A 115343-nucleotide genomic window follows, 5' to 3' on the forward strand; every position below is an offset into this window, starting at 1 on the left:
AAACTCGGCGGGGCCGTCAACGGCATCGAACACGGCCTCCAGAAAAACGAGATCGAGAACAACGCCTACCGGATCGCTCGGGAGACGGACGCCGGTGAGCGGGTCGTCGTCGGCGTCAACCGCTACACGCTCGACGAGGAGGAGCCCTACGAGCCGCTCCGCGTCGACCCCGCCATCGAGAAGCAGCAGGCCGAACGGCTCGCCGCGCTCCGGGCACGGCGGGTTCAGCAGGACGTCGACGACGCGCTCACGGCGTTGCAGAAGGCCGCGGTGGGCGAGGACAACGTGCTGTACCCGATGAAGGACGCGCTGCGCGCCCGCGCGACGGTCGGCGAGGTGTGCAACGCGTTGCGTGAGGTGTGGGGCACCTACATCCCCACCGACGCCTTCTGACCCGAGGGCGTTCAGTCGAGCCCCCGAGCCCGCCTGAACCGTGCCGCGCCGTCCGGCAGGTCCACGATCGGGGCGGGGTAGTCCAGGTCGCCGCGGGCGGCGTCGGAGAGGCGGTCGAGGTGGTGGACCTCGGCGGCGAGGTGGCTCAGTTCGGGCAGCCAGCGGCACGTGTACGCGCCCTGGGGGTCGAACCTGCGGGCCTGGACCTGGGGGTTGAGGACCCGGTTCGGTCGGGTGTCGGTGCCGGTGCCGGCCACCCACTGCCAGTTGAGCTGGTTGTTGGCGATGTCGCCGTCCACCAGCAGGTCCAGGAAGTGCCGGGCGCCCACCCGCCAGTCGATGTAGAGCGTCTTCGTCAGGAAACTGGCCACCAGCAGGCGTGCCCGGTTGTGCATCCAGCCCTCCTCCCTGAGCTGCCGCATGGCCGCGTCGACGAGGGGGTACCCGGTGCGGCCCTCCTGCCAGGCCCTGGTCTCCCGCGCGTTGCTGCGCCAGCGGTCGTGGTGGGTGCGCAGGTCGTGCCGGGCCGCGTCCGGGCGGGCGGCCAGGACCTGGTGGTGGAAGTCCCGCCAGGCGAGTTGGCGGACGAAGCCGTCGGGCCCGGGTCCTTCGTGGCCGCGGGCCCGGTGCAGAACCTCCACGGCCGACAGGCAGCCGAAGTGCAGATAGGGGGAGAACCGGGAGGTCGCGTCGGCGGCGAGGGCGTCGTGCTGGTCGTCGTAGCGGTCCAGCGGTCCTGACAGCCACGCCCGCAGCCTGCGGCGGCCCTCGCTCTCCCCGCCGGTGGGCAGCCCGGGTGACGTGGCGCCCGAGGCCAGGGACGACGCCCGGGGCAGCCCTTCGGAGCGCACCGACGGCACCGGCACCGTACGCGGAGCGGCCTGCACATCCCTTACCGAGAACCGGTCCCACTTGCGGAAATAGGGCGTGAAGACGGTGAAGTGGTCCTTGTCGGCGGGGGTCAGCGCGCCGGGTGGTACGGCGGTCAGCGAGGCGTCGTGGACCTGGAGCCGGCGCCGGTCGGCCTGAAGTGCCGTGCGCAGCCGGTCCTCGCGCCGTGTCGCGTAACGGCTCACGCCGGCGGCGATGTGGACCGCCTCGGCCCGGGTCTGGGCCGCGACCCGGCAGGTCTCCTCGACCACGTCGCCGGACCGCACCACCAGGCGGCCGCCGCGCGCACGCAGCGACGCGTCGAGGTCGGCCAGGCAGTCGGCGAGGAACGCCGCCCGGTTGGGCACGACGAAGCCCGCCCGGCTGATCCCGCTGTCCACCACGAACAGCGGCACCACACGGTCCGCCTCCCGCAGGGCGGCCCGCAGGACCGGGTTGTCGTGCACCCGAAGGTCGGCGGTGAACAGGACGACCGAGACCCGCATGCGTCCTCTCCTCTCTCTGGCTCAGGTCCTCGGGGCGGACTCCGCCGCGGAGGCGATGTTGCGTGCCATGCCGCCGAAGACCGCGGAGTGGAAGGGCGCGACGGCCCACCAGTAGGCATGGCCGGCGATGCCGTGCGGGTGGAACAGGGCCCGCTGCCGGTACACGGTCCGGCCCTGCCGGTCCGGGTCGACGGTCATCTCCAGCCAGGCCAGGCCCGGCAGGCGCATCTCGGCCCGCAGCCGCAGCAGGCGCCCCGGCTCGATCTCCTCGACCCGCCAGAAGTCCAGGCTGTCCCCGACCCGCAGCCGGCTCGCGTCCCTGCGGCCCCTGCGCAGGCCCACGCCGCCGACCAGGGTGTCCAGCCGGCCCCGCACCGACCAGGCCAGCGGGAACGAGTACCAGCCGTGCTCGCCCCCGATCCCCTCGACCACCCGCCAGAGCGCCTGCGGTGACGCCGCCACCGCGCGCTCGCGGTGATCCTCGTAGAGGCTGCCGCCGGCCCAGCCGGGGTCCGTGGGCAGCGGATCGCTCGGGGCCGGGGTGTCGCGGCCGAGGACCACCGGGTGGCCACGTCCATGTCCCGGACCCGTTGCAGCGCCATGCGCAGCGCGTCGTCCAGGGTCACCGGGCCCTGCGGCGGGTCGGGCACGTAGCGAGCGATGTCCCGTTCGGCGCAGACCACCTCGTGCCTGAGCGACTCGACCAGCGGCCGTGCGATGCTGCCCGGCACCGGCGTGACCAGGCCGACCCAGTGGCTGGACAGCCGGGGGGTGAGCAGCAGCACGGGCACGATGATCCGCCGCGGCAGGCCCGCGAGGGCGGCGTACCGCCGCATCATGTCCTGGTAGGTGACGACGTCCGGGCCGCCGATGTCGAAGGTGCGGTTGACGTCGTCCGGCAGCCGTGCGCAGCCCACCAACAGCCGGAGCACGTCCCGGATGGCGATCGGCTGGATACGGGTGCGCACCCAGCTCGGGGTCACCATCACCGGCAGCCGCTCGGTCAGGTAGCGCAGCATCTCGAACGACGCCGAACCCGACCCGATGATCACCGCGGCCCGCAGCACCGCGGTCGGCACCCCCGCGGCCAGCAGGATCCGGCCGACCTCGCTGCGGGACCTCAGGTGCGGCGACAGCTCGTGCTCGGGCACTCCCCGGGGGGTCAGCCCGCCGAGGTAGACGATCCGCCGGATCCCGGCGGCACGCGCCTGCGTGCCGAAGACGTCCGCCGCGCGCCGGTCGGTCTCCTCGAAGCCGCGTCCGGTGCCGAGCGCGTGCACCAGGTAGTACGCGACGTCCATGCCGTCCATCGCGGCGCGCACGGCCGCCTGGTCCGTCACGTCCCCGCGCACCACCTCCACCCGGTCGGCCCACGGGTGGTCGCGTAGCTTGCCGGGGGAACGGGCCAGGCAGCGCACGGCGTGCCCGGCGGCCAGCAGTTCCGGGACCAGCCGGCCGCCGATGTAGCCGGTGGCGCCGGTGACCAGGCACCGCAAGGGTCGGTGGTCGTCGTCGGTCATGCCCCTCGCACCCGCCGTGTCCGGCTCTCCCGCCGTGTCCGGCTCTCCTGCTGCGTCCGGTGTCCGCTGCCGGGCCGGGACGTGGAAGACCTCGTACCGCTCCGGCCCCGTCGCCGTTTCCGCATCCCATGCTTGGGCTCGGCGTGCGCCGACGCAACTCGCAGCGCCCGCCCGCTCGTACCGTTCTCACGCCGGAACCCTTGACATCACCCGGGTGGCCCATAGCGTGGAGCCCCGCACAACATTTCGTACATCGTCCGATACCTCGAACAGACGATGGCGAACAGGCGATGTCGAACAGCGCTTTCGGATCACGATTCGAACCACGGAGGACGGCACCACCCCGTCCCTCCGACGTGCGGAGGACCCTTGGTGATGAACACACCCCTTGGCAGACGGAACTTCCTCGCCGCCGCCGGCGCGCTCACCGCAACCACGACCCTGGCCACCGCGGGCACCGCGACCGCGGCACAGGCCGCCGCCGGCCCCGCCGGCCGACCGGCCGCCGCGGCACCCGTCCGCCCCTTCCCGCTCACCGCGGTCACCCTCCTGGACAGCCCGTTCCGCGACAACCAGCAGCGCAACTCGGCCTATCTGCGCTTCGTCGACATCGATCGGCTGCTGCACACCTTCCGCACCAACGTCGGACTGCCCAGCAGCGCCGAGCCGTGCGGGGGCTGGGAGTCGCCGGACACCGAGCTGCGCGGCCACTCCACCGGCCATCTGCTCTCCGGACTCGCCCTCACCTACGCGGGCACCGGCGACGCGGCGATCCGGGACAAGGGCGCGAAGCTGGTCGCCGCGCTCGCCGAGTGCCAGGCGGCGTCGCCCGACGCGGGCTTCACCACGGGGTACCTCTCCGCGTTCCCGGAGAGCTTCTTCGACCGTCTCGAGGCCGGCACCGGCGTCTGGGCGCCGTACTACACGATCCACAAGATCATGGCCGGTCTCGTCGCCCAGTACCAGCTCGCCGGGAACCACCAGGCCCTGGACGTCGTGCTCCGCCAGGCGGAGTGGGTCGACACGCGCACCGGGAAACTCTCGTACGAGCAGATGCAGCGCGTGCTGGAGACGGAGTTCGGCGGCATGAACGACGTGCTCGCCGACCTGCACGCCCTCACCGGCGACGCCAAGTGGCTCCAGGTCGCCGAGCGCTTCACGCACGCCCGGGTCTTCGACCCGCTGGCCAGGAACGAGGACAGGCTGGCCGGGCTGCACGCCAACACCCAGATCCCCAAGATGGTCGGGGCCCTGCGGCTGTGGGAGGAGGGCCTGCCGGACCGCTACCGCTCGATCGCCGAGAACTTCTGGCAGATCGTCACCGACCACCACACCTACGTCATCGGCGGCAACAGCAACGGCGAGGCCTTCCACGAACCGGACGTCATCGCCGGCGAGCTGTCCAACGGCACCTGCGAGAACTGCAACAGCTACAACATGCTCAAGCTGACCCGGCTGCTGCACTTCCACACCCCGGACCGCACCGACCTGCTCGACTACTACGAGCGGACCCTGCTCAACCAGATGCTCGGCGAGCAGGACCCGGACTCCGCGCACGGCTTCAACATCTACTACACGGGCCTGATCCCCGGCGCGTTCAAGCAGCAGCCGTCCTTCATGGGCCCGGACCCGACCATGTACTCGACGGACTACGACAACTTCTCGTGCGACCACGGTTCGGGCATGGAGACCCAGGCCAAGTTCGCCGACACCGTCTACGCGCACGGCGCGGACCAGCTGCTCGTCAACCTCTTCATACCCTCCCGGGTCGAGTGGCGGGAGGCCGGCATCACCTGGCAGCAGACCACGCGCTTCCCCGACGAGACCGCGACGACCCTGACGGTCACCGCCGGGACGGCCACCCACGCCCTGAAGGTCCGCATCCCGTCCTGGGCCTCGGACGCCCGGGCCACGCTCAACGGACAGGCCCTCCCCGACCGTCCGGCGCCCGGCAGCTGGCTGACGGTGCAGCGCCGCTGGCGCACCGGCGACGTCGTCAAGGTGTCGCTGCCCATGCGCACGGTCATCGAAGCGACCCCCGACGACCCCGACGTCCAGGCGGTGCTGCACGGACCGGTCGTGCTCGCCGGCGCCTACGGCGACCGGGCGGGCGCCACGATGCCGCGCCTGGACACCGCCTCCGTACGCCAGGAGTCCCAGGACCCGCTGCGCTTCACCGCACGCGCCGACGACGAGGACGTGACGCTGCTGCCGATCGCCCGCGTGCACCACCAGCACTACACGGTGTACTGGCTGACCGGCGAGCCCCCGCCGCCGCCACCCGAGTTCGCGGCCTGGCACCGCTTCGACGAGACGTCGGGCAGCACGGCGGCCGACGCCACCGGCAACGGCAAGACCGCACACCTGGTCGGCGGCGCCGCGTGGCTGGCAGCCGGGCAGACCGGCGGCGCGGTGACGCTGGACGGCACCGACGGCCATGTCGCCCTGGCCGACGACCTGCTCGCCGGCGCCTCCGCCTACTCCCTCGCCGGCTGGGTCAGGCTCGACGGCCAGCCGGACGCCTGGACCCGGATCTTCGACATCGGCAGCGGCACCACCGCCAACCTGTTCCTGACGCCGTGCAGCGACACCGGTACCCTCCGGTACGCCATCACCGTCGGCGGCGGCGGCGCGGAACAACGCATCGACGCCGACCCGCTGCCCACCGACCGCTGGGTGCACGTCGCGGTGACCTACGGCGCCGGCACCGCCGTCCTCTACGTCGACGGCGCCGAAGCAGGCCGCAACACGGCCGTCACCGTGGAACCGAAGCACTTCGGCAACCACATGCGCTCCGCGTACCTCGGCAGGTCGCAGTACCCCGACCCCTATCTGAAGGGGGCGCTCGACGACTTCCGGGTGTACGGCAGGACGCTCAGCGGCACCGAGGTCGCGGCGCTTGCGGCACCGACGACCGGCTAGCCGAGGCCGCCCGCGCGCCGGCTCGCCCGCACGGATGCCGTGCGGGGCGTGCCGGGCACGCGGCGGCGCCCGCCGGGGAAGGCCCGGTCCCGGGCGGGGCGCCCGGGTGGCCCGTCATCGCGCCACGCGCTTCAGGCCCCGCACCGCCGGGATCGCCAGCAGCAGGGCGCAGGCGACGAACGCCATGGACGCGGAGACGCACAGCAGCGGCACCGTCCCCGTGACGATCGCGAGCGGCCCCGCCACCGCCTGCCCGACCGGCTTCATCACCAGCGAGCCGGCCGCGTCGTACGCGTGCACCCTGCCGAGCACGTCCTGCGGGATGTGCGTCTGCACGCTCGTGTGGAACATGACGATCCAGAACGCCTGGCCCACGCCGCTCGCCCCGTAGCACAGGGCGACGAACGGCGCGGGGAGGCCGAGGGCGACCCCCAGCGGCATGAGGGACCAGGGGATCATGGAGAGGGCGCCGGCCCGGAGCGGATACCGCGGGCGGAGCCTGATCGCGACGATTCCGCCCAGCACGCTGCCCGCCCCGAGGGACGACATGACCAGGCCGAACGTCGATGCCCCGTAGTCGGTGACGAGGGTGCTGTTGCCGAGGGTCATGGTGGGGCCGGCGCCGGCCAGCTGCCAGAGCATGAAGACGACGATGACGCTCCACAGCCAGGTCCTGGCCCGGAACTCCCGCCAGCCCTCGGCGAGATCGGCCCGGAACGACGTCACGCCGCTTCGCCCCGCCGGACCCATCGGGACCGAGCGGAGCAGGAACAGGCAGGTGCCGCTGACCCCGTAGGTCACGGCGTCGAGGGCGACCACCGACGCGGGTGAGGAAACCACCAACAGCAGGCCGGCCAGCGAAGGACCGATCACGGCGGTGATGGACTCCGAGACACGGAGGGTGCCGACCGCCTTCTGTACGTCCCGGGCGATGCGCGGGGTGATGCTGGCGACCCCCGGCTGGAATATCGCGCTACCCGCCCCGACCAGGGCCAGCAGCACCAGGATCTGCCACAGCCGCGGCGTACCCAGCAGGAACAGCAGCGCGAGCACCGTCTGGAAGCACAGTCGGACGGTGTCCGAGACGACCATCAGCCGGCGGGCGCCGAAGCGGTCGGACAGCACCCCGCCGAAGATGATCAGTGCGGCGAACGGCGCCACCAGCGCGGCCAGCGCGTAGCCCACCCCGCTCGCTCCGTACCCCGCCCGGAGCACGGCGGCCGTGATGGCGACCGGGAGCATCGCGTCGCCCAGCAGCGAAGTGGTGCGGGCGGTGAAGAACAGCCGGAAGTCCGCCGTCCACAGCGGCGGATCGGACGAGGTCCCCTTGACTTGCCTGTCACGGGCCACGTCCGAGCCAGCCACCGCACACCGCCCCACTTGTGCCATTGATCCAGACCAAGGCGCAGTGTCATGCCCCGGCCGGGCCCCGGTCAACGGAATTTGTCCCGCGAGCCCGGCGCCCGATCACCGGCCGGCCGCAGGCCCCGGCCCACCCCGCACGGACATCCGTCCAGGGCGAACCGGGGCGCACGGCACCCAACTGCCGTGCGGGATGCGGATCAGGTCGTCGTGCAGACGGTTCCGTTGAGCCGGAACACCGTGGGCGGCGGGTTGGCGCCGTTGTTCGCGGCGGTGAAGCCGAAGGACACCGAGTTACCGCCGTTGGCGGCCAGCTCGCCGTTCCAGTCCACGGGGGTGGCCACGTTGGTCTCCCCCTGCTTGGTGATGTTCGCGTTCCAGAAGCCGGTGATCGACTCGCTGGTGGTCGGGAACGCGAAGGAGAGCGACCAGCCCGTGATCGGACTCGGGCCGGTGTTGGTGACGCTCACCTCGGCGTTGAAGCCGTTGCCCCACCCGCCGAGCACCCGGTACGACACCTTGCAGGTCGAGTCGGCGGGCGTGCCGGTGCGCACCGTCACCGGCGCTGAGGAACGCGAGAGGTGTCCGTTCGCGTCGCGGGCCAGCACGTTCCAGGTGAAGGTGGAGCCCGGCGTCAGGTTGTACACGGTCGCCGAGGTGCCGGTGGTGGTGGCCAGCAGCTCGCTGGTGGTGCCCACCTGCCGGTAGATCTCGTAGCGGTCGACGGTGCCGCCGGTCGAGGGCGACCACGACACGGTGGCCGAGGTGTCGCCGGCCGCGGTCACCTTGGGTGCTCCCGGCGCGCTCAGCGCGGAGCCGGTGCCGGACTTCGGGTGCAGCGTGACGGTGGTGATGGAGTACGGCGGCAGCGTCTGGGTGGTGGCGTCGCCCGTGCTGGTCTCGATCGAGGTGCCCTGGTCACGGTAGGTGGCGACGGTCGCCGACGACCCGCTCGGGGTGAACCCCTGGTAGTCCAGGGCGACGGTCTGCGCCGCCGACGGGTCCTTGTTGATCAGCATCACGCTCAGGTCGCCGTTGGCCCGGTGCACCGCGTGCGCGGCCACCTGCTTGCTGCTCGAACCGGCGCCGACGAGCTGGTCACCGGGGCGGCCGAGCTGGCTGAGCATCTGGATCCCGTAGTACGGCGGGAACGGCGTGTTCAGCGCCGGCTCGCACCCCGCGTCGGTGCAGCCGCCGCTGGAGAGCAGGCCCATGTCGCCGTAGTCGGTGGAACCGTTGGGACCGGCGCCGATGGTGCCCACGCCGTTGTGGGTGTTCCACCAGTCGACGGTGAAGACCCCGTTGCTCAGCGCGGTGGCGTAGGTGTCCGCGGCGAACAGCGCGTTGGCCTGGGTGTCCATGAACGCGTTGCCGTTGGTCTCGGTCAGCGCGATCGGCATGTCACCCGCGCCGGCCGCGTGGAGCTGGTCGCGCAGCTGCTGGAGTTCGCCGCCGAGCTGCGAGGAGGGGGTGTCGAGCATCTGGTCGGCGCTGGAGCCGCCCGGGTACCAGTGCACGATCACGAAGTCGGCCTTGCCGGCGATGATCGGGATGACCGTGTGGTTCCAGTCCGCCGTGTCCGACCCGCCGAGCACTCCGTCGGGCCAGTTGCCGGGGGTGGTCAGGACCGCGCCGACCTTGATGGTGGGATCCACGGCCTTCATCGCCGTGATGTAGTCGACCATGTTGTGCGCGTACGCGGCGGGGGACTTGTCGGCGTGCTCGTCGGCTTCCCAGCCGCTGCCGTAGTAGCCGTTGCCGTACAGCTCGTTGCCGACTTCCCAGTACTTGGCGCCGTAGCCCTTGGTGACGTTGGCGTACTCGACCCAGTCGGCGGCCTCCTGCGGGGTGCCGGAGCCGTAGTCGGCGATCAGGATGGGCTGGGCGCCGATCTTCTTGACGCTGCCCATGAAGGCGTCGAAGTCGGTACCGGGTGCCACGTAGCCACCCGGGGCGGTGTTGGTCTTCCAGTGGTAGATGTCCCCGTAGGAGCCGCCGGGGTAGCGCAGCATCCCGACATTGGCGGCCTTGAGCAGGTCCTGCGTCGTCGAGGAGTTCATCTCCGCGTCCCACACCGCGCTGTTGAGCCCGTACGCGGTGTCGGGGATGGTGCCCAGGCCCTCGCCCGCGTTGACGGTGACGTCCACGGCGGCGGTCGAGCCGGCCGCCTCCGCCTGCACCGCCTGAGCCTGCACCGCCCCGCCGGCGGTCAGCAGCGCGGCGCCGAGAGCGGCGGCCGAGAGCGCGGCGACGAGACGTGGACGCCAGGGTCTCCAACGGGTGGATGGCACAGGTCGCATGGAGCTCACCTTCCGGTAGGCGGATGACTGCGAGAGATCTCGAAGAGGGTGCGGAGCGAGAGGTGCGAAGCGAGTTCGACGAGCGTTCGACCCACGAGATCTGGGAGCGCTCCCACAGGGTCAGGGGGGAAGGGGACCTTGTCAACATGTCGCGTTCATCACGGTGTTGGACCCGGGCACCCCGCCCCCGTCAACCGCCCTCCGACTCCCCCAGCCCCTCGGTCTCCCCGAGCTCCTCGATCTCCTCCAGCCCCTCGGCCTCCCCGAGATCCTCCGTGGAGACGACGTTGTCCCGCACGATCAGCCGCCAGTGGTCGTCGTACTCCTCACCCTGCGCATCGATCTCGCCGTTCAACACATGGTCGAAGGTGAACTCGACGAAGTACGCAGCGACGTCGGCCGAAGCACGGGAAGCGGCTGCGCCGGGGGCGAGGAAGTGGTCGACGAGGTACGCCATCCAGTCGTCCCCGTAGGAGAACTTCTCCGCGCCGTTCCACTCTCCCCCACTGCCTCAACGGCGTGGGTGGTACCCCCAGCCGTACCGTCGTCCGTCGGCTCCCACTTGCACCACAGCCCCGGCTGCCCCTCGGGCGGCTCGTTGTACTCGACGATGTCCGGGTCATGCCCCTGCCCCGCGTAGCCGGTGCCGTCGACGTAGTACGGACCCTTGCCGCGCCGCATGCGGCGGCTGTCGGCGAACTTCCTCAAGTACGCGATCTCCGCCTCGTTCAGCGGCGGCGGGACGGCGATCCGTCCGGTGAACTCCGTGGTGTAACCCATGGCGCGCACGGTAACCGTGCGCACTGACAGCGAGCGCGGCGGCGGACGCGGGCCGACGAGGACGGTTGAACCAGACGCGCACCGCCACCCCACCTTCCGATCAGACCAACAGATTCAGACACTCCACAAATCTCGAGGAGATCGAAAGCAACAAACATTGACACGAACCATCAGGGGGCTTACTTTCCGGTCCAGACCATCATCCGACCCATCGAACAGCGCGTGAACTCCACGACGGACAGGCCGCTTTCGGCCTGTGCCCCACACCCCGGGAGCCCCATGATGCGCAATCAGAGACCCCCTGCCGGCAAGGGCGACGCCCTTTCCGGTGCCGCGGCCCACGCGGTGCGCCGCGTTCGTAGAGCCCTGTTGTCCGCCGCGGCCGTTCTCGGACTGCTGCTCGGCGCACTGATCACGCTGCCCGGTGCCGCGCAGGCCGCCGACCCGCTGCCGTGTGACATCTACGGCAGCGCCGGCACCCCGTGCGTCGCCGCGCACAGCACCGTGCGTGCCCTGATCTCCTCCTACAACGGACCGTTGTACCAGGTCACCCGCGCCTCGGACGGGGCCAGGACCGACATCGGGCTGCTGTCGCAGGGGGGTTACGCCAACGCCGCCGCGCAGGACTCCTTCTGCAACGACACCACGTGCAGCATCAGCAAGGTCTACGACCAGACCACCCGCCACAACGACCTCCTCCCGGGCCCGGCCGGCACCGCCGGGGGCGTCGACCGCGGTGCCGACGCGAGTGAGATCTCGGTGACCGCCGGCGGCCACAAGGTATACGGGATCTGGGTCTCGCCGGGCGTCGGCTACCGCTACACCGGGCGGGCCTCCGGTGTCGCCGTCGACGGCCAGGCGGAGGGCGCCTACATGGTGGCCAGCGGCACCCACGTCGGGTCGGACTGCTGCTTCGACTACGGCAACGCGGAGAGCACCCCGGCGGACACCGGCAACGGCCACATGGACGCCGTCAGCATCGCCACCACCTGCTACTTCGCCCCGTGCACCGGCTCCGGGCCATGGGTGGAGGCCGACCTGGAGAACGGCATGTTCCAGGGCGACAACGGCTCCAACACCGCGAACCTCGGCAACAACAGCACGTACGTCACCGCCGTCCTGAAGAACAACGGCCAGACGACCTACGCGCTCAAGGGCGGCAACTCGCAGAGCGGTGGCCTGACGACCTGGTGGGACGGCGGCCTGCCCACCCGGGGCGGCTACAAGCCGATGCAGCAGGAGGGCGGGATCATCCTGGGCACCGGCGGTGACAACAGCAACCGGAACCGGGGCACCTTCTTCGAGGGCGTGATGGTCTCGGGCTACCCGACGGACGCCGCCGAGAACGCCGTGCAGGCCAACATCGTCTCGGTGGGCTACTCGGGCGAGACGAACGTCCCCAACGGCCCGCAGAGCACCATCAAGGGCCCGGGCGGCAAGTGCGTCGACGTCGACGGCGACGACACCGGCACCAACCTCACCGCCGTCCAGCTCTGGGACTGCCAGAACTGGGCCGAGGACCAGTTCTGGCACCACCACGCCAACGGCTCCCTGAGCACCATCGGCCGCTGCCTCGACATCAACGGCAACGGCACCGCCAACGGCACCCAGGTGGAGCTCTGGGACTGCAACGGCGTGGGCGGCCAGGTGTGGCAGCAGCGCTCCGACGGCTCCCTGTACAACCCGCAGTCCGGCCGCTGCCTGGACTCCCCCAGCGGGGCCACCGCCAACGGCACCCGGTTGCAGATCTGGGACTGCAACGGCTCTGCCGCACAGAAGTTCACCCTGGGCTAGGCCCCATCCGGCGGGTGGTCCAGCGGGTCACCCCGTACGCCCGGCCGGCCGTCCGGAACACCCGTGGACGGCCGGCCGGAAGCACGCGTGCCGCGCTGACGCGGTGCCGGGTACGCCGTACGCTGGGTCGCCGTGCGTGATGCCGAGGCGACCCGAGGTGATCGTCGATGATCCGACAGTCGTTGTACCGCACCGTCGTTGCGGGACTGACCGCCGTGGCCGCCGTGGTGGGCCTCGCCGGCGTGACGGGCCCCGCGCGGGCCGCGGCGCCGCAGCGCACCCCGGTGGTGCTCTTTCCGGCCTATCACCTCACCAGGCTCGAGGTGACGGTGGACGGCCAGACCACGGCGCCGCACTGCCCCCGCTCCGGCAGCTTCGCCTTCTGGTACCAGAACGACCGGCCCAGCACCGCCTTCAGCCAGGCCTGCCAGGACGAGCTGCTGACGCTGCGGTACGACCCCGACCCGGCGAAGCCGATGCCCCGGCGGTTCTCCGAGCAGCCCGGGGTGCGGGTGCGGATCGTCGACTACGGGCGGACGCGGAGCGCGCCGTTCTACGAGCCGATGTACCGCACGCTGGAGTCCGCCGGCTACGTGCGCGACAAGGACATCCGGGTCGCCGGCTACGACGCCCGGCTCACCCCGGACATGGGCGGGTTCCTCCAGCGCACCGAGCGGCTCGTCGAGGACACCTACCGGGCGAACGGCAACCGTCCGGTCCAGCTCGTCGGCCACTCCAACGGACCGGTCTACGCGCAGTACCTGCTGACGCACACCTCACGGGCCTGGCGGCAGAAGTACCTGCACGGCTTCACCCCGATCGCGGGCAACTTCCCCGGCCAGGGGCTGCTGTACGCCGTGCTGTTCACCGGCCTGGACATCCAGGACTTCGGCTACCCGGCGACCGCGGCCGACGCCGCCGTCAGCGCGCGGCGGTACCTGACGACACCGTCGACGTATCTGAGCGCGTCGGACCCGGAGGTGTTCGGCGACCGGGAGACGGTGATCGAGGACGCCTCGACCGGCCGCAGCTACACGCCGCGTGACTATCCGGCGCTGTTCGCCGACGCCCACCTGCCGTACGCGAAGCAGATCGCCGACCACTACCTCGGATTCGTACCGTTCACCGATCCCGGCTCCTTCCCCGACGTCGACGTCTCCGCGGAGAAGGGGTCGGGGGTGTCCACCGTCGTCGGCGCCCGGCTGCCGGACCTCACCGCGGGACAGCTCGTCGCCCCGGACCGGTTCCTCACCCGCGACGGCGACGGCAACCAGGAGGACCTCACCAACGAGGCGGTGCTGGCCTGGCGGGCCATGCCGTGCCACCGCTTCACCCTCACCGACAACCCGGGCGTGGACCACTTCGCCCTGCCCGGCGACCCGAACGTGCTCGGCAGGCTGCTCACCGACCTCGCCCGGGAGCGCTCGCACTGCGGATGCGGATAGCGCGAGCGCACGCGGGCCGTCCGTGGGGCTCCTTCGGTCAGGGCGTGGCGAGTAGCCGGCTCCAGGTGTTGGACGCGACGACGCCGTCCGCCGGCAGGCCGCCGGCCGTCTGGAAGGCCTTCACCGCGGAGGCGGTGAGGGAACCGAAGACGCCGTCGGCGGTGAGGGAGCTGCCGTGCAGGTTCAGCAGCCGCTGGGCCGCGGTCACCGCTGCGCCCGAGCTGCCGTTGCGGCGCGGCGGCACCAGCAGTTCCCAGGTGGTGGCTCCGGCGACACCGTCCACGGTGAGCCCGGCGGCCTTCTGGAAGTCCTCCACCGCCGAGGCGGTGGCCGGCCCGAAGTCACCGTCGACGCCGAGGGACCGGCCTGTCTGCGTGAGCAGGTATTGCAGGGCGCGGACGTTCTCACCGTCGGTGCCCTGGCCGAGCGACGGCCAGACGCGACCGCCGGGGTCCACCTCGGCGGCGACGTCGAGCCGCAGCTGGGGCAGCATGCCGTAGAGGACGTCGCCGGGGCAGTCGGTGGTGGACAGGAAGTCCCGGTGGCCGTAGATCTCCGAGGCGCTGAGCCCGTACTGCCAGCAGATGTACGCGCACATGCCGGTGAGCGCGCCGTAGAGCACCGCCGGGGGCGCCTCGGTCATGTAGGTGCCGTTGTTCTCGATGCCGATGGCGGAGCTGTTCTGCCCGGGGCAGTGCGCACCGACGACCATGTTGCTGCCGGCCTTCAGCCGTTCCAGGCTGCGGTGGCGACCTTCCATGATCACGCCGCTGCGGCTGATGGTGAAGTGCTGGCCGGAGTCGATCCAGCCGTTGTGGTCGATGTGCAGGTCCTGGATCTCCTTGGCGATGGCGAACGAATCCGCCTGCGTGGCATCCGGGGTGTTGGGGAAGTCGGTGTGGTGCACCAGGATCTTGTTCGGGTTGTTGCCGGCCAGGCTCACCGCCGAGGTGGGCGGCCGGGCGTTCCAGGCCGTGCAGTCGAAGATCTCGGGCGTGCCGGGGGCGGCGTGCGCCGGGGTGACGCTGAGGACTTCGAAACCGGTACCGACGCCGATGGCGACGGCACCGGCGAGGAAGGCGCGCCGGGGCAGGGCTGGTGTCATGTCAGCTCCGTGAAACGGGAGGGGCTGATGCGAGAACCGTGCTGTTTGTGGTGCCGACGTGAAGGTATCCGGGCCGGGGCCCACCGCGATAGGTCCGGCGGCGCGTTTTTACGTCAACGGGCAGGTTGTCATGGATATTTGATGCCCTGTCGGGAAGATCGGCGGCGATTCCGGGCGCGGCGGGCCGAGGCGGTTCCCCGCGTCGTCGGCGAGGTCGCTCCGGCCCCTCGCTGAGGCTGCTCCGGTTCCCTCAGGTGCCCGGCGAGCCCTCCGGCACCATCGGGGGGTCGACGGGTGCCGCCAGGGCGGGGCGGAGCACGGCGCGGACCACCTTCGGCGCGAACAGGGCGGTGACCGGCGACGTGAGCGTCAGGACGGCGCGGAAGGCCTCGCCCACCACCGGGTCGCCGGGGTAGCGCTCCTGGATGCGTCGCAGGTACCAGCCGGTGGCGCGGTCCACGGCCCGCGGCGCGAGTGCGTTCCCCGTCGCGCCCGGCATCGCCTTGTCCGTCACGGCCGAGATGTCCCAGGCCTGCCGGGAGACGGCGAGCAGTGCCCGCTGCACCCGGCGCGTCGTCGGGGTGCGACGGGGGTCGGCCAGCGCGTCCCTTAGCGCGACGGCGCTCATGGCGGCGACCGAGACGCCCTGCCCGTAGACCGGGTTGAACGTGCACAGCGCGTCGCCGATCGCCAGGAAGCCCGCGGGCCGCCGGCCCGGCAGGTCGTAGCGGCGCCGTACGTTCGCGGTCTGCCGGAAGCCGAACACCGGCGACAGCGGCTCGGCGGTGCTCAGCCACTGGTGCACGAACGGGTGCGGCAGCTTCTTCGCGTACGCCACGAACTCGTCCTGGTCCGTGGGCGGCTGGTCCCCGCGCAGTCCGGCGAGGGTCGCGGTGTAGCGCCCGTCCTCCATCGGCAGCAGGAGGCCCCCGTAGAGCTGCCTCGGATTCATGATCACGTAGAAGCCGAGGAAGTCGGTGCCGAGGGCGGCGCTCGGGTCGCGGTAGATGCGGGTGGCGTAGGCGAGGCCGGCGTCGATGACCTCCTCGGGCGCGCCCTCGGCGCCCAGCGCCGAGAGCCACTGGCCGGCCTTCGTGCCGCGCCCGGAGGCGTCCACGACCAGGTCGGCCGCCAGGTGCCGCGCCGCGCGCCCGGTGCCGTCGCCGCGCTTGCCCAGGAGCACCCCGCACACCCGGGAGGCGTCCCCCGACAGGCCGGTGACCTGTGCTCCCTCGATCACGGTGATGCTCTGGTCGGCGAGCACCCGCCGGCGTACCAGGTGTTCGAGCTGGACGCGTGAGCCGCTGTAGATGTACGCGCTCGCGGGCAGCCGCCGCAGCCAGCGGCCGTCCTGCCACTGCACCACGTCCGCCGGCAGGCCCACCCGTGGTGCGCCCGCCGCGCGCAGCTCGTCCATGAACCCGGGCAGCAGCACGTCGAGGGCGTCCTGGCCGCCCTCCAGCAGGACATGCGGATGACGGCTCTGCGGAACCCCGGAGCGCGGCTCGGGTCCCTCGGGGAGCCGGTCGCGCTCGACGATGGTCACCCGGTCGACGAACCCGGCGAGGACCCGGGCGGTGAGCAGCCCGGCGACGCTCGCCCCGACGACCACCGCGTGCCGCTGCCGCGCGCCGGCCGATCCCCGGGTGTCCGCCTTCGGTGCATCGATCACGTCATCCGCCCCTCGGGGTCGGCGTTTTGGGCTGGGAAGTCCAGTATGGCAGCGGGAGCCGGCCACATCACGTAGGTTCTCGGCCTGTTGTAGCGGCTCCCGGTCAGGCACCCGGACGCCGGGCGAGGCCGGTCACGGCAGCCGTGGCGGTCGCGTCGGCCGTGGCGGTCGCGTCGGCCGTGGTGGTCGCGTCGGCCGTGGTGGTCGCGTCGGCCATGACGGTCACGGCGGTCACGGCGGTCACGTTCATGTAGCCCCATGACCCAGTTCATGTAGCTCCATTGACGGTCGTCACATGAGCGTGCCATGGTCCGACGGTGGGCGCATTCAACGGCGTAGCGATCGTGACCGGCGCCGGGCGAGGGATCGGCCGGGCCGTGGCCGTCAGGCTCAGCTCCGAGGGGTGTCGGGTCGCCCTGACCTCGCGCAGCGCGGACGAGCTGCACGCGACGGCTCGCCAGTGCCCCGGGGAGACGCTGGTGCTGCCCGCCGACATCACCGCGACCGACGCCGTCGATCACCTCTTCACCCGCGTGGAACGGGCCTGGGGCGGGGTCGACGTGCTGGTCGCCAACGCGGGCGCCGGGACCTCGGCGCCGCTCACCAGGACGACCGACGAGCAGTGGGCCGCCATGCTCGACCTGAACCTCACGGCACCGTTCCGGTGCATCCGCCGCGCGGTGCCGGGCATGGTCGAGCGTCGGCGAGGGCGCATCGTCGTGGTCGCTTCGGTGGCCGCGAAGCAGGGCGAGCCCTACATCAGCGCGTACACGGCGAGCAAGCACGGCGTCCTGGGAGTGGTGCGCTCGGCAGCGGCGGAGCTCGCCCGGACCGGTGTCACCGTGAACGCCGTGTGCCCCGGGTACGTCGACACCCCGATGACCGAGGGGACGGTCGCCACGATCGCGGCGAAGACGGGCCGAAGCCCCGAAGCGGCCCGCGCGACGCTCACGGCCAAGCAGCCCCACGGGCGCCTGGTCGGCGTCGACGAGGTCGCGGACACCGTGTGGCTGTGCGTCACCAACTCCGCGATCAACGGTCAAGGCATCAACATCGACGGCGGTGGAGTCCAGTCGTGAGCCTCAACTTCTTCAACCCGGCCGAGCTGGCCCGTCCCAGCGGCTTCTCGCACGCCGCAGCGGGCACCGGCCGGATCGTCTTCCTGGCCGGCCAGACCGCGCTCGACGGCAGCGGACGCATCGTCGGCGACGGCGTGGTCGAGCAGTTCGAGAAGGCCCTGGGCAACCTGCTGGTCGCGCTCGCCGCCGCCGGCGGCAAGCCGGCCGACGTGGCGAGCCTGACGCTCTACATCGTCGACATGGACGACTACCGGGCCCACTCACGCGCGATCGGCGCGGTGTGGCGGCGGCTGATGGGCACCAGCTACCCGGCCATGGCCGGGATCGGCGTGGCCCGGCTGTGGGACGCGGAAGCCCTGATCGAGGTGCAGGGTCACGCGATCCTGCCCGGCTGAGTCGATCCCGCGCAGCACACGGGCAGGAGCGAGACAGGGATATGCAGTTTCATTGACCGTCGTCATGATCGATGCATAGCCTGCCCGGAGGAGGGGATCCCTGAGGAGGGGGCACCATGTCACTGTCACCGTCCGCCCACGTCGACACGTTCTGCCGAGACAACCTCCCGCCCGAGGCCCACTGGCCCGAGTTCCTCGACGTTCCCGGTGTCCGTTACCCGGACCGGCTCAACTGCGCGGTGGAGCTCGCCGACGCCACGGCCGAGCGGCTGGGCCCTGACCGCCCGTGCCTGCGCGCCCCCGGCGCCGCGCCATGGAGCTACGGGGAGTTGCGGCGCCTTTCGGACCGGATCGCCCGGGTGCTCGTCGAGGACCACGGCATCGTGCCCGGAAACCGGGTACTCCTGCGCGGTCCGAACACGCCCTGGCAGGTGGCCTGCTGGTTCGGCGTGGTCAAGGCGGGAGCGGTGGTCGTGGCCACGATGCCGCTGCTCAGACGCGGAGAGCTGGCCACCATCGCCGAGATCGCAGCGCTCGACTTCGCCCTGTGCGACGCACGGTACACAAGCGAGCTGCGGGCGGCGGACGTCCCCGGGCTGCGCATCGTGGAGTACGGGGGCGAGCACGGCCTCGCCGATGCCGCAGCACGCAAGTCCGACACGGACGGAACGGGCAGCGCGGACGGCACGGGCGGCACCTTCACGGCCGTCGACACGGCGGCCGACGACGTGGCACTCCTCGCGTTCACCTCCGGCACCACCGGGCGTCCCAAGGCGACCATGCACACGCACCGCGACGTGCTGGCGATCGCCGACACCTTCTCCGCCCACATACTGCGTCCGGAGCCGGACGACGTGTTCACCGGCACTCCGCCGCTGGCCTTCACGTTCGGCCTCGGCGGTCTGGTCGTCTTCCCGCTCCGGGTGGGTGCGTCCACGCTGCTCATCGAGAAGGCGGCACCGGACCGGCTGATGGACCTGATCGCCGAGCACCGGGTGACGGTCTGCATCACCGCCCCCACCGCGTACCGGGCCATGCTGGGCGCCGGCCGGGTGGAGAGGCTGGCCACGGTGCGGCGCGCGGTCGCTGCGGGCGAGCACCTGCCCGTCGCGATCTGGCACGCCTTCCACGACGCGACCGGCCTCGAACTCATCGACGGCATCGGCGCCACGGAGATGCTGCACATCTTCATCTCCGCCGCCGACGGCGACATCCGGCCCGGCGCCACCGGTCGCGCGGTGCCCGGGTACGTCGCCGCGGTGCTCGACGAGAACGGCGCCGAGCAGCCCGCCGGCTCCCCGGGCCAGCTCGCCGTGAAGGGCCCCACCGGCTGTCGTTACCTCTCCGACCGCCGGCAGGACGTGTACGTGCGGGACGGTTGGAACATCACCGGCGACATCTTCGTCCAGGACGCCGACGGCTACTTCTGGTACCAGGCGCGCCAGGACGACATGATCGTCTCGGCGGGGTACAACATCGCCGGCCCCGAGGTCGAGGAGGCCCTGCTGGCGCACCCCGACGTCGCCGAGTGCGCGGTCGTCGGGCTGCCGGACGAGGCGCGGGGCCAGATCGTCAGCGCCTTCGTGGTGCTCCGTGCCGGCGCCACCGGCGACGCGGCGAGATGCGCGGCGTTGCAGCAATTCGTCAAGGAGCGCATCGCGCCCTACAAGTATCCGCGCCGGGTCTTCTTCCGCGGCGAGCTGCCCAAGACCGCCACCGGCAAGCTCCAGCGCTCCCGGCTGCGAGCCGAGTTCCCCTCCGCGCTCGCCGACGCATGACCCGTCGCCCCGACGGCCACGGGCAGCGCCCTTCGTCCACGTCACACCAGCGAACCAGCACACGGGAGACGACCTTGCGCATCGCAGTCATCGGAGGCGGTCCGGGCGGCCTGTACTTCGCGGCGCTGGCCCAGCAGCTCGGGCAGCGGCACGAGATCACGGTCTGGGAGCGCAACGCCGCCGACGACACCTTCGGGTTCGGGGTGGTCTTCTCCGACGAGACGCTCGGCGGGATCGAGCACGCCGACCCCGGGATCCACCGGCGGATGGAGCGGGAGTTCGCCCGCTGGGACGACATCGACGTGCACTTCCGCGGCCGGACGATCACCAGCGGCGGCCACGGCTTCGCCGCCATGAGCCGCAAACGCCTCTTGCAGATCCTCCAGGAACGCTGTGCCGAGCTCGGCGTGGTCGTGCACTTCCGCACCGAGGCACCCGACGTCGAGGCACTGGCGTCGACGCATGACCTCGTCGTCGCGGCGGACGGGCTGAACTCGGTGGTCAGGGCGGCCTACGCGGACCGCTTCCGGCCCAGCCTCGACCGCCGTACCTGCACCTACATGTGGCTCGGCACCGACAAGGTCTTCGACGCCTTCACCTTCGACATCCGTGAGACGCCGTACGGCGTGATGCAGGTGCACGGTTACCCGTTCGACGACCGCGGCAGCACGTTCATCGTCGAGATGCACGAGGAGGTGTGGCGGGCCGCCGGCTTCGACGACTTCGCGGCCCGCGCGTTCGCCCCCGGGGAGTCCGACACGAAGTCCATCGACCGGGTACGCGAGCTGTTCGCCGACGTGCTCGACGGCCATGAGGTGATGGCCAACAACTCCAGATGGCTGCACTTCACCACGGTGCGCAACGCCCACTGGCGGCACGGCAACGTCGTCCTGCTGGGGGACGCCGCGCACACGGCGCACTTCTCCATCGGCTCAGGCACCAAGCTCGCCATGGAGGACGCCCTGTCCCTGGCGGCCTGCCTGCACGAGCACGACACGCTCGACGCCGCCCTCACCGAGTACGAGACCGAACGCAAAGGGGTCGTCGCCTCCACCCAGCGGGCCGCCCAGGCCAGCCTGGAGTGGTTCGAGAACCTCGGCCAGTACGTCGACCAGGACCCGCACCAGTTCGCCTTCAACATCATGACGCGCAGCCGGCGCGTCACCTACGACAACCTGCGGCTGCGCGACCCCGAGTTCGTCGCCGAGGTCAACGCCTGGTTCGCCCGGACGAACGCCGCCACGGGACCCGAACCCCGGACCGGAACCCCGGCCGGCGTCCCGACCGGCGTCCCGCCCATGTTCCAGCCGTTCCGGCTGGGCGAGCTCGACCTGGTCAACCGGGTCGTGGTCTCCCCCATGGACATGTACCGCGCCACCGACGGCATGCCGGACGACTTCCACCTGGTGCACCTGGGCGGCAAGGCCCTCGGGGGCGCCGGCCTGGTGATGACGGAGATGGTCTGCGTCAGCGCGACCGGCCGCATCACCCCCGGCTGTACCGGCATCTGGACCGACGAGCAGGCACGGGCGTGGCGCCGCGTCACCGACTTCGTGCACCGGGAGAGCGCGGCCAAGATCGGCATCCAGATCGGCCACTCCGGACGCAAGGGGTCCACCCGGCTGATGTGGGAGGGCATCGACCAGCCCCTGCCCGAGGGGAACTGGGAGGTCGTCGCGCCCTCCCCGGTGGCCTACCGGCCCGGCGTGAACCAGGTGCCGCGCGAGCTGACCCCGGACGACCTGGGCGAGCTCACGCGGCAGTTCGTCGACGCGGCCCGGCGTGCCGACGCGGCGGGCTTCGACCTGCTGGAGCTGCACTGCGCCCACGGCTACCTCCTCTCGTCGTTCCTCTCGCCCCTGACCAATCTGCGCACCGACGAGTACGGCGGTGACCTGGACGGACGGCTGCGCTACCCGCTGGAGGTGTTCGACGCGATGCGGGCGGTGTGGCCGGCGCACAAGCCGATGACGGTGCGCATCTCGGCGACCGACTGGGTGGCTGGCGGCATCGACGACGAGGCCGCCACCACCATCGCCGCCCGGTTCGCCGCGGCCGGTGCCGCCGCCATCGACGTCTCGTCCGGCCAGGTCACCCCGGACGAGACCCCGGCGTTCGGCCGCTCCTACCAGACGCCGTTCGCCGACCGGATCCGCAACCGGGTGGGCGTCCCCACGATCGCGGTCGGCGCGATCTCGTCGTACGACGACGTCAACTCGATCCTGCTGGCCGGCCGGGCCGACCTCTGCGCGCTGGGGCGGGCGCACCTGTACGACCCGAGCTGGACGCTGCACGCCGCGGTGGAACAGGACCACTCCGGCCCCGGCGCCGTCTGGCCCGACCCGTGGAAGGCGGGCCGCCGCAAACCCCCGACCGGCCGTACCGACGGACCGAAGCCCCGCCTGACCCTCATCCGCGAGGGCGAGCAGGGCACCCGGCACGCCAGATGGCGACCGACCGCGCCGGCGGGGCCGCCAGGACCGACGGAACCGACGCGGACACCCGGCCCGACAGGACCGGCAGGACCGACCGGAGAGGACCCGCGATGACCGTCCTTGATGCCGAGCAGCGCGCGTACGTGGCCCACGTACGCGCGCTGGCCACGGACCGGCTGCTTCCGCTGGTCAAGGCGGGTGCCGAGGGCCGGGTCAATCGTCCGCTGCTCGCGGAGATGGGGGCGCACGGCCTGCTGCGGGGGCTGTTCGGGGGCGCGCCGGCGGACCCGCCCGAGGACGCCGCCGCGATGCAGCTGTGCCTGCTGCGGGAGACGATCGCCGGGGTGTCGGCGGAGGCGGAGACCGCGCTGGCGTTGCAGGGCCTGGGCAGTTACCCGATCCTCCAGTCCGGCCGGCCGGAGACGGTCGAGCGCTGGCTCCCGGGCGTGGTCAGGGGGACCACGGTGGCCGCGTTCGCGCTGACCGAGCCGGCGGCCGGCTCCGACGCCGCCGCGCTGGAGCTGCGCGCCGACCGGGACGGCGCCGGCTGGCGGCTGACCGGCGAGAAGGTCTGGATCTCCAACGCGCCGGAGGCGGACGTCTACACCGTCTTCGCCCGGACCCGGCAGGGCGCCGGCTCCCGCGGTGTCACCGCGTTCGCGGTCGCCGGGGACGCCCCGGGCCTCACCGGCGAGCACCTGGACCTGCTCGCGCCACACCCGATCGGCCGGCTGGTGTTCGACGGGGTGCGGGTCGAGCCGGCTGACGTGCTCGGTGACGTCGACGCCGGCTTTCGGGTGGCGATGCGCACGTTGGACCTGTTCCGGCCCAGCGTGGGCGCCTTCGCGGTCGGGATGGCCAGGGCGGCGCTGGACGCGACCCTCGACCACGTGTCCACCCGCCGGGCCTACGGCGGCACGCTCGCCGACCAGCAGGCCGTCGGGCACACCCTGGCCGACCTGGCGACCCAGTGGGAGGCCGCCCGGCTGCTGGTGTACCGGGCCGCGGCCGCCTACGACAGCGGGGCGCCGCGCTCCGAGATCACCAAGGCCGCGGCGATGGCCAAACTCTTCGCGACGGAGGCGGCCCAGCGGATCGTCGACGGTTGCGTCCAGTTGCACGGTGCACGCGCGCTCCAACGCGGCCATCTGCTCGAGCATCTCTACCGTGACGTCCGCGCGCCACGGATCTACGAGGGTGCGTCGGAAGTGCAGCGGTCGATCATCGCCCGAGAGCTGTTCGAAGAGAGGAACTCCGCATGACCCGCTTCCGCGCGTCCGCACCCCTGACCGAGCGCTGGGACCACTTCGACTTCCGCGTGCAGGGTGCCGTCGCGACGGTGACCCTGAACCGGCCGGAGAAGCTCAACCCGCTGACGTTCGAGTCGTACGCCGACCTGCGCGACCTGCTGGCCGAGCTGCCCCATCGCACGGGCGTCAGGGTCCTGGTCATCCAGGGTGCGGGGCGCGGCTTCTGCGGGGGCGGCGACGTCAACGAGATCATCGGCGAACTGATCAAGATGAAGGCCGGTGACCTCATGAAGTTCACCCGGATGACCGGCGATGTCATCCGGGCGATGCGGGAGTGCCCGATCCCGATCATCGTCAAGATCCAGGGCGTCGCCGCCGGCGCCGGCGCGGTCGTGGCGCTCGCGGCGGACTTCCGGGTGGTCGGCAGGTCCGGCCGCTTCGCGTTCCTGTTCACCAAGGTCGGGCTCTCGGGCGGCGACATGGGCGCGGCGTACCTGCTGCCGCGCGTCGTCGGGCTGGGGCGCGCCACGTCGCTGCTCATGCTGGGCGACGCGATCGACGCCGAGACGGCCGACCGGTACGGCCTGGTCTCCCAGCTGGTCGAGGACGAGGCGCTCGACGACGCCGTGGCGGCGCTGGCCGGGCGGCTGGCCGACGGCCCGACCCTGGCGCTGTCCCAGACCAAGGCGCTGCTGACCCGCGAGCTTGACATGTCGATGTCCTCGTCGATGGAGCTCGACGCGATGACCCAGGCGCTGCTGATGACCACCGACGACCACGCCGAGTTCCACGCCGCGTTCAACGCCGGGCGCCCGCCCGCGTGGACCGGCCAGTGAGCGTCCGCGCCGGGGGCTCCCGTGGCTCGTGACGGCCCAGGCCCACGCACGGCATGATCGGGGCATGTCCGCGCCACAGTTCGACGTCGATGCCTTCCTCTCCCAACCCCTCACGGCCCGGGTGGCGACCGCGGGGCCGACGGTGCGTCCGACGTGGTTCCTCTGGGAGGACGGGGCCTTCTGGATCCTGACCGGCCCGTGGGCACGGCTGCCGGGGCACGTTCGGGCGGACCCCGCCATCGCCCTCGTCGTCGACGTGTGCGAGGTCGGCACGGGTCTGGTCAGGCAGGTCATCGCGCGTGGGCGGGCGGAGGTGCTGCCCTTCGACGTGCCGCGTGGCCGGCGCAAGCTCAGCCGGTACCTCGGCACCGACGAGGCGGCGTGGGACGCCCGCTTCCGGCACTACCTGCTCGACGACCCGGCTGAACGGGGCACGGTGTGGCTGCGGTTGCGTCCGGACTCCCTGGTCGCGAAGGACCTCAGCTATTCCGTGTGACGTCGTGGCGCGCAGGCGGGGGGCGGCTCGGCTCGCGTTATTGACATGCCCCTGCCGCCCGGTACCTTAGGGCTGCACAGTATGTCGCACGCCGTTCGAAATCTCGCCAGATGAGCGAGACCTCTCGAACGTCCCCCACCGTCGCGCCCCTCACATCACGAAGCGCGACACCACGGGCCCGACACGCCCCGGCGCACGAGCCGGCATGAGCCAACACCCGAGCGAGGCCCGCCGCCTTGCCGTAGGCGGTGTGGCCGCGGGCGCCCCCTCCCAGGGAAAGGCATCCCCACATGCGCATACTCCAGAGCATCAGAGCCAGGACCGCGGCCGTGGTGCTGGCCGCCGCGACGGCGCTGACCGCCGCCAACGGACCGATTCCGGCGCTGGCGGCCCCGCATCCGGCGCCCACGGACACCGCCGCGGGCCTCGCCCGGCCGGCCGCCGACGACCCCGCGCTGCGCGGCGCCATCGCGCCCATCGGCGGCGTGGTCCCCGGGCTGACCGGAGCCGCCGCCGAGCGGGCCGCCGGCACCGCCGCCGACCGGTTCCGGCAGCTCACCCGCGAGCGGACGCACCGGGCCGCCGCCAAGGCCCCCGCCGCGCAGGACGCCCAGCTGCACACCAGCTGGGGCATCCGCATGCCCAACGCTGCCAGCAAGGGCCTTCAGGCCACCCAGAGCGTGGTGAGCGGCGCCCGCGCCACCAGCGGGGGCGACTACGTCTACGCGCCGACGGCCATCCCGGCCGGTGGCGCCTGCATGGAGATGACCACCGCCTACACGCCGGACGGCGCCCTGTTGTGGGCGTGGGACTGGTGCGGCGGGCGGGACACGGTCGGCAAGGCCGTCCCGATGGACGCCGGCTTCCTCGCCGCCTACACCACCACGGTCAACGGCCACCCCGCCTACAGCGAGGACATCCACCAGACCGATTCGTCGTCCAACACCTGGACGACGTACCTGTACAACTACCAGACGCACGCCTGGGACAGCTTCTACACCAGCTCCGGCACGTACGACATCCCGGAGTACGCCTTCGGCTGGGACATGTTCGAGGTCTACACCTCGGTGAACTCCTCGACCGGTGCCGGCTACTACTGCCAGGACATGGCCGGCCAGACCTTCGAGAGCAGCAGCATCCAGCTGCTGTCCGGATCGACCTGGACACCCGCCTCGTCGAGCAACAGCACGCCCGACAGCAGCACCCCGCCGTCCGGCAGCACGCTCGACTGCCCGTCGCTGAGCATCTCCCTGACCCATCCCAACGACCACTGGACGGCCCACATCGGCTGAGCCGTCCGAAGGCGCCCGCCGCCCGCCCTCACCGCTCCCGGTCGTCGCTGATCGCCGGGAGGCGGTCCGGGTGGGCGGACTCGCCCTGGAAGCCGTCCAGGTGCAGGCCGGTGACGTCGTGCAGTTCCAGGGCGTACGAGAAGTACGCGGGGCGGCCCGGGCCCCAGGCGATCCGGGTGTCGCGCAGGGTCACGGCGTCGGCCCGGGAGAGGTGGATGCCGGGCGTGTCGTACGGGAGGAGTTCGGGCAGGTGCGAGGTCGGCCGGTTGTCGAAGACGCCACCGGGGAAGCCGGTCCAGCGCTCCAGGGTGACGTCCACCTGGTCGAGCAGCAGGGCACGCAGCCGGCTTCGGTCGCTGCCGTCGAAGCGGACGCTGTTCTCCGCACGGCCCCTGACCCGGCGCAGGGTCACGTTCGAGACGGTGCCCAGCGGGCCTTCGGGCGTGCGCGGCAGTGCCGTGACGGAGACCGCCTCGCCATGGCCCCACCAGGGCGTGCTGAAGTAGCGGGCGTCGAAAGTGATGTCCGAGAAGAGGATGTCGTGGACGTCGCCGCCGTCGCGCAGCTGGATGGTGCAGGCGCGGTTGCAGCTGCCGGCCGTGCAGCGTTCGAAGCGGACGTCGCTGATGGAGTCCTGCGTCTCCGTGCCGATCTTCAGCGCCGAGTCCTGGGTGAGGAGTTCGCAGTCGTGGACGCGCACGCCGGACACCGGTCCCGTGCGGCGTCCGGGTCGCGCCGTGGCCTTGACGACGATCGCGTCGTCACCGCTGTGGATCGAGCAGTCGCGCACCTCCACGTCACGGCTACAGTCGATGTCGACCCCGTCGCAGTTGGGCACCGCGAGGTTGTTGCGCACCGTCAGGCGCTCCACTCCCACGTGGTCGCAACCCCGCAGGTGCAGGCCCCAGAACGGGGCGTCGGCGAGGGTGAGGTCACGCACCACGACGTCCCGGCAGTCGTGCAGCGCGAAGGCCGCCGGCCGCCACGCCCGGGGGGTGTAGATCCAGGGGCCGAGTCCCGTGCTGTCGTCCCAGGCCCGCATGAAGTCGGTGGCCCGTCCCTCCACCCGCCCGGGCCCGGTCAGGGAGATCCCCTGGGCACCCTCGGCGACGAACAGCGCTTCCCCCGCGTAGTCCGCACGGTCCAGGCTCATCTCCACCACGGCGCCCTCGTCGAGGTGGAACTCGACCCGGTCACGCAGCCGTACGGTGCCGCAGCGGTAGCGCCGGTGGCCGCGCAGGACGACCTTTCCACCGCCGGACGCGGCGCAGGCGTCGACCGCCGCCTGAACGGCAGCGGTGTCCAGGGCGCGACCGTCACCGACGGCGCCGAAGTCCGCCACGTCGAAGAGTTGAGCAGCTGTCATGGGAGAGGTGTCCAGGTTCGGCCGGTGTGCTGGCGTCTCGCGTACTCAGATCAGACCGCGCCGCGCGGCCCACACCGCCGCCTGGAGCGGGGTGCGTACGCCGATGCGGTCGCAGAGCGCGCGGATGCGGCGGCGCAGGGTGCGGCTGGAGGTGCGCAGCCTGCGGGCGACGGCGTCCTCCGGCAGACCGCGGGCCAGCAGCACGAGCACGGCGCGTTCCTCCTCGCTGAGAACGGTCTCGCCCGTGGTGGTGTCGGTGGCTGCCAATGGGTTCCCCCTGCGCGTTCCGGGACGGGTGAGGAGAGACGCCGCACCCCAGGCAGATGCCGAGTGCTGTGCCCGAAAACCTAAGGTGAGCATTTCGAATGTGTCAATATAACGTTTCAAAGAACGTGGATACGGGAGTCGGTGCGGCCGCCACGAGCCGGGCTCCGGATCGGTACGCGCCGGCCACGGGCCCGGACCGGGACGACGTGCGCCCCGCCGCCTCCAGACCCCGCCCGGACCGCCGTTCACGCCAGGTCGGGCCGGGTATGCCAGGCCACCGCAACATGGCCGGTTGTGGCCACTCCCGTCCCTTGTCGACCCCACGGCACGCCCCTACTTTGATCGTTTCAGGTTGTAGCGAGGAGTCACCCCCCGGAAACTCCGGCGACAAGGAGCCCCCATGGCCGCGATGAAGCCTCCGCGCAGCCGCGCACCCGCACCGAGCACGCCACAGCCCGGCGGGCGGCGCCGGCGCCGCGAGACGCTCGTCGGCTACGGCTTCATCAGCCCGGTCCTGGTCGGGCTGCTGCTGTGGACGGCGCTGCCGATGGTGCTGTCGTTCGCCTACTCCTTCACCAGGTACGACCTGCCGCGCAAGCCGCGGTTCACCGGTCTCGACAACTTCCACCAGCTGTTCACCGACCCGCAGTTCTACAACGCGCTCAAGGTGACGGTGCTGTACGCGGTGATCTCGGTGCCCCTCGGCCTTGCCGTGGGCCTGTTCATCGCGGTGCTGCTCAACCAGAACGTGCCCGGCATGCGGGTCTTTCGCACGCTGATCTACCTGCCGGCGATCCTGCCGGTGGTGGCCGGCGCGGTGGTCTTCAAGGTGCTGCTGTCGCCGTCCGAGTACGGCATCGTGAACTCCGTCCTGATGCACCTGCACCTCATCGACACCCCCATCGAGTTCTTCACCTCGCCGACGATGGCGATGCCCTCGATGATCCTGATGAGCCTGTGGCATGCCGGGGCCAGCATGCTGATCTGGCTCGCCGGGCTGCGCAGCGTGCCCACGGAGCTGCTGGACGCCGCGAAGGTCGACGGGGCGAGCACATGGACCCGGTTCTGGCGGATCACGATGCCCATGATCACGCCGACCATCCTCTTCAACGCGGTGCTGTCGATCATCAACGCGATGCAGGTCTTCACCCAGTCGCTGATCGTGGTCACCGCCACCAGCGGCAAGGTCCAGAACGCCGCCAACGGCAGCCCGCTGGGGGCGCTGGACTTCATCAACGTCTACATCTACCGGCACACCTTCGGCTATCTCCAGTTCGGGATCGGCTCGGCCGGCGCCTGGGTGCTGTTCGTCCTCACCCTCGCGGTCACGCTGCTGTTCTTCCGCAGCAGCCGCCGCTGGGTCTTCTACCAGGGAGGCGACCGATGACCGCCGTGAGTGCCGCCACCCCGACCACCACCCCGCAGGATGCCGCCGCCCGGACCCGCGGCCCGGCCCGCCGCACCCGCTGGACGAAGGGCCAGGTCGGCATCTTCGTCACGTTGCTCCTGGTGACCGCGGTCTTCCTGTTCCCGATCTACTGGGCGGTCAACACCGCGCTCCAGACCACCCCGCAGCAGAACAAGCTCCCGGTGGTGTGGTGGCCCGGCGACCTCCAGTGGGGCAACCTCCACACCGCGTGGACCCAGCAGCCGTTCACCGACTACCTGTGGCACACGCTGATCATCGTGGCGGGAGTCACGATCGGCTCGGTGGCCTCCGCCTCGCTGGTGGCGTACGGCCTGTCCCGGCTGCGCTACGCGGGGCGCGACTTCTGGTTCAACGTGGTGCTGTCCACGCTGATGCTGCCGTTCATCGTCACCCTGATCCCGCAGTACCTGATGTTCCAGCAGCTCGGCTGGCTCGACTCGTACCTGCCCCTGATCGTGCCGGCGTTCTTCGGTGGCGGTCCCTTCAACATCTTCCTGCTGCGGCAGTTCATGATGGGCATCCCGCACGAGATCGACGAGGCCGCGTTCGTGGACGGGGCCAACCACTGGCAGATCTACACCCGGATCGTGCTGCCCATGGTCAGGCCCGCCCTCGGGGTCTCGGCCTGGATGACCGCACTGGCCGCCTGGGACAACTTCCTTGGCCCGCTCATCTACCTGCCGAGTACCAGCAAGTGGACCCTGAGCCTGGGCCTGTACGGCATGGCCGGAAACCCGGTCCCCGGCTGGGGCAACCAGCTCATCGTCGGTATCGCGCTGATCGTGATGCTCCCCGTGATCGTCGGATTCTTCTTCATGCAGCGCTGGCTGATCCAGGGCGTGAACCTCACCGGTGTCGCCCGCTGACCGCCCGCCGGCCGCCCTCAACCGAGGCCTCCGGGCTCCCCCATCCACCCGCCGAACGAGATGGAGCACCACGATGGACCGGCATCTCACCCGACGCGGCCTGCTCGCCGGTGCCGGCGGCGCGCTCGCCGGACTCGGTCTCACCGGCTGCGTGGGGATGGACACCGCGCAGCCGACCGCGCCAGGCGCACTGACCAGCCTCAGCACCCGCCCCGTCACCCTGCGGTTCGGCGTCGCCGTCGGGCCCACCGAAGAGCCGTGGGCGAAGCAGCTGGCCGCCGACTTCCACAAGCTGCACCCGAACATCACCATCGACGTGCAGCCGAACGCCCAGATCACCGACATCAAGACGCTGGTCACCAACGCCGTGTCCGGCACGCTGCCAGACATCATGCGCACCACCGACGTGCTGTCCGCGGTGCAGGCGGAGAAGGGCCTCTTCCTGGACCTCACCCCGTACTTCGAGGCGTACGGCTACCAGGAGTCCGACTTCGTCGACAACATCATGAAGCTGGGCAAGTACAGCGGCCGTCAGCTCGTGGTGCCCCGCGGCGTGGACCAGGTGGTGGTGGCCTACAACCCGAAGCTCTTCAAGAAGTTCGGGGTGCCGCTGCCGCACCGGGGCTGGACCTGGGACGACTTCCTCGCCGCATCCAAAGCGCTGACGCAGAAGGTCGGCAGCACCCAGTACTGGGCGCTGGGCATCCAGAAAGGGGCCAACTACACCGGCTATCCCGTCTTCATCCCGTTCATGCGCGGCTGGGGCGGCGACGTCGTCAACGCCGACAGCACCCGGGCGACCCTGGACGACCCGCGCGTCATCGAAGGCGTGGCGCAGATGATGGACTACTACCGCACCTTCTCGCCCGCGTTCAGCAACCCGCCCGCCGACCCGTTCCTCGGCGGTACGGCCGCGATGAACTTCTACGTGCGACCGCTGATGCTGGGGGACATGGTCAACCCCCAGCACACCGCCTGGCTGACCGACTTCGTGCCCGGGTTCGTCAACTTCCCGCTCTTCCCGACGCCGAAGATCGGTGCGGGCATGCAGGGCTGGGCCGGCACCGTCAACACCAAGCACCCGCACGAGACGGCCGCGTTCCTGCTCTACACGCTCTCCCGCCGCGGGCAGTCCCTGTACTCGACCATCGCCGCCGAGGTGCCGGTCCGGCACGACCTGGCGACGTCCGACGCCTGGCAGAAGCCGCTGAACTTCCACGGCGACATCGACCAGTCCGCGTTCTACGACCTGGCGCAGTACCAGAGCTATCCCCCCAGCAAGCTGCCGATCGCCACGAACGGCCAGATGGCCACCGCCATCGCCGACGCCCTCGACGCGATCCGGCTGGAGAAGCAGACCCCTGCGCAGGCGATGCGGCAGGCCAACACCCTGATCAACCAGACCCTGAAAGGCCTCAAGTAATGGCACGTCAGCCAGCCGGTCAGCCGTCCTCAGCAGCGCCCGAGGGCGAGCGGGAGCAGGTGCCGTTGCACTGGCTCGGCAGTCCCCCGCAGGCCCCCTCAGGTACCCGTTGGGGCGTGCCCTGGCCACGCGGCACCGTGCCGGCGGACGGCGCCGGCTTCGCGCTCAGCACCGTGGACGGGCGCGCGGTGCCGGTGCAGTCCTGGCCGCTCGCGTACTGGCCGGACGGCTCGCTGAAGTGGACGGGGCACGCGGTCGGCCCGCACGAGGCAGCCGAGGGGTACGTCCTGGCGGCGGGCAGCGAACCGGCGCCGCCCGCGCACCCCGTCACGGTGGCGGAGACCGCCGACACGCTCACGCTCACCAACGGGCTGGTCGACGTCCGCCTCGCCCGCAGCGGCCCCGTCGCCATCCGGTCCGTGACCCGGGGCGGCCGGACCACCGCACGGGACGGACGCCTGGTGCTCCACCTCCAGGACGGCCCGGACGAGGCGCCGGGCACCCTGCACCGCACCGCATGGACCGGGATCGTCGAGGACGCGACCGTGGAGCAGCACGGCCCGGTGCGCGCCGTCGTCAAGCTGAGCGGACGCCACCGGCAGGACGGGAACGAAACCGACGAGGCGGCCGACGCGCGGACGCTGCTGCCCTGGACCCTGCGCGTCGAACTGTCGGCGGACGGCGACGAGGTGCGCCTGGTGCACCACTTCGTCTGGGACGGCGACGCCGACGCCGACTTCGTCCGCGGGCTCGGCCTGGAAGTCGCGGTCCCGCTCGCGGGCGCCACGCACGACCGGCACGTGCGCTTCGGCAGCTGCTCGGGCGGGGTCTGGGGGGAGCCGGTGCGGGTGCTCACCGGGCTGCGCCAGGACCCGGGCGCCGCGGTCCGCGCGGCCCAGGTGGCCGGCGAGCCGGCGCCCCCGGTCGAGCAGTGGACGGACGCCGCCACCCGCACGGGCCACCGCGACCTCGCGGAGTGGAACGACTTCACGCTCTTCCAGGAGTCCCCGCGCCACTACGCGGTGTGGAAGCGCACCTCGGCGTCCGGGGTCTGGCTCAAGCACGCCGGGCGGGGCGAGCGGGCCGCCGGCTTCGGCTACGTCGGCGGGGACGGCGGCGGCCTGGGCTTCGGGATGACCGACTTCTGGCAGCGCTTCCCCCGCTCCCTGGACATCCGTGCCGCGGCGTCGGACACCGCGACGGTGACCCTGTGGTCCTGGTCCCCGCACGGCGGCGCGATGGACCTGCGCAGCTACGACGGCGTGCCGCACGGCCTGGACCTCGCCTACGAGGACACCCAGGAGGGCTTCGGCACGGCCGAGGGCATGACACGCTCCACCGAGTTCCGGCTGTGGGCGCTGCGAGGCACCCCCGCCCGTGCCGACGTGGCACGCCTGTCGTCACTGCTGACCGCACCGCCCCACCTGGTGGCCGAACCCGCGCACTACCACCACACCCGGGTCTTCGGCCGCTGGTCGCTGCCGGACCGCTCCACACCGGGCCGCGCGGCACGCGAGGACGCCCTGGCGGCGGACGTCGCCTACTACGCGACCGAGGTCGAACAACGCGAGTGGTACGGGTTCTGGCACCACGGCGACGTGATGCACTCCTACGACACGGACCGCCACGAGTGGCGCTACGACGTCGGCGGCTACGCCTGGGACAACGCGGAACTGGGCACCGACGCCCTGCTCTGGTACGCGTTCCTGCGCTCCGGCGACCCGGCGACGTTCCGGCTCGCCCAGGCGATGACCCAGCACGTCAGCGAGGCGGACACCTATCTCACCGGGCGCTTCGCCGGGCTCGGTTCGCGGCACAACGTGGTGCACTGGGGCTGCGGCGCCAAGGAGGCCCGGATCGCGGAGTCCTTCACCCGGCGCTTCGGCTACTACCTGACCGCCGACGAGCTCCTCGGCGACCTGATCAGGAACTCCCTGAAGGCCGACGAGACGCTGCGCCGCATCGACCCCCTGCGCATGATCCTTCCCCCGCAGTCCGAAGCACCGGTCCGACTCCGCATCGGCCCTGACTGGTACGCGCTGGTCAGCAACTGGATGGCGGAGTGGGAACGCACCGGTGACACGCACTACCGCGATCTGATCACCACCGGCATGACGGACCTGGCCGACGCCGGGGCCTTCCCCGCGGGCCTGTTCACCGGCCAGCACAACGGCGCCATCGGCTTCGACCCGGCGACCGGGCACCTCACCAACATCGGCGCCGGCCGGGACGACTTCGCCGGCGGCTACCACCTCGCCACGGCCTTCCTCGGCGAGCAGATCATCTGGGAGGCACTCGACCTGCTGGACCCGCTCGGCGCATCCGAGTCCGACACCCCCGGGGCGTCCGCCTTCCGCACCGTCTGGCTGGACTTCTGCCGCTACGGCCTGGCCACCCCCGAGGAGCGCACCGCACGCTACGGCTTCGACTTCGACGCCTCGCTGCGTCCCTCGTTCCACTCCCGGCTGACCGCGTGGGCCGGCGAACAGCTGGACGACCCGGAACTACGACGCCGCGGCTGGGACCAGCTCCTCAGCGACCCGCGCGCCCGGGTGTGGCCGGCCCCACGCCGGATCGAGGGCGACGCGGTCGCCGAGCCCGTCGACGAGGTCCCCGACCCCGACGGCGTCTTCACCAACCAGATGGCCCAGCGCGACCTCGCCTGGATCGCCCTCCTCGACATCGCCCCGGCCGAAGCCCCCTGACCAGGCCCTTGGCCTCTAATCCTGCTCCGGCAGGGCCCACACCCGAAAGTCGGCCACGTGGAAGTGGCTCGCGGTGGTGCGGAACGCGAACCAGCCGCCCGGGTAAGGGACCTCGCCGGCCCGGTGGACGTAGTCGAAGAGCAGCTCACCGTCGCTGAAGTACCGGACCCGCTCGCCGTCCGCGACGAGCCGGATCCGGTACGCCCGGCCCGGCTCCAGCAGCGGTGCGGTCAGATCGTGCGCGGGCAGCAGCGGGCGGCGGCCCGGCGTGCCGGTGTAGCGGCGGAACCTGGTGGTGGTGTTGGAGTTGCCGCCGAAGCCGACGTAGTACGTCAGGAGGTGGTCGTAGTCCGCGAACGCGCCGGACCGCCGGGAGGCGAAGAGGTCCTGCGGCGAGCGGGCGTCCCGGGCCGCCCAGAAGGTGTTGAGGTCGCTCACCCGGTCGTGCGGGCCGCCCGCCGACACGGCGGTCGCCGTGTACGTGATCTCGTGCGGCCCGAAGAACGGCTCCCGGTACCAGACGGAGGCGCCCCGCGGAACGTCGACGTCCAGCACCCCGTCGCGCGCCACCACGGTGCCGCCCGCCTCCAGCTCGGCGAACCAGCCGGCCGTGCCCTCCCGGAAGTCGTCCTGCGCCAGCAGCCGGCGGGCGTCGGCACCGCCCATCGTGAACCACCCCTTCACCAGACCGTTCCACTCACCGACCGGGACGCTACCCCGCGGGCCCCGTCGGCCGGGAAGCCCTGATGCACGGTGGCCACTTGTGGCCGCACCCCGCCCCTTCCAACTCCCGCACGGGGCCGCTCGTCCCCGTAAAACCCCAGTTCAGACGGGGTGCAAGCACATCTGATGCGCACCCCTGCCCGCTGTGTTGTACTGATCAGGTGAGGCGCAAACACACACCTGCTGTGCGTTCGCGCGCCGGGCGATCCAGCGAGGCGGCGCCCGACGATGCGCGGGTCCGGCGGGCCGAGGAGCAGCGTCGCAGGGTCCGGCTCATGATCGAGATCACCGCTCAGGCCGGCGCCTACCGCAAGGGTCTGCTGAAGGAAGTCGACCGCCTCAGCCCCGAGGAGGCGGTGATCCTCGCCGACCTGGAGCGCAACGGACTCCAGGTGCCCCAGCTGCACGACGTCCTGTGCGGCGGCCACGTACTGGTGGACGACCCACAGCTGTACGCGGACTGGCGGTTCGCCAAGGGCAGCCAGCCGCGCCTGTCCAGCCACCACCGCGACATCGACAAGAAGCGCTACCCCGACATCGGGATGCGCGGCCCCGTCGTACGGGAGAAGGTGCACGGGCGCACGGCCCAAGGCACGTGGTTGCAGCTGGAGAAGACGCCCGCCGCCTTCGGCAAGGGCAAGCTGCCCACCCTGACCGACCTCCGGCACCTGGTGGACTACGTGACGTACAAGATCACCCGCAGCAACGTCGGCCCGTGGGGCCTGTCGCGGATGACCGAGCGGTACCCGATGTACCTGTCACCGATCCTGGCCGTCCCGACCTCCCTGACGCCACCGGTCGCCCGGTCGTTGTTCCGGGCGCTACGCCGGATCGAGACGGACGACGACGTCACCGCCGTCTCCCAGGACCTGGCCGCCCGGTTCCCTCCCCCGGACCGGGCGGACCTCGCCGGCGAGCTGGGGAAGACCGCATCCGGCAGGGCCGGGCGCGGCCTCTTCGGCAACTCCGAGGTGTGGATCACCACGGCACCGTCGCCCAGCGCTGCCGCGGTCCTCCGCGAGCGGCCCGAGCCACCGGCGGTACTGCCTTTTCCGGGGGATACGGCCTGACGATCGTCGCTCCGCGACGGGCCGGACCCCCAGCCGGCTGCGTCTTCCCGGGCGATGCCCCCGGACCCCCAGCAGGCCAGCCGGGGTGACCGGCGCGGACATCACGCGGCAAACCTGAGTAAACCTGTCGTCGGAAGGAGGGCCGCCATGAGCGACGACCGGCACGATCGCCCCACCCCGACGCACGGAGCGGGCGACGTGTCCCTCCCCGAGGGGCTGATCCCGGCCGTGCTGGACCTGGTGGACACCGGACCGGTCCAGCTCGGTGCGTACACGATCGCGGAGCTCACCGCCGTGGACGCGATCGTGGACTTCCTGGAGGCCCGACCGTCGGACGAGGTGCTCGCCGAGGCCGTGCGCTCGCTGGCGGCACGTCAACTCCTCCTGGCCGGGTCCACCACCGAGCAGATCCAGGTCCGGGGCGACCTGGGCATTGCCGTGGCGTTCCAGCGCCGGGCCCGCAAAGTGCTGGACGCGCGCACGACGGGCACGGAGCCGGGGGAGCCGTGGCGGATCCTCGTGCTTCCCCAACCCCAGCCGGAACGGGTCTGCCTGATGGTGCGCATCGACGCGCTCGGCGTGCACGAACTGGGCCTGTACAAGCTCGACGAGGCCCTCCGGATGCTCGTCGACTGGCTGCCGCGGGGTTCTTTCGCCGACCCGGACGAGGAGGTGGACGTCGACGCGGTGCTCGCTGCGGCGGAGCGGTCTGCGTTGCTCACCGTTACGCAGTACACCGCGCAGGGGTCGGCCGAGGTGGCCGGGGCCAGTACGGATCTGGTTCTGGCCCGGGGTGGTGGGCGGGTGCACGTTCTTACCCGGGACGCGGGGGATGGACGACGGCTCGTGCCGAGTCGGACGGACGGCAAGGACGGCGTCCACGGCAGGCTTGTCGACCTCCTGGGCTAGGCCCCGGTTCGCGCTCCCCCCTTGTCCGGGGGCCCGGTGCCGTTGCACGTGACCGTGCGTCGTGGCCTGTGCCCACCCGTTCCGCCCTGCGGAACGACTGCCCACAGAAGGTTTGGGGTGCCCCCTTGTCCTGGGGTGCCGAAGGGCCGCGTTCGGTGGGGTGGGTGGGTCGGTGTCGCGGGGGTATGTACGTGCTCGGCCGGCGCGATTGCCCTGGACCGTGAGTTCACCGGCACCCAGCGGCGGTCCTGCGCGCGCACATACCCCCACGACACCTCCCGTCTCACTCGCGACTCTCCCCCGGTGACCCTTCTTTTCCTTCCTCCACCCCTTTCGGGGTGTCGCCCCCCACGGGCATGGAACAAGCCCCACCGGGGTGCGGGTCGCGTACGAAACGGAAGGGGGCGTGGGGGATGTGCGCGCGCAGGACCGCCGCCGAGTGCCGGTGAACTGACGGTCCACGATCATCGCGCCGGCCGAGCACGTACATCCCCCACGCCCCCGACCCACAACGAAACAGAAGGCGACCCCAGCCAGAGACGCACCCGCAGTCGCAAACGCGCGCCAGCGCACCGGCACACGCCGCGCAATCAATAGCCCGTCCGGCGATTGAGGACGAGGCCGTCAAGGCCGAAAAGGGGGTCTGGGGGCAAAGCCCCCAGGAACCAGAATCGGGATAGGATCCTACGATCAAGTGAGGTCCGTCACACCCGGAGGCACGGTGGAGGGACGCGTACCGGAGGACACGGCGGTCATGATCGACGCCCAAGGCGCGATCATGGCATGGAGCGCCGGCGCCCGCCAGCTGCTCGGATACGAACCCGCCGAGGTCACGGGCAGACCCGCCACCGACCTGCTCGCCACCGATCTACCGGGCTCCGCGCAGCGCCATCTGGCCGACGGCAACCAGTGGGCCAGCGAGGTAGCGCTCCGGCACCGGGACGGCAACCGCCTCGTGGTGCGCCTCCAGGCAACCCCGTTGGCGGACGCCGACGGGGAACGGCTCTGGATCGTGACCGGTGCCGCCCCGGCGAGCCCGGCCAAGCGGACCGGCCCCGAGGCGGCGGCCCTGTGGGAGCTCACCCTCGGGCAGCTCCCGGTACCGGTGGCGGTCTACAACCGCGACGCGCGGTTCGTCGCGTGCAACGAGGCCATGACCCACGTGATGGGCAGGCCCGAGCACGAGATGCTGGGCCTGACCCTGTGGGAGATGGAGCCCACGTGGCCCTTCGACGAGTACGACCGTCTCCAGCGGCAGGTCCTGCGCACCGGCGAGATGGTGTTCCACGAGGAGCTCGCGCAGACTCCCGGTGAGATCCGGGAGCACCTCTGGTCGATGTACATCTCCCCGTTGAAGGACGAGGTCGGCACGGTCCAGGGGTTGTCCTCGGCCGTGTTCGACACGACGGAGCAGTACTGGGCCCGCCGCCGCCTGGCGATTCTCAACGACGCCAGCCTGCGCATCGGCACCACGTTGGACGTGACCCGGACGGCGGAGGAACTCGCCGAGGTCGCCGTCGCCGGGTTCGCCGACTTCGTCACCGTGGACCTCCTGGAGTCCGTCGCCCTGGGCGACGAGCCGGCACCCGTGCCGCTGGACGATCCGGTCACCGTGCGCCGGGCGGCGCAGCGGTCGGTGCTGGAGGGCTGTCCGGAGTCGGTGCTCGCCCCGGGCCACACGACGGTCTACCCCGCCGACACGCCGCCGGCGCGGACGCTGATCACCGGCCGGGGCAGCCGTCACCGGCCGGGCGAGCCGGGGCTGCGGGAATGGATCACGTCCAGCGCGGCGCGCACCGAGTCCATGGCCACCCACATGATCCACTCGACGATGATGGTCCCGCTGCGGGCCCGCGGGGCGACCCTGGGCCTGGTGCACTTCCTGCGGCACCGCACCCCGGACCCGTTCAGCGAGGACGACCTGCTGCTGGCGGAGGAGATGGCCGCCAGGGCGGCGGTGAGCGTGGACAACGCCCGCCGTTACACGCGGGAGCGCCGCACGGCGCTGGCGCTCCAGCGCAGCCTCCTTCCCGAGCGGTCGCCGGCTCTGGCGGCGATGGAGATCTCCCACCGCTACCTGCCGGCGGGGTCCGGCGCTGACGTGGGTGGGGACTGGTTCGACGCGATCCCGCTGTCCGGTGCGAGGATCGCCCTGGTCGTGGGCGATGTGGTGGGCCACGGGATTCACGCGTCGGCCACGATGGGCCGGTTGCGGACCGCCGTGCGGACGCTCGCTGACGTCGACCTCGCCCCCGACGAGTTGCTCACCCACCTGGACGACCTGGTCATCAGGCTCGACCGGGAAGAGGGCCCGGAGGTGCGCGGCCGGGCGCAGGAGGCGTCGGGCGAGGTCGGGGCCACCTGCCTGTACGCCGTGTACGACCCGGTGTCCCGGCGTTGCACGATGGCACGCGCCGGGCATCCGCCGCCCGCGCTGGTCACCCCCGACGGCGAGGTCCGGTTCCTGGACCTGCCGGCCGGGCCCCCGCTCGGTCTTGGCGGGCTGCCGTTCGAGGCCGCGGAGATGGAACTGGAGGAGGGCAGCCTGCTCGCCCTCTACACCGACGGCCTGGTCGAGGCCGCGGACCGGGACATCGAGGTCGGGCTCGATCTGCTGCGCCGGGCGTTGAGCCACCCTGCCGACGAGCTGGAGGCGACCTGCGAGCGTGTGATGCGCACCGTGCTGACGTCCCGTCCGGCCGACGACGCCGCCCTGATGCTGGCCCGCACCTCCGCTCTGGACGCGGACAAGGTGCGCACCTGGCAGCTGCCGAAGGACCCGGCGGCCGTGGCCGGGGCCCGCAAGATGGCGGGCGAGCAGATGGCCGCCTGGGGGCTGATGGAGGCGTCGTTCACCACCGAACTGATCGTCAGCGAGCTGGTCACCAACGCCGTCCGGTATGGCGCGCCACCCATCGAGTTGCGGCTGATCCGTGACTCGACGCTCATCTGCGAGGTGTCCGACGGCAGCAGCACCGCACCGCACCTGCGCCGCGCCCGTGTCTTCGACGAGGGCGGCCGCGGGCTCCTACTGGTCGCCCAGGTCGCCGAGCGCTGGGGCAGTCGCCAGACGCCCACCGGCAAGACCATCTGGGCCGAACAGCCGCTGGCCGGGGAGGGTTTCCTCGACGCCTTCTGAGGTGGCTCAGGCGCCTGTCAGGCCGGCCCGAACCTGCTCCGCCTCGGGGGTTACACGGGAGCCAGCCGGACCGGGAGGGTCTGGACGCTGTTGCCGACGAAGCTGGCGTGCCGGTCCAGCCGGTCGGCGGGGGCGGCCAGCTGGAGATCGGGGAAGCGGCCGAAGAGGCGCTGGAGCGCGATGGTGGCCTCCATCCGTGCCAGCGGCGCGCCCAGGCAGTAGTGCGCCCCGTGCCCGAACGACAGGTGCCGGGCGGCGCCGCGCGCCGCGGCCCGGGTGACGTCGAAACGGTCGGCGTCGGGCCCGTGCGTCGCGGGGTCCCGCCCCGCGGCCGAGTAGCCGGCCAGCACCGGGGTGCCCGCGGGGATGGTGGTACCGCCGACGGTGACGTCCCGGACGGGGTAGCGGAACGGGAAGTAGCTGACCGGGCTGTCGTAGCGCAGCACCTCCTCGACCACGTCCGCCCAGCTCGCCCCGCCCTTGCGGACCAGGGCGAGCTGGTCGGGGTGGGTGCACAGGGCGAGGACGGCGTTGGTGATGAGGTTGAGCGTGGTCTCGTGGCCCGCGACGATCATCAGCAGCAGCGTGCCGATCAGCTCCTCCTCGCTGAGCCGGTCGCCGTCGTCCTCCCGGACCGCGATCAGGGCACTGGTGAGGTCGTCGCCCGGCTGCGCGCGGCGGGCGTCGGCCACCTGGGAGAGCAGTTGCACCATCTCGCGGTTGGCCGCCAGCACCGCCTCGGGGGTGATGCGGGTGGCGACGACCTGGTTGGACAGGTGGTGCAGCCGGTCCTGGTGCTCGGCGTCGACGCCGAGCAGCTCGCAGATGACGCCCATCGGCAACGGCAGCGCGAAGCGGCGGCGCAGGTCGATCACGCCGTCGCCCTCGTCATGCCCCTCGGCGCGCCGCTCGTCGGCGGCCCGCTGGACCTCGTCGAGCAGGCTCTCCGTCAGCTGTTCGACGCGGGGCCGCAGCTGCTCCACCCGGCGCCCGGTGAAGCCCCGGGTGACCAGCGAGCGCAGCCTGCGGTGGTCGGCACCGTCGGCGGTCGTCATGCCGCGTACCAGCGCGAACGTGGCGAGCGGCCAGCCGCGCGGTATGCGGCCCTCGCGCAGGTCCGCGAAGTGCGCGGCGTCCTTGGCGACGTCCGGGTGGGCCAGGAAGTCGCGCAGCGCCTCGTGCCCGAGGACGGCCGCGCCCGGCACCTCGCCGGGCAGCACGACGGAGGTGACCGGGCAGCGGGCGAGCAGCCGGGCGTTGTCGGCGTGCGGGGAGCCGCCGTCGGGGTCCATGCGGTGGGCCGTCGGGGCGTACGGGCCGGCGGGCGCCGAGCCGGTCTCGTCGAGGGTCGGGCGTGGCGGTGTGGGCTGCTGATCGGGTATCACGTGGCGGTCTCCTCAGGGGCGCCGGGGCCGCACGGGGCCGGTGGGGCCGGGTACTGCCGTCGGCTCGGGGTGGCGGGTCGGAGCGGTGAAGCGGACCGGGAGCCCGGCCAGGCCCCAGCTCCACGGTGCGACCACCCACTCCAGGTCCGGCTCCGGCACGGCCAGTTCCAGGTCGGGCAGCAGCCGGCGGACGGTGTCCACCGCGGTCCGGGTGATCAGCCTCGCCGGGTCCTGCGCCGGGCACTGGTGGGGGCCGGCGCCGAAGGCGAGGTGGGAGCGGTTGCCGATGACCGGGACGCCGTCCTCGGGCAGCACCCGCGGGTCGGCGTTGGCCGCGGCCAGGCCGAGGACGAGCATGTCACCGGCGCGGATGTGCTGCCCGCCCAGCGTCAGGTCCCGGGTGGCGTAGCGGGCGGGGAAGTTCTGGGTCGGCGGGAAGTGCCACAGCACCCGGTCCAGGGCGTCGTCGACGCTCAGCCGTCCTGCGGTCACGGACGACCGGAAGTCCGGGTCGCACAGCAGGATCCGCAGGGTGGTGGCGATCCAGTTGGTGGTGGTCTGGTTGCCGGCGACGAAGATCACCGCCATGTTGTGCAGCACCTCCTCGTCGGAGAGCGCGGCCGGATGCTCCAGCAGGGCGGAGGTGAGGTCGTGCTGCGGGTGCCGCCGGCGGTCGACGATGTGGGCCATCAGGATCTCGGCCATCCGGCGACTTGCCGCGGCCGAGCCCGCGTCGGCCCGCACGGTGCCCGCCAGGGCGCGCACCAGCTCCTGGCCGGTCGCCTCGTCGAGGCCGAGCAACCCCATGATGACCTCCAGCGGCAACCGCTGGGCGTAGCCGGTGACCAGGTCGGCCTCGCCGGCGGTCGCAAAGCCGCCGATCAGTCGCTCGGCCGCGGCGCGCACGGTGCGGCGCAGCTCGTGCCCGTCGATCCGGGCCAGCGCGGCGGCGACGGCCGAGCGGGTGCGGCGGTGCTGCTGACCGTCGAAGTACAGCAGCGCGGGCCGGTACATGACCATGGGCATCACCGGTGAGTCGGCCGGGACACGGCCCTCCCGCAGCAGGTTCCAGCGCCGCGGGTCGTGGGAGAAGTCCTGCTCGTCGCGGGTGACCCGGAGCAGTTCCGGGTGGCCGATGACGAGCCAGGCGCCGAGGCCGGGAGCGATGGTGACGGGTGCGACGGCACCGTGCTCGCGCCGCATCCGCTCGTAGCGGCGGGGGACTCCGTCGACGCCGATGGAGGCGTCATACAGCGCGTTGTAGGCCGCGTTGGGGTCCGTGCCAGCGGTGGGGGTGGTCATCGAGGATCGCCTTCACGTCGTCGTCTGACGGGTCGGAGTGCTTCAACTGCCGGATGCGCCGGGGTGCACGGGCGGTGCCGAGCGCCGTTCGCCCCGTGCGGCCGGCGTCCCGGCGGTCGGGGCCGGCGCCTCGGCGAGGTCGAGGAGGTGGCGGGTCAGCGCGATCAGGGCGAGCGTGGCGGAGCGCGGGTCGCGGGCGTCGCACTCGACGAGCGGGGTCTCGGGCAGCAGGTCGAGCGCGTCGCGCAGCTCGTCCTCGGTGTACCGCGGCCGGTCGGGGAAGTCGTTGACGGCGACCGCGAACGCCAGGCCCAGCTCCTCCAGGTTGCCCAGTGCGTCGAACGCGGCACCGAGGTCACGGGTGTCGACGAGGGCGAGCGCGCCGAGCGCACCGCGGGAGAGATCACGCCAGGCCGGCAGGAAACGCTGCTGTCCCGGGGTGCCGAAGAGGTACAGGACCAGTTCGCCGCCGAGCGTGATCCGGCCGAAGTCCAGGGCGACCGTGGTGGTGGTCTTGCCACCCCGTGCCGGCCGGTCGGCGCGCGCACCGGCCTGGGTCATCACCGCCTCCGTGGACAGCGGCCGGATCTCGGAGACGGCACCGATCAGGGTGGTCTTGCCGACGCCCAGCGGCCCGACGACGAGGATCTTGGCCGCGCCCGACACGCCCGGCGGGACGTACCGCTCCTCGGCGCCGGCGGGACCCGGGTCGGGACCGGGCGCGGCCGGCGGCAGGTCAGAGGCGGCTTTCCAGACCATCGAGCACCTTTCTCAGCACGCTTACATCGGCGTGGGCTGCCGTCGGAACGGGTGGGCGGACGGCGATCAGGCCCCAGTCGAGTAAGTCGGCGAGGAGCACCTGCACCACCGGCGGGGGCTGGCCGAGGTGGGCGGCCACCTCGGCGACGGACAGCATCCCCCGGCACTGCGCGAGGATCGCCTGGTGCTCCGGCTGCACGCTGGCGGGCACCGGCCGATCCAGCGCGACGACCAGGCTCTCCCAGGAGAACGACGCACCACCGGCGCCCGCCCGCCCGCCGGTGATGACGTACGGACGGACCGCGGACATCGTCCCGTCCTCGGAGTGGTCCGTCATGGGGCGGGGGCCGCCGAATCCGCCGGCGGCGCGCCCTCGTCGCCGTCCTCCCCGTCCTCGCTCCGCGGCGGGCTGCCCAGGTGGGCGCCGATCCTGACGACGAGCAGCTGCATCTGCTGCGCCACCAGGCCCACGTCAGCGTTCGGGGCGGTGGCCACGGCGAGTTGGCCGCCGAAGGAGGTGCCGGTGAGCAGGACGAAGCCGTCGGCGGCCTCCAGCATCAGCTGGCGCACCCGGCCGCCACCGCCGAACAGCAGCTCGGTGGTGGAGCGGCCGGTCATGGCGAGCGCGGCGCAGGCGGCGGCGAGCGATTCGGCCTCGCCGAGCCCGAGGGCGGCGACCGGCCCTGTGAGGTCCTTGGCGGAGGCGTGCCCGAGCCGCAGCCCGTCCTCGGAGACCACTATGGCGTGCCGGACACCGGGGATCTCGGTCAGCGGACGCAGGATCCATCCCACGTCGGGCAGCTTGGCGATACGTCCGGTCATGATCGGCCTTCCTCAGCGGCGTCTTGCACTGCCTCGTGTCCGGGCTGCTCGCCCTGGCGCCCGCGGCGCGCCCCGGACAGCACGCTGGATATGGAGGCGCGGGCGTCCTGCGGGGTCCATGCGCCACCGTCCTGGCCCGGCGCCGCTGCCCCGGTCACGGCCGCGCCCTGGCGGGGTGCGTCCGCGGTGGCGGGGGACGCCGTGCCGGGCTGCGGTGCCGTGCCGCGGCGGCTGCGGCGGCGGGGCAGCCCGCTCGGCGCGGTGCCCGAGTCGGCACCGGAACCCGGCTCCGACGCGCCCGCGGTCACGGCCGCGACGGGCTCGGAGTGACCGTCCGCCGTGCCCCATGCGGGCCCCGGAGCCGGGGCCGTGGGGCGGTGGCGAACGGATGCCGCGGTCGCGCCCGGGTCGGCGAGCGGTTCGGTCAGCAGGGCGTGCGGGACGAAGGCGACCGCGCGGGTGCCGCCGTAGGCGGAGGTGGTGGACAGCTCGACACGGAAGCCGAGTTCACGGCACCAGCGGCCGACGCAGGCCAGGCCGAGCCGGGGCACGGCGCCGAGCCGGGCGAGGTCCACCTCGTCGCGGAGCTGGGCGAGTGCCTGGTCCAGCACGTCCGGCGGCATGCCGAGACCGGCGTCGTCGATCTCCACCACGGCACCGGCGGCGACCTCGCGGACGTTGACGACGACGGGGGTGCGGGACGGTGAGAAGGCGGTGGCGTTCTCCAGCAGCTCGGCGAGGGCGTGCATCAGGCCCTCGACGGCGGCCGGGGCCACGTGCAGCGACCGTCCGCCGTGCAGCTCGACACGGCCGAACTCGACGATCCGGGACTGCGCGCCGCGCACGCAGTCGTAGAGCGAGGCCGGCCGCGCCTCCCGCCGACCCGGCCAGATCCCGCACATCACCAGCAGGGTCTGGGCCTTGCGGGTCATCTGCGCGGCGGCGTGGTCGGCCTTCATCACCTCCGTCATCAGGTCCGGGTCCTCGAGGGAACGCTCGATGCGGTCCAGGACCTGCTGCTGGACGGTGGCCATGGCGTGCATGGTGCGGGCGACCGCCTCGAACGCCGACTGGACCGAGTCCCGCAGGGCACGTTCGCGGCGCAGCGCGTCGTCGGAGCCGAGCATGTCGACGACACGGGCGAGGTGCCGGGCGAAGTCCGCGCCGGTGGCGGCCGGGTCCAGCGGGCCCGGGACGTCGTCGGGGCGGCGGCCGGCGCGCAGCCGCTCCTCGATGGCGGGGGCGACGACGTCTGCCAGGTGGGCGAGTTCGGCGGCGCGCGCATCGGCCAGTGCCCTGGCCCGCTCCCGGTCCCTGCGCGTGGCGCGCAGCGCGCGGCGCAGTGCGACCAGGGCGGCCAGCAGGACCAGCACCACCGCGGTGGAGGACGCGATGACCAGGACCACTGAAGAGCATCCCTTTCCGACGTCGAATCACTCGATCACTGACCGGAGTTGTCCGAGATCTTAGGGCAATGGTTCCGGGCGCACCGGGCTTCGCGGACATCCGCCGCCGCCACCGTCCCACGCGCCGCTCTGCCTTGCAGGATGCGACCCTGTTCGGGACGGGGGGTGAACGTCGGGAAAGGATTTCCGTCAGATCCCGCGACCACGGGCCAGGGGGCGGGCCGGACTCACCGCGTACTCCAGCCCACCGAACGCGCCGAGCCGAACCCGCGGCGCCGGCGACCCGATTCGGGCAGGCCGGAGGGTCGGTGGGGGCGGGAGGGCCGATCCGACCGGCGCCGAACGCCCGCCGCGCACCCCTCCTCGCCGGGCACGCTGGACCCGGCCGCCACCGGCGAACGGAGTTTGTCGACTCCCCGCTCTTGTGGCCGTACGGGCACCCTTGCTTCCCTGTTCCTGAAATCGATTTCAACAGGGCTGCGTGCCCGAGGAGTTGATGTGATGATCTCCAGACGCCGGCTGCTGGTCGCCACCGCCGCGACCGCTGCCGCCGCTGCCACCACCGGACTCGGCGGCTCCTTACCGCCCGCGCGTGCGGCGACGGAGCACGCCTGGGTGGGTGCGGGCGCCTTCACCCACCTGTACGACCCGGCCGCTTCCGGCGGCGCGGCACAGTACATCAACGACCACTGCCTGATCCGGGCAACGGACGGCACCTGGCACCTCTTCGGGATCACGGGGAACACCGTGCCGCCCGGCCAGACCCCCGACAGCGGCCTCGAACGCGACTTCGCGCACGCCACGGCACCGGCCCTGACGGGACCGTGGACCCGGCAGGCGTACGCCCTGCACGTGGACCCCGACTACTACGGCGAGGAGCACCTGTGGGCGCCGTACGTGCTGGAACACGACGGCACCTACTACATGTTCTACGCGGCGGGCGGGCAGGACGGGCCGGCCGTCAACCTCGCCACCTCCCCCGACCTGGAGACCTGGACGCGGCTGCCGTCGGGGCCGCTGTTCCGGGGCCTGGTCGCGCGTGACCCGTTCGTCGCCCGGGTCGGCGACCACTGGGTGATGTACTACTGCGAGATGGCAGGGCCCGGCGGCAACCACATCGTCGCCGCCCGCACCAGTACCGACCTCGTGCACTGGTCCGCCGCGAGCACGGTCTTCACGGACCCGGCGACCGGAGCGAACTCCGCCCCGGTGACCGAGTCGCCGTTCGTCGTCGCACGCGACGGCTGGTGGTACCTGTTCACCGGTCCGCGCGGCGGCTACGAGGGCACCGACGTCTACGCGAGCACCGACCCGATGAGCTTCACGCCGGGCCAGTACGCCGGACACGTGCCCGCGCACGCCGCCGAGGTCGTCTCCGACGGCGGCGGCGACTGGGTCACCAACTGCGGGTGGTACGAGGCCGGCGTCCACCTCGCGCCGCTGCACTGGCAGTCGACGGCGCCGACCTGGCAGAGCCGGGACAACCCCGCGGTGGTCCTCGACGTCACCGGCAGGCTCAACGTCTTCGCCCTCGACCCCGCCGACCGCATCCTGATCCGCCGCGTCCAGACGGACCCGGGCTCCGACACCTGGGGCGACTGGGAACAGTGGGGCCCGTCGCTGGACACCACCCCGACGTTCGGCGTCAACACCGATGGCCGGCTCGAGCTTTTCGCCCTCACGGAGGGCGGCACCGGCCTGACGTACCGGGTGCAGAAGGCGAACGGCACCTGGAGCGACTGGGTCGACTTCGGCGGCCCCGCGGGTGCGGCGCCCGCGGTCGGGCGCAACCTGGACGGACGCCTCGAGGTGTTCGCCGTCGGACCGGCCGGCGCCTACCTCACCCACCGCTGGCAGAACCAGCCGGGCGCGGAGAACTGGAGCGACTGGGAGACCTTCGGCGGGCCGACCGGCGGTCCCCCGATCGTCGGCACCAACGCGGACGGCCGGATGGAGGTCTTCGCCATCGGCGCGGCACGCGAACTCATCGCGCACCGCTGGCAGAACGCGCCGAGCGGCGGCTGGAGCGACTGGGACGCCGCGTTCGGCCCCACGCCCTGCGGCGATGTGCCGACGGTCGCCCGCGATGTGCAGGGCCGCCTTGAAGTCTTCGCGCTCAACCCGTACGGCGGCGGGGTGGCCCTGCGCCCGCAGCAGGCGCCCAGCAGCGGATGGTCGCCGTGGCAGGGCGACTTCCTGGGCGTGAGCGTCGCCTCGCCGACCGTGGTCGCCAGCGCGGACGGCCGGTTGGAGGCGTTCGCCGTCGCACCGGGCGGCACGCTCATGACCCACCGCTGGCAGCAGGCCGACGGCACCTGGAGCGCCCGGGAGACCTTCGGCACCGGCCCGTACCTGGCGAACCCGAGCGCGGCCCGGGACGCGGCCGGGCGCATCCACCTCTTCGCCGTCGCACCGGACGGCACCGTCTCCACGTGCGTGCAGACGGCACCCAGCGGCGGCTGGGGCACCTGGCAGCCGTTCGGCAACCGGCTCATCGCCGCGCTGCCGGCGGGCCAGGCGACGTAGCACCGCCGCCCGCAGGCCAGGCGACGTAGGACGGTCGACGGGCCGGCGCTGCGGGGGCTTTCGTGGCCGCGCCCGTCCGTTGCGTGCCGGCCGGCCGGACCGATCACGTCGGACCGGCCGGCCGCCGCGTCGCGCGGGGATCAGCCGCGCCCGGAGCCGGTGGCCCGCACGGCGTCGAAGCGGGCAGCGGCACGGGAGTGGACGGGTGCCCGGAGGCGTACGCAAACGTGGACGCGGGCGTGGACGCCGGCGCGCCGGGCGGTGCGGCGAAAGGTGGTCACGCGCCCACCCTACCCCCACCCCGACACAACATCTGGGGTCGTTTTTCGCGAGCACCACAACATGTATGCTCGACTCGCTGTCGCCGCAGGGGAATCCGGTGCGAATCCGGGACTGACCCGCAACGGTGAGCGGCGCGTTGTGGCGCGCCCGCGAGTCCGATCACCTGCCGGCAGCGCGCCCGGGGACGCCGTCCCGGGTGCCGTGAAGTCCTGGCCTCGTGGAGTGGGCTGGCGCAATTCGCCCCGGGTGTCTCCCGGGCGCGCCCGCCCGCCTTCCTCGTGGCCGCCGCCGGAGGGAGAAACACCCGTGACCATCGCGCCCGTCGACCCTGTTTCAGCGGTCTCCACCCCGCCCGAGGACGGGCCCGCCGTGGAACTCCTGCGTGCCGTGACCGAGGCGAGCGCCGGCCTCCCCGACGCCGACCCGGAGCGCATCGTGGCCGCCGCCCGGCGCGGGCGCAGCGCCGCGGCGGACGCGGCCGAACTGCGTGACCTGGCCATCGAGGCCGCCGCCGGTCTGATCGCCGAGGACCCGCAGTACTCCCGGCTCGCCGCCCGGCTGTTGGCCCGGGCCATCGCCGACGAGGCCGCCGACGAGGGCGCCGGCTCCTTCTCCGCCTCGATCGCGGTGGGCCACCGCGAGGGCCTGATCGCCGAGCGCACCGCCGCGTTCGTGCAGGCCCACGCCGTTCGTCTCGACGCGCTCGCCGACCCGGCCGCCGACGACCGGTTCGGCTACTTCGGGCTGCGCACCCTCTACAGCCGCTATCTGCTGCGGCACCCGGTCAGCCGCCGGGTCGTCGAGGCCCCCCAGCACTTCATGCTGCGGGTGGCGGCGGGGCTCGCCGAGGACGACGGCGAGCGGGCCGTGGACGAGGTGGCCGCGCTGTACGGGCTGATGAGCCGTCTGGAGTACCTGCCGAGTTCGCCGACGCTCTTCAACTCCGGCACCCGGCATCCGCAGATGTCGTCGTGCTACCTGCTGGACTCCCCGCTCGACGAGCTGGACTCCCTCTACCAGCGGTACCACCAGGTGGCCCGGCTGTCGAAGCACGCGGGCGGCATCGGCATCCCGTTCAGCCGCATCCGCTCCCGGGGCTCCCTGATCCGCGGCACCAACGGGCACTCAGGAGGCATCGTCCCGTTCCTGCGGACCCTGGACGCCTCGGTCGCCGCCGTCAACCAGGGCGGTCGTCGCAAGGGTGCCGCCTGCGTGTACCTGGAGACCTGGCACGCGGACCTCGAGGAGTTCCTGGAACTGCGCGACAACACCGGTGAAGAGGCCCGCCGCACCCACAACCTGAACCTGGCGCACTGGATCCCCGACGAGTTCATGCGCCGGGTCGAGGCCGACGCCGACTGGTCGCTGTTCTCTCCCCGTGACGTGCCGGAGCTGACCGACCTGTGGGGCGAGGAGTTCGACGCCGCCTACCGGCGCGCCGAACACGACGGGCGCGCCGTCAAGCGGCTTCCCGCGCGCACCCTGTACGCCCGGATGATGCGCACCCTGGCGCAGACCGGCAACGGGTGGATGACCTTCAAGGACGCCGCCAACCGCACCGCCAACCAGACCGCCGAACCCGGCCGGGTGATCCACTCCTCCAACCTCTGCACCGAGATCCTGGAAGTCACCGACGACGGCGAGACGGCCGTCTGCAACCTCGGCTCGGTCAACCTGGCCGCGTTCGTCACCCCGCAGACGGGCCGGGCCGAGGACGCGACGGGCGACCGTGCGGCGAACCCGGCTGACCTCGCGGACCCCGCGGACGGCATCGACTGGGAGCGTCTGGACGCGGCCGTGCGCACCGCCGTGACCTTCCTCGACCGCGTGGTGGACGTCAACTTCTACCCGACCCCCGAGGCGGCCGCCTCCAACGAGCGGTGGCGGCCGGTCGGCCTGGGGGTGATGGGCCTTCAGGACGTGTTCTTCACCCTGCGCCTGCCCTTCGACTCGCCGCGGGCCCGCGCGTTGTCCACCCGGATCGCCGAACGCATCATGCTGGCCGCCTACGAGACCTCCTGCGACCTGGCACAGCGGCATGGCCCGCACCCTGCCTGGCCGGCCACCCGGGCGGCCCGCGGCGTCCTGCACCCCGACCACTACGGCACCACGCCCACCTGGCCCGACCGGTGGGCGGCCCTGCGCACCCGGCTGGCGACCACCGGCCTGCGCAACTCCCTACTCCTGGCCATCGCCCCGACCGCCACCATCGCCTCCATCGCCGGCGCCTACGAGTGCATCGAGCCGCAGGTCTCCAACCTGTTCAAGCGTGAAACGCTCAGCGGCGAGTTCCTCCAGGTCAACCCCTACCTGGTGGCCGAGCTGAAGGAGCGCGGCTGCTGGGACGCGGCCACCCGGGAGGCGCTGCGCGAGTCGAACGGCTCCGTGCAGGAGCTGACCTGGCTGCCCGAGGACGTACGGGCGCTGTACCGCACGGCCTGGGAGCTGCCCCAGCGTGCCCTGATCGACATGGCGGCGGCCCGCACCCCGTACCTGGACCAGAGCCAGTCGCTCAACCTCTTCATGGCGTCGCCCACCATCGGCAAGCTCAGTTCGATGTACGCCTACGCCTGGAAGCAGGGCCTCAAGACCACCTACTACCTGCGCTCCCGCCCGGCGACCCGCATCGCCCGGTCCGCCCGCGGCGCCGCCCAGGTCCCCGAGCCCCGACCGGCCGTACCGCCGACGGCACCCGACGCCGAGGCGATCGCCTGCTCCCTGGAGAACCCCGAGTCCTGCGAGGCATGCCAGTAATGACCAGCACTACAAGCACCACCAGCGCGACCAGCGCGACGAGCACCACCGGCGTCAAGAACCTGCTCGACCCCGGGTTCGAACTCACCCTGCGCCCCATGCGCTACCCGGCCTTCTACGACCGCTACCGGGACGCCATCAAGAACACCTGGACCGTGGAGGAGGTCGACCTCCACTCCGACGTCGCCGACCTCGCCAGGCTCTCGCCGGCCGAGCAGCACATGATCGGCAGGCTGGTCGCCTTCTTCGCGACCGGCGACTCGATCGTCGCCAACAACCTCGTCCTCACCCTCTACAAGCACATCAACTCCCCCGAAGCCCGGCTGTACCTCTCCCGCCAGCTCTTCGAGGAGGCCGTCCACGTCCAGTTCTACCTGACCCTGCTGGACACCTACCTGCCCGAACCCACCGAGCGCGCCGCCGCCTTCGCCGCCGTGGAGAACATCCCTTCCATCCGCGAGAAGGCCCAGTTCTGCTTCCGCTGGATGGACTCGGTCGAGAACATCGAGCGCCTCGAGTCCAGGGCGGACCGGCGCCGCTTCCTGCTCAACCTGATCTGCTTCGCCGCCTGCATCGAGGGCCTGTTCTTCTACGGCGCCTTCGCGTACGTCTACTGGTTCCGCTCCCGGGGGCTGCTGCACGGCCTGGCCACCGGAACCAACTGGGTCTTCCGCGACGAGAGCTGCCACATGGACTTCGCGTTCCACGTGGTCGACATCGTCCGCGGCGAGGAGCCCGACCTCTTCGACGAGGCCATGGGCGAGCAGGTCACCGCCATGCTGGAGGAGGCCGTGGAGGCCGAGTTGCAGTTCGCGCGCGATCTGTGCGGGGACGGCCTGCCCGGCATGAACACCGACTCGATGCGCGCCTACCTCCAGTGCGTCGCCGACCAGCGCCTGGTCCGCCTCGGCCTGCCGGCTCGCTACGGCGCCCGGAACCCGTTCTCGTTCATGGAACTCCAGAACGTCCAGGAGCTGACGAACTTCTTCGAGCGTCGCCCCTCCGCCTACCAGGTGGCGGTCGAGGGTTCGGTCTCGTTCGACGACGACTTCTAGGAACGACTGCTGTTCTTGCGGAGGGCGTCGGCAACCGTCTGGTGGCGGGCGACCGCGGCTTTGGTGCGGTCGCAGGTGGTGGGTTCGGCGCAGACGGTCAGGCCCTGGGTCACGATCTCGGAGAGGTGGTTGAGCAGGAGGCTGCCGCCGGCGTGGATCAGGTGCCGATGGAAGCAGGCGTCGGCGTCGGCGAACCGGTCGGCCTGGTCGTCTGCGTCTTCGTGGCGTAGGGCGTCGTCCATGTCGGCGACGGCGGGTTCCCGGAGTACGTCAAGCTGGAGAGCCGGGCAGCGGAGATTCGGCTGTTCAATGTCGGGATCATCCCCGGTGTCTTACAGACGCCGGAGTACGCCCGGGTTCTGGCGGACAGCGCCGTGCGGCGCGGCGCCATCACGGAAGACCAAGCCGTGGCACGCGTCTCGTTCGTGGCGGAGCGGCAGGCGGCGCTGGCGCGGCCCCGCCCTCCCATGCTGCTGGTGGTCCTGGACGAGAGCTGTATCCGCAGGCGGGTCGGTGGAGAGGAGGTCATGCGCGCCCAGCTCGACCGATTGCTGGAGTTCGCTGAACTGCCGAACACCGTGCTCCAGATCGCCCCGTACGACATGGGGGAGCGTCGCCCGTTCAACTACCTGATGCACTTGCTGACGCTGTCGGACCTGTCCGTGATCGCGTACTCGGAATCCCAGATCTGGGGGCACGTGGAGCGCGAATCGCCGGCCGTCCTCCCGCTGCTGACGGCTTACCATCAGTTGCAGGCCGAAGCGCTGCCCCAGGCAGCATCCGTGGCCCTCATCAACGAGGCACGAAAGGGCACCCGTGACCACGACTGAGTCCCCCCGCTGGTTCACGTCCTCCTACAGCGACAACGGCGGCGAATGCGTGGAGATCGCCACCAACCTCACCGCTTCCCACGGCATAGTCCCCGTCCGGGACTCCAAAAACCCGGACGGCCCGAGGCTCGACGTCGCAACGGCCACCTGGTCGACGTTCGTCAGCGCAGTCCGGGACGGCGAACTCCCCGCCTGAGCCCCGCACCTGACCCGAGCAACGGGCCCTCACCACGTCCGCAGTGAGGGCCGTTGCTATCCGGTTTCCCGTTCCGTCAACCGTGATCGCTTGACCGGTGTGCTCAGCCCTCGGGAGCATCAACCCGGATGCGGGGTACTGGCAGCGGTACGGGAGAGGGGCCCCAGACCATGAAGGTCACCAAGCTGGTCAGCACGTGCGACATCAAGGACTGCCCGACGATCTACGCCACGGATCGTGGCACCTTCCTAGTGCAGGGCGAGACGCCGACCGACCACGGGATTCAGATTCCCCCGCACGAAACCCTGGTTGAGATCCCGATGGAACTGATCCAGAAGGCCATCCGTGACAACCTCATCTAGAACCCTTGGCAACCTCTTCGACGCGTTCGAACGCGAGGCATTCCGGCTGGAAACCCTGGACGACTACAGCAGGTCCGGGAGCGTCGACGCCTATCATGCATTCCTGGCCGGGAAGCCGCAGCCGGACGACTACAACGCGGGCTGGGTCGAAGAACTACGCTCACACACCGAGAAGGCGAAACGGATCTATCGGGTCCACATTCTTTCTCGCCCGCTCTCGGGCTACCTGAGGTTCGAGCTGGGCTGGGGCTACCGGAAGAACATGACCGGGGGTGAAGAGTTCTTCATCCTCGACATCACCGACAAACCCAACCCCCTGGAGGGCGTTCCAGATTTCTGGTTCTTCGATTCCGAATCCGTCGCCGTGATGAACTACGACAGCAGCGGGAAATATCTGGGTTCGGACGTGCTACCGCAGGGGAGAGCAGCTGAGTTCGTGCGACACCGTGACACGGCACTCGCGCAGGCGGAACCGTTCACCGAATGGTGGGCCACGTACGGGGCGTGAACAGATCACAGCTCGGAGCAGCGCTGCGGGCGCTGAGAGTGGCATCCGGAAAGGAAGCCAAAGCAGTGGCCCGCAGCGCCCTCATGTCTCCGTCCAAGCTCTCCAAGATCGAGAATGCGAGGCTGGCCCCCAGCGCGGCGGACGTAGAGCGTATCCTGACCGCTATCGGCGTCTCGGCCGAGGTCAAAGCGGAGTACGCGGAAGCCGCACGCGCGTCAGCGACGGAGGCAACGGCATGGCGTCTGCTCAAGCGGATCGGGGTCCACAAAGGCCAGCAGGACGCCAAAGCCCTGGAAGCCCAGATGTCGATGCTGCGACTGTTTCAACCCGCGCTGGTACCTGGCCTGCTCCAGACTCCGGAGTACATTCGGGCCATTCTGCAACGCCATGATCTGAGTGAAGATGCACTGACACGGACCATCAACGGCCGGCTCGAACGGCAAGCCGTTCTCTACGACAACACGAAGTCACTGCGGTTCATCATCACGGAACCTGTCCTGCGCTGGCGCATCGTGCAACCTTGCATGATGGCTGCTCAACTTGATCGCATCGTATCAATTGCACGGCTTTCTCACGTGGACATCCGGATAGTCCCCCTCGATGCCCGGCAACACGACATCGCGAATCACGCCTTCGTCATCCGCGACGACCGCATGGTGACTGTTGAAACTGTCCATGCCGAAGTTGTTGCCACGGACCCGCGAGACGTGAGTCTCTACGTTGAAAAATTCGAAGGATTCGAGCGAGTAGCGCTGGCCGGCTCCGAGATGCGGGATCTGATCGAAAGTATCCGCAACGACTATTTGCGCGAACAGGAAACAGGCTAGAGGTTCGGTCATGGCCCGCCGAAGATGAGGGGTATGGAGGGCGAAGAGGAAATGTTCGCCCCTTCGGCACGGCCGCACGAACGTCATGCACCATCCAACGAGAGAAGGACTGGCGTGACCACCACCTATGAAGCCTTACGGAGCCCTGCTCCGCACCCCTCCCCGACCGAGGTTTTTGCCCTGATCAGCCCGGAGATGCGGGCAGATCTGATCACGGTCGTCCGCAAGGACTACTGGCCCGACCTGACCGATGGCCTCGGAGAGCGGGGCGTGAACCAGATGGCGGCCTTCCTCGCCTCCACGGTCAACGCCGAGGAGAAGATGGCCCCCAGCCTCCGCGTCGACCTCTTCTGGCACGCCTTCGTCCTCCACACCGCGCAGTACGCCGCGTTCTGCGCGGCACTCGGAACCGACTTCATCCATCACGTGCCGGACCGGCGCGGGCACAACCCCGCCGAGGGTCGGGCAGCCCTCGCCAGGGCCCGCGGCACGATCCGCGCGGCCGGCTTCGAAATCGACCCCCAGTTCTGGCCTGCGGACGGAGCCGCGGACTGCACCCAGAGCTATGCAGGGTGCACCGACAGCCCCGTCAGCAAGTAGCGCCGAACCACATCAGCCGCCTGGCCCCAAGCCGGGCGGCTGCCCGCACGCAGCAGAGGATCGAGACGTGTCAGCAGAGGACCGAGACGTGTCAGAGACCGAAGGCTCGGCATGGGATGCGTACTCCGTCACGAAGCCGCAGCGGCGGCAGACGAACAGCCGGGGCGAGAAGACCTGGTTCAACTGGACCCAGTACGCCGACCACGGCCCCGGAGCCGAAGTGCTCCCTCTCAAGCCTGGAGAAACAGTGCTGGACCTCGGATGCGGGTCCGGCGGGAACGCGGCCCATCTCGTCGCTCTCGGCATGGAGGTGACGGGGGTGGACCTCTCTGCCAAGCAGCTCCGGAAGGCCCGCGACCGGTGGGCCGATGCACCGGACATGGAGCTTCACCAGGGCGACGCCCTCGGCTATCTCGCAGGGACGCACACGACCTTCGATGCGATCTACAGCGTGTTCGGCGCCGCCTGGTTCTGTGACCCGGGCCTGATGCTCCCGGCTGTCCACGCCCACCTTCGTCCCGGCGGTGTCTTCGCCCAGTCCCAGCGCCCTCCGGTGGAAGGCTGCTACGGCTGCCAGGCGTCCTACATCTCACGCGGTCCCGACGAAGACCCCGCAATCGTCAAACGCTGGGACTACGAACCCGACACCTGGTGTGCTCTCCTCAAGGAATACGGATTTGTTGATGTGACGGCGACGGTGCTCCCTGCCCCCGAAGACGACAAGCGCACGATGGGCACCCTTCTGATCAGGGCCGTCCGCGACAGTGAGCAGCCCCGGACTGCCATCTTTACGGGCGCCGCCCAGGGACAACGGTATGACCGCTGACACCGCCGCACTGCGCCGTGCCCTCGCCGACCAGATCCTTGACGGCGCACCCCTGACCGACCCGGCATGGCGCGCCGCCATCGAAGCCGTCCCCCGGGAACTCTTTCTCGACACGGCGCTCTACCCGCCCAACGGACCCAGCTGGGACCCCGTACGCCGCGCGGAGCTCCGCCAGGACGAGTGGCTGCGCCTGGTCTACTCCGACACCACCTGGGTGACCCAGGTGGACGGCACCGATGCCGTAGACGCCACCGTTGCGCTGGTCGGAAACCCCACGTCGTCCTCGACCCTTCCCTCCCTGATGGTGACCGGCGATGGCCTCCAAGGGCATCAGGAAGGGGCCGAGTACGACGCCGTCGTGGCCACCTGTGTGGCGTAGCTGGTGAGGCCTATGGACCTCGCAACCTGCCGGGGCACAGTCCCGTCCTGACTCCAAGACCCCGAGTGACCGGCCCTCATCACGCCAACCGTGAGGGCCGTGGGCACTCGAGTACGTTCTGCGGCGGTGTGGGTGTCTCGGCGAGACGGCCGGTTCAGGCCGACGCCGGGACTGGTCCCGGACCGGTCGGGGCACCATCCGCCGCGCGGGGACGCGCCCCTCCTCGTGGCCAGTGACGAGAAACGCGACAGGAAGGTGTACCTCAGCATGAGACGCATCCGTACGGTCGGCATCGCCGCGCTCGCGACCACCGCGGCGCTGGGTGCCCTCACCGCTCCCGCGGGAGCCGAGGCGAGGACGCGTGCCGGGGACTGCGACTATCCGGCCCAGCAGCTTGACCTGACCGACTGGAAGGAGACCCTGCCCACCGGCTCGTCCGGCTCGCCGACCGAGATCAAGCAGCCGGCGCTGAGCACGTACGCCGTCGACCCCTGGTTCACGGTCAACCCGGCCTGCACCGGCGTGCAGTTCCGAGCCGCGGTGAACGGCGTCACCACCTCCGGTTCCAGCTACCCCCGCTCGGAACTGCGCGAGATGGCGGACAACGGCAGCTCCAACGCGAGCTGGTCGGCCACCTCCGGCACTCACACCATGGTCTTCCGCGAGGCCTTCAAGCACCTCCCCAACGACAAGTCGGAGGTCGTCGGGGCCCAGATACACGACGACTCCGACGACGTCACGGTCTTCCGTCTTGAGGGCAGCAACCTCTACGTCACCAAGGGCGACGACTCGCACTACAGGCTCGTCACCGACTCCTACGCCCTGAACACCGTCTACGAGGGCAAGTTCGTCGTCAGTGATGGCCAGATCAAGGTGTATTACAACGGCACGCTGGAGGCGACCATCGCGCACACCGGCGGCGGCAACTACTTCAAGGCGGGTGCCTACACCCAGGCCAACTGCGACAAGTCCGCCCCGTGCAGCGACTCCAACTACGGCGAGGTGCACATCTACAAACTCGACGTGACGCACGCGTAGCCGCCGAGACGGCTGCCCTCCCCCAAAGGCTTCCCCCCAAGGGGACGTGTACGACATGACGAAAGGTGTACCAGTGAGACGCATTCTTACCGCCGCGCTGTGCGCGTGCGCGACGCTCGGCTCGGTGGCACTGCTCGGCCCATCGGCAACGGCGGCGACGCTGACGATCACCGCGGCGACGGCCAGCTCCGACGACGGCAACGGTCCGGCCAACGCGATCGACGGCGACCTGTCCACCCGGTGGTCCGGGGCCGGTGACGGTGTCTGGATCCGCTTCGACCTGGGCTCGGTCACCACCGTCGGCTCCCTGTCGCTGGCCTGGTACGACGGGGACGACCGGCGGTCGACGTTCGACGTCCAGCTGTCCCAGGACGGCTCGGAGTGGTCGACCGTGCTGTCCGGGGCGACCAGCAGCGGCACCACGAGCAGCCCGGAGACGTACGACTTCGCCGACGGCCCGGCCCGCTACGTGCGGGTCGTCGGGCACGGCAACTCCTCCTCCGACTCGTCCGAGTGGACCAGCATCACCGAGGCGACCGTGTCCGGACCCTCCGACGGTCCGCCGCCGACCACGCAGACTCCCGGCGTCGGCGGTGTGGCGACTCCGCCCGGCGCGATCCTGGTGCCGGATCAGGACAGCGAGTACACGATCGACTCCGGTGGCACCGCGACCGCGCCCAAGGTCTACGACTGCCAGGGCAACACCATCCGCGGCGGCGTGGTGATCAAGGCCGACAACGTGGTGGTACAGAACTGCCGGGTGGACGCCGAGCAGCAGTACGGCATCTACTCGGACAACAACACCAACGTCACCATCCAGAACAACGACATCAAGGGCGTCCAAGGCCCCGGCGACCTGAACGCCATCACGTTCTTCGGTGACGACACCAAGATCCTTTACAACACGGCCATCGACTTCGTGACCGGCGACCCGGGCGACAGCCACACCGACTTCATCCAGACCTGGGTGTCAAGCTCGCACCCCACCGCCAGTGACGACGTGCAGATCCGCGGCAACGAGGCCGTCGGCCCGGCGAACCCGGACCGCGACAACGGCGTTCCCAGCATCCACCAGTTCCTGATGGCCGAGGACTACGGCCGCGGCGGGAACTCGGGCGGCGACACCGACGGCATGAAGAACTGGATCGTCGCGGACAACAGGATCGGCGACAGCTGGAACCAGGCCATCAAGCTGGACGGGCCGGACGATGTGGCCATCACCCGCAACTCCTTCGTGGGCTCCTCGGACAAGGTCATGGAGGTCACCGACGCCTCGACCGGCGTGCGGTTCTACAGCGACAACGAGGTCGGTGCGGACTACGAGTCGGTCGGCATGACGGTCACCTCGGGCCCGGGGCCTGCCTGACAGCAACCCGGATCGGGAAGCCCGGACTGCGAAGCCGCGGGCGTCGGCTACCGGCCACTCGCCGCCGACGCCCGTGGCACCATCCGTACGGGAACGGGAAAGCGGTCAGGTCGAGGCCCCCACCGTCCCCCCGGACCGGGCCGTCGCCGGGCCTGGGTTCAGCTGCCGCTCCGCCAGCTCCCCGAAGAGCAGACCGAAGGCGCCCCATAGGACGCCCTGGATGCCCAGTGCGGACAGCCGGAAGCGCCACAGCAAGGTGGCAGGGAAGTCCTTCGGCACCTCGTTGACGGCCGGCAGGAACGCGTAGGCCAGGCCGATGACCACGACGAAGCCGATCACCGCGACGACGGTCGCCCACCAGGTGCCCAGGCGGGGCGCGAGACGCTTGCCCAGGAGGGTGGCGGCGATCGTCAGGAGCAGGCTGAGCACCATCATCAGGAAGTACAGGCTCGTCCGCTTGCCGATGGTGTCGGGCTCGCCGACCGACGGCGGATTGGCCGGGTACTTCAGGAACGGGACCACGTAGACGGCCAGCAGCCCGCAGCCGGACAGCAGCAGCGCGGTCGCCCGGGGACCGAAGCGGCCCACCCGGCCCAGCGCGAAGCAGTACGCGAGCGCGGCGATGCCTCCGAAGGCGACCCCGTAGACCAGGACACCCGTGGCGAGGCCGGCGGTGGACTGGAGGGAGCGGGAGACCACTTCCATCTCGTGCTCGTGGGAGTGGGCGTCCTCGAAGCCGATCGCGCGGTCGACGTTCGGCTCACCGAGGAAGTAGGCGGCGACGAGGGCGAGCAGGCCGGCCGTGAGGCCGGCCAGCATGCCCCGCACGAGGAGGTTTCTGACTCTTGCGGAGTTCATGGCGGTGCGGCGCCCCTTGCCCTCAGTGGCAGGGGAAGCCGAGCAGGTGACGGGCGTCGTGCACCCACTCGTGGACGTCGGTGCCGCTGAACACGGAGGTGGCACCCTGCTCGGCACCGACGAAGTACAGCAGGACCAGCATCAGGACGCCGAAGAAGACCGCCCAGGGAGCTATCTCCTTGAGCGGCAGCTTGGCGGGAACGGCAGGCGTGGTGGCGGTCGACTCGGCGACGTGCTGCGCCATGGCGGGGCCTCCTAAGGGATCTCGCGTCCCATCTCGGTGGTGCATTGCGACGGCCACGGGTCTGACTCGCGCGGCGCCTGAAAGGGCGTCCCGCATACAGTGGCGCGACCGTGCCGGATTCCCACCGGCTTCCGTCTCGCCGTCGTCGATATCCCACCGACCGTACCGCGTGGCGTGGGCCCGGCCAAGACCGTGTCCGGCTGGCGTGATCTTCCTCTCGGTGGACGGTACGACGTCCGAAGGCCCGCCGCCCTGATCCGCCCGAACCCGCTTCGTCACCCGCCCCGTTGACGCCCCCTCCCCCCGACGCTACCGTGCGAGAGCGCTCTCACCCCCCATTCCCCCCAGCACCTCGGGTCCCACCGTCCCACCGGAGACCGGCCCCCTGCGGGGCACCTGGTGCCGGCCGGCGACGGCAGGTCCGAGGCCGTGGTCCAGGCAGGGAGGGCCTCATGGCTCCCGTACCGAGACGCCGTGCCGTCCGGCGGCTGGTCGCAACGCTCGCGCTCGCGCTGTGCGCCGCCACCGTCACGCACCCCGCATCCGCCGCCGGTACCGCCACGGCGGCGACCGTCTGCAACACCTACTGCGACGCCCGCGATCCCGCCCTCTCCTCGGGCGACCGCGCACCGGTCACGACGACGATCTACAGCCGGTCGATCGCGCTCCACTTCGACGACGGCGCCGCGATGGGCTGGGCCTCCATCGAGAACGGCAACGCCGGTGACGAGGTCTGGCTCGACCGGTCCTTCGACGGTGGCCGCACCTGGAGTTCGGGCAGCAAACTCGGCGACACCACGGTGCCCTCGGGGCAGCGGGGCTGGCGCACGCTTATGTACAACGTGGACGACTGGAACAACCACGGCGTCGGCGCCCTGCGCGCCTGCGGCAAGGCCGGCGACCGCGACGAGATCGCCTGCACCCCGTGGGCCCGCACCACCTGGAACGCGGGCAACCGCCGCACCGCCGCGGCCACCGGTCTGATGACGCTCTACAACAACGGGACCGGCCTGTTCGACACGACCGGCTGGTGGAACTCGGCGAACGCCCTGACGGCCGTCATCGACAACATCCGCGTGACGGGCATGGGCAGTTACACGTACGCCATCGCCCGCACCTACGAGCAGAACCTGAACGCGCAGGGCGGCCAGTTCCGCAACGACTACATCGACGACACCGGCTGGTGGGGCCTGGCCTGGGTCGCCGCCTACGACGTGACCGGTGACAGCCGCTACCTGAGCACGGCACGCGCGGACGCCGACTACATGGCCTCCTACTGGGACGGCACGTGCGGCGGCGGAGTGTGGTGGAGCACGGCGAAGACCTACAAGAACGCCATCGCCAACTCCCTGTACATCCAGCTCAACGCCGCGCTGCACAACCGGATCTCCGGCGACACGACCTACCTGGACCGGGCGCGCGCCGACTGGTCCTGGTTCCAGGGCACCGGCATGGTCAACTCCTCGCACCTGGTCAACGACGGCATCGACCTGTCCAGCTGCCGCAACAACAACGGCACGGTCTGGTCGTACAACCAGGGCGTGCTGCTCGGCGGCCTCACCGAGCTCTACAAGGCGACCGGTGACAGCGGGCTGCTCACCTCGGCGCGGCAGATCGCGGACGCGGCGACCTCCTCCTCGTCGCTCAACACCTCCGACGGCATCCTGCGCGATCCCTGCGAGGACGGCGACTGCGGCGGCGACGGCCCGTCGTTCAAGGGCGCGCACGTGCGCGGCCTGGGCAAGCTCAACGCGGCGCTCTCCGACCATCCCTACAGCGGCTATCTGCAACGCCAGGCGGACCGCGCGTACGGAAGCGACCGGAACCCGCTCGACCAGTACGGGCTGCGCTGGTACGGCCCGCTGGACAAGGTGGACGCGGCACGCCAGCAGAGCGCACTGGACCTGCTCAACGCGGCTCCCTGACCACGCGCCCGGCGCGTGTCCCCCCGCACGCGCCGGGCCTTTCGTACCGCCCGCGCGCCACCGCCCCCCTCTCCCACCACCGCCCCTCCCCCACCCCCGCACGGCCCCATGTAAAGGCGGACATGTCATGGCAGTACGGACACACCGCGTCCTCGGCGGGCTCCTGGCCCTGCTCCTCGCGCTGGCCGGCCTGGTCGCCCTCCCCACTCCGTCCCGGGCCGCGACGGCGGTCTGCGCGCTGGCGTGCGACACCCTCGACCCGTCCCAGGCGCGTGCGGAGACGTTCCCGGTGGCGGACCGGAACATCAACGGCCGGGTGCTGCGGCTGCACGTCTCCACGCCCGACGACATGGCGTGGGCGAGCATCGACGCCGGTGTGCCCGGCGACGCGGTCTGGCTGGACCGGTCCTGGGACCGCGGCGCGACCTGGGAAGAGGTGCTCGGCAAGGCCACCGTGCCCAGCACGTGGACCGGCACGCGGACGCTGATGTACAACATCACCGACCCGGTCGGACACCGCCGCGGCTGGCTCCGGGCCTGCGGCGACGCCGCCGGTGTCACCTGCACCGACTGGTACCGCCCGACCGTCTGCGACGGCACGTCCTGCGACGGCGCCGACCCCGCCACCGCGGCCGGCGACGACCGTCCGGTGCCGTCGACCACCCTGTACGGGCGCACCATCAGCCTGCACATGGACCAGCAGAACGGCACGGCCTGGGGCGTCATCGAGAACGGCGGGGCGGGCGACGAGATCTGGCTCGACCGCTCCTGGGACGAGGGCGCCAGCTGGCCCGAGGGCTCCTCGCTGGGCCGCACCAGCGTGGCCTCCGGGGCGACCGGCACCCGGACGGCGTTGTTCGCCACCCGGGACCCGCAGGGTCTGCTCTTCGGCGGGGCGGTGCGGGCGTGCGGCCGCGAGGCGAGTCACCAGGAGGGCAGTTGCACGGCCTGGGCGCGGCCGGCCCCGACCCGGGCGCGTGCCGCGGCGGATGCGCTGATGGCGGCGTACCAGCCGTACGAGGGCTGGTGGCGCAGCAGCTGGTGGAACTCGGCCGTCGCGCTCACCTCGGTCATCGACTTCGCGCAGCGCACCGGACGGCACGACTACGACTGGGTGATCGCGCGCACCTTCGACGAGAACGACGGCGTCTTCCCCGCCGGCGGACGCAGTTCGGACCCGGTGGAGGGCCACTTCATCAGCCGTGCCATCGACGACGCGGGCTGGTGGGCCACCGCCTGGGTGGCCGCCTACGACTACACGCACGACCAGCGCTACCTGGACGAGGCGGTCACCATCACCGGCTACATCCACGACTACTGGGACACCGGCACCTGTGGCGGCGGCGTCTGGTGGGACCGTGAGCGCACCTACAAGAACGCCGTGACCAACGGCCTGTACCTGTGGCTGACGACCGCACTGCACCAGCGGATCTCCGGCGACACGGTGTGGGGCGAGCGGGCGACGACGGCGGCGAACTGGTACCTGAACAGCGGTCTGATCAACTCATCCGGGCTGGTCAACGACGGTCTGACCGCCGGCTGCGGCAACAACGGGCAGACGGTGTGGAGCTACAACCAGGGCCTGGCGATCGGCGCCTTCACCCAGCTGTGGCGCACCACGGGTGACAGCCGTTACCTGGACACCGCGAAGCGGCTGGCCGACGCCGCGATGTCGGCGCCGCAGCTGACGCAGAACGGCGTGCTGACGGAGAGCTGCGACACCGGCACCAGCACGTGCGACGACAACCAGAAGCAGTTCAAGGGCATCTTCCTGCGCCACTTCGGCGACCTCGCCGCCGCCACCGGATCGTCCACCTACCGCGCCTACGTCACGAAGCAGGCCGACTCGATCTGGAGCACGGACCGGGACCCCCTCAACCGCCTCGGCGTGCGGTGGGCCGGCGGCAGCCCGAACCCGACGGACTGGCGCACCCAGGCCAGCGCCCTGGAGGCGTTCACCGCGGCGGAGGCGAGCCTGCGCGGCACCGCTCCGTCGAAGTGACCGCACCCGCCGTACCGCTGCACCACCCGCACGGCGCCCGCCGGCCGGCCCACCACCGGGGCCGGCCGGCACGGACCCCGTGATCCGGCGTCCTGCGCGTGTCACACCGACGGGACCGGCGCCGGCCCGGCGTACTGTGCTGTCACGGCGGGGCAGACGAGGCACAGACGAGGCGCACCGATGGAGAAACCCGCGCACTGGCTCTTCGGCGACCAGCTGGGCCCGCACTTCCTCACCCCCGGCCCGCAGGGACCCGACCGCGGCACGCCCCTCGTCATGATCGAGTCACGGGCCGTCTTCCGCCGGCGCCGCTTCCACCGGGCCAAGGCGCACCTGGTGCTGTCCGCGATGCGCCACCGGGCGGCCGAGCTGGGCGACCGGGTCCGCTACGTGCGGGCCGACACCTACCGGGAGGGGCTCCGCACGGCGGTCGGACGCCGCCCCGTGACGGTGCACCATCCGACCTCCCGTGCGGCACTCGGCCTGGTGCGGGCGCTGGACCAGGTCACCGTGCTGCCGGCACGCGGCTTCCTCGTTCCCCAGGACGAGTTCCGTGCCTGGCGTGCCGAGCACGACGGCGGACGGCTCCTCCAGGAGGCGTTCTACCGGCGGGTGCGCCGCGAGCACGAGCTGCTCATGGACGGCGACGACCCGGTGGGCGGCCGGTGGAACTTCGACCACGACAACCGCGAGCCACCGCCCAAGGGCAGCCGCACCCTCGGCGTCCCGGCGCCCTACCGGCCCCGCGAGGACGCCATCGACGCCGAGGTGCGGCATGACCTGGACCGCTGGGAACGCGACGGCGACGTGCGGTTCGTCGGCCGCGACGGTCCCCGGACGTTCCCCGCGTCCCGGCGCGAGGCGCTGGCCGCACTGCGCCGCTTCCTCACCCACCGGCTCGCCGACTTCGGCCCGCCCGAGGACGCCATGCTGGCCGACGACCCGGTGATGAGCCACAGCCTGCTGTCCGCCTCGCTCAACCTGGGCCTGCTCGATCCGTTCGAATGCCTGACCCGCGCCGAACAGGCCTGGCGGTCGGGCGCCGCGCCGTTGCCCAGTGTCGAGGGGTTCGTCCGGCAGATCGCCGGCTGGCGCGAGTACGTGTGGCAGCTGTACTGGCACTTCGGCGAGGAGTACCGGAGCAGCAACGCGCTGGGGCACCGCCGTGCGCTGCCCGACTGGTTCCTCGACCTGGACGCGGACGCCGTCACGGCACGCTGCCTGGCGAGCGTCCTGGCACAGGTGCGCGACCGCGGCTGGACCCATCACATCCCGCGGCTCATGGTGCTCGGCAACCACTGCCTCCAGCAGGGCTGGGACCCGGCGGCGGTCACGGACTGGTTCCACCGCTGCTTCGTCGACGGCTACGACTGGGTGATGCTGCCGAACGTCGTCGGCATGTCCCAGTACGCCGACGGCGGACGGATGGTCACCAAGCCCTACGCGTCCGGCGGTGCCTACATCCACCGCATGAGCGACTTCTGCGGCCCCTGCGCCTACCGACCCGACCGGCGCACCGGCGAGGCGGCCTGCCCGTACACGGCGGGCTACTGGGCCTTCCTGCACCGGCACCGCCACCGCCTGGCCGGCAACCCCCGCATGGCCCGTGCGGTCCTGGGCCTCGACCGGCTCGCCGACCTCGACGACCTGCTCGAAGAGCAGAAGGGGCGGACCGGGCCGCCGTGAGCGGGCGCGCTGCTCAGCTCGACGGTGCCGGTTCGGGGCGCCGCGGTGTCGTGCGGCGGGCGAGCGCGCCGCGCCGGGGGCGGTCGCTGCGGCGTCGCTGCCGGTTCACGACCGCCCGCCCGCGGCGGGTGTGCCGCTGCTCCACAGTCGCAGGAGCACGCGTTCCGCCGGCTCCCCGCGCGCCAGCAGGCGGCCCGCGCGTGGCCAGCTCTCCGGGGGCACGCCATGGTCGGTGACCAGGCGGTACAGCGGGGCCCCCGACCCCGGCAGCATCAGCAGTTCGCCCAGCAGCCTGGCCTCCGCCGGCGCGGCGTCGGTGGCCAGGACCAGGTCCAGCGCGTCGGAGCCGAAGCGTTCGACCAGCGTCAGCCCGTCCTCGCCCGCCGCCAGCAGCCACGGGGTGAGCCGGCCCGCGTGCGTGCCGTGCTTCTCACGCTGCTCCACCAGCAGGCGCAGCACCCGCGGGCCTGACCCGCCGGCGAGCAGCGGCAGCCAGCGCGGGCCCCAGACGGTCAGTGCCTCGGCCGTGCCGGGCAGCCGCTGCTCGACCACGGCCGCGGTGACCGCGGCCCGTGGCCCGTACCGCGCGCCCACGGAGAGCACGGCCTGCAAGGAACGGGTCGCCAGCTCCCGGGTGAGCGGGGTCAGCTCGGCCAGCATGCGGCGCTGCTCGGGGCTGATGCGGAACCGGTCGGCGAACTGCTGGGCCACCACGCCGAGCCCTTCCCGCAGCAGGGTGCGCAGCGCCTGTGGGGGGTCGGACGCGGCCAGGATCAACGGGAGTTCGCGCCGCGCACGGGGATCGAGCGTGCCCTCGGGCTCGACGGCGTGGAGGCGCAGCAGGGCCGTGCGCTGTTCCGGGCTGCCCAGCGTGGCCAGCAGGGGCAGCAGGGCGGGGTCGGCGGCCAGCGTGCCGGCGGTGTCCGGGGCGGCACCCGGGCCGATGACGGCGGCTCCGACCCGATGCGCAAGACGCGGCCCGTTCACCGCCCAGTCGCGGATCTTCGCGGGGCGTTCCACGACGTTGCCGACGACCCAGTCGAGCGCCCGGCCGCGCTCCAGCTGCCAGCGCGACCAGGCCACGGCGGCCTCGGTGCCCAGCGGCTCGGTCTGCTCCGAGCGTTCGTAGCCGCGCTCCTGGAAGGCCGCCCGGACATCGGACAGGGAGCGCCCGGTCCCGTCGGCGTACCCCTTGAGCAGGCTCATCGCACGCTGGTTCAGGCCGAGTTCAAGGGCGTACTGCAAGCCGCCGGTACCCAGGTCGGCCAGGGCGGCCTCGGTGTCGGGGAAGCATCTGACGACCTCCGCGATGGCCAGGTCGCCCTGTTCGGCCAGCCAGCGCGCGGCGAGCCCGTGGTGGGCGCAGATCACCGGCCAGTCGTCGGGCGCCGTGCCGAGCAGCGCGCGTACCGCGTCATGCCCGGGTACCTGCGCGTCGGCGGCGATCTGGAGCAGCACTCGGGCGTCGACGGCCCCGGCGGTGTCCTGGTCGACGATCTGCACCCAGCCGAGGCCGAGCAGGCTCAGGTGCTCGGGCTGGCGCAGCCCGTCCAGCAGCCGCCGCCACATGTCGGGCGTGTAGCGCGCCAGCAGGTCCAGGTCGTCGCCCTGGAGATGGGGCCGGAGCAGTGCGAGCAGCTCCGGATCCTCCAGCCGTCCGGCGAGGAACTGGAGGCTGGGTGCCGGGATCTGCGCGAGCAGCGAGACGAGGTCGTCGTCCATGCCCACGATCGCGGCCGCGAGCCGGGCGGGCGCGACCTCGGAGACGGCCGTGCACAGCCGCCCGTAGAGACCGACGCGGCGGATGCCGGCCCGCTCCCGCAGGGCGTCGTCCATCGAGAGACCGTCCGCGCCGACCGCCCGGTGCGGGTCGAAGTCGACCGCGAGCCGGCCGGCCACCGGCAGCAGCCGGCGGGCCGCCTCGTCGTACAGGTCCTCCTCCGCCGGACCCAGCAGCGCCGACAGGAGGCAGTCCCGGAAGACGGACCGGGGGACGCCCGACAGGGCGGTCACCAGTCGGCGCATCCCGGCCTCGTCGAGCAGCCGGGTCTGCTTGCGCAGGCCGGGCGCGTTCTGCCGGGAGCGCACCGCCACCAGCAGTTCGGTGTTGGTGCCGAAGCAGTCGGCCATCCGGTCCAGCAGCATCGCGCGTTCCCGGGGCCGCATGGTGCGGTCGGCGTCGCCGAAGCGCAGCGTCCAACCGCCGGCGAAGGTGCGCCGCCGCATCGCCTGGCCGCCCTTGCCGTCCAGGATCTGCTCGGAGTACGCGTCCATGTCCCGGTCGGTCACGAACGGCAACTGGTCGGCGGGCACGCCGGCGATCTTCGGTGCGACCCCGGACAGGTCGTTCCAGTCGACCTGTTCGACCCGGGAGCCGCTCACCCGCTGGAGCTGGCGCAGGGTGCCGGCGCCCATCCGGCCCGCCACCACCAGCCGGGCGTCGGGGGCGGTCGTTGCGGCCCGGCCGACCAGGGCCCCCAGTTCCTGGGGCCGCACCAGCACCCAGCCGGCGCCGGACAGCAGGGTCGCGCTGCGGCTGCTGAGCCGTCGCTGGTCGAAGGCGGCCAGGGCGATCACCTTCGGCCCGTGCTCGTGGAGCAGGCCCAGGCGCAGCGCCTCGGGGTTGATGTCGAGCCGTTCGCCGCCGCCGACCTGCGCCGTGTCGTCGTAGACCAGCAGGGCCTCCGCCTCGGCGAAGTCGGTGCGGGCGCGTTCCCGTTCCTCCTCCCTGGCCGCCCCGGCGAGGGTGTCGGCGAGGTGTCCGGGCCGCAGCACCGGAACGTGCTGGAAACCGGCCGCCTTCAGATAGGCGTAGAGATCGGTCGGGCCGTCCACCACTCCCCAGGCCGCGGGCGGCAGCCCGCCGGCCATCCAGCCGGCCAGCCGGGTCAGGGCGCGGACCTGGACCTCGCGCCACTGCGCCGCGGTCTGCTCGCCGCTGCCCGCCAGCGGCACGTCACCGCCGAGCAGCAGCGCACTCGGCAGGGACATCCCCTGGGCACCCGGCATGCGGCCCTCGGAGGGGATGTAGCCGTGCCGGCCGAGTCCGACCAGGACCAGCGAGCCCGAGTTGACCACCAGGTGGTCCGGGGACAGCTCGATCGGCACGAAGCCCTCACGCGCCATGTCGTCCAGCGCCCGGCCGAGCGGCACCAGGGTGTGCAGCGCGCTGGCCGGCGTCCAGCGGTGCCCGGCGACCAGCATCGCGTCGAGGTCGTCGCGGTCGCGCAGGGCGTGCAGCGGCACGAAGGAGTTGCCCGGCGACCATGCGGTGACCAGGGCGGGCGGCAGGCGGGGGTGGTCGACGATGTCGAGGAGCGCGGGCGTGACGGGGCTGCCGGACCTCAGGAGGGCGACGGCCCGGCCGCGCTGCTTGCGGGTGGGGAAGATGCGCAGCGCGCCGTAGACGTCGGCGTCCTTGTCCTTGACCAGGCGGGTGGCGCGTACCTCGGCTGCGCCCGAGGAGCGCAGGTGCCCGGGGCGCAGTTGCAGCGCGCGCGGTTCCCAGACGCGACCGGAGCGGCCGGGGATCCGGACCAGGATCCCCTGGGTCGTGTAGCCGGTCATCGGGACGCGCCTCCCAGCGAGCGGAGCACGGACTGTAGGACGGTGGCACTGCGCGCCCGGGCCAGGTCGATGCGGACGCGGTCGACGGTGGAGAGCCGGAACCGCCACGACGACAGGCTGGTGATGAGGGCACCGGTCAGCACCGGCCCGTACCCGAGCGAGGTGAGGTACTTGCGGGCGGGCGCGCTCTCCTTGGGGTCGTCCGCGTAGAGCTGCCGGTACTGCTGGTCCTTGAGGCGTTCGAGGCCGGCGGCGTGCGCGAGGGTGGCGCCGAGCATGTAGATGTCGAACCGCTCGGCCGCCGAGGCCTTCTCGCTTGGCTCGTCCGATCCGTCGGCGGACGGCGGCGCGTAGGCCCGTGTGGTGAAGCCGATCCGTCCGCCGATCTGCACGGCCGCGTCGTAGTCGATCAGCACGTACCGGGCCGGCGGGCCCAGTACCAGGATGTTCTCCGGCTTGATGTCGGCGTGGATCCAGCCCTTGGACGACTTCTTGTCGATGTACCGGTCGGCGTGCAGGGCCGCGAGCGTGTTGCACAGCTGTTCGGCGAGGTCGAGGAGTTCGTCCTCGGTGTACCGGCGGTTCTCCCGGGCCCGGGCGTCGATGTCCTGTTGCAGGGTGAGCGACGTGCCGCCGCGCTGCCCGATGAACTGCTGGACGAGGAAGCTCTCGTTGTCCGGGTCCGGGAGGCGGCCGGCGGCGAGCAGCGACGGCGAAGGCTGCGTCTCCACGCTGATCACGACCGGGCACTGCTGGGTGAGCTGGGCCGCCTGCCAGGCGGCCCGCAGCCCCTGGTCGCGCTGCTGTTTGTGGTCGGAGAGGGTGGCACGGACGGTGCGGGGGTCGTCGAGCGTCGTCTCGGGCCACCACATGCCCTTGATGACGACGTCGCCGCCCGACCAGCGGTCCTCGGCCAGCACGACGTAGCCCTGGCCGCCCCGGGAGAGGACCCTGCGGGTGGCGAACCGCCCGTCCACCCCGTACTCGGCGGGCACCCAGGCCTTGCGCGGCGAGCCCCGCTCGTCAGGGCTGTCGGCCTCGACCCACTGCGGTTGGAACGCGCTCACCCGTCACTCCCGAAACTGATCCGTAGCCGAACGGTGCCAGGGCCGAGGTGGAGCTCGTCGCCGTCCTCCAGCGCGTACGGGGTTCCGGTGGCCAGCCGGGAGCTTCTCGGGCGGCCGTCGAAGTCCAGTTCCGGGTTGAGGAACGAGGCGTTCTGGTCCGGCTTCGGCACGTGCTCGACCAGCGGTTTTCCGTCGTCGTCGAGGAAGACCCGGACATGGACGCGGGAGATCTGGGCGGTGTCGTTCGCCCCGAGACCCGCGGTGACGTCCGTGACGCCCGGGCGGCTGGCCGAGCCGCGGCCCAGGGTGAGGCCCTCGGCGGGCACGGTGAGCGCGTCCCGGACCTTGGGGCCGTGCTGGACGATCACCCGGATCGGCCCGGTGTCGGACACCTGCGGCAGCGGTGGTTCCACCAGGATCTCGGTCACGTCGAAGTAGCAGGTGCGGCAGTACCAGCGGGAGCCCTGCTCGCTCACCTGCCGGGCCGTCAGTTCCTCGCTGGCATGGACGCAGCCGGTCGTGTCGGAGGTGTGCCGGAACCGTCTCTCCGAGTCGGTGCGCAGCAGGCCCGCCTTCTTGAGCTTCTTCAGACGGTCCCGCTCGATCTCCGCGTCGGTGGCCACCCCGAGCTGGCGCAGGCTGAGGATGACCCGCCCGCGAATCCTGCGCACGCTCCACACCCGCGAGCCGTTGCCCTGCAACCAGGGGTGCTCCCGGCGGGCGTAGCGGAAGTTGTCGCCGGAGACGATGGCCGCGCCGTACAGCTGCGCCAGGGAGAGGATCCGGTCGTCGGCGTCCCCCTGGTGGACCTGCAACCACTGGGCGCGTTCGGCCTGCGCGACGAGGCCCTGGTCGGTCAGGAAGGGCCGGACCGTCGCGTCCAGGACCGCGATGGCGTCGGCGCGGGGGTACTCCCGCAGCCAGGCGTCCCGCACGTCGACGACCCGCGCGAAGGACCATGGAGTCTGCCTGGTCGCGGCCACGTTCGACGCGTCGATGATCACGTTCGGAACGGTCATGACCACCCTTGCCCGGGCGAGGGCGGCTCGGTGGGAGCGTCGGCGACGCCGTGCTCGACGGTGTCGGAGCCACCGCGGTAGGCGTCGCTGCGGTACGGATCCCCGCCGGACGCACCGTGGTCGCCGGTGCCGTACGACCCCCCGGTGCCGTACGACCCGCCGCCCGGGTACGCCCCGCCGTACGGCTCGTCGTCGTCATCGTCGTCGTCCAGGCTCTGCTGACGGCGGCGTTGCCGGATCTCGTCCGGCATCTCCACCCGGATGTCCTGGAACCACTCCGGTTTGCTCCGCGTGGAGCTGCGACTGGAGGTGGCGCGGGACTCGTTCGCCACGTCCTTCGGCTGCATTCCGTCCCGCAGGCCGCCGGCGGCCTGGAGGAACGCGTCCACGAGGACCGGGTCCGGGATCTGCCGGGCCCGCTCCAGGCCCTCCTCGTAGATCAGCTCCTGCTCGCGTGCCGAGCCGGCGGTGGCCACCCTGTCGTTGATCTCCCGTTCCAGCTCGGCGGCGGCGATCTCACGGCCGTACTCCAGGTGCAGGATCTGCGCGTGGGGGTTGTCCACCGTGCACACCTCGACCTTCGCGGTCGCCAGCTCCCGCGCGTCCGGCCCCGAGCCGATCCGCCCGCTCGCCTTGGCCACGACCAGCTGCCCGTTGCTGGCCCGGTCGGGCGCCCGCATCTTCAGCACGTAACGCAGCTGGCCGGCGTCCCCGGTACCGACCGCGCCGAGGCTGAGGCGGACCTTGCCCGGACGCCGGCCGCCGCCGTCGGAGACCACGCCGTCGAGCCGTCGGCGCACCGGGTCGAGCTGGTAGACGTCGACCACCTGGAAGTGCGGGCTGATCTCCAGGGACAGCTCGGCGCTGCCCGCGGCCACGTCCCTGCCGAAGGCCGCGAAACTCGCGGTGATCTCCTTCATCTTCTCGGCCGCGGTGGCACGGGAGGACACGTGCGCCGTCATCCCGGTCGGGGCGAGCCCCTCCAGGAGGCCGTAGTCGGCACCCGCGCCGATGCCGATGACATCGGTGTGCAGCCCGCGCGCGCTCGCGTCCCGGGCGATCCGGGCGAGCTGGTGCGGGTCGGTCTCCCCGAAGTTGGGCAGCCCGTCGCTGAGCAGCACGACCCGGCGGGAGGCGGCCCGCTGCCGCCCCAGCTCGCTGTACGCCCGCCGCAGGGCGTCTTCGATGTTGGTCCAACCCCGCTCGGTCTCGACGTTGCCGTTCCACCGGCCCTTGCGGCGGAGTTCGCCGACCGCGCCGGAGAAACGGAGGCCGGCCCGCTGGGCGAAGGTGATCACTTCGACGTGGGCGTGCGGGGGCAGCGCGGCCAGCAGCTCGCGGACCCCGGTCTCCGCGACGTCCTTGCGGCTGGTGTCCCGCGGGTTGTCCGGATCGGCGAACTCGTCCGTGTGGGAGTCGGCCTTGATCTCCATCGACCAGCTGTCGTCGACGGCCAGGACGTAGGCGATGCCCTCCCCGACCCGGTCGGCGCGGCGCAGTACCCGCATGGCCACGGAGAGGAAGAACTCGTCGCCGAGATGGACTTCCGGACGGTCGGATCGGATGTGGATGTCCTCAGTCATGCGTCCTTCGCCTCTCCGATTGCACACACCACCGCCGTGGCGTTGTCCCAGCCGCCCAGGGCCTCCGCACGCTGCACGAGGGCGGCGGCGAGCGCGGGCGCCACGGGACGCCCCGACGCCTCCAGCTGCGCGGCCAGCTCGGCGAGCACGGCACCGAACCACCGGTCGCGCTCCGGCTCCGTCGCACCGTCCGAGGCGAGCAGCAGCAGATCCCCGGGGGCGAGCTCGACCGTGCTGGAGGACCAGTGGCCGGGGCCGTTGCCGAGGAAGTTCACCAGCGCCGAACCCTCGCCCTCGGCGTGCGGGGTGACCCGCAGCTGCTCGGCGTAACCGGTGTGGGCGGGAGTCAGCTTCCAGGCCGCGTAGGGCACGTCACGCCCCGTGCGGCCGTCCTGCCCGGCCGAGCGCAGCGGCCGTACCAGCCAGGCCTCCGCGTCACCCACGGACACCAGGGCCGCCGTGCCGTCCGGGTGCACGGTCGCCAGCACGGCGGCGGCGCTGCCCGTGTCGGTGGCCCGGCCGACGGCCGCGTCCAGCTCGTCCACCAGCTGCTGCGGGGGCCGGTCCTCGTCCGTTCGCCAGCCGCGCTCGGCCTGGTCGAGCGCCGCGCGGGAAGCGGTCGCACCGGACCCGTCGCCGTCGCCCGTCACCCCGTCGAACACGGCGCACCGCACGCTGCCGGACGCGCCGCGCAGGGCGCCGGCCGCGTCCTCGTTGTCCGTGTGCGGGTCGCCCTTGGCCTTGCGGGAGCCCACGGCGCTCTCGCGGTAGCAGGTGGCCGAGATCCGGGCCATGGCACGGCGGCCCAGGGCCTCGTGCAGCGGGGCCATGCCCGCCGTCACGCCCTGCCGCAGCTCGTGGCCGAGCAGCCGGTGGCAGACCGCGTCGAGGCCCGGCGGGAAGGTCCCGGCGAACACGTCGAGCATGCGCAGGGCGTCCCGCAGGTCCAGGCAGGGCCGCTCCGCGACCGCGTCCACCAACGCCTGCACCAGGACGCGCCGGTCCCTCGGGGGCGGTGTGACGTCGCGCCGGTCGCGGGGCCGGATGCCGCCGTCGAAGTCGTAGCGGGGCAGTGCGGCCACCTGCCAGCCCTCGTACGCGTCGTGGCGTACCGACTCGGTCGCCAGGCAGCCGGGGCCGACCCGCTCCAGCGCGAAGTCCACCTGGCGCCACAGCGCGGGCAGCGCCGCGAGCAGCTCGGTGCGCTCGAGGCTGCCGTAGCGCAGGACGCTCTCCCGCAGGGTCGGCGCCAGTTCCTGGTTCCACCGCACCACGATCTCGGGCACGGCGACGGCCTCGAACTCGGGTTCCCGGACCTGCCGGCCGTCCTCCTGCCCCGTTCCCCCGCCGGCGCCGCCCACCGTGGGCTCCATGGCTCACGCCCCCTTGAGTACGAAGATCAGCGCGATCGCGATCACGACCACCGCGCCCACCAGCACGAGGCGCTGCGCCGCCGTGCGCTGGGCGCGGGTCAGCTCCTCGGCCAGGCGGGCCCGTTCGCCCTCGGCGTGCTGGGCGCGGAACTGCCAGTGCTGCACGGCCTGCGCGACCTCGTCGCGCGCCACGGTCACCTGCCGCTGCGCCTCGGCCTGCGCGGCGGCGACCCGCTGCTCGGCGCTCTCCTCGGCGCGCAGCACCGCCTCCTGCGCCCGGTGCTCGCGGGCCGCGGCGCGCTGCTCGGCCGCCTCGGTCTGCTGGACCAGCGCCCGTCGTGCGGCGGCGAGTTCCTCCTCCGCCCGGCGGGCCGCGGCTGCGGCGTCCGCCCGGGCCCGCTCGCGCTCCTCCGCCACGGCGCGGTGCAGCATGCCTTCCACGTCAGGCCCTTCACCGACCGGGAACGGCCTGGCCCTGCGGGGCTCGCCGGCGTCCAGCGGCTCGGTGTCGGCATAGAGTTCGGCGACGGAGAGGGCGGCGCCCACCGACGGTTCGCCGAGTGCCAGCGGCACGGGGCGCACGATGAGCCGGGCCGGGTCGACGACGGTGACCGGACGCCAGCCGCTGAAGCCGTCGGGCGCGCCGTCGTACTCGACGGTGACGGTGCATCCGGATCCGAGCACCGCCGTCGCGCCGTCGACCTGGGCCCACAGGGTCTCGCCGACCGTCAGCAGCGACGCGACCACCTCGGACGAAGGAACCGGCACTCCCGCACCGGGCGCCGGAGCAGGGGTCCCGGCGCCGGCGAAGCTGCCCCAGTCGGAGCCGCCGCCGTCCGCGCCGGGTGCGGAGGGGGTGTCGCGGGGGGCGCGGGGGGCGCGGGCGGGCTCCGCGGCGAAGCTGCCCCACTCGTCGTCGGCCGGGCGGGCGGGCGGGGCCGCCGCGTCCTGCCCTGCGGACGGCTCCTCGTCCATGAACGAACCCCACTCGGACACAACGCCCCCCAACGTCTCCGGTTCGTCAACACTACTGCCCTACTGAGTTATTACCATGACGTCAGGTCAGCAGCCTGGGAGATCTGTCGAGGGAGCAGAACACCTTGGAGAAGCATCTGACAGCGGACTTCGAGGAGGCCTGTTTCCTCGTCGACCTCTCGAACGTCGTGCGCCGGCAGGACCTGGGCGAGCCCGGACTGCGCTCCCTGCGCCGCCTGGCCCTGGTCGTCGACGCGGCGGCCGAACTCGCCCGCGATCCCGACGTGAAGCTGTATCTGGTGGCCGACCGCAGCCTGCGGGCCGGCGGACGCCGCGAGTTCACCGATCCGGCGGACCTGCGCATGCTCGCGAAGTGGGTGCGGCAGGGCCTGGTCGAGGAGCTCGGCGACGCCGACGAACGCGTCCTGGAGCTGTGCGAGATGACCGGGATCCCGGTCATCTCGGGCGACCGCTACCGCGACGCACGCGACGAGTACCCCTTCCTCCAGGGCAACACGGACGACTTCCTGGAACCGATGCCAGGACCTGGCGGCACGGTCCGGCTGGTCCCCCTCGACATGGGGGTGGCGAGCGCGGTGCAGATCTCCCGGAAGAAGGAGGAGTCGGTACTGAAGAAGCAGGGCCTCCTCGGGCCGCAGCGCAGGCCGCGCTCCGAGATCGTGCGGCGCAACTGGCGCTGTCCCGAGCCGCGTTGCACCCTCTACGACTCCCGCAAGGGCGCCTACGCGATGCTGCCCCGGATGCGCCGCGGCGAGCCGACGTGCGAACAGCACGGCCTCAAGCTGATCAACGACGGGCCGCGCATCGGCACGGCACAGGTCAAGCTGATGATCGCCGACCGGGTCGCGGCCCGCTTCACGCTGGAGGACGAGTCCACGGTGCGGATCGGCCGCGCCCCCGGGCCCGGCGGAATCGCCCTGCACGACCTGCTCCCCGCCCGGTCGGCCACCCGGGTCAGCCGGGCGCACGTGGAGATCAGGGTCTCCGGCGGTGTGGTGCGCGTGACGGACGTGAGCAGCTTCGGCACCCGCTGGCGCCCCACTGCCGGCAAGACGGGCCCCGGGCCCTGGCGCGAGCTGGCCAAGGGCACCTGGCGCGACTTCCACGCCGGTGACGAGCTGCAACTGGCGGAGGGCATCCTGCTGACCCGCAGCGGACGCCGCTTCCCCACGGAACTGGCCCAGCAGTGGCAACGCGGCACGCCGCCACCGGATGAGGCTTCGGCGGCGGAGACGCGGATGTACTAGGGGGTGTCTGACAAATGCCCGCGGCGTCGCGTCGTCTGGCACGCACGCTCGCCGCGTTGCCGAAACGCCCACGTGACTCCGCCACGAGGGCGCTTCGGCGCCTTGCGATCGCACGCACCAGACGACGCTCCTTCTCCCGCGCTCATTTGTCAGACACCCCCTAGGGCCGGTTCACCCCGCGTCGCCCCGCACCCGGCGTGCCAGCGGCACGCACAGCCCCAGTGCCAGCAGCGCCGCCACCCCGGTGACGAGGAGCGACAGCTGGTAGGCCCCGAGGGACGGGATGTCCGTCGCCGCGACGGTGTGGGCCGAGAAGAAGGACGCGACGATGGCGCTGCCGACCGAGTTGCCGATGGCGTAGAGCACCACCGACAGGCCGACGGCGATGCCCGATTCGGCCTTGGGGACGCTGCGCAGGATGACGATCTGGGTGACGGCGAGGGTGATGGCCAACCCCATGGAGTCGATCAGGAGCGCGGCCATGGTGGCGCCGGCGTGTGCCACCAGCGGTCCGTAGAGGGCGAAGCTCACCACGAGCAGGCCCGTGCCGACGGCCAGCGCCGCCACATGGCGCCCGCGGTTGACCAGGTGCCGGATGACGAAGAAGGCGAGGACGGAGCCGAGTAGTTGCGGCAGCGCGTACCAGGCCACCTGGACGGGTGACCATCCGTAGCCGGCGCCGGTGGCCTTCGGGGTCTGGGCGAGCCGGGTGATGGCCGACAGGGCGCTGTAGATGCCGAGCGCGGCCAGGAAGGTGATCGCGTAGGGCAGCCGGACCGCGGGGTTGGTGAGGTGGCGGACGCTGATGAGGGGATGGGTGGCCACCCGCTGCTGGAGGAACCAGCCGACGAGGACGGCGACGCCGAGCAGCGCGGCGGCCAGGACACCCGGCGAGCCCCAGCCCCAGGTGGGCCCCTCCGTCACGGCGAGCAGCACGCCCACCAGGCCGGCGGCGAGCAGCACGGCGCCGGTGATGTCGAGACCGCCCGATGCCCGCTCGTCGCTGTCCCGGATCCCGACGATCACCGCGACCAGGCCGGCGGCGGAGGCGACGGCGCCCACCACGAAGAAGCTGCGCCAGGAGGCGTGCCCGGTGGCGGCGAGCGCGCCGAGCAGCAGCCCGGCGGAGATGCCGGCACCGGTACCGGTGTGGATGGCGCCGATCGTGGTGCGGGCCCGCTGCGGTGCCATGGTGTCGGAGGCGATGGCCTCGGGCAGGGCGAGCATCGGCAGGACCGCGCCCATCAGGACACGGGCGAGCAGCAGGCCGGCGAAGCCGGTGCTGAAGCAGCCGATCAGCGAACCGGCGAGCACCAGCGACAGCGAGACGATCACCACGGTCTTCTTGCCGACCAGGTCGGCGAGCCGGGAGAGCACCGCGAGGAACACGGCGCCCGACAGCAGGCTGCCGGTGACCAGCCACGACGTGGTCGCGGGCACGGTGCCGATCGCGGTGCCGATCGCCGGGAGCAGCGGGATGATGCCGACCTGGAGCAGCTGAAGGCTGAGGCCGAGGTAGATCAGGATCACCACCGCGCCAGCGCCGTTCACCTCGCGGCCCGCTGCGGCGGTGGCCGGCCCCGGGGCAGCGGATGTGCCGGCGGGATCGGGGGCCGCCGCGCCCTCCACCGGGCGCGGCATGTCATCGGCCGAGGCGGTCATGCGTCACCTCCGCGGTGAACGGCGACCGGGCCCCGCAGGGGCCGGTACGGGCTGGGACGCGCGTGGTGACACTGGGACCTCCCGAGGGCAGCGTGGTGAGCGCCACTCGACCATGGCGACCACATTTCAGTCAACCCATACGTACTTGCCGACCTACATGATCGTTCCAGGACCTATGTGCTCGCCGTCTCCTGGTCCGCCAGTTTCCGGGGCAGCGTCGTGGGCTCGTCGCGCGGTCTGGCGCTGTTGTGCTCCAGCCGGTCGACGAGGCTCAGTCCGCGCTCGGCCCAGGCGACCTCGGCGCGCGCACGCTCCACGAGGCCCTCGTAGGCATGGACCTTGTAGGCGACGACCGTCTCGTGGGTCTGCGGCGGCGCCTGGGCCAGCCGCCGCTGGATGAGCGGCGTGTCCCGGCGCTGGAGCCGGGAGATGTGCTGCTGCCAGTGCTGCATCATCGCCCGGTGGTGGTTCCGGTGCTCCCGGAAGTGCCGGCGGGCCTCGTCGAACGAGCCGTACTCGAAGTACGTCGCCTTCAGGTAGGCCGGATCGCGCACCGGTGCCGCCGTCTCCAGCTCCGCCACCCAGCGGGCCAGCTCACGGGCGCCCGCCTCGGTCAGCGAGTAGGCACGCTTGGTGCCGCGCTCGCCGCGGGGCAGCGACTCCGCCTCGATGAGTCCGCCGCTCTCCATCCGGCGCAGCTCCGGGTAGATCTGCGAGTGCGGCGCATGCCAGAGGTAGGCGACCGAGACATCGAACTGCTTCGCCAGCTCGTACCCGGTCATCGCACCGGCGTCGAGCAGGGCGAGCAGCGCGTGCCGCAACGACATTACGCCTCCTTGCGGGGGTTCCCCACTATGTATGGTCTTACCTAAATTGGTGAGCAAGCACGATACCGTGATCTCCCGCCGACGATCCCCCGAGGAGCCGATGTGAGCGTCCCGATCACCCTTGCCTGCGAACGCTACGACCGTACTGAGGCACTTCGGGACGGGCGCGTGCGGCCTGCCGGTGTCGACCTGACCTACCTTCCACAACAGGTGGAGGAGACGTTCTTCCGGATGGCCCGCTTCCAGGAGTTCGACGCCGCCGAGATGTCGTTGTCGAGCTACGTCGTGGGGCTGACCCGCGGTGCTCCGTTCATCGCCCTGCCGGTCTTCCCGTCCCGCCTCTTCCGGCACAGCGGCATCTACGTATCGGCCGACTCCGGCATCACGGACCCTTCTGACCTGCGCGGCAAGCAGGTCGGCGTGGCCGAGTACCAGCTGACGGCGAACGTGTGGATCCGCGGGATGCTCGCCGACGAGCACGACGTCCCGGTGGAGTCGGTCACGTACCGCACGGGCGGACTGCACCAGGCGGGGCGGGTCGAGAAGCTGAAGGTGGACCTGCCCCCGGATGTGCGGGTGACGCCCATCGGCCCGCAGCAGACGCTTTCGGACATGCTGGCCTCCGGGGAGATCGACGCGCTCTACACGCCACGGACCCCGGCCAGCTTCACCCGCGGGGACAGCGGCGTCCGGCGTCTCTTCGAGCCTTCCGGCACCGCGGAGGAGGAGTACTTCCGCCGTACCGGCATCTTCCCGATCATGCACGTGGTGGTGCTGCGCCGCGACGTCTACGAGCGCAACCGCTGGCTGGCACGCTCCCTCTACGACGCCTTCGTGGCGGCGAAGCTCCAGTGCGAGCAGGGCATGGACGAGACCGCGGCCGCCCGCTACATGCTGCCGTGGCTGCACGACGAGGTGGCCCGCACCCGCGCCGTGCTCGGCGACGACTACTGGTCCTACGGCCTGGACAGGAACGTCGAGGTGCTCCGCACCTTCCTGCGGTACTCCCACGACCAGGGCCTGGCGGCGCGCAAGCTCGAGCCGGAGGAGCTCTTCGCGCCCGAGACGCTGGAGACCACCCTCGTCTGATCGGGGGCGTGCGGGTGCGCGGGACGGCCGGATGAGCGGACCGGAGGCCGTCTTGTTGGCTCGGCCTCGGGCGGTGGACCATCACGTCAGAGCGTCTGACCACCACCTGCCCTGACCCGATCCATCGGAGGCCCCCATGAGAAGTGGTTCCGCTCCATCCGCAAGACCCGGCCGCAACGCGGGAGTCACCCGGCGCGCGGGCGCGCTCGCCGCCGTCTGCGGTCTGCTGGCCGCCACCGCGGTCGCGGCCCTCGCACCGGCCGCCACCGCGGCGGGCCGGACTTCCACCCCGCCCACCGGCGCGAAGGCCGATGCCGCGCAGCTCGCCGCGGCCGACGCCACGCTGCGGCGCGCGAACGTGGGAGGCACCGCCTGGTACGCCGACCCGGCCACGGGGCACCTCGTGGTGACCGCCGACCGCACCGTCAGCCGGGAAGCGGTCGCCCGGATCGAGGCCGCCGTTCGGGACAGCGCGCCCGCCGCACTGGAGATCCACCGGACGGCGGGCCGCATCGCGGAGCACACCGCGGGCGGCGACCCCATCATCGGTCCGGGCGCCCGCTGCGCCGTCGGCTTCAACGTGCAGGACGCCGGCGGCACCAAGTACGCCCTGACCGCGGGCCACTGCACGCAACTCGGCGGCACCTGGTCCCCCGTCGGAGAGGTGGCGTCCAGCAGCTTCCCCGGCAACGACTACGGGCTGCTCCGCTACGCCGACCCCAGCCAGGCCGAGGGTGGGGTACGGGGACCGGGCGGCACGCTCATCGACATCGTGAACGCCAGGAACCCGGTCGTCGGCGAGAAGGCCTGCGTCTCGGCGCCCTCGGGCATCCACTGCGGCACCGTCACCGGGCTCAACGCCACCGTGAACTACGGCGACGGCGTCGTGTCCGGCCTCATCCAGACGAACCTGTGCACCGAACCCGGCGACAGCGGCGCCCCGTTGTACGCCGGCAGCAGCGCACTGGGCATCGTCTCGGGCGGCAGCGGCGACTGCACCTCGGGCGGCACCACGTACTTCCAGCCGGTCCTGGAGCCACTGAGCGCCTTCGGGGTCTCGGTCTTCTAGGTCCTGTCGTCAAACTCCCGTCGTTGCCCGAAGGGCGGCCTGGCGGCGTCAGGTGCGTGCTCTCGGCGTGCCGGGCGCGAGACCGCGTACTGGATGTACGTGGGCTTGTGCCCGGTGCGGCGAGAGTGCGTGCATGGCGTCGCCAGGCAGACGGGAGTTTGACGACAGGGCCTAGGCCCTGTCAGGCGCTGGCAGGCCTTGGCACGCCGCCGCACCGGCACCGGCACCGGCACCGGCACCGGCACCGGCGACCACCGTCACGCTAGGCGTCCCGGCTGACCCACTCGCTGGTGCCGATCGGATAGTCGTAGCCGGGGCGGCCGGCGGCGGCGCTGGTGCGGAACGGGGTGCCGTCGTCGTCGATGTGCACGGTGCCGTGCCGGGCGCCGCTGGACCAGCTCAGGCTGAGGTCCCAGCGGACGTCGTGCGCCTTGGTGTGGGCGGTGACGTAGAAGACCTCCGGGTCGGACTCGCTGACCTTGTACGGGAAGGCGCGCTGGCCGTTCTTGACGGCGACGGTGGGGCTGCCGTCGTCGAGGTCGACGTCGAACGACTCGGTCTCGACGCCGCCGCCGCAGCCGACGCCCATCGAGTAGTCGTTCCAGGCCAGCGGGGCGTCCTTGGTGACGACGCGTACGTGCAGCGCCTCCAGGACGACGGTCTCCTTCCCGGTGCCCTGCACGGTGAGGGCGACCCGCTGCTCGTCCGAGGAGACCGCCCCGTACGCGGCGGCCCAGCGGGGCGCTTCCTGCTCGGTGGCGGGCGGCCCCACCTGTGCGGGCTCGCTGTCGACGAGGAAGTGCTGGCTGCACGGGTCGTCGTAGACGTAGGGGCGGATGCCGACGTTGACCGGTACACCGCCGGTGTGCCCGGCAGCGCCGCCGCTGCCGGGGGCGGCGGACGACGCGGGCGCCGAGGCGGGGGGCGTGCCGGTCCGCGCGCTCTTCGACGGCGAAGGGGACGTCGACGCGGACGGGCTCGCGTCGACCGCTCGGCCGGTGCTGGTTCCGGTGCCGGTGCCGGGGGCGGCCTTCCGGTCGCCGCCGTCGCCCCCGGAGGACGGCAGGTTCACGGCGAGCAGTACGGCTCCCAGCAGGGCCGCGGTGGCGGCCGAGGCGATGAGCGCGGCGCGACGGCGGCGGGGAGGCTCGGGGGCGCCCGTGCCGGGGCCGCCGACCACCGGTTCCTCGCCCGCTTCGGGTGCGCGAAGTCCACCGCCGGCGGACGCCGGCTCCGTCGCACCGGCCGCCTCGGGCAGCCCGCCCTCCGGTTCCGGCGCCTTACGCCCCCGGGTCCCGTCCGCCAGGATCCAGCTCCGGTGCAGCGCGACCAGTTCCTCGGGGGTCGCCCGGCACACCCGCGCGAGCCGTTCGACCGGTGCGTAGTCGGTCGGCACCACGCTGCCGTTGCAGTAGCGGTGCAGCGTCGACGTGCTCATGTGCAACCGCTTGGCGAGCGCCCCGTAGCTCAGCTGTGAACGGTCCTTGAGCCCGCGCAGCAGCGCTGCGAAGGCCCCTGCCTCCCCGGCGGCTTGCGTCGCGCCCGTGGCCCCCGTCGCCCCTGACACCGTTCCTCCCCTATCCCGCGTGGCCCGGGGTGTCCCATTCCCGCGTTCCAGGCGCCTTACGTTTCAGCTGTTCAAAGCCCGTTTTCGTGTCCCAGCGTCCCCAACTGCCCGGCCTTCGTGGCGGCTGGGACAGCGGGCCCCGCAAGCTCTGGTCATCCAAGCACCACACCCACCGCAGTACCGAAGGGGCTCACCCAGATGTCCGGCATCCGCACCTCCCGCACCCGTTTCCTGACCGCCGCAGCGACCGTCACGCTCGCCGCGCTCTCGCTGACCGCGTGCGACGACGGGACGGGCGTCCACGACGAGGGCGCATCGGCGGGCGCCGCCTCGACCGCGTCGCCCACCGCCTCGTCCCACGACCACGCGCAGCCCACCACCGACGGTGCGCAGGGCACCGGGAACGGGTCCGGGGCGAAGGGCTCGGCGGGTTCCGGCGACGGCGGCTCCGGCGCGACCGCCGGCAAGGCCGTCACCTGCCAGGGCTCCACCACCAAGATGGTCGCGGCTCCCCTGACCCGCCCCGTGAACCACATGCTGCTCACCGTCACCAACACCGGCAGCGTGCCCTGCTACCTCTACGGCTATCCGGCCGTCCGCTTCGGAGCCGCCCAGTCGGTGCCGCCGGTCATCGCGGCCTCGCACCCGCAGGCCGTCGTCACGCTCGACCCCGGCGAGTCCGGCTACGCCTCGGTGAACCTGTCGGCGGCCGACGGCAGCGGCACGAACGGCCGCACGGAGAAGTCCCTCACCGTCTACTTCCAGGGCCGGACCAGCAGCGAGGACGTCCCCTCGGCCGGACACCCGGCACTGCCCGAGAAGGGTGTCTACGTCGACGACTCGCTCAAGGTCACGTACTGGCAGCAGTCGATGGACGACGCCGTCACCTGGTGACCCGGCGCCGGCAGGCGCGCCACCGGCAGGTGCGCCACCGGCCGGACCCGCCTCGTCGCGGCAGCCGATCAGGCTGATGCCGGAGGCGCCAGGGACCCGGTCGATGCGCTGCGCCGCCGCCAGCCACGCGCGCCAGGTGTGCGGCGGCCGGTCCGGGTCCAGGCCCGCCTCACGGAAGAGGTCCGCGTTGTAGTACATCCGCTCCCAGGCGTCGGTGTTGAACGGCACGCCCCAGGTGCGCCCCCGCCACTCGTTGGACGCCCAGGCCCCCCGGAAGTAGTCGGTGCTGCGGACGCCGGCCGCACGCAGCCGGCCGTCCAGGCCCGCGATCAGCCCGGCCGCCGCGAACTCCGGGGTCCAGATCTGGTCCAGCACCATCACGTCGGGACCCGAGCCGCCCTGCACGGCGAGCACCAGCTTGTCGCCGTACTGCTGGTACGGGACCCGGGTCAGCTCGACGTGGACGCCCCGGTGATGGTGCTCGAAGTCCGCGACCAGGTCGTCGTAGCCGGCGGAGATCTGCCCGGTGGGTGCCTCCAGCAGCCAGACCCGCAGTGCCGTGCGGTCCCGGGCGCCCGGCCCGGTGCAGGAGGCCAGGGCCGCCACCGTGACCAGGCTCAGCAGCACCGCCAGTGCCGTCCGTGCCGCGCGGGAAGCCCGCCGCCCTCCCCTCCCCGTCATCGGCGTCAGGTCCAGTGCGGTGCGTCGCGGAACGGGAAGTGCCGGCCGTCCTGGTAGGACGGGACGGGCTGGTACACGTTCACCCGGCCCGGGTCGCCGCGCAGCCAGAAGGCGCTGGGGTAGGGCTGCTCGGGGTCGGTGATCCGGGTGGAGGTGGGAATGTAACGGATGGTCAGGCCGCAGCGCCGGTGCGGTGAGGTGTTCGCGTTGCTGCCGTGCACGATGTTGGGGTGGTGCACCTCCACGTCGCCGGGGCTCAGCACGATGTCGGCGGCCCGGGACTCGTCCACGTCCGCGGCGATCTCCTGGCCGAGTACGTTCGCCACCTCGGTGTTGTCCCGCATGGCGGCGATCTCCTGGCGGTGGCTGCCCGGGATCACCCGCACGCAGCCGTTCTCCGGCGTGGAGTGGTCCACCGAGAGCCACAGGGTGACCACCCGCATCGGCTCCAGCGGCCAGAACGCGCTGTCCTGGTGCCACAGCACCGGCTGTCCGGAGTACGGGGACTTGCTGATGTAGTGCGAGGCGAACAGCGCGATGTCGGGGCCGACGAACATCTCGGCGATGTCCAGGAGCCGGTCGTCGGAGACCAGTCGAAGCCAGAACGGGTCGTCCTTGAGGAAGGTGTGCCCCAGTTGCTCGGGACGCACCTCGGGGTGCTGCTGCCCGAGCCACGTCACGTGTGCGTCCACCTCCTTGATGAGTTCGGGGTCGATGACCTCGCGGAAGATCGTGTAACCGTCCCGCTCGAACTCCGCCAGTGCGCTGTGCTGCACAGCACGCGAAACAGGCATGGCGCCCCCTCCGTGACGTCCGGAATCGTGTGTTCCATGCTGTGGCCGCGGCCCCGGTGGGGATAGCAATGGGCTTGCGCGAATATGTACGGTGTTGATGTGCCGAGCCAGCTGTTGCAGTACGCGGACCACGCTCCGGGCCTGCCGTACCACGCGGCTCTGGTCGTCCAGTCGGGCCGTTCCGAGCAGCACGGGCACGCCGACTTCTACGAGTTCATGGGGGTGGCGTCGGGGCAGGGCCGCCAACTGCTCGTCGACGGCGCCCAGCAGTTGCACGCCGGGGACGTGGTCCTGGTGCGCCCGCGCGACCGGCACGCCATGCAGGGCTTCGCCGCCGGTGGCCTGACGTTCGTCAACGTGGCCTTTCCCGCGGCACTGTGGCGCGGCTTCGTCGGACTGTCCGGGCTCGATCCGAGCGGCTCGTGGGAGAGCGCCGCGCTGCCGCCGCACTGGCGGCTGGCCGGCCGCGGGGCGGAGCGCGCGGCGGCCGTGTTCCAGCGGGCCCTCACCCGCTACCAGCACCGGCCGACGATGCTGGACGCGCTGCGCTTCTGGACCGACCTCACCGAGTTGCTGGGGGACCCGGCGGAGCCCGCCGTCGGCGTGCGGGCCACCGGCCGGCCACGGAACGCGCGTGGCGGTGCCGGGGTGGGTGCCGGCCAGGGCGTTTCGGCCTCCGGCCGCCGGCCGGACTGGCTCGCGCGGGCGTGCACCGCCATGCGGCAGGAGGAGAACCTGCGGGGTGGCGTGCCGCGGATGCTGCGGCTGGCCGCGGTGAGCGCGGCACACCTGTCCCGCACCGTACGGACGTACTACGGGATCACGCCCACCGCGTTCGTCACCGAGCTACGGCTGCAAAGGGCGACGGAACTCCTGTCCGCCACGACCGACCCCGTGACCGCCATCGCCCAGCGCTGCGGCTTCTCCAGCCAGTCGTACTTCACCCGGTGCTTCCGCGCCGCCCACGGCATCCCACCGCGGGAGTACCGGCAACGGGCGTGGCGGGCGTTCGTGCCCTGACCCGTGGTGATCCGTGCTGACCCATTGGTGATCCGTGCTGACCCATGGTGATCCATTGCGGACCGTTGCCGCGCCGAGGGCTCGCTCAAGGCGCGTCTCACGGCCGCGCGCCACGTCCGCGCGAGGCCACCCCTCGGTGATCGGTCCATGCACCCCGAGCCACACTCCACCCGCCCCGTATGCCCGTTTTTGCCGGTTTCGCGTGAAGGAGGGCACAGGGCGCGCGTCACAACGGAAGCCCGGTAGTAGCCGCGAGCCCGCACCCCGCACGCCCGAGCGGTATGTCCTGGTCGGACCTGCTATCCGGCATCGTAGGTCACATGGTTGTCGATCGGTGGACCCGTTCTGCAATGTGGGGGTCGTACCGGGGAGCCGAGCGCCGGACCGGGCGGAGGAAGTTCCCGCCCGAGCCTGACACCGGCCCCACGACGCGACAGCCGCGTCGAGCACACCACCGCAGCCACATGCGCCGGACGTGTGTGCCGCCGACCTCCTGTCGGCCTCCCCACGCAGCCCCTGATTGGAGAGGTACGCCCATGACCGCCGTGACCACCACCGCTCGCTTCCGCAAGTACACCGTCGCCGGCATCGTCACCGCCGGTGCGGCCACCGCCATCGCCACGCTGGCCCCGGCCCCGGCGCACGCCGCCACCCCGGCCCCCACGCACGCCACCGCGAGCGTCTCGACCGCCACCGTGGCCGACAAGGCCGGCAAGGGCGACAAGGGTGACGCGAAGGGCGACAAGAAGGCCGGCGCCAAGAGCACGCAGCAGAAGCAGTCCACCAAGGTCGCCAAGCTCGTCGCGCACGGCAAGAAGACGTACGGCAACGACCTGGACGGCTGGATCAAGACGGCGCTGGACGTGATGCACGCCAAGCACATCCCCGGCAGCTACCACGGGATCCACAAGAACATCATCCGCGAGTCGGGCGGCAACCCCGTGGCCCAGAACAACTGGGACATCAACGCCCAGAACGGCGTGCCGTCCAAGGGCCTGCTCCAGGTGATCCAGCCCACCTTCGACACCTACCACGTCAAGGGCACCAAGAACTCGCTGACGGACCCGGTCGCCAACATCGTGGCCGCCTGTAACTACGCGGCCGACCGGTACGGCTCGATGGACAACGTCAACTCCGCCTACTGATCGGACCGAGCACCCACTGATCGGGCTGGGGCGACCGTCCCCCACGTTCCATGACAAGCCCCCTGGCCTGCGGTTTCACGCCGCAGGCCAGGGGGCTTTCGGGTGTCATGGCAGACCGCTGCGGGTCAGCTCGCGGCAGCGGCAGCGGCGGCGGGGGCCTGCGACGGCGAGCGGGCGGGGCGGAGTTCGGGTGCCCCGTCGGGGTGGCCCGAGGGTGTCGGCTCCGCGCGGGTGGCCGGCGGGTGCGGGGCCTCCAGGCGGAGCATGGCCTCCTCGTCCGGGGTGCCGGGGGCCGCCTGGTAGACCACCATCCGCTGGCCACCCGTCCGGGCCAGCTGCATGACCTCGTAGGTCAGGGTCATCGGGCCGGCCTTCGGGTGCTGGAAGGACTTCTGTCCGCCGCCACGCTCGCAGACGTCGTACCGCTCCCAGAGCCGTGCGAACTCCGGCGACTTCAGCACCAGCTCGCCGACGAGCGCCGTCAGCTCGGGGTCGTCCGGGTCGGCGCCGGCGACCGCCCGCAGATGCGCCACCGAGCGGGCGACGGTGTCCTCCCGCGGTTCGTAGAGCGTCCGTCCGACCGGGTGGAGGAAGAGGTAGCGGGTGATGTTGCGCTGGTGCTCCGGGCAGTCCCAGAGCCCGGGCATCAGCCGGCGGCCCGGTGGGTTCGCTGCCAGGACGCGGTTGTACCGGCTCACCACGTAGGCCGGCAGCGGGCGTACCGACTCCAGCATCCGCAGGACCGAGTCGCGGACGGTGTGGTCCGTGCAGGCCGGCAGCTCGGAGGGCCGGCCGGAGGCCAGCTCGGCGAGCTCGTGGAGCCGCTCGTACGCATCGCCGCGCAGGCGCAGGGCCCGGCCGAGTGCGTCCACGACGGCGGGCGACGGGTTGACCTCGCGACCGCGCTCCAGGCGGATGTAGTAGTCCACGCTCACCCCGGCCAGCGCGGCCAGTTCCTCCCGGCGCAGTCCGGGAGTGCGGCGCAGGCCGGCGCCGGTCGGGAGGCCGACGTCCTCCGGGCGCACCTGCGCCCTGCGGGCCTTCAGATATCTACCGAGTTCGGTACCCCGCGTGTCCGTTGCTGCTGCCATTTCACCGATTGTGGCAGGCATGCGTCCGCCCTGGGGGGCCGTGTCAGTACCTGGAACGCCACACCCGGGTACAGCGCGGTCTGCCGCGCGATGCCGAACCGGTTGAGAGTTGGTCCCGGAGCGGGCGGCGCGACCGCCGGGGCCCAGGGGGTGCAGGACACCGGACCGCGGCCCTGGTGGAAACGCCGCCGCCCGCCGATCACCCGTGACGGACCCCGTCAACCATGCCTGCCTCGCCCAGGAGATCGCCATGCCCGCCACCGCGTCCCCCACCACTTCCCCGGCACCGTCCACCACCACCGCCACAGTCACCGCCCCCGCCCGCCGGCACGGCCCCGCGGTCTCGACGCGCAGGCTCCGGCCACGACAGCCGGAGCGGGGCAGACCGGCCGCCCCGCGCGGCGGCGGCCCCGCCGCGCCGCGTCGGGCAGGCGTCGCGCTGGTCGCCTCGCTCCTCGGGTTCACGGTGATCACCATCGACGTCTCGGCAGTGAACATCGCGTTGCCCGCGATCCGGGACTCCCTCAGCGGTGGGATGGCCGGGCTGCAATGGGTGGTGGACGCGTACACCCTGATGTTCGCCGCCCTGATGCTCTCCGCCGGCGCCATCGCCGACCGCGCGGGCGCCCGCCGCGCCTACGCCTGGGGCGTGGCCCTGTTCACCCTCGCCTCCCTCGGCTGCGCGCTCGCACCCGGCATCGGCGTGCTGATCGCGGCGCGCGTGGCGCAGGGCGGTGCGGCCGCGGTCGTGATGCCGGCCTCGCTGGCGCTGGTCAGGCAGTCCTACGAGGACGCCCGGGAGCGGGCCCGCGCCATCGCGCTGTGGACGGTCGGCGGCTCGGTGGCGATGGCCGCAGGGCCGGTGCTGGGCGGGCTGCTCACCGAGTCGGCCGGCTGGCGGGCGGTCTTCCTGCTCAATCTGCCGGTGGGCCTGGTGATACTCGGCCTGCTGGTCCGGGTGCCGGGCTCCCCGCGCCGCCCCGCAGCGCTGGACGGCGGCGGCCAGCTGACCGCCGTGCTGGCCCTGGCCGGGCTCGCCTTCACGGTGATCGAGGGGGGCCACCTGGGCTGGACCAGCCCCCTCGTCGTGGGCGCCGCCGTGCTCGCCGTCGCCTCCGGGATCGCCTTCCGCGTGGTGGAGTCCCGGCACCGCCAGCCCATGGTTCCGCTCGCCATGCTGCGGGATCGCAAGGTGAACATCCCGCTGCTGGTCGGTTTCGCCGTCAACGCCGCCTTCTACGGCGGGATCTTCCTGCTCGGTCTCTACTACCAGCAGCTCCGGGGGATGTCGGAGACAGCGGCCGGGCTGATGTTCGTCCCGATGTCGGCGGTGGTGACGGTCTCCAACCTGCTCTCGCCGCGCCTGGCGGAGCGGATCGGGCGGCGGCCGGTGATCGTCGCCGGTCAGCTGGTCTTCAGCGGGGCGATGCTGGCCATGCTGCCGCTGGCCGCGCACACCCCCGTGTGGCTGGTGCTGGTCCTGCTGCTCCCGCTCAGCGTGGGTGGGGCGCTCACGGTTCCCGCGCTGACCGCGCTGCTGATCGACGCTGCCCCGGGTGAGCGCGCCGGGACCGCGTCGGGGCTGCTCAACTCCCTCCGGCAGACCGGCGGCGCCCTCGCCGTCGCCCTCTTCGGCAGCCTGCTCGCCGGCCCCGACGGTGGCTTCTCCCTGCCGGGCATGCGCCTCGGCCTGCTCACCGTCGCCGCCCTCCTCCTCGTCACCGCCGGCCTCTCCCGCCTCTTCCTGCCCCGCGGCTGACCCCCCGTGCGGCGCACGGGGCGTGGTCACCCTGGTCACGCCACCCGTGTCCTGGAGCGACATCCCGCCGTCGCCCGGCATCACCCGCTCTCGCGCACCGCCGGAGGTGCACCGGCGCCGTGGTGCCGGGCCTGCGCGCGGAGTGTCTTCTTGTCCACCTTGCCGACCCCGTTCACCGGGAGTGCCTCGACGACCTCGATACGGGCAGGGGCGTGGATCCGGGACAGGGCCCCCGCGACATGGGTGCGCAGGGCCTCGGCGTCGGGAGGTAGCCGGGGATCGGCGGGCACCACGAAGGCCATGGGCACCTCGCCCAGGTCGTGGTGCGGTGCCCCGACCACCGCCGCCTCCCTCACCTGCGGGTGCACCGTCAGTGCGGTCTCGATGGCATACGGCGAGAGGTTCTCCCCGCCGCGGATGACGACGTCCTTCAGTCGCCCGGTCACCGACAGGTAGCCGTCCGCGTCCAGGCTGCCGAGGTCGCCCGTGTGCAGCAGCCCGTCGCGTACCGGGCCGTCGCCGCCGGTGTCGCCCTCGTAGCCGCGCATCACGGTCGGACCGCCGATACAGATCTCGCCCTCGGCACCGGGCGGCACGTCCCGGCCGGTGGAGGGATCGAGGATCCGGACCTGCTGGCCGGCGAGCACCGTGCCGACGGTGCCGCGGCGCGGCGCGTGCGGCGGGTTCATCGCGGTGGTGCAGGTGGCCTCGGACAGTCCGTACGACTGGATCAGGGGCACGCCGAAGGCGGTCTCGATCTGGTCGTGCTGGGCAGCGGTCAGCGGCGCCGAACCGCAGCGCAGCAGCCGCAACGGGGAGTGCGCGCTGCCCGGCCGCAGATGCGGCAGCATCCGCAGGTACATCGTGGGGACGCCGGTGAGGATGGTCGGCTGGAAGTGGTCGATCTGGTCCTCGACCGCTGCGGCGCGGAACCGTGCCACGAGTGCGATGCTCGCGCCGGCCAGCAGGGGGGCGAGGATCTGGTTGTTGACGCCGTTGGTGTGGTGCAACGGCATCAGGTGCAGCAGCCGGTCGTCGGGGGTGAGCCCGGTGTGCGCCACGACCCCGCGGGCGTGCGCGAGGAGGTTCCCGCGGGTCAGCCGGATGCCCTTGGGCGCGCCCGTGCTGCCGGACGTGAACAGCAACAGTGCCGGCGCGGACGGCTCGCACGGGGGGAGCGCGAGAGGGTCGAGAGGGTCCTCGGTGCCGTCGAGTACGGCCTCCAGCGGGGTCACCGCGGGGCCGGCCTCCGGTGCGGTCGGCGCGGGTCCGTCGGGTGCCGTGCGCGGCTCCCGGAGTCGGGCCGGGTCGGCCAGCAGCAGGGAGATCCCGAACTCGGCGGCCGGGTCTGCCGCCTGCGACGCGGAGAGACGGGGGTCGAGGACGCAGCCGCAGTGTCCCGCGCGCACCGCGGCGAGCAGGGCCACGACCTGCGGGACCCCCTTCTCCGCCGCGATGCCGACCGTCGACCCGGGCGGCAGGCCGAGGGCGCTCAGGCCCGCCGCGGCCCGCTCGACGCGCCGGGCGAGGTCCCGGTAGGTCACCGGCCCCTCGTCGTCCAGCAGCGCGACCCGGTCGTGGCGCGCGTGCCGCTCCAGCGCGTCGGTGAGCTCACCCACCAGGTCGCGGTCCTCGGGGGCGCCGGGGCGCCGGGTGGTCGGCGCGCTCATCGCAGCACCACCGAAGCGTCGGCCTCGAAGGAGCCGTCGGGGTCCAGCTCGGTGAGGGCGGCGGCCTCCGCCGCGGTGGGCGGCGCGGTCGGGCCGGCGCCGTCGTGGAGCAGGATCTCGAACGCGGTGCGCTCGCGTACCTCGTCGAGGGTCACCTCGGGGTGCCAGGAGGCCAGGCGCAGCCGGTCACCGTCGTGGACGAAGACCGCGATCGGCGTGACGACGCCGTGCATGCCGCCGGCCGCGGTGCGGAAGTCGAGCCGCTCGACCAGCGTGCGGGGCGAGTGCTCGGTCCGCCAGGTGCAGGACCGCCTGGCCGTGGGCAGCATCACCGAACCCCCGCCGCCGCCCGGCAGCCGCACCTTCGGCCGATGCCAGTCGCCGATGCAGGACACGTTGGTGTCGCCGCGTCCGTCCACCTGTGCGGCGCCGAGGAAGCACAGGTCCATCCCGCCGCGGGTGCACAGGTCGTAGAAGTCCTCGTTGGCGAAGATGGCCCGGCTGTGCTCGGCGAGCAGCGGATCGGAACTGGAGATCGGCACGGCCGAAGGGCGGGGGTCCACGCCGCCCGCCACGTTGAGGTACGTGAACGGGAAGTCGTACGCCTCCTTGGCCAGCAGGCAGGCCAGCATCGGCAGTGTCGAGTTGACGCCGCTGAACGTGACCTCGTGCGGCCGTACGAAGCGCGCCAGGTTCGTGACGAGGTAGGAGAACGGCGACCAGGTGCTCATCGGGTCACCTCCGGGCCGGCGGTCATGTGGTCCTCCAGAGTGTGGTCAGCGGCGTCCAGATAGGCCGAGACCGCGTCGTAGTCGACGCCGTAGTCGGGCCAGCAGGACCCGGGCCATGCGCCGCGCGGCACGATCGAGACCGCGTCGACCATGAAGCCCGGGACCAGCGTCAGCTCGGGCCGCTGTTCGAACTCCGCGGCGTCGACCAGCCGTTCCGCCACCACGAGGACCTTGCGGGACGCGCGGGTCATGATGCGGTCCCAGTGCGTGGTGCCGAAGACCCGGGCGTCGCCCTCGGCGGTGACCTCGTTGGCGTGGATCACGGCGACGTCCGGGCGGATCGCGGGGATCACGTACACCGCGGCACCGCTGCCGTAGGGGTCGGCCATCCGCACCCAGCCGTTCAGCTCGACCAGATCGGAGCCGTGCACGCCGCCGACCGGCTGGAACGGCACGCCGAACGCCGCTGCGCGCAGCCCGGCGGTGAGGGTGGCACACGCGTGCTCCTCCAGTTCTACGGCGTGCGTCTCGACTGCCCTGCGGTACCACGGAGCGAGGCCGAAGTTGCCCTCCAGCGCGACGATCCCGGCCCTGGCCCGCTTGACCGCGCCGGCCCGGCAGAGCAGGTCGATGTCGTACCCGGGCGACTGCTTCACTATCTCCAGGCCGCTGCGACCTGCCCGGATCAACTCTCTGACCAGGGCGAACGGTCCGCGGTGCAGGAAGCTGCCGCCCAGTGCGACCGAGTCGCCGTCATGGATCCGGGCGGCGAGATCGGGCAGCGGGACGACTTTCGTCGCGGGTTCTCGATGGGTGCTCAACGCTCTCCTCCTGCGGCCTTCGTGGTTCCAGCGGTTCCGGCCAGGTAGGCGCGGATCCGCTCGCGCAGTCCCGGTTCCGCGGCCGAGCGGACGAGGTGGGCCAGGTCCTCGTCGGGCCGGGCGTCGGCGAGCGCCCGGTGGAAGAGGGCGCGTGCCGTGGGGGTGATGGCGCCGGTCTCGCGTGCCACGGTGTGCGCGATGCCCTCCCACGCGTCGGTTTCGGCGATCGCCGTGATGAGGCCGGTGCGCTCGGCCTCGTCGGCGTCGAGGGTCCGCCCGGCGGCCTGGATCGCGCGTGCCGTGTCGGCCCCGACGCGGGCGGCGAGCCGGCGGGTGCCGAGCACGATGCCGAAGGCCAGTCCTGGCAGCCGGAACCGGGTTCCGGGGGCGGCGATCCGGTGCGTGCAGGCACAGACCAGGTCGGCGCCGGCGCCGAAGACCCGGCCGTGGGCGAGTGCCAGCGTGGCGAAGGGCGCGTCGTGCACCGCCTGGAGCAGCTGTTCGATGCGGACGAAGCGGTGCAGCAGGTCTCCGTCGGACTGTTCGGCCAGCCGGCTGAGGTCGAAGCCGGCGCTGAACCCGGGCCCGGCACCCCGCAGGACGACGAGGTCGGTCGGCTCGGTCCGGGCCGCCGTGAGCTGCTCGATTAGCCGCTCCACCAGCTCGGGGTCGAGCGCGTTGTGCTTTTCGGGCCGGTTCAGGGTGAGGGTGAGCACGGTGTCGCGCCGGTCCGCGTGCAGCACGGTCATGACGCCCTCCGCCCGGTGGCCGGTACCGCCATCGCGCCGAGCACCTCGTCGGTGTGCTCGCCGAGCGCGGGAGGCGGGCGGAGCGGTCCGTGCGGGCGGCCGTCGATCCACAGGGGCGGGCCGAACGTCTCGGTCGTGTCCCCGGACGGCAGGGTCAGCGGCCGGACCCAGCCCATGTGCTCGACCTGCGGGTCGGCCAGTGCCTGGGAGTAGGTGTTGATCGGGGCGCAGGGGACCTTGGCCGCGCGGAACGTGGTGAGCAGCTCGTCCACCGTCCGGTCGGCGAAGGCCTCTTCCAGGATCTCGCGCAGCGCGTCCTGGTGGCGCGAGCGCAGCTCGGTCGTGGCGAACCGTGCGTCGTGGACCAGCTCAGGACGGTCCACGGCGGCGCAGGTCGCCGCGAAGAGGGAGTTGTTGCCGGCGGCGAGCGCGAGGTGCCCGTCGGCGGTACGGAACGCCTGGTAGGGGGCGTTGCGCGGGTGGGCGGACCCGAGCTTGACCGGGTCGGCGCCGCTGCCGAAGAACTGGCTGGTCTGGAGGGCGGCGACGGCGAGCGAGCAGCCGAACATCGAGGCGTCGATGTGCCCGCCCTGCCCGGTACGCGTGCGGTCCCGCAGCGCGGCGGCGACGGCGAAGGCGGCGTAGAGGCCGGTGGTGAAGTCGGCTATCGGCACCCCGCACTTCACCGGGTCGCCGCCGGGTTCCCCGGTGACGCTCATGATTCCGGACATGGCTTGCAGGGTGAGGTCGAAGCCGCCCTCGGCGGCGCGCGGTCCGGACTGGCCGAAGGCCGATATCGAGCAGTAGACCAGGCCGGGGTTGCCCTCCCGGACCGTGTCGTGGTCCAGGCCGAGGCGGGCCATCACTCCGGGCCGGTTGTTCTCGACGACGACGTCGGCGCCGGCGATCAGCTCCCGCGCGGCAGCCTGTCCCCCGGGGTCCTTCAGGTCGAGCGCGACCGAGCGCTTGTTGCGGTTGAGCGAGGCGAAGTTCTCGCTGTAGCCGGAGGTGATCGGCGGCCAGGCGCGCATCGAGTCCCCGGCGGCGGGGTGTTCGACCTTGATCACGTCCGCCCCCATGTCGGCGAGCAGCATCCCGCAGAACGGGCCTGCCGCCACGGAGCAGAACTCGATGACCTTGATGCCGTCGAGGAAACCCGTCATCGGCGCTCACCTTTCTGTGGATCGTGCGGGGCCGGCGTTCGGCCCCGACGGATAGGTGCGGCAGCCCAGTTCGCGGGAGATCTCGCGTGCCGCGTCCAGCACCGCACCGCGGTAGCGCGACTCCTGGGGCAGCACCCGGTCGACCGGTCCGGAGACCCCGATCGCCGCCGCGGGCCGGCCCGCCCCGTCGAACACGACGGCCGCCACGCCCGCGACGGAGATCCGCCACTCCCCGCGGTTGACCGCGCATCCGGTCTCCCGCGTCTGCGCGAGGTCCCGGGCGAGTTCGGCGGGGTCCGTGATGGTCCGCTCGGTCCAGGCGGGCAGGTCGCGTGCGAGGAAGGCGTCGAGCGTGTCCCCGGGCAGTGCGGCGAGCAGTGCCTTGCCGGAGGCGACGCAGTGGGCCGGGGCCCGGCCGCCGATCGAGGAGTAGGCACGTACCGGCTGAGGGCTCTCCACCTTGTCCAGGTAGACGACCTCGGCATCGTCGAGTATCGACAGGTGCACCGTCTCGGCCGTCTGCTCGGCGAGCCGCCGGATGTAGTGCTGTGCGACGCGTCGTACGTCGACCCGTTCCATCACGGCACTGCCCAGCTCGAACAGCTTGACCGTGCACTCGTAGCCCGCGCCGTCGGCCGACGCACGCAGGTATCCGGCGGCCACGAGGGTCTGCATCGTGCGATGCACGTTGCTCCTCGTCAGCTCCAGCTCGCGGGCGAGTTCGCTCACCCCGCGGGGGCCCGCGCTGCGCGCCACCGTCTCCAGCACCCTGAGCCCTTTCAACAACGTACTGTCCATGCGTTCCAAAATATGGAACGCCTTTCTGAAATGCAAACACACCCTAGATACGTGAGAAGCGTGAGGTCAATCCGTTGACGAACGGGCAGGCCGGTGCTGAACTGTGTCGAACTTTAAACAGGCGTTCTACATATTAGGACGCCACCATGTTCGGCAACGCTCGGCAACGCTCGGCAGCGCTCGACTCGGCAGTGCCCGACCTTGCATGCTCGGCCCGGCCGGCCCACCCGAAGGCAGGAGGCAAAGGTGCCCGAAACTTCGCCCGGCACGCAGACCGCCGTACGGCGCAACGTCGCCCGTGCGGCGGCCGGCAACGTCCTGGAGATGTACGACTTCACCGTCTACGGCTTCTACGCCTCGGCCATCGCCAAGACGGTGTTCCCCACCGGCAACGACCTCGTCTCGCTGATCCTGTCGTTCGCCACGTTCGGCGTGGGGTTCCTGATGCGTCCGCTCGGCGCCGTCGTCCTGGGCGGGTACATGGACCGGCGCGGACGCCGCGCCGGACTGCTGCTGAGCCTTGCGATCATGTCGGTCGGCGTCGTCCTGATCGCCGTCGTCCCGACCTACGCGAGCATCGGCCTCGCCTCGCCGGTCCTCGTGGTGCTGGCCCGGCTGCTCCAAGGGTTCTCGGCCGGGGCGGAGTCGAGCGGCGTGTCGGTCTACCTCGCGGAGATCTCCACCCCCGGCCGTCGGGGCTTCTTCGTCAGCTGGCAGTCGGCGGGGCAGCAGATCAGCGTGCTCACCGCCGCCCTCGTGGGCATCGCGCTCTCCCTGACGCTCAGCCCGGCGCAGATCGACGCCTGGGGCTGGCGGGTGCCGTTCCTGGTCGGCAGCCTCGTCCTGCCCGCGGTGTTCTGGATCCGCCGCACCCTGCCCGAGACGGAGTCGTTCGCGCGGCGCACCAGCTCCGGGGCGCCGAACTTCCGGTCCGTGTACCGCTCGCTGCTGGCCTCCTGGCGGATCGTGCTGGTCGCCGTCGCCCTCGTGACGCTGACCAGCGTGATGTTCTACCTGATCACGGCCTACACCCCCACCTTCGGACAGCGGGAGCTGGGGCTCAGCTCGCTGAGCGCCTTCGTGGTGGCGGGCCTCGTCGGGGTGTCCAACTTCGTGTGGATCCCCCTCGCGGGCCTGCTCTCCGACCGGATCGGACGCACGCCGCTGCTGATCGGCTCCGCGCTGCTCGTCGCGCTGACGTCCTATCCCCTGATGCTGTGGCTGGTCGCGGACCCCTCGTTCGGCAGGATGCTGGGGGTGCTCCTGATCTTCTCCCTGCTCTACGGCGCGTACCAGGGCACCATGGTCGTCACGCTGACCGAACTCATGCCGGGGAAGGTGCGCGCGACCGGCTTCGCCGTCGCCTACAGCCTCGCGCAGGCGATCTTCGGCGGATTCACCCCCACCATCTGCACCGCCCTGATCGACGCCACCGGCGGCAACGGTGCGATGCCGGGCCTCTGGCTGGCCGGCGCCGCCCTTGTCTCGCTGGCCGGCGCCGTGATCGTGAAGCGCGGCCGCATGCTCGCCCCGGAGCCGGAGGCGACCACCTCGCACGCCGCCTCGGGCGCCGACCCGGATGCTCGAATATCCTCCTAAGGAGGACATTTTCCCGTTGACCGGGAGGCAGGCGGAACCATGGCCGTGAAACCCGAAGGCACGCCCTGCTGGGCCGATGCGATGTTCCCCGATCTCCAGGCCGCGAAGGACTTCTACGGCGAGCTGCTGGGCTGGACCTTCGGTGCGACGTCCGAGCAGTACGGGAACTACACGCAGGCGTTCTCCGGGGGCGAGAACGTCGCCGCGCTCTCGCCCCTGATGCCCGGCTGGGAGGGCCCGCCGGCCTGGAACGTCTACTTCGCGTCACCGGACGTCGACGCCACCGCCGCCATGGTCAGTGCCAACGGCGGCGACCTCCTGATGGAGCCGACGGCGGTCGGTGACTTCGGCAGGATGCTGATGGCCAGGGACCCGAGCGGGGTGGTCTTCGGCGTCTGGCAGGCCGGTACGCACCAGGGCTTCGAGAAGCAGGGCGAGCCGGGCTCGTACGCCTGGGTCGAGGTCACCACGCGCGACACGGCGAAGGCGGACGCCTTCTTCCCGGCCGTCTTCGGCTACGGCGTGCGGAGCGTGCAGGACGAGGCCGTCGACTTCAAGGTCTTCACCTTGGGCGACGACCCCGTGGCCGGCCGTATGAAGATGACGGAGAACTGGCCCGCCGAGGTCCCGCCCTACGTCAACGTCTATTTCGCCGTGGCCGACTGCGACGCCGCGGTCGGCACCGTGACCCGGCACGGCGGACGGGTCCACTTCGGTCCGCACGACAGCCCGTTCGGCCGCTTCGCCGCCGTCTCCGACCCGCAGGGCGCGACGCTCTCCGTGATCGACCTCGGGACGACCGAGGGAGAGCTGCCCGAGATCAGCTGACCGGGACGGCGGCACCGCGTACGGGACGCGGTCACCGCTCGGGAGCGGCCCCGCCGGGTGGCTCCGGCGCCGGGTCGTGGCCACGGATGGCGGCGTCGACCAGCTGGACGGGATGGACGACGGGTATGCCCTCGTCCAGGTACCGGCGGATCTGGAGCAGGCACCCGGCGTTGGCGGTGGCGACCACGTCGGGCCGCACCGCCGCCAGGTTGCGGGCCTTGCGCCGGCCGAGGTCCTCGGCGGTGTCGGGCTGGACCAGGTTGTAGATCCCGGCCGAACCGCAGCACAGTTCGGCCTCGGCGACGTCCTGGACCGACAGCCCGGGGATGGTTTCCAGGACCTGCCTGGGCTGCTTCCTGACCCCCTGCGCGTTGGCCAGGTGGCAGGCGTCGTGGTACGCGACGCGGGTGTCCAGCGGCGCACGGGGCGCCCGCACGGGCAGCTCGGCGAGCACCTCGTGGACGTCGCGCACCTTCGCCGTGAACGCGGCGGCCTTGTCCGCGTACCCGGGGTCCTCCCGCAGCAGGGCGGCGTACTCCTTGAGGTTCGAGCCGCAGCCGGCCACGTTCGTGACGATCACGTCCAGGTCGTACCGCGCGAACATGTCGATCGTCGCGCGGGCCCGCGCCAGCCCCTCGTCCGCCCGGCCCGCGTGCATCGACAACGCCCCGCAGCACTGGTCGTCCTGGGGCACGTGGACGTCGCAGCCCTCCGCGGTGAGCACCCGCACGGTCGCCGCGTTGACGTCGCCGAAGAAGACCCGCTGGGCGCAGCCGGCGAGCATCCCGACCCGGAGCCGGGTGGCACCGGCGGCCGGGGTGTACGGGCGGGTCCTGGTGAACAGCGTCCTTGCCGTCACCGGTGGAAGGAGCGCCTCGGCGGCCCGCAGCCGGGCCGGGAGCCGCCTCATCACCCCCGACCTGTGCAGCAGGAAACGCAGTCCGATGCGGCGGTAGAGCAGCCCGCCGAGTGCGGCGATCCGCAGGCGGCGGGGGTACGGGAAGAGCCGGAAGATCAGGGCCCGGAACAGCCGGTCCGGCACCGTCCGCGGGATGTTCCGCTCGACCTGCGGCCGTACGGACTCGATGAGTTCGCCGTACTTCACGCCCGAGGGGCACGCGGTCACGCAGGCCAGGCAGCCCAGGCAGGAGTCCATGTGCCGGCCGAAGGCCTCGTCGAGCCCGATCTCGCCGCGTGCGGCCAGGTCCATCAGGTAGATACGGCCCCGCGGGGACTCCGCCTCCTCACCGGTGACCGCGTAGGTGGGGCAGGTGGGCAGGCAGAACCCGCAGTGCACGCACTCGTCGAGGAGCTCACGCCGGGGCGGGTGCACGGCGTCGAACGCGCCGTTGCCGAGCGCGTCGCCGGCCCTCGCGGCACTGCCGGTCGGGGTGCTGCCGATCGCGTCGCTGCCGATCGGGGCGCCGGTGTTGTCGGCGGTCGTCACGTCAGGCCTCCTTCACGCCGGAGTCGTCCGGGTGCTCGCCGTCGCTTTCGGGCGGCGCGGGCAGCCAGCCGGCGAACCGGCCGGCACCGAAGCGTCCCCGGGGGTCGAAGCTGTGCTTGATCGCGCGCATGACCGGCACGGCGGCCGGCGGCCTGCCCCAGGCGGGAAAGTCGTCGGGCAGCCCGTCCCGACGCAGCAGGGTGCAGGTGCCGCCCGCACGGTCGACCGTGTCGCGCAGCCGGCCGGCGACCGCCCGGTGGCCGGCCGCGTCGCCGCCGTGCAGGCGCACGGTGTACACCCCGACGCCGACGGAACCCGCGGTCCGGATGCCCACTTCGCCGTCGTCCCCGGGCAGCGCATCGGCGATCCGGGCCGCCGTGGTGGGCAGCGCGCCGAAGCGCAGCACCGTGTCGCCGGGCCCGCCCAGGGACACCCGGTCGACTTCCGTCCAGTGCTCCGCCGCCTCGTGCGCGGTCAGCAGCCGGGGGCCCGCGTCGTCGTCCGGGATGGCGTGTTCCGAGGTGCCGGCGTCCGAGGTGCCGGCGTCCGCGATGTCGTCGTCCGCGATGAGTTCCCGCAGCGCCGCGGCCCGCCGGTGGGTCCCGTCCGCCGTGCCCTCCAGGCGGACCAGCAGCCGGCCGCCGGCCCATCCCAGGGCGGCCGGTTCCAGACCGCCGGCCAGGATGCGGGTGGCCAGCCGGTACGCGTGGGACGGTGCGGCGGTGACGGCGACGGTGCGTACCGACTCCGGGAGCGGGTGCAGGCGCAGCACGACCTCGGCGACCGCGCCGAGGGTGCCCAGCGAGCCGTGGAAGAGCTTGGCGAGGTCGTAGCCCGCCACGTTCTTGATCACATGGCCACCGGAGCCGGCCGCCGTGCCGTCGGCGAGGACGACGGTGATGCCGATGACGAGGTCGCGCAGCATGCCGTAGCCCTGTTGCAACGGCCCGGCGTCGGCCGTGGCGAGCAGGCCGGCGATGCTCGCGTCGGAGCGAGCCGGGTCGAAGGCGACGCGCTGGCCGCTCTGCGCCAGTTCGGCCTGGAGGTCGGACAGGCGCGTGCCGGCCCGCACCTGGACCGTCATGTCGGCGGGGTTGTGGGCGACGACACCGGTGAGCGCGGTGCCGTCGAGTACGGCGTCGGGCGTCTCGGGCCGGCCGCCCCAGCCCGTCGCCGAGCCGGTGCCGGCCAGCAGCAGCCGGGGAGCGGACGAGGCCGTGTCGCGCACCGCGGCGCACACCTCGGCGAGGTCGGTCGGGCGAAGCCGCTGCACGGCGGCGGGCGGGGCGGTTCGACTCCGGGTCACCGGGCTCACCACCGTTCCGCCAGGCCGGCGGTCTCGGCCGGGTGCGGCTTGTGCGGTCCCGGCTGCTCGCCGCACAGCCGCGGCGTCGGCAGCAGCTTGCCGGGGTTGCAGATGTTCTGCGGGTCGTAGGCCTGCCGCAGCAGCGCCATGGTGGCGAGGTCATCGGCGGTGAACTGGCGGACCATCGAGCAGACCTTGTCCGTGCCGATGCCGTGCTCGCCGGAGAGCGACCCGCCGAGGTCGACGCAGAGTTCGGCGATGGCCGACGACAGCTCCTCGGCACGGTCGTGTTCACCCGCGGACTCGTTGTAGAGGACGAGCGGGTGCAGGTTGCCGTCCCCGGCGTGGAAGACGTTCGCGACGCGCAGTCCGGCCGCGTCCGCGAGTTCGGCGATCCGGGTCAGCGCCTCGGCGAGCCGGGTGCGCGGCACCACGCCGTCCTGGACGAAGTAGTTCGGGCTGATCCGCCCCATCGCGGCGAAGGCGGCCTTGCGTCCCTTCCAGATCGCCGTACGCTCCTCGTCCGTCTCGGCGACCCGCAGCTTCGTCGTGCCGTGCTCGCGGCACAGCCCGAGCACCTGGTCGAACTGGGTGGCCACCTCCCCTTCGGGCCCGTCGAGTTCCACGATCAACGCCGCGGCGGCGCCCCGCGTGTAGCCCGCCGCGACGGCCACCTCGACCGCCTCGATGGCCAGCGTGTCCATCATCTCGACCGCGGCGGGCACGATCCCCCGGGCCACGATGGCGGAGACCGTGCGGCAGGACTGCTCGACGGAGGGGAAGTCGGCGACCACGGTGCGCACGACGGCGGGCCGCGGCAGCAGCTTCACGGTGATCTCGGTGACGATCCCGAGCGTGCCCTCCGAGCCGATGAACGCGCCCAGCAGGTCGTAGCCGCCCTGGTGCGCCGAGTCGCCGCCGAGGGTCGTGACCGTGCCGTCCGGCAGCACCACCTCGGCCGCGAGTACGTGGTTGACCGTGAACCCGTACTTCAGGCAGTGCGCACCACCGGAGTTCTCCGCGACGTTGCCGCCGATCGTGCAGACCTGCTGGCTGGACGGATCGGGGGCGAAGTACAGGCCGTGCTCGGACACGGTTCGGGTGATGTCGAGGTTGGTCACGCCCGGTTGCACCCGCGCCCGGCGGTGCACGGGGTCGACCTCGAGGACCGCGCGCAGCCGCTGCACCGAGATCACCACACCCTCGGCGACGGGCAGCGCCCCACCCGACAACCCCGTGCCGGCGCCGCGGGCGACGAACGGGATCCGGTGCCGGGCGCACACCCGTACCGCCGCGGCGACCTGTTCGGTGGTGCGCGGCAGCAGCACCAGGGCCGGGGTGACCCGGTACCCGGTGAGCCCGTCGCACTCGTAGGACCGCAGCTCCACCGGGTCGTCGATGAGGCCGTCCGGGCCGACCGCCGTCAGGAACTCCTCGCGCGCCCGGTCCTGTGCCAAGGCCATGGGGCAACCTCCAGTCGGTTCCGAGGTCCTTGTTCCGAGGTCCTTCGCCACACCCGTGTGAGGTCCCTCGACACACCGCATAGTGGAATTCTTATTCCACAATGCGGTTCTTCGCCACTGCCGGGTGCGGAATTCTTGTTCCGCTGCTGCCCGGCGATCGACGTCTCATCCCGGCCCGAGGGTGGGGAGCAGCCAGCCGATCAGCGGTACGACGGCGGCGACGGACAGGGACCACGCCAGGAGTCTGCGGAACATCCGCGGCTGCTCCGGCTCGGGGCTGCTGGCGAGCACCAGGCCCCCCGACAGGTGGTACGGGCTGGGGGACGACACCACGATCGCCCAGCACACCGCGCAGACGATCAGCAGCAGCGCGGTCCCCTCGACTCCGGAGGTGACGTGCAGCGCCACCGGGACGACCAGGCCCAGTACGGCCACCGAGGACGACTCGAAGGACGCGAACAGCGAGCCGACGTAGGTGAGCGCGAGGATCGCAAGACCGGTGCTGCTGATTCCGCCGAGGTGGTGGGAGATCGCCTTGAGGGTGCCGACCTGTTGCAGGACTCCGACGTAGAGCAGTACGCCGGTGATCACCAGCACCACGGACCACGGCAGGGCGCGCACCGTCTCCTTCTCGTCGGGACGGTGCACGACCTGGAGGACGAGGGCCACGGAGAACGCGGCGAGACCGACGTCGACGTCGAAGACCAGCACGGTGGCCACGAACGCCGCGATGCCGAGGAGCGAGGTGATCTGGTACGGGGTGGTCCGGGGCGTGGTGGTGCCGGACGCCGCGGGGTCGCGGGCGACGTCCGGGCCCGGCGGGCGGCGGATCAGCGCAGGCCCGCCGAAGAGCGCGAACGCGACGCATGCCACGAGCAGGTTGAGGGCGAACTCGATCAGGAAGAGACCGGGTGCCGAGAGCGGGCGCCCCGCCTCCTTCGCCAGGGTCAGGACGAGTTGCCCCCAGACGCTGATCGGCGAGAATCCGCCGGCCAGGGCCCCCGATATGGTCACCAGGCCCATCATGACCGGATTGATCCGCCGCTGCTGCGCGGCGCGTATCGCGATCGGCACGACGATGGCGAGCGATGCCGCCGGCAGTGCCCCGATCCCGCTGAGCGCGGCGGCGAGCGCGAACATGATCCACGGCAGCATCCAGTCGCGACGGCCCGTCGCCCCGACCGCGAGACCCGTCAGCAGGTCGATCGCGCCGGAGCGCTGGGCATGCCCGAACAGGAAGGTCACGCCGAGGATGAGGACGACCAGGCTGCCGGGGAAGCGCGCGAAGTAGGCGTCGACGGGGACGCCCGCCACGAGGCAGAGCAGGAACCCGGCGGGGATGGTGGTGAATCCGACGTTCATGTGCCGGGCCATGGCGATGGCGAACGCCAGGACCAGCAGGGCGAGGGAGAAGATCTGGACGGGCGACATCTTTGTCCCCTCTGCGGGAGAGTCATGAGGTGCCGGCGACCGCGGGAGTCATGAGGGTCGCCGGCTCGCCCCGGCGTCACACCGTGCTGCGGCCCAGGATCGCCACGCGGTGTGCCGTGGGGTCGACGCGTACCCGGTCGCCCGTCTCGACCTCGTCGAAGAACGCCGGGTCGATGCCGGCGACGATCGGCAGCCCGGCGGTCACCGCGCCCTGCACCATCACCGGGTTGACGGCACCGAAGACCAGCCCGCAGGGTCCGACGTCGAGATGGCGCATCGCCAGGAACGCCCAGCCGGCCGCGACGCCGCCCTGCACGGCCGGGGCGATGAGGATCCTGCCCCGCACGGACTGCCCGCGCAGCGGGTGGTCGGCGCGTGAGATCAGACCGGTCGTCCGGTCGAGGTCGTAGCGTGCGCTGAACGGGACGGGGCTGACCACGGCCGCCGCCTCCACCGTGTCGCCGGTCGCCTGCGCGACGCGGAACACCCTGTCCTGTGCGGTCGTCATCGCCCCGCCACCTCCCCGGTGAGTGCGGCCTCGATGCAGTCGTCCGTGCGGCGCAGCGCCGGGACGTAGCCGTGCGCGCGGATGATGTTGACGAGCTTCGCGGAGTTCGTCACCAGGCGCCCCCAGCCGAAGTGCGCGCGCTGCGCGGCCGGGTCCATGACGTACCAGCAGGTGCCGCGCAGCACGATGCCGCCGGCCTTGGTGATCGCGTCCAGGTGCCCCTGGTCCCTGAGCGCCTCGCAGGTGAGGCTGTTCGTCGTGATGAGCAGCCGGACCGTGTCGGCGACCCTGCGGCCCTCGAGACGCTCCGCGATGCGCTTCATCTCGAAGAACGACAGCTGCGGCGCGGTGAACACCACGAGGTCGACCGGGCCGCCGTCCGGCAGGTCGCGGGCGAGGAACGCGTCGATGTCGTCCTGCGTGATCCGGTACTCGTCGACCAGTTCACGGCCCTGGTTGGCCGCGGCGAACGTCGCCGCCTGGGGGGTCGTTCCGACGATGTGGTACATCGCCATGGAGCCGAAGCTCGCCAGGCTCGCGCCGAAGTGCTTCAGCTCGTCGGACAGCGGAGCGGAACGCCCCGTCAGCTCGATCACGGGGACGTTCCAGTAACCGCGGGACCGCTCCCCGACCAGTCCCCCGAGCGCGCCCCAGTCGGCGAGGTCCGGGAGGGCGGCGTCGACCCGGACGCGCACGTTGGCCCGGCGGTGGGCGTCGAGGTGGAACCCGTACTCGGGAGTGCGGCCGGTGAGGGCGGCGGCGAGTCCGGCGGCACCGGACTCGTAGTTGGTGCGGGCGCCGAGCACCGCGTTCGCGTAGGCGACCGTCCCGGTGTCGCCCCAGGCCACGTGCTCGCCGAAGCGCGGTTGGTAGATGCTCTGGTAGCCGACGCAGGTGTTGACGGTGGAGATCCCGAGCCGGCGCAGCAGGGTGCGCGTCTCGCGCTCGCCCTCCACCAGCTCCGGGGACTGGGCGAGCACATGGGCCTGCTCGAAGTCGACGGACTGCGCGTTGCGCGTGGTCGGGACGCAGGCCGTGACGCCGGCGTCGGCCAGCCGGGTGAGGTAGTCAGTGCCCGCCTGCCCGAACACCTCCCGGTCCCCCATGAAGTGCGCGTTGGTGATCTCCACGAAGCGCTCGGCTCCGAAGAACTCCCCGACGCTGATCTGCTCACGAAGCACGTCGGCCACGGCGCCGCCGCGGCTTCCGTTGAGGATGTCGCGCTCGGCCGAGGTCAGCTGCATGTAGCCCCTCCTGATCGCTCTGCGGATACCCTGAGGCCAGAAACAAGGCACCATACAACTAGATACAAGTCAACCGTGATTGCAGATATGAGCGAAGACAAATTTGATCCCGAGGGGATCCGGCGTACCAGTTCGGAAAGCCTGCACGAGCAACTCGCGGAGCGGCTGCGGGTGCTTGTCTCGCAGTTGCCGCAGGACAGCAAGGTGCCGACCGAGATGGAGCTCGTCGAGCGCTACGGCGTCAGCCGCACGACCGTGCGACGCGCCCTGGGCGCGCTGGTCGAGAGCGGACTGCTGGTCCGCAGGCAGGGCGCCGGCACCTTCGTGGCGCCGCAGAAGCTGGTCCATCCGCTGGACCAGCTCCGCCCGTTCGTGTCGATCTTCGCCAGCGTGGGCAAGCGACCGGAGGGCCGGATCCTGCGCTTCGCGTGGTCGGAGGAGCCCGGGGACCTCGTCGGCCTCGACGTGCCGGAGGCGCTGCTCGTCCGCCGGCTCTACACGATCGACGGCGCCCCGCAGGCCATGGCGGACATCTCCGTGCCCGGCGCCATCGGGCAGCTGATCTCCCGTGCGCAGATCGAGGAGCATCCGATCTACCAGGTGCTCCAGCAGCAGCTGGGACTGACGCTGAGCCATGGGGAGATCACGCTGACCAGCGTGGCGGCGCCGGCCGACCTCGCGGACCCGCTGGGCATCTCAGCCGGCGAACCGCTGCTCGTGCTGTCCCGCACGACGTACGACAAGACCGGCCGGATCGTCGAGCACGCCGTCTACCACCTGCTGCCCGACCGGTTCGAGCTCCGGCTGACCGTGGACGCGGACAACATCGAGAACATGTCCTACTCGTTCCGCCGCCCGGCGCCCACGCTCGTGATGCGGCCCACCGAGCCGCCGACGCCGCTGGCCTGATTCATACCTCTCCCCCCGGCCGCCGCCATCACCTCTCTGAGCTGCGCTGATACTCGAACCACGACAGTGTCGACCACGCTCCGCAATCGATCGGACACCTGAAGTCTCCAAACTGCAAACTGTTGACAGTTTTCAGTCGGCAAGGTGAAGGTAGGCAGCACGCGAGCCGAATGCGTGCGTAACCAGGGCCCCAGCTGCGGGCCCGTCATCTGGAGGCGACCGGTCGAACCGGCCTCCGCCACATCCGTATTGGGGAGGCACCATGCTTGATTCGGCCACTTCCGCCGCGTCCGTCGGGCAGGACGACACGCGCATACCGGCACGGGTGGTCGCCGCCGGTGCGGTGGGCTCGATCGTCGAGTACTACGACTTCGGCGTGTACGGGTTCGTCTCGACGATGCTGGCGGCGCACTTCTTCGTCAGCGGCGACGACAACGCCTCCCTGCTCGCCACGCTGGCCACCTTCGCGGTGGCCTTCGCCCTGCGTCCCGTCGGCGGCGTGCTCTTCGGGCACCTCGGCGACCGCTACGGCCGCAAGAACGCCCTGGCCGCCACCGTCGTCCTGATGGCCATCGCCTCCGGGCTCATCGGTGTCCTGCCCACCTACGCCGCGATCGGCGTGGGGGCCACCGTCCTGCTCGTCCTCGCCCGCTGCGTCCAGGGGCTCGCGGCCGGCGGCGAGGTCAGCGGCGCTGCGTCCTACGTCGCCGAGCACTCCCCAAACCACCGGCGCGGCCTGTACTGCGCCACCACGCAGACCGGCGCCCTGGTCGGCGCGCTGCTCGCCTCGCTGTGCGTCGCCCTGCTCAACACCGTCCTCGGCGAGTCGGCGATGAACGACTGGGGCTGGCGCATCGCCTTCCTGATCGCCATCCCGCTGGGCGTGGTCGGCCTGCTGATCCGCTCCCGGCTGGCCGACTCCCCCGCGTTCCGCGCGACCGAGAAGCGCGACGAGACCGCCCGGATCCCGTTCGTCACGCTGCTGAGCACCCACAAGGTGGCGCTGCTGAAGTGCGTGGGCCTGTCGATCCTGCTGTTCTCCGCGTACTACATCTGCTACGTCTACATCGGCCTGCACTTCCAGAAGGTCCTCGGCTTCTCCTCCACCGTGGCCTTCTGGTCCACCACCGCCACCCTCGCGGTCTCCGCGGCCTGCATGCCGTTCTTCGGCGCGCTGAGCGACCGGGTCGGGCGACGGAACGTGTTCGTCGGCGCCTCGATCGCCGCTGTGGTGCTCCCGGTGCCCGGCTTCCTGCTCTTCGAGACGGGCACCGGAGGGGCCGTCGCCGCGCAGATCGTGCTCGGCCTCATCGACTCGGCCCTGATGGGTGCCGCGTTCTCCACCTTCGCCGAGATGTTCCCGACCCGGATCCGCTACACCGGCATCGCGCTGGGCTTCAACATCGGCAGCGCCGCGGCCGGCGGCACCGCCCCGTACATCTGCACCTGGCTCGTGGACGCGAGCGGCTCGAACCTCGCGCCGGCGTGGTTCTTCATCGGCACCGCGGTGATCACGCTGGGTGCGGCCGTGACCTTGAAGGAGACTGCGGGCACGCCCCTGCGTGACGCCTGAGGAGATCTGATGCCCGAGTCCGACCACAAGCGCCCCCTGTCGAGGGACAACACGTTCTCGCGAGCCACCGAGTCCATCCTGCGGGACATGATCCTCGACGGCTCCATCAAGCCGGGAGAGCGGCTCAACGAGGTGCTGCTGGCCTCCTCCCTGGGCATCAGCCGGGGCCCGCTCAGAGAGGCGATCCAGCGGCTCACCAGCGAGGGCCTGCTCACCGTCATAAGCCACCGCGGGGCGTTCGTGCGGGACTTCTCCCGCGAGGAGATCGCCGAGCTCTACGAGCTGCGCGCCGCCCTGGAGCTGCACGCCGTCCGGCTGGCCTGCCGGCGCGCCACCGACGCCGAACTCGACGAGCTGGCCGTCATGCTCTCGGACACCGAGAGCGTGATGCGCGAGTCGGAGGGCCACGCGTACCCGCGCGAGCTCGACTTCCACCTCAGGCTGGTGCTGCTCGCCGGCAACCAGGCGCTGATGCGCGCCGCCCTCGAAGTGCACCGGCAGCTCTTCGTGGCGCGCTCCATGTCGGCGAAGCGGCCGGCCAGGGCCCGGGTCGCCGTCACCGAACACGGCGAGCTGCTGGCCGTCCTGCGGCAGCGGGACACCGAGGGCGCCCTCGCCCTGATGTCCCGCCACCTGGACCACTCCATGCACAGCGCCCTGGAGGCCCTGGGACTTCCGGAGGGCGAGCAGGAGCCCGCCTCGGACGCCCGGGGTCACGTCACCGAAGCGAAAGCGAAGACATGAGAGCAACTACCCGCCTGCGGCACCTCCTCGACCGTGCGGCACGGCCCCTGGTCCTGCCGGGGGCGCCCAACGCGCTGACCGCACGCGTGGCGGAGGACGCCGGCTTCGAGGCCGTGTACGTCTCGGGTGCCGGGGTCACCAACACCCTGCTCGGCATGCCCGACCTGGGCCTGCTCAGCCTGCCCGAACTGGCCGGCCAGGTCGCGGCGATGGCGGACGCGGTCGAGGTGCCCCTCGTCGTCGACGCCGACACCGGCTTCGGCAACGCCCTGGGCGTGCAGCGCACCGTGCGGACCCTGGAGCGGGCCGGGGCCGCCGCCATCCAGATCGAGGACCAGGTCAGCCCGAAGAAGTGCGGGCACTTCGCGGGCAAGGACATCATCGGCACCGCCGAGATGGTGGGCAAGATCCACGCCGCGGTCGACGCGCGGCGCGACGACGACCTGGTGATCATCGCCAGGACCGACGCCGCCGCCGTCGACGGCATCGCGGCCGCCTGCGCACGGGCCGCCGCGTACGCCGAGGCCGGTGCCGACGTGCTGTTCGTCGAGGCACCGACCAGCCGCGAGGAGATGCTCCAGATCACCCGCGACGTGCCGGGACGGCATGTCGCGAACATGGTCGAGGGCGGGCTGACCCCGCTGCTGCCCCGCAAGGAACTGGCCGACCTCGGGTTCTCCATCGCCCTGTACGCCAACGCGGCGATGCGCGGAGCCGTGCTCGGCATGCGCACCGTCCTGGACCACCTCAGGGAGCACGGCGACACCCGGGACGCCGCCGATCTCATGATCAGCTGGCCGGAGCGGCAGAACCTGGTACGCAAACCCCGGTTCGACGAGCTGGAGGCCCGTTACACCGAGCACGCCGGCCACGGCACCCCCGACACCACGGAGAAGGTCCGATGAGCGCATACGACCTACGGCTGCACGGCGGCCGCGTCTTCCTGCACGACGCCGGCCTCACCACCGCCGACCTGCTGATCCACGACGGTCGGATCGCGGGCGTCGTCGACCCGGCGGCGCCCGCCGAGGCCACCGAGACCGTCGACCTGCGCGGCGCCGCCGTACTGCCCGGCGCCATCGACCCGCACGTCCACCTCGGCAAGGACATCCGGGTGCCCAGGGACCGGGACGACGCCGAGCGCGAGACGGCGTCGGCCGTCGCCGGCGGGGTCACCTCGATGCTGGTCTACCTGATGAGCGCCGAGCCGTACGAAGAGGTGCACCGGGCGTCCCGGGCCGCCATGGAGTCCGGCGCGCACACCGACTTCGGGTTCCACTTCGTGCTCGGCACCGACGAACACGTCAGGTCCGTGCCCGCCTACCGGCGTGAACTCGGCGTCTCCAGCTTCAAGTTCTTCATGAACTTCCGCGGCGACGAGGGCGCCTACCTGGGCATGCCGGGCAACGACGACGGCTTCATGTACGACCTGCTGGGGATCACCGCGGACGCCGGCGCGATGGTCAACCCGCACCCGGAGAACATCGAGATCGTCTGGAAGCTCAAGGAGCGTCCGCGTGACGAGTCCCAGGGCCCGCTGCACGCCTGGCACCTGACCCGTCCGCCGCTGGTCGAGGCGGAGGCCGAGCAGCGGGTCGCCCACCTGGCCGCCGCCACCGGCGCCTCCGCGTACGTCGTGCACAACTCCAGCGCCGCCGGCCTGAACGCCATGCGGCTGCAACGCACGGCCTACCCGAACCTCTTCGTCGAGACGTGCACCCACTACCTGACCCTCACCACCGCGGCCGAGTGCGGCACCTACGGCAAGGTGAACCCGCCGCTGCGGCCCGCCGACGACCTCGAAGCGCTCTGGGCCGGGGTCGCCGACGGCAGCGTCGACACCGTCGGCTCCGACCACAACGCCCGCCACCGCTCGTTCAAGGAGAAGGACATCTGGTCGGCCTCCGCGGGCTTCCCCGGCACCGGGGTGCTGCTGCCCCTGACCCTCGGCGAGGGCCTGCGGCGCGGTGTGCCGCTCGACCGCCTCGTCGACGCCACCAGCACCCGCGCGGCGCAGCTGTTCGGCCTCTACCCGCGCAAGGGGATCATCCGGGTCGGCTCGGACGCGGACCTCGCCGTCGTCGACCTGACCGGCGAGACCACCATCACCGCCGACCGGCAGCACAGCGCCGCCGCGTACACCCCGTGGGAGGGCCGCACCGCGCCTGTCCGCGTCGTCCACACCCTGGTACGCGGCCACTTCGCGGTACGCGACGGCCAGCTGTCCGACACGCCCCGGGGCGCCTACCTGCCCCGTGCCCACAGCGGCGCCGCCGCGCTCGCCGCCATCGAGAAGGAGGACCTGTGATGCCGACAGCCGACGCACCCCAGTCCGCGGGCACCGCGGGCGTCGTGGACCAGCCGTGGACGGTGGGCGGCGCCGGGGTCATCGACGAGACCACCCGGCGCCGCTACGAACTCGCCGGCTTCGGGCGCCCAGCCGGACTCGGCAGGCGCCCGGCGCTGCTGATCATCGACGTGCAGTACCGCACGATCGGCACCCGGCCCCTGCCGTTCGAGGAGGCCACCGCCGAGTTCACCACCAGCTGCGGCGACGTCGGCTGGGACGCGGTCGGCCGGATCGGCACCCTGCTCGGCGTCTTCCGCGAGGCGGGGTGGCCCGTGCTCTACCCGCACGTGGCGCCGAAACGCAGCTACGACGCGGGCCGGCTCGGCGCCAAGGTCCCCGGCATCATGAACATCCCCGAACACGGCTACGACTTCGTGACCGAGGTGGCCCCCGCCGAAGGGGACGTGCTGCTGCCGAAGCGGCACCCCAGCGCCTTCTTCGGCACGCCGCTCACGAGCTATCTCGTGGAGGCCGGGGTGGACACCCTCGTCGTGACGGGCTGCACCACGTCGGGCTGCGTGCGCTCCAGCGTCGCCGACGCCTTCTCGCTCAACTTCCGCGTGGCGGTGCCCAGCGACGCCGTGTACGACCGCAGTCCGGTGGTGCACGAGGTGAACCTGTTCGACATGGCGCAGAAGTACGCCGACGTGTGCACCACCGAGCAGCTGCTGCCCCGGCTGGCGGCCCTGCGCGCAGGCGGCACAGAGGAGGGACGGTGACCATGCCGCACGGCACCCCTGAAACCCCCGAGAACACCGGCCGGACCAGCGCGAACGGTCACGCCGTCGATGTCGACGTCGTCGTGGTCGGCGCCGGTGGCGGCGGGCTGACCGCGGCGATCGCCGCGGCCGAGGCCGGCGCGAGCGTCGCGCTCCTGGAGAAGCTGGACAGGGCCGGCGGCAACACCTTCGTCTCCACCGGCTCCATCCCGGCCGCCGGCACCCGCTACCAGCGCGAGGCGGGCATCGACGACAGCCCGGAACGGATGGCCGAGGACCTGCTGCGGCAGAGCGGCGGCCACGACGCCGAGCACCTGGTCCGGTTCCTCGCGAAGGAGTCGGCGGGGCTCGTGGAGTGGCTGGTCGAGCAGCACGGCGTGGACCTGCGGATCATCACGGACTACAAGCACGTCGGGCACAGCGTCCAGCGGCTGCACGCCCCGCCGGACCGGCGCGGCGCCTCCCTGGTCCGCGACCTCACCGCGGCGGCGAAACGCCTGGATGTGGAGGTGGTCCCGGGGAACCCGGTGACCGGCCTGCTGATCGAGGGCGGCCGGATCGCCGGCGTCCGCGTCGGGGACCCAGGGCGCGGCGGGGAGGTCCTGCGCTCCCGTGCCGTCGTCCTGGCCTCCAACGGCTTCGGCAACAACAAGGAGATGATCGCCCGCTGGATCCCGGAGACCGGCGCCGCCCGGTACTTCGGCGCGGAAGGCTCCACCGGCGAGGCCATCACCTGGGCGCGCGACCTCGGCGCCCGGCTGCTCAACATGGGTGCCTACCAGGGCTACGCGGCCGTGGCCTACCCGCACGGCTCCATCGTCAGCTGGACCACCGTGGAGAAGGGCGGCTTCCTGCTCGCGCCCGACGGCAGCCGGATGGGAGACGAGAGCGTCGGCTACTCCGGCTTCGCCGCCGTGGTCAGCCGGACCACGGACGAGAGCTGGGTGGTCTTCGACACCCGGATCAGGGACTTCGTCGCGGGCAACGAGCCGGAGTTCGCCGAACTCGTGAGGATCGGCGGCGTCAAGGAGGCGGACACCCCCGAGGGGATCGCCGCGGTCATCGGATGCCCCGCGCAGGCCGTGGCCGCCGCCATCGAGGACCAGCGGACGGCGGCCACCGCCCGGGCCGCCGACTCGCAGGGGCGCACCGACTTCCCCATGGGCGCCCTCACAGCCCCCTACTGCGCCGTCCGCTCGGTGCCGGCGCTGTTCCACACCCAGGGCGGTGTGGACGTCGACTCCGATGCGCAGGTGGTGCGCGAGGACGGCTCCGTCGTGCCCGGGCTCTACGCGGTCGGCGGTGTCACGGGCGGGCTGTCCGGCCGGTCGGGCGGCCGCGGCTACTCCTCGGGCAACGGCCTGCTGTCCGCGGTCGGCCTCGGCCGCATCGCCGGCGCGGCGGCGGGCCGGCGCGGCTGAGACCCGCCGCGTTGCCGTACGTCGCCGGTCGCGGGGGTGCCGGCGTCCGTCGCCGGGGCCTCAGGCCACCGGTGTGGCGATGGTGTCGGTGTGGACGCCGTCCTCGACGACCCCGGCATGGCGCTTGATCGTCGGGTCCGGGTGCGGCACGTAACGGACCCCGCCCAGCCACCGCCCAGCCGCCGAACGGCCGGCGGGGCTCGGCAAGCCGGCGGGGCCCGTGCCGGCTCCGCAGCCGCCCCGAACCCCGCCGATGCACCGATCAGCCGGCCAGCACTCAGTCGGCCACCACGTCCATCCTCGGAACGTTCCACCCGGAGACGCTGACCACCGGGGTCGCGCCGTGCAGACCGGCGGAGTCGTACGTGGCGGTCAGGGTCTCCGACTCGCCCGGCCACAGGGTCGTGTCGTTGTCGCTCCAGACCGCGGACTGCACCTGGTTGTCGCCGGACAGTTCCGTTCCCGAGGCGGTGCCCCGGCGGATGTCGGCCCGCAGGAAGAAACCGACCGTGGGCTGCGACGAGGTGTTGGTGATCCTGACCGTCACCACCGAGTCGGCGCCGGCCGGGCCGGGCTGCCGGGTCGTCGTCGCGGTCGCGGAGAGCGTGGCCTGCGGCAGGTCCTTCAGCGCCGTGAGGTCGGCGTAGCTCTTCATCGTCGCCTGGGGCTGGCCGATGGTCTTGGTCCAGTTGGTGACGTCGGAGGTGGTCGACTCCCAGTAGACGTTCCGGTCGACCACGGAGCCGCCCTGGCGCACCAGCAGTTCGACGAAGTAGACGGTGCCGGCCTTGGTCGGGGTCTTCGGCGTCAGCACGGAGTTGATCACCTTCTGGGACGGCAGGTCCACGGGTGCGGAGGTCTGGTCGTCCAGGACCCGGCCCGCGAGGTCGTGGACCGTGGCCTCCACGGTCACGCCCGTCTCGGTGGTCCCGCCGAGGTTGTCCAGGGTCACCGTGCCGTCGTCGAGGGTGTACAGGGCGTGCAGCGGCCGGTTGGCGCGCTGCGCGCCGAAGTAGGCGCCGGCCTGGTCGCCGTCGTTGTTGTACAGCGACCACAGCAGGGTCGGCCAGCCCTTGTTCATCTGCCAGTAGATGGTGCCGGTCGAGGGCGCCGCGCTGTTGGTCGAGTGGTCGATGAACGCCTCGAACTGGGCCCGGGTGTTCTCGTAGTTCTGCACCTGCGCCTCTTCCACGTAGTCCTCGAGGCTGGACCAGGGGCCGTACCGCTCGGAGATCGCGGTGTCGAGGTTGTACAGGGTCCCGAAGCCGTAGCCGGTGTGCTTCGTCCCCTCGTAGTTGTTGTGGTACTGGTTGGCGCCCGGGTCCTGCCACAGGGCCGTCTGGTCGGCCGGGGA

94 protein-coding genes, 3 pseudogenes and 1 riboswitch (1 of these 98 running past the window's edge) are annotated in these 115343 nt (G+C 71.9%); of the genes and pseudogenes, 51 read left to right on the forward strand and 46 right to left on the reverse strand.

What is annotated here, in order from left to right; translation table 11 throughout:
• On the forward strand, positions 1-393 hold a 393-nt coding region (locus NQO67_RS17905; protein WP_255951037.1), incomplete at its 5' end, for a methylmalonyl-CoA mutase family protein.
• 11 nt (positions 394-404) lie between these two features.
• Here the strand turns inward: NQO67_RS17905 and NQO67_RS17910 are convergent.
• Positions 405-1769 carry a cryptochrome/photolyase family protein gene (locus tag NQO67_RS17910; RefSeq protein ID WP_255951038.1) on the reverse strand — a complete coding sequence of 455 codons (1365 nt, stop codon included), beginning with the start codon at positions 1767-1769 and terminating at the stop codon, positions 405-407.
• Positions 1770-1790: 21 nt separating this feature from the next.
• Positions 1791-3289 (reverse strand): annotated as a pseudogene (locus NQO67_RS17915) (SDR family oxidoreductase).
• A gap of 375 nt (positions 3290-3664) precedes the next feature.
• Between NQO67_RS17915 and NQO67_RS17920 the strand changes: the two are divergent.
• The gene (locus NQO67_RS17920; protein ID WP_255951039.1) at positions 3665-6211 is read left to right on the forward strand and encodes a glycoside hydrolase family 127 protein; all 2547 of its coding nucleotides are present in this window, start codon (positions 3665-3667) and stop codon (positions 6209-6211) included.
• A 114-nt stretch (positions 6212-6325) separates the two neighbouring features.
• Here NQO67_RS17920 and NQO67_RS17925 read toward each other — a convergent pair whose 3' ends face one another.
• From NQO67_RS17925 to NQO67_RS17935, 3 genes are all read right to left on the reverse strand, one after another.
• Complete coding sequence (locus tag NQO67_RS17925) at positions 6326-7576, reverse strand: MFS transporter (protein ID WP_255951040.1); 1251 nt, start codon at positions 7574-7576, stop codon at positions 6326-6328.
• A gap of 197 nt (positions 7577-7773) precedes the next feature.
• The gene (locus NQO67_RS17930) at positions 7774-9873 is read right to left on the reverse strand and encodes a cellulose binding domain-containing protein (protein ID WP_255951041.1); all 2100 of its coding nucleotides are present in this window, start codon (positions 9871-9873) and stop codon (positions 7774-7776) included.
• A gap of 190 nt (positions 9874-10063) precedes the next feature.
• Positions 10064-10330 (reverse strand): hypothetical protein, encoded by a 267-nt coding sequence (locus NQO67_RS17935; protein ID WP_255951042.1) that lies wholly within the window; start codon positions 10328-10330, stop codon positions 10064-10066.
• Positions 10331-10935: 605 nt separating this feature from the next.
• Here NQO67_RS17935 and NQO67_RS17940 point away from each other — a divergent pair.
• Both NQO67_RS17940 and NQO67_RS17945 read left to right on the forward strand, forming a co-directional pair.
• Positions 10936-12447 (forward strand): arabinofuranosidase catalytic domain-containing protein, encoded by a 1512-nt coding sequence (locus NQO67_RS17940; RefSeq protein WP_255951043.1) that lies wholly within the window; start codon positions 10936-10938, stop codon positions 12445-12447.
• A 167-nt stretch (positions 12448-12614) separates the two neighbouring features.
• Complete coding sequence (locus tag NQO67_RS17945; RefSeq protein WP_255951044.1) at positions 12615-13892, forward strand: lipase/acyltransferase domain-containing protein; 1278 nt, start codon at positions 12615-12617, stop codon at positions 13890-13892.
• A 37-nt stretch (positions 13893-13929) separates the two neighbouring features.
• On the opposite strand, the gene NQO67_RS17950 is transcribed toward NQO67_RS17945, so the two are convergent.
• The 3 genes from NQO67_RS17950 to NQO67_RS17960 all read right to left on the reverse strand — a co-directional run bounded on the left by NQO67_RS17950 (position 13930) and on the right by NQO67_RS17960 (position 16919).
• Entirely contained in the window at positions 13930-14997 is a 1068-nt protein-coding gene (locus NQO67_RS17950) for a peptidoglycan recognition protein family protein (RefSeq protein ID WP_255951045.1), read from the reverse strand.
• A gap of 250 nt (positions 14998-15247) precedes the next feature.
• Complete coding sequence (locus NQO67_RS17955) at positions 15248-16669, reverse strand: FAD-dependent oxidoreductase (RefSeq protein WP_255951046.1); 1422 nt, start codon at positions 16667-16669, stop codon at positions 15248-15250.
• Positions 16670-16772: 103 nt separating this feature from the next.
• On the reverse strand, positions 16773-16919 hold the full coding sequence (locus tag NQO67_RS17960) for a hypothetical protein (protein ID WP_255951047.1): 147 nt from the start codon (positions 16917-16919) through the stop codon (positions 16773-16775).
• 67 nt (positions 16920-16986) lie between these two features.
• Here NQO67_RS17960 and NQO67_RS17965 point away from each other — a divergent pair, with 67 nt between their 5' ends.
• The 8 genes from NQO67_RS17965 (at position 16987) to NQO67_RS18000 (ending at position 26230) form a co-directional block, all read left to right on the forward strand.
• Positions 16987-17748 carry an SDR family NAD(P)-dependent oxidoreductase gene (locus NQO67_RS17965; protein WP_255951048.1) on the forward strand — a complete coding sequence of 254 codons (762 nt, stop codon included), beginning with the start codon at positions 16987-16989 and terminating at the stop codon, positions 17746-17748.
• The gene (locus NQO67_RS17970; RefSeq protein ID WP_255951049.1) at positions 17745-18143 is read left to right on the forward strand and encodes a RidA family protein; all 399 of its coding nucleotides are present in this window, start codon (positions 17745-17747) and stop codon (positions 18141-18143) included. Before NQO67_RS17965 ends, NQO67_RS17970 begins: the two co-directional genes overlap by 4 nt.
• 116 nt (positions 18144-18259) lie before the next feature.
• On the forward strand, positions 18260-19921 hold the full coding sequence (locus NQO67_RS17975) for an AMP-binding protein (RefSeq protein WP_255951050.1): 1662 nt from the start codon (positions 18260-18262) through the stop codon (positions 19919-19921).
• Positions 19922-19995: 74 nt separating this feature from the next.
• Positions 19996-22470: a bifunctional salicylyl-CoA 5-hydroxylase/oxidoreductase gene (locus NQO67_RS17980; protein WP_255951051.1), complete on the forward strand. Its 2475-nt coding sequence runs from the start codon at positions 19996-19998 to the stop codon at positions 22468-22470.
• Positions 22467-23618, forward strand: coding sequence for an acyl-CoA dehydrogenase family protein (locus NQO67_RS17985; RefSeq protein WP_255951052.1), 1152 nt, complete (start codon positions 22467-22469; stop codon positions 23616-23618). The genes NQO67_RS17980 and NQO67_RS17985 overlap by 4 nt, the downstream gene beginning before the upstream one ends.
• A complete protein-coding gene (locus NQO67_RS17990; protein WP_255951053.1) occupies positions 23615-24442 on the forward strand; it encodes an enoyl-CoA hydratase family protein in 828 nt (275 codons plus the stop codon). The genes NQO67_RS17985 and NQO67_RS17990 overlap by 4 nt, the downstream gene beginning before the upstream one ends.
• Positions 24443-24506: 64 nt before the next feature.
• Positions 24507-24938 carry a pyridoxamine 5'-phosphate oxidase family protein gene (locus NQO67_RS17995; RefSeq protein ID WP_255951054.1) on the forward strand — a complete coding sequence of 144 codons (432 nt, stop codon included), beginning with the start codon at positions 24507-24509 and terminating at the stop codon, positions 24936-24938.
• Between the two features lie 290 nt (positions 24939-25228).
• The gene (locus NQO67_RS18000; RefSeq protein WP_255951055.1) at positions 25229-26230 is read left to right on the forward strand and encodes a hypothetical protein; all 1002 of its coding nucleotides are present in this window, start codon (positions 25229-25231) and stop codon (positions 26228-26230) included.
• A 28-nt stretch (positions 26231-26258) separates the two neighbouring features.
• Here the strand turns inward: NQO67_RS18000 and NQO67_RS18005 are convergent, their stop codons facing one another.
• Both NQO67_RS18005 and NQO67_RS18010 read right to left on the reverse strand, forming a co-directional pair.
• Complete coding sequence (locus tag NQO67_RS18005) at positions 26259-27596, reverse strand: glycoside hydrolase family 28 protein (protein ID WP_255951056.1); 1338 nt, start codon at positions 27594-27596, stop codon at positions 26259-26261.
• A gap of 45 nt (positions 27597-27641) precedes the next feature.
• Complete coding sequence (locus tag NQO67_RS18010; protein WP_255951057.1) at positions 27642-27863, reverse strand: LuxR C-terminal-related transcriptional regulator; 222 nt, start codon at positions 27861-27863, stop codon at positions 27642-27644.
• 400 nt (positions 27864-28263) lie between these two features.
• Here NQO67_RS18010 and NQO67_RS18015 point away from each other — a divergent pair, with 400 nt between their 5' ends.
• From NQO67_RS18015 to NQO67_RS18030, 4 genes are all read left to right on the forward strand, one after another.
• Positions 28264-29250 (forward strand): carbohydrate ABC transporter permease, encoded by a 987-nt coding sequence (locus NQO67_RS18015; protein ID WP_255951058.1) that lies wholly within the window; start codon positions 28264-28266, stop codon positions 29248-29250.
• The gene (locus NQO67_RS18020) at positions 29247-30158 is read left to right on the forward strand and encodes a carbohydrate ABC transporter permease (RefSeq protein WP_255951059.1); all 912 of its coding nucleotides are present in this window, start codon (positions 29247-29249) and stop codon (positions 30156-30158) included. Before NQO67_RS18015 ends, NQO67_RS18020 begins: the two co-directional genes overlap by 4 nt.
• Before the next feature lie 73 nt (positions 30159-30231).
• Positions 30232-31581 (forward strand): ABC transporter substrate-binding protein, encoded by a 1350-nt coding sequence (locus NQO67_RS18025; RefSeq protein WP_255951060.1) that lies wholly within the window; start codon positions 30232-30234, stop codon positions 31579-31581.
• Positions 31581-34286 carry an exo-rhamnogalacturonan lyase family protein gene (locus tag NQO67_RS18030; protein WP_255951061.1) on the forward strand — a complete coding sequence of 902 codons (2706 nt, stop codon included), beginning with the start codon at positions 31581-31583 and terminating at the stop codon, positions 34284-34286. Before NQO67_RS18025 ends, NQO67_RS18030 begins: the two co-directional genes overlap by 1 nt.
• Positions 34287-34301: 15 nt before the next feature.
• Here the strand turns inward: NQO67_RS18030 and NQO67_RS18035 are convergent, their stop codons facing one another.
• On the reverse strand, positions 34302-34952 hold the full coding sequence (locus tag NQO67_RS18035; RefSeq protein WP_255951062.1) for a DUF6250 domain-containing protein: 651 nt from the start codon (positions 34950-34952) through the stop codon (positions 34302-34304).
• A gap of 332 nt (positions 34953-35284) precedes the next feature.
• Between NQO67_RS18035 and NQO67_RS18040 the strand changes: the two genes are divergently transcribed.
• From NQO67_RS18040 to NQO67_RS18050, 3 genes are all read left to right on the forward strand, one after another.
• Positions 35285-36079 (forward strand): hypothetical protein, encoded by a 795-nt coding sequence (locus tag NQO67_RS18040; RefSeq protein WP_255951063.1) that lies wholly within the window; start codon positions 35285-35287, stop codon positions 36077-36079.
• Positions 36080-36226: 147 nt separating this feature from the next.
• Positions 36227-36988, forward strand: coding sequence for a hypothetical protein (locus NQO67_RS18045; protein WP_255951064.1), 762 nt, complete (start codon positions 36227-36229; stop codon positions 36986-36988).
• Between the two features lie 754 nt (positions 36989-37742).
• Positions 37743-40127 carry a SpoIIE family protein phosphatase gene (locus NQO67_RS18050; RefSeq protein WP_255951065.1) on the forward strand — a complete coding sequence of 795 codons (2385 nt, stop codon included), beginning with the start codon at positions 37743-37745 and terminating at the stop codon, positions 40125-40127.
• A 50-nt stretch (positions 40128-40177) separates the two neighbouring features.
• On the opposite strand, the gene NQO67_RS18055 is transcribed toward NQO67_RS18050, so the two are convergent.
• The 6 genes from NQO67_RS18055 to NQO67_RS18080 all read right to left on the reverse strand — a co-directional run bounded on the left by NQO67_RS18055 (position 40178) and on the right by NQO67_RS18080 (position 45801).
• Complete coding sequence (locus NQO67_RS18055) at positions 40178-41419, reverse strand: cytochrome P450 family protein (protein ID WP_255951298.1); 1242 nt, start codon at positions 41417-41419, stop codon at positions 40178-40180.
• A 105-nt stretch (positions 41420-41524) separates the two neighbouring features.
• Positions 41525-42814, reverse strand: coding sequence for a cytochrome P450 (locus NQO67_RS18060; RefSeq protein ID WP_255951066.1), 1290 nt, complete (start codon positions 42812-42814; stop codon positions 41525-41527).
• A 42-nt stretch (positions 42815-42856) separates the two neighbouring features.
• A complete protein-coding gene (locus NQO67_RS18065) occupies positions 42857-43573 on the reverse strand; it encodes a GTP-binding protein (RefSeq protein WP_255951067.1) in 717 nt (238 codons plus the stop codon).
• A complete protein-coding gene (locus tag NQO67_RS18070) occupies positions 43551-43910 on the reverse strand; it encodes a DUF742 domain-containing protein (RefSeq protein WP_374119024.1) in 360 nt (119 codons plus the stop codon). The genes NQO67_RS18065 and NQO67_RS18070 overlap by 23 nt, the downstream gene beginning before the upstream one ends.
• A complete protein-coding gene (locus NQO67_RS18075) occupies positions 43907-44395 on the reverse strand; it encodes a roadblock/LC7 domain-containing protein (RefSeq protein WP_255951069.1) in 489 nt (162 codons plus the stop codon). Before NQO67_RS18075 ends, NQO67_RS18070 begins: the two co-directional genes overlap by 4 nt.
• A complete protein-coding gene (locus NQO67_RS18080; RefSeq protein ID WP_255951070.1) occupies positions 44392-45801 on the reverse strand; it encodes an ATP-binding protein in 1410 nt (469 codons plus the stop codon). The genes NQO67_RS18075 and NQO67_RS18080 overlap by 4 nt, the downstream gene beginning before the upstream one ends.
• A gap of 501 nt (positions 45802-46302) precedes the next feature.
• On the opposite strand from NQO67_RS18080, the gene NQO67_RS18085 reads away from it, so the two are divergent.
• A complete protein-coding gene (locus tag NQO67_RS18085; RefSeq protein ID WP_255951071.1) occupies positions 46303-48327 on the forward strand; it encodes a DUF8189 domain-containing protein in 2025 nt (674 codons plus the stop codon).
• A gap of 140 nt (positions 48328-48467) precedes the next feature.
• Here the strand turns inward: NQO67_RS18085 and NQO67_RS18090 are convergent, their stop codons facing one another.
• The gene (locus NQO67_RS18090; RefSeq protein ID WP_255951072.1) at positions 48468-48608 is read right to left on the reverse strand and encodes a hypothetical protein; all 141 of its coding nucleotides are present in this window, start codon (positions 48606-48608) and stop codon (positions 48468-48470) included.
• A gap of 64 nt (positions 48609-48672) precedes the next feature.
• Positions 48673-48794, forward strand: a riboswitch (cobalamin riboswitch).
• 121 nt (positions 48795-48915) lie between these two features.
• Here NQO67_RS18090 and NQO67_RS18095 point away from each other — a divergent pair.
• Both NQO67_RS18095 and NQO67_RS18100 read left to right on the forward strand, forming a co-directional pair.
• Positions 48916-51363, forward strand: coding sequence for a ribonucleoside-diphosphate reductase subunit alpha (locus tag NQO67_RS18095; RefSeq protein ID WP_255951073.1), 2448 nt, complete (start codon positions 48916-48918; stop codon positions 51361-51363).
• The gene (locus NQO67_RS18100; protein ID WP_255951074.1) at positions 51363-52418 is read left to right on the forward strand and encodes a ribonucleotide-diphosphate reductase subunit beta; all 1056 of its coding nucleotides are present in this window, start codon (positions 51363-51365) and stop codon (positions 52416-52418) included. The genes NQO67_RS18095 and NQO67_RS18100 overlap by 1 nt, the downstream gene beginning before the upstream one ends.
• On the opposite strand, the gene NQO67_RS18105 is transcribed toward NQO67_RS18100, so the two are convergent.
• Positions 52415-52660: an FCD domain-containing protein gene (locus NQO67_RS18105; RefSeq protein WP_255951075.1), complete on the reverse strand. Its 246-nt coding sequence runs from the start codon at positions 52658-52660 to the stop codon at positions 52415-52417. The two genes, NQO67_RS18100 and NQO67_RS18105, sit on opposite strands and share 4 nt — an antisense overlap.
• A gap of 12 nt (positions 52661-52672) precedes the next feature.
• On the opposite strand from NQO67_RS18105, the pseudogene NQO67_RS18110 reads away from it, so the two are divergent.
• The 10 genes and pseudogenes from NQO67_RS18110 to NQO67_RS18155 form a co-directional block, all read left to right on the forward strand.
• Positions 52673-53248, forward strand: a pseudogene (locus tag NQO67_RS18110) (DUF5753 domain-containing protein); the annotation flags it as partial.
• Positions 53235-53444 (forward strand): DUF397 domain-containing protein, encoded by a 210-nt coding sequence (locus NQO67_RS18115; protein ID WP_255951076.1) that lies wholly within the window; start codon positions 53235-53237, stop codon positions 53442-53444. The pseudogene NQO67_RS18110 and the gene NQO67_RS18115, both read left to right, overlap by 14 nt.
• Before the next feature lie 170 nt (positions 53445-53614).
• Entirely contained in the window at positions 53615-53806 is a 192-nt protein-coding gene (locus NQO67_RS18120; protein ID WP_255951077.1) for a hypothetical protein, read from the forward strand.
• The gene (locus NQO67_RS18125) at positions 53790-54314 is read left to right on the forward strand and encodes a DUF6879 family protein (RefSeq protein ID WP_255951078.1); all 525 of its coding nucleotides are present in this window, start codon (positions 53790-53792) and stop codon (positions 54312-54314) included. The genes NQO67_RS18120 and NQO67_RS18125 overlap by 17 nt, the downstream gene beginning before the upstream one ends.
• Entirely contained in the window at positions 54311-55141 is an 831-nt protein-coding gene (locus NQO67_RS18130) for a helix-turn-helix domain-containing protein (RefSeq protein ID WP_255951079.1), read from the forward strand. The genes NQO67_RS18125 and NQO67_RS18130 overlap by 4 nt, the downstream gene beginning before the upstream one ends.
• A gap of 114 nt (positions 55142-55255) precedes the next feature.
• Positions 55256-55741: a UCP032817 domain-containing protein gene (locus NQO67_RS18135; RefSeq protein ID WP_255951081.1), complete on the forward strand. Its 486-nt coding sequence runs from the start codon at positions 55256-55258 to the stop codon at positions 55739-55741.
• An 88-nt stretch (positions 55742-55829) separates the two neighbouring features.
• Positions 55830-56567: a class I SAM-dependent methyltransferase gene (locus NQO67_RS18140; protein ID WP_255951082.1), complete on the forward strand. Its 738-nt coding sequence runs from the start codon at positions 55830-55832 to the stop codon at positions 56565-56567.
• Positions 56557-56946 carry a methyltransferase domain-containing protein gene (locus NQO67_RS18145; protein WP_255951083.1) on the forward strand — a complete coding sequence of 130 codons (390 nt, stop codon included), beginning with the start codon at positions 56557-56559 and terminating at the stop codon, positions 56944-56946. Before NQO67_RS18140 ends, NQO67_RS18145 begins: the two co-directional genes overlap by 11 nt.
• A gap of 267 nt (positions 56947-57213) precedes the next feature.
• Positions 57214-57984 (forward strand): polysaccharide lyase family 7 protein, encoded by a 771-nt coding sequence (locus NQO67_RS18150; protein WP_255951084.1) that lies wholly within the window; start codon positions 57214-57216, stop codon positions 57982-57984.
• A gap of 73 nt (positions 57985-58057) precedes the next feature.
• A complete protein-coding gene (locus tag NQO67_RS18155) occupies positions 58058-59350 on the forward strand; it encodes a discoidin domain-containing protein (RefSeq protein ID WP_255951085.1) in 1293 nt (430 codons plus the stop codon).
• Between the two features lie 105 nt (positions 59351-59455).
• On the opposite strand, the gene NQO67_RS18160 is transcribed toward NQO67_RS18155, so the two are convergent.
• On the reverse strand, positions 59456-60208 hold the full coding sequence (locus NQO67_RS18160; RefSeq protein ID WP_255951086.1) for a CbtA family protein: 753 nt from the start codon (positions 60206-60208) through the stop codon (positions 59456-59458).
• 22 nt (positions 60209-60230) lie between these two features.
• On the reverse strand, positions 60231-60452 hold the full coding sequence (locus NQO67_RS18165; RefSeq protein WP_255951087.1) for a CbtB domain-containing protein: 222 nt from the start codon (positions 60450-60452) through the stop codon (positions 60231-60233).
• Positions 60453-60904: 452 nt separating this feature from the next.
• On the opposite strand from NQO67_RS18165, the gene NQO67_RS18170 reads away from it, so the two are divergent.
• The 3 genes from NQO67_RS18170 (at position 60905) to NQO67_RS18180 (ending at position 66065) form a co-directional block, all read left to right on the forward strand.
• Complete coding sequence (locus NQO67_RS18170) at positions 60905-62377, forward strand: glycoside hydrolase family 76 protein (RefSeq protein WP_255951088.1); 1473 nt, start codon at positions 60905-60907, stop codon at positions 62375-62377.
• A gap of 127 nt (positions 62378-62504) precedes the next feature.
• Positions 62505-64379, forward strand: coding sequence for a glycoside hydrolase family 76 protein (locus tag NQO67_RS18175; protein ID WP_255951089.1), 1875 nt, complete (start codon positions 62505-62507; stop codon positions 64377-64379).
• Positions 64380-64559: 180 nt separating this feature from the next.
• The gene (locus NQO67_RS18180) at positions 64560-66065 is read left to right on the forward strand and encodes a cryptochrome/photolyase family protein (protein ID WP_255951090.1); all 1506 of its coding nucleotides are present in this window, start codon (positions 64560-64562) and stop codon (positions 66063-66065) included.
• A gap of 105 nt (positions 66066-66170) precedes the next feature.
• Here NQO67_RS18180 and NQO67_RS18185 read toward each other — a convergent pair whose 3' ends face one another.
• From NQO67_RS18185 to NQO67_RS18210, 6 genes are read right to left on the reverse strand one after another with little or no spacing between them, the layout of a single operon-like run.
• Complete coding sequence (locus NQO67_RS18185; protein WP_255951091.1) at positions 66171-69632, reverse strand: thioesterase domain-containing protein; 3462 nt, start codon at positions 69630-69632, stop codon at positions 66171-66173.
• Positions 69629-70699, reverse strand: coding sequence for a protein kinase family protein (locus NQO67_RS18190; protein ID WP_255951092.1), 1071 nt, complete (start codon positions 70697-70699; stop codon positions 69629-69631). Before NQO67_RS18190 ends, NQO67_RS18185 begins: the two co-directional genes overlap by 4 nt.
• A complete protein-coding gene (locus tag NQO67_RS18195; RefSeq protein ID WP_255951093.1) occupies positions 70696-71718 on the reverse strand; it encodes a hypothetical protein in 1023 nt (340 codons plus the stop codon). Before NQO67_RS18195 ends, NQO67_RS18190 begins: the two co-directional genes overlap by 4 nt.
• Positions 71715-73301, reverse strand: a complete 1587-nt coding sequence (locus NQO67_RS18200; RefSeq protein ID WP_255951094.1) for a VWA domain-containing protein — start codon at positions 73299-73301, stop codon at positions 71715-71717. Before NQO67_RS18200 ends, NQO67_RS18195 begins: the two co-directional genes overlap by 4 nt.
• Entirely contained in the window at positions 73298-74674 is a 1377-nt protein-coding gene (locus NQO67_RS18205) for a SpoIIE family protein phosphatase (protein ID WP_255951095.1), read from the reverse strand. Before NQO67_RS18205 ends, NQO67_RS18200 begins: the two co-directional genes overlap by 4 nt.
• 3 nt (positions 74675-74677) lie before the next feature.
• On the reverse strand, positions 74678-75649 hold the full coding sequence (locus NQO67_RS18210; RefSeq protein ID WP_255951096.1) for a hypothetical protein: 972 nt from the start codon (positions 75647-75649) through the stop codon (positions 74678-74680).
• 125 nt (positions 75650-75774) lie between these two features.
• Between NQO67_RS18210 and NQO67_RS18215 the strand changes: the two genes are divergently transcribed.
• A complete protein-coding gene (locus tag NQO67_RS18215; protein WP_255951097.1) occupies positions 75775-76917 on the forward strand; it encodes an FHA domain-containing protein in 1143 nt (380 codons plus the stop codon).
• Positions 76918-77088: 171 nt separating this feature from the next.
• Here NQO67_RS18215 and NQO67_RS18220 read toward each other — a convergent pair whose 3' ends face one another.
• Together NQO67_RS18220 and NQO67_RS18225 are read right to left on the reverse strand one after the other, a co-directional pair.
• Entirely contained in the window at positions 77089-78579 is a 1491-nt protein-coding gene (locus NQO67_RS18220; protein WP_255951098.1) for an MFS transporter, read from the reverse strand.
• A gap of 173 nt (positions 78580-78752) precedes the next feature.
• Complete coding sequence (locus tag NQO67_RS18225) at positions 78753-79406, reverse strand: PadR family transcriptional regulator (protein ID WP_255951099.1); 654 nt, start codon at positions 79404-79406, stop codon at positions 78753-78755.
• A gap of 102 nt (positions 79407-79508) precedes the next feature.
• On the opposite strand from NQO67_RS18225, the gene NQO67_RS18230 reads away from it, so the two are divergent.
• Both NQO67_RS18230 and NQO67_RS18235 read left to right on the forward strand, forming a co-directional pair.
• A complete protein-coding gene (locus NQO67_RS18230) occupies positions 79509-80495 on the forward strand; it encodes an ABC transporter substrate-binding protein (RefSeq protein WP_255951100.1) in 987 nt (328 codons plus the stop codon).
• A 136-nt stretch (positions 80496-80631) separates the two neighbouring features.
• Positions 80632-81564, forward strand: a complete 933-nt coding sequence (locus tag NQO67_RS18235; protein WP_255951101.1) for a S1 family peptidase — start codon at positions 80632-80634, stop codon at positions 81562-81564.
• A 262-nt stretch (positions 81565-81826) separates the two neighbouring features.
• Here the strand turns inward: NQO67_RS18235 and NQO67_RS18240 are convergent, their stop codons facing one another.
• The gene (locus tag NQO67_RS18240) at positions 81827-83131 is read right to left on the reverse strand and encodes a helix-turn-helix domain-containing protein (protein ID WP_255951102.1); all 1305 of its coding nucleotides are present in this window, start codon (positions 83129-83131) and stop codon (positions 81827-81829) included.
• Positions 83132-83329: 198 nt separating this feature from the next.
• Here NQO67_RS18240 and NQO67_RS18245 point away from each other — a divergent pair, with 198 nt between their 5' ends.
• Positions 83330-84025 (forward strand): DUF4232 domain-containing protein, encoded by a 696-nt coding sequence (locus NQO67_RS18245; protein ID WP_255951103.1) that lies wholly within the window; start codon positions 83330-83332, stop codon positions 84023-84025.
• 93 nt (positions 84026-84118) lie between these two features.
• Here the strand turns inward: NQO67_RS18245 and NQO67_RS44580 are convergent.
• Positions 84119-84706, reverse strand: a pseudogene (locus NQO67_RS44580) (ABC transporter substrate-binding protein); the annotation flags it as partial.
• A 5-nt stretch (positions 84707-84711) separates the two neighbouring features.
• Positions 84712-85500, reverse strand: coding sequence for a phytanoyl-CoA dioxygenase family protein (locus tag NQO67_RS18250; RefSeq protein WP_255951104.1), 789 nt, complete (start codon positions 85498-85500; stop codon positions 84712-84714).
• 99 nt (positions 85501-85599) lie between these two features.
• On the opposite strand from NQO67_RS18250, the gene NQO67_RS18255 reads away from it, so the two are divergent.
• Entirely contained in the window at positions 85600-86520 is a 921-nt protein-coding gene (locus tag NQO67_RS18255; protein WP_255951105.1) for a helix-turn-helix transcriptional regulator, read from the forward strand.
• Positions 86521-87056: 536 nt separating this feature from the next.
• The gene (locus NQO67_RS18260; protein WP_255951106.1) at positions 87057-87665 is read left to right on the forward strand and encodes a transglycosylase SLT domain-containing protein; all 609 of its coding nucleotides are present in this window, start codon (positions 87057-87059) and stop codon (positions 87663-87665) included.
• A gap of 125 nt (positions 87666-87790) precedes the next feature.
• Here NQO67_RS18260 and NQO67_RS18265 read toward each other — a convergent pair whose 3' ends face one another.
• Complete coding sequence (locus NQO67_RS18265; protein ID WP_255951107.1) at positions 87791-88756, reverse strand: helix-turn-helix domain-containing protein; 966 nt, start codon at positions 88754-88756, stop codon at positions 87791-87793.
• A 250-nt stretch (positions 88757-89006) separates the two neighbouring features.
• Between NQO67_RS18265 and NQO67_RS18270 the strand changes: the two genes are divergently transcribed.
• Positions 89007-90515: an MFS transporter gene (locus tag NQO67_RS18270; protein ID WP_305125987.1), complete on the forward strand. Its 1509-nt coding sequence runs from the start codon at positions 89007-89009 to the stop codon at positions 90513-90515.
• 80 nt (positions 90516-90595) lie between these two features.
• On the opposite strand, the gene NQO67_RS18275 is transcribed toward NQO67_RS18270, so the two are convergent.
• The 6 genes from NQO67_RS18275 to NQO67_RS18300 are packed head-to-tail and all read right to left on the reverse strand — an operon-like array spanning position 90596 to position 96447.
• Positions 90596-92185 carry a class I adenylate-forming enzyme family protein gene (locus tag NQO67_RS18275; protein WP_255951109.1) on the reverse strand — a complete coding sequence of 530 codons (1590 nt, stop codon included), beginning with the start codon at positions 92183-92185 and terminating at the stop codon, positions 90596-90598.
• Positions 92182-92916: a CoA-transferase subunit beta gene (locus tag NQO67_RS18280; RefSeq protein WP_255951111.1), complete on the reverse strand. Its 735-nt coding sequence runs from the start codon at positions 92914-92916 to the stop codon at positions 92182-92184. Before NQO67_RS18280 ends, NQO67_RS18275 begins: the two co-directional genes overlap by 4 nt.
• Positions 92913-93737 carry a CoA transferase subunit A gene (locus tag NQO67_RS18285; RefSeq protein WP_255951112.1) on the reverse strand — a complete coding sequence of 275 codons (825 nt, stop codon included), beginning with the start codon at positions 93735-93737 and terminating at the stop codon, positions 92913-92915. Before NQO67_RS18285 ends, NQO67_RS18280 begins: the two co-directional genes overlap by 4 nt.
• Positions 93734-94486 (reverse strand): enoyl-CoA hydratase/isomerase family protein, encoded by a 753-nt coding sequence (locus NQO67_RS18290; protein ID WP_255951113.1) that lies wholly within the window; start codon positions 94484-94486, stop codon positions 93734-93736. The genes NQO67_RS18285 and NQO67_RS18290 overlap by 4 nt, the downstream gene beginning before the upstream one ends.
• On the reverse strand, positions 94483-95649 hold the full coding sequence (locus NQO67_RS18295) for a CaiB/BaiF CoA transferase family protein (RefSeq protein ID WP_255951114.1): 1167 nt from the start codon (positions 95647-95649) through the stop codon (positions 94483-94485). Before NQO67_RS18295 ends, NQO67_RS18290 begins: the two co-directional genes overlap by 4 nt.
• Positions 95650-95655: 6 nt before the next feature.
• Positions 95656-96447, reverse strand: a complete 792-nt coding sequence (locus NQO67_RS18300; protein ID WP_255951115.1) for an IclR family transcriptional regulator — start codon at positions 96445-96447, stop codon at positions 95656-95658.
• A 246-nt stretch (positions 96448-96693) separates the two neighbouring features.
• Between NQO67_RS18300 and tcuC the strand changes: the two genes are divergently transcribed.
• Together tcuC and NQO67_RS18310 are read left to right on the forward strand one after the other, a co-directional pair.
• The gene (gene tcuC, locus NQO67_RS18305) at positions 96694-98046 is read left to right on the forward strand and encodes a tricarballylate/proton symporter TcuC (RefSeq protein ID WP_255951116.1); all 1353 of its coding nucleotides are present in this window, start codon (positions 96694-96696) and stop codon (positions 98044-98046) included.
• Positions 98047-98085: 39 nt separating this feature from the next.
• Positions 98086-98874 carry a VOC family protein gene (locus NQO67_RS18310; protein WP_255951117.1) on the forward strand — a complete coding sequence of 263 codons (789 nt, stop codon included), beginning with the start codon at positions 98086-98088 and terminating at the stop codon, positions 98872-98874.
• A gap of 31 nt (positions 98875-98905) precedes the next feature.
• Here the strand turns inward: NQO67_RS18310 and NQO67_RS44285 are convergent, their stop codons facing one another.
• The 6 genes from NQO67_RS44285 to NQO67_RS18340 all read right to left on the reverse strand — a co-directional run bounded on the left by NQO67_RS44285 (position 98906) and on the right by NQO67_RS18340 (position 106273).
• A complete protein-coding gene (locus NQO67_RS44285; protein ID WP_255951118.1) occupies positions 98906-100321 on the reverse strand; it encodes a (Fe-S)-binding protein in 1416 nt (471 codons plus the stop codon).
• Between the two features lies 1 nt (position 100322).
• Positions 100323-101627, reverse strand: coding sequence for an FAD-binding oxidoreductase (locus NQO67_RS18320; RefSeq protein ID WP_255951119.1), 1305 nt, complete (start codon positions 101625-101627; stop codon positions 100323-100325).
• Positions 101628-101632: 5 nt separating this feature from the next.
• A complete protein-coding gene (locus tag NQO67_RS18325) occupies positions 101633-103090 on the reverse strand; it encodes an FAD-linked oxidase C-terminal domain-containing protein (RefSeq protein WP_255951120.1) in 1458 nt (485 codons plus the stop codon).
• Between the two features lie 165 nt (positions 103091-103255).
• The gene (locus tag NQO67_RS18330) at positions 103256-104521 is read right to left on the reverse strand and encodes an SLC13 family permease (protein ID WP_255951121.1); all 1266 of its coding nucleotides are present in this window, start codon (positions 104519-104521) and stop codon (positions 103256-103258) included.
• 76 nt (positions 104522-104597) lie between these two features.
• A complete protein-coding gene (locus NQO67_RS18335) occupies positions 104598-105029 on the reverse strand; it encodes an aconitase X swivel domain-containing protein (RefSeq protein ID WP_255951122.1) in 432 nt (143 codons plus the stop codon).
• Complete coding sequence (locus NQO67_RS18340; RefSeq protein WP_255951123.1) at positions 105026-106273, reverse strand: aconitase X catalytic domain-containing protein; 1248 nt, start codon at positions 106271-106273, stop codon at positions 105026-105028. Before NQO67_RS18340 ends, NQO67_RS18335 begins: the two co-directional genes overlap by 4 nt.
• Before the next feature lie 87 nt (positions 106274-106360).
• Between NQO67_RS18340 and NQO67_RS18345 the strand changes: the two genes are divergently transcribed.
• From NQO67_RS18345 to NQO67_RS18375, 7 genes are all read left to right on the forward strand, one after another.
• Positions 106361-107182, forward strand: a complete 822-nt coding sequence (locus NQO67_RS18345) for a GntR family transcriptional regulator (RefSeq protein ID WP_255951124.1) — start codon at positions 106361-106363, stop codon at positions 107180-107182.
• A 262-nt stretch (positions 107183-107444) separates the two neighbouring features.
• Positions 107445-108755, forward strand: a complete 1311-nt coding sequence (locus tag NQO67_RS18350; RefSeq protein ID WP_255951125.1) for an MFS transporter — start codon at positions 107445-107447, stop codon at positions 108753-108755.
• 9 nt (positions 108756-108764) lie between these two features.
• Positions 108765-109499: a GntR family transcriptional regulator gene (locus NQO67_RS18355; protein ID WP_255951126.1), complete on the forward strand. Its 735-nt coding sequence runs from the start codon at positions 108765-108767 to the stop codon at positions 109497-109499.
• Positions 109496-110404 (forward strand): isocitrate lyase/PEP mutase family protein, encoded by a 909-nt coding sequence (locus tag NQO67_RS18360; protein WP_255951127.1) that lies wholly within the window; start codon positions 109496-109498, stop codon positions 110402-110404. The genes NQO67_RS18355 and NQO67_RS18360 overlap by 4 nt, the downstream gene beginning before the upstream one ends.
• On the forward strand, positions 110401-111807 hold the full coding sequence (locus tag NQO67_RS18365; protein WP_255951128.1) for a dihydroorotase: 1407 nt from the start codon (positions 110401-110403) through the stop codon (positions 111805-111807). Before NQO67_RS18360 ends, NQO67_RS18365 begins: the two co-directional genes overlap by 4 nt.
• On the forward strand, positions 111807-112568 hold the full coding sequence (locus NQO67_RS18370; RefSeq protein ID WP_255951129.1) for an isochorismatase family protein: 762 nt from the start codon (positions 111807-111809) through the stop codon (positions 112566-112568). Before NQO67_RS18365 ends, NQO67_RS18370 begins: the two co-directional genes overlap by 1 nt.
• 2 nt (positions 112569-112570) lie before the next feature.
• Complete coding sequence (locus NQO67_RS18375) at positions 112571-113989, forward strand: FAD-dependent oxidoreductase (protein ID WP_255951299.1); 1419 nt, start codon at positions 112571-112573, stop codon at positions 113987-113989.
• Positions 113990-114266: 277 nt separating this feature from the next.
• On the opposite strand, the gene NQO67_RS18380 is transcribed toward NQO67_RS18375, so the two are convergent.
• Positions 114267-115343 carry the end of a glycoside hydrolase family 2 protein gene (locus tag NQO67_RS18380; RefSeq protein WP_255951130.1) on the reverse strand. 1758 nt of this gene lie beyond the right edge of the window, so 1077 of the gene's 2835 nt are visible here — the last part of the coding sequence; its start codon lies off the right edge, out of view; its stop codon occupies positions 114267-114269.

It is taken from the genome of Streptomyces odontomachi (assembly GCF_024435355.1).
GTDB classification, from domain to species: Bacteria; Actinomycetota; Actinomycetes; order Streptomycetales; family Streptomycetaceae; genus Streptomyces; species Streptomyces odontomachi.

Excerpts from the sequence above, each read along its gene's own strand:
- NQO67_RS18360 (WP_255951127.1), top strand. The coding sequence starts at position 109,496 with ATGAGAGCAACTACCCGCCTGCGGCACCTCCTCGACCGTGCGGCACGG.
- NQO67_RS18150 (WP_255951084.1), top strand. The coding sequence starts at position 57,214 with ATGAGACGCATCCGTACGGTCGGCATCGCCGCGCTCGCGACCACCGCG.
- NQO67_RS18020 (WP_255951059.1), top strand. The coding sequence starts at position 29,247 with ATGACCGCCGTGAGTGCCGCCACCCCGACCACCACCCCGCAGGATGCC.
- NQO67_RS18045 (WP_255951064.1), top strand. The coding sequence starts at position 36,227 with ATGAGCGACGACCGGCACGATCGCCCCACCCCGACGCACGGAGCGGGC.
- NQO67_RS18220 (WP_255951098.1), bottom strand. The coding sequence starts at position 78,579 with ATGACCGCCTCGGCCGATGACATGCCGCGCCCGGTGGAGGGCGCGGCG.
- NQO67_RS17995 (WP_255951054.1), top strand. The coding sequence starts at position 24,507 with ATGTCCGCGCCACAGTTCGACGTCGATGCCTTCCTCTCCCAACCCCTC.
- NQO67_RS18170 (WP_255951088.1), top strand. The coding sequence starts at position 60,905 with ATGGCTCCCGTACCGAGACGCCGTGCCGTCCGGCGGCTGGTCGCAACG.
- NQO67_RS18160 (WP_255951086.1), bottom strand. The coding sequence starts at position 60,208 with ATGAACTCCGCAAGAGTCAGAAACCTCCTCGTGCGGGGCATGCTGGCC.
- NQO67_RS18265 (WP_255951107.1), bottom strand. The coding sequence starts at position 88,756 with ATGGCAGCAGCAACGGACACGCGGGGTACCGAACTCGGTAGATATCTG.
- NQO67_RS17975 (WP_255951050.1), top strand. The coding sequence starts at position 18,260 with ATGTCACTGTCACCGTCCGCCCACGTCGACACGTTCTGCCGAGACAAC.
- NQO67_RS18300 (WP_255951115.1), bottom strand. The coding sequence starts at position 96,447 with ATGGACAGTACGTTGTTGAAAGGGCTCAGGGTGCTGGAGACGGTGGCG.
- NQO67_RS18200 (WP_255951094.1), bottom strand. The coding sequence starts at position 73,301 with ATGACTGAGGACATCCACATCCGATCCGACCGTCCGGAAGTCCATCTC.
- NQO67_RS17940 (WP_255951043.1), top strand. The coding sequence starts at position 10,936 with ATGCGCAATCAGAGACCCCCTGCCGGCAAGGGCGACGCCCTTTCCGGT.
- NQO67_RS18355 (WP_255951126.1), top strand. The coding sequence starts at position 108,765 with ATGCCCGAGTCCGACCACAAGCGCCCCCTGTCGAGGGACAACACGTTC.
- NQO67_RS18005 (WP_255951056.1), bottom strand. The coding sequence starts at position 27,596 with ATGACAGCTGCTCAACTCTTCGACGTGGCGGACTTCGGCGCCGTCGGT.
- NQO67_RS18015 (WP_255951058.1), top strand. The coding sequence starts at position 28,264 with ATGGCCGCGATGAAGCCTCCGCGCAGCCGCGCACCCGCACCGAGCACG.
- NQO67_RS18325 (WP_255951120.1), bottom strand. The coding sequence starts at position 103,090 with ATGGCCTTGGCACAGGACCGGGCGCGCGAGGAGTTCCTGACGGCGGTC.
- NQO67_RS18105 (WP_255951075.1), bottom strand. The coding sequence starts at position 52,660 with ATGGACGACGCCCTACGCCACGAAGACGCAGACGACCAGGCCGACCGG.
- NQO67_RS18260 (WP_255951106.1), top strand. The coding sequence starts at position 87,057 with ATGACCGCCGTGACCACCACCGCTCGCTTCCGCAAGTACACCGTCGCC.
- NQO67_RS18275 (WP_255951109.1), bottom strand. The coding sequence starts at position 92,185 with ATGAGCGCGCCGACCACCCGGCGCCCCGGCGCCCCCGAGGACCGCGAC.
- NQO67_RS17920 (WP_255951039.1), top strand. The coding sequence starts at position 3,665 with ATGAACACACCCCTTGGCAGACGGAACTTCCTCGCCGCCGCCGGCGCG.
- NQO67_RS18365 (WP_255951128.1), top strand. The coding sequence starts at position 110,401 with ATGAGCGCATACGACCTACGGCTGCACGGCGGCCGCGTCTTCCTGCAC.
- NQO67_RS18180 (WP_255951090.1), top strand. The coding sequence starts at position 64,560 with ATGGAGAAACCCGCGCACTGGCTCTTCGGCGACCAGCTGGGCCCGCAC.
- NQO67_RS18065 (WP_255951067.1), bottom strand. The coding sequence starts at position 43,573 with ATGGTCTGGAAAGCCGCCTCTGACCTGCCGCCGGCCGCGCCCGGTCCC.
- NQO67_RS18145 (WP_255951083.1), top strand. The coding sequence starts at position 56,557 with ATGACCGCTGACACCGCCGCACTGCGCCGTGCCCTCGCCGACCAGATC.
- NQO67_RS18195 (WP_255951093.1), bottom strand. The coding sequence starts at position 71,718 with ATGACCGTTCCGAACGTGATCATCGACGCGTCGAACGTGGCCGCGACC.
- NQO67_RS18070 (WP_374119024.1), bottom strand. The coding sequence starts at position 43,910 with ATGACGGACCACTCCGAGGACGGGACGATGTCCGCGGTCCGTCCGTAC.
- NQO67_RS18375 (WP_255951299.1), top strand. The coding sequence starts at position 112,571 with ATGCCGCACGGCACCCCTGAAACCCCCGAGAACACCGGCCGGACCAGC.
- NQO67_RS18290 (WP_255951113.1), bottom strand. The coding sequence starts at position 94,486 with ATGACCGTGCTGCACGCGGACCGGCGCGACACCGTGCTCACCCTCACC.
- NQO67_RS18035 (WP_255951062.1), bottom strand. The coding sequence starts at position 34,952 with ATGGGCGGTGCCGACGCCCGCCGGCTGCTGGCGCAGGACGACTTCCGG.
- NQO67_RS18000 (WP_255951055.1), top strand. The coding sequence starts at position 25,229 with ATGCGCATACTCCAGAGCATCAGAGCCAGGACCGCGGCCGTGGTGCTG.
- NQO67_RS18340 (WP_255951123.1), bottom strand. The coding sequence starts at position 106,273 with ATGCAGCTGACCTCGGCCGAGCGCGACATCCTCAACGGAAGCCGCGGC.
- NQO67_RS18165 (WP_255951087.1), bottom strand. The coding sequence starts at position 60,452 with ATGGCGCAGCACGTCGCCGAGTCGACCGCCACCACGCCTGCCGTTCCC.
- NQO67_RS18185 (WP_255951091.1), bottom strand. The coding sequence starts at position 69,632 with ATGACCGGCTACACGACCCAGGGGATCCTGGTCCGGATCCCCGGCCGC.
- NQO67_RS18330 (WP_255951121.1), bottom strand. The coding sequence starts at position 104,521 with ATGTCGCCCGTCCAGATCTTCTCCCTCGCCCTGCTGGTCCTGGCGTTC.
- NQO67_RS17945 (WP_255951044.1), top strand. The coding sequence starts at position 12,615 with ATGATCCGACAGTCGTTGTACCGCACCGTCGTTGCGGGACTGACCGCC.
- NQO67_RS18235 (WP_255951101.1), top strand. The coding sequence starts at position 80,632 with ATGAGAAGTGGTTCCGCTCCATCCGCAAGACCCGGCCGCAACGCGGGA.
- NQO67_RS18085 (WP_255951071.1), top strand. The coding sequence starts at position 46,303 with ATGATCTCCAGACGCCGGCTGCTGGTCGCCACCGCCGCGACCGCTGCC.
- NQO67_RS18120 (WP_255951077.1), top strand. The coding sequence starts at position 53,615 with ATGAAGGTCACCAAGCTGGTCAGCACGTGCGACATCAAGGACTGCCCG.
- NQO67_RS17935 (WP_255951042.1), bottom strand. The coding sequence starts at position 10,330 with ATGGCGTACCTCGTCGACCACTTCCTCGCCCCCGGCGCAGCCGCTTCC.
- NQO67_RS18050 (WP_255951065.1), top strand. The coding sequence starts at position 37,743 with ATGATCGACGCCCAAGGCGCGATCATGGCATGGAGCGCCGGCGCCCGC.
- NQO67_RS18175 (WP_255951089.1), top strand. The coding sequence starts at position 62,505 with ATGGCAGTACGGACACACCGCGTCCTCGGCGGGCTCCTGGCCCTGCTC.
- NQO67_RS18350 (WP_255951125.1), top strand. The coding sequence starts at position 107,445 with ATGCTTGATTCGGCCACTTCCGCCGCGTCCGTCGGGCAGGACGACACG.
- NQO67_RS17990 (WP_255951053.1), top strand. The coding sequence starts at position 23,615 with ATGACCCGCTTCCGCGCGTCCGCACCCCTGACCGAGCGCTGGGACCAC.
- NQO67_RS18205 (WP_255951095.1), bottom strand. The coding sequence starts at position 74,674 with ATGGAGCCCACGGTGGGCGGCGCCGGCGGGGGAACGGGGCAGGAGGAC.
- NQO67_RS18210 (WP_255951096.1), bottom strand. The coding sequence starts at position 75,649 with ATGGACGAGGAGCCGTCCGCAGGGCAGGACGCGGCGGCCCCGCCCGCC.
- NQO67_RS18225 (WP_255951099.1), bottom strand. The coding sequence starts at position 79,406 with ATGTCGTTGCGGCACGCGCTGCTCGCCCTGCTCGACGCCGGTGCGATG.
- NQO67_RS18270 (WP_305125987.1), top strand. The coding sequence starts at position 89,007 with ATGCCCGCCACCGCGTCCCCCACCACTTCCCCGGCACCGTCCACCACC.
- NQO67_RS17960 (WP_255951047.1), bottom strand. The coding sequence starts at position 16,919 with ATGAACGTGACCGCCGTGACCGCCGTGACCGTCATGGCCGACGCGACC.
- NQO67_RS18280 (WP_255951111.1), bottom strand. The coding sequence starts at position 92,916 with ATGAGCACCTGGTCGCCGTTCTCCTACCTCGTCACGAACCTGGCGCGC.
- NQO67_RS18335 (WP_255951122.1), bottom strand. The coding sequence starts at position 105,029 with ATGACGACCGCACAGGACAGGGTGTTCCGCGTCGCGCAGGCGACCGGC.
- NQO67_RS18030 (WP_255951061.1), top strand. The coding sequence starts at position 31,581 with ATGGCACGTCAGCCAGCCGGTCAGCCGTCCTCAGCAGCGCCCGAGGGC.
- NQO67_RS18075 (WP_255951069.1), bottom strand. The coding sequence starts at position 44,395 with ATGACCGGACGTATCGCCAAGCTGCCCGACGTGGGATGGATCCTGCGT.
- NQO67_RS18250 (WP_255951104.1), bottom strand. The coding sequence starts at position 85,500 with ATGCCTGTTTCGCGTGCTGTGCAGCACAGCGCACTGGCGGAGTTCGAG.
- NQO67_RS17930 (WP_255951041.1), bottom strand. The coding sequence starts at position 9,873 with ATGCGACCTGTGCCATCCACCCGTTGGAGACCCTGGCGTCCACGTCTC.
- NQO67_RS18370 (WP_255951129.1), top strand. The coding sequence starts at position 111,807 with ATGCCGACAGCCGACGCACCCCAGTCCGCGGGCACCGCGGGCGTCGTG.
- NQO67_RS18245 (WP_255951103.1), top strand. The coding sequence starts at position 83,330 with ATGTCCGGCATCCGCACCTCCCGCACCCGTTTCCTGACCGCCGCAGCG.
- NQO67_RS18025 (WP_255951060.1), top strand. The coding sequence starts at position 30,232 with ATGGACCGGCATCTCACCCGACGCGGCCTGCTCGCCGGTGCCGGCGGC.
- NQO67_RS17985 (WP_255951052.1), top strand. The coding sequence starts at position 22,467 with ATGACCGTCCTTGATGCCGAGCAGCGCGCGTACGTGGCCCACGTACGC.
- NQO67_RS18040 (WP_255951063.1), top strand. The coding sequence starts at position 35,285 with ATGATCGAGATCACCGCTCAGGCCGGCGCCTACCGCAAGGGTCTGCTG.
- NQO67_RS17910 (WP_255951038.1), bottom strand. The coding sequence starts at position 1,769 with ATGCGGGTCTCGGTCGTCCTGTTCACCGCCGACCTTCGGGTGCACGAC.
- NQO67_RS18060 (WP_255951066.1), bottom strand. The coding sequence starts at position 42,814 with ATGACCACCCCCACCGCTGGCACGGACCCCAACGCGGCCTACAACGCG.
- NQO67_RS18345 (WP_255951124.1), top strand. The coding sequence starts at position 106,361 with ATGAGCGAAGACAAATTTGATCCCGAGGGGATCCGGCGTACCAGTTCG.
- NQO67_RS18055 (WP_255951298.1), bottom strand. The coding sequence starts at position 41,419 with ATGGACCCCGACGGCGGCTCCCCGCACGCCGACAACGCCCGGCTGCTC.
- NQO67_RS18310 (WP_255951117.1), top strand. The coding sequence starts at position 98,086 with ATGGCCGTGAAACCCGAAGGCACGCCCTGCTGGGCCGATGCGATGTTC.
- NQO67_RS17950 (WP_255951045.1), bottom strand. The coding sequence starts at position 14,997 with ATGACACCAGCCCTGCCCCGGCGCGCCTTCCTCGCCGGTGCCGTCGCC.
- NQO67_RS18295 (WP_255951114.1), bottom strand. The coding sequence starts at position 95,649 with ATGACGGGTTTCCTCGACGGCATCAAGGTCATCGAGTTCTGCTCCGTG.
- NQO67_RS18100 (WP_255951074.1), top strand. The coding sequence starts at position 51,363 with ATGACCAGCACTACAAGCACCACCAGCGCGACCAGCGCGACGAGCACC.